This window comes from Microbacterium allomyrinae, from assembly GCF_020682705.1.
In the GTDB taxonomy this organism is placed as follows: Bacteria; Actinomycetota; Actinomycetes; order Actinomycetales; family Microbacteriaceae; genus Microbacterium; species Microbacterium allomyrinae.
Genome location: NZ_JAGTTN010000003.1, coordinates 1 through 112,933, shown reverse-complemented (window position 1 = coordinate 112,933; position 112,933 = coordinate 1). Strand labels below are relative to the sequence as shown.

At 70.2% G+C, this 112,933-nt stretch carries 106 protein-coding genes; 64 read left to right on the top strand and 42 right to left on the bottom strand.

Going from position 1 to position 112,933, the window contains the following annotated elements; all coding sequences use genetic code 11:
* Window positions 1–34: 34 nt before the first annotated feature.
* The 5 genes from dnaK (at window position 35) to KEC57_RS10270 (ending at window position 4,584) form a co-directional block, all read left to right on the top strand.
* Complete coding sequence (dnaK, locus tag KEC57_RS10290; RefSeq protein WP_229384533.1) at window positions 35–1,903, top strand: molecular chaperone DnaK; 1,869 nt, start codon at window positions 35–37, stop codon at window positions 1,901–1,903.
* 2 nt (window positions 1,904–1,905) lie between these two features.
* Complete coding sequence (locus tag KEC57_RS10285; protein ID WP_229384532.1) at window positions 1,906–2,493, top strand: nucleotide exchange factor GrpE; 588 nt, start codon at window positions 1,906–1,908, stop codon at window positions 2,491–2,493.
* Between the two features lie 15 nt (window positions 2,494–2,508).
* Window positions 2,509–3,504, top strand: coding sequence for a DnaJ C-terminal domain-containing protein (locus KEC57_RS10280; RefSeq protein ID WP_229384531.1), 996 nt, complete (start codon window positions 2,509–2,511; stop codon window positions 3,502–3,504).
* Window positions 3,505–3,612: 108 nt separating this feature from the next.
* Window positions 3,613–4,092: a heat shock protein transcriptional repressor HspR gene (locus KEC57_RS10275; RefSeq protein WP_229384530.1), complete on the top strand. Its 480-nt coding sequence runs from the start codon at window positions 3,613–3,615 to the stop codon at window positions 4,090–4,092.
* A 78-nt stretch (window positions 4,093–4,170) separates the two neighbouring features.
* The gene (locus KEC57_RS10270; RefSeq protein WP_229384529.1) at window positions 4,171–4,584 is read left to right on the top strand and encodes an MmcQ/YjbR family DNA-binding protein; all 414 of its coding nucleotides are present in this window, start codon (window positions 4,171–4,173) and stop codon (window positions 4,582–4,584) included.
* Here KEC57_RS10270 and KEC57_RS10265 read toward each other — a convergent pair.
* On the bottom strand, window positions 4,581–5,972 hold the full coding sequence (locus tag KEC57_RS10265; RefSeq protein WP_229384528.1) for a DUF2252 domain-containing protein: 1,392 nt from the start codon (window positions 5,970–5,972) through the stop codon (window positions 4,581–4,583). The two genes, KEC57_RS10270 and KEC57_RS10265, sit on opposite strands and share 4 nt — an antisense overlap.
* Window positions 5,973–6,093: 121 nt before the next feature.
* Between KEC57_RS10265 and KEC57_RS10260 the strand changes: the two genes are divergently transcribed.
* Together KEC57_RS10260 and KEC57_RS10255 are read left to right on the top strand one after the other, a co-directional pair.
* Window positions 6,094–7,227 (top strand): AI-2E family transporter, encoded by a 1,134-nt coding sequence (locus KEC57_RS10260; RefSeq protein ID WP_229384527.1) that lies wholly within the window; start codon window positions 6,094–6,096, stop codon window positions 7,225–7,227.
* Window positions 7,224–8,366: a hypothetical protein gene (locus KEC57_RS10255; RefSeq protein WP_229384526.1), complete on the top strand. Its 1,143-nt coding sequence runs from the start codon at window positions 7,224–7,226 to the stop codon at window positions 8,364–8,366. The genes KEC57_RS10260 and KEC57_RS10255 overlap by 4 nt, the downstream gene beginning before the upstream one ends.
* Here KEC57_RS10255 and KEC57_RS10250 read toward each other — a convergent pair.
* Entirely contained in the window at window positions 8,355–9,683 is a 1,329-nt protein-coding gene (locus KEC57_RS10250; RefSeq protein WP_229384525.1) for an ion channel protein, read from the bottom strand. The two genes, KEC57_RS10255 and KEC57_RS10250, sit on opposite strands and share 12 nt — an antisense overlap.
* 125 nt (window positions 9,684–9,808) lie before the next feature.
* Here KEC57_RS10250 and KEC57_RS10245 point away from each other — a divergent pair, with 125 nt between their 5' ends.
* Together KEC57_RS10245 and KEC57_RS10240 are read left to right on the top strand one after the other, a co-directional pair.
* Entirely contained in the window at window positions 9,809–10,534 is a 726-nt protein-coding gene (locus KEC57_RS10245) for a potassium channel family protein (RefSeq protein WP_229384524.1), read from the top strand.
* Window positions 10,535–10,622: 88 nt separating this feature from the next.
* Window positions 10,623–12,989, top strand: a complete 2,367-nt coding sequence (locus tag KEC57_RS10240; protein ID WP_229384523.1) for an arylsulfatase — start codon at window positions 10,623–10,625, stop codon at window positions 12,987–12,989.
* A 75-nt stretch (window positions 12,990–13,064) separates the two neighbouring features.
* Here KEC57_RS10240 and KEC57_RS10235 read toward each other — a convergent pair whose 3' ends face one another.
* From KEC57_RS10235 to KEC57_RS10220, 4 genes are all read right to left on the bottom strand, one after another.
* Window positions 13,065–13,418, bottom strand: a complete 354-nt coding sequence (locus KEC57_RS10235) for an SHOCT domain-containing protein (protein WP_229384522.1) — start codon at window positions 13,416–13,418, stop codon at window positions 13,065–13,067.
* Window positions 13,419–13,428: 10 nt separating this feature from the next.
* Entirely contained in the window at window positions 13,429–13,848 is a 420-nt protein-coding gene (locus KEC57_RS10230; RefSeq protein WP_229384521.1) for a DUF6325 family protein, read from the bottom strand.
* Window positions 13,849–13,872: 24 nt separating this feature from the next.
* A complete protein-coding gene (locus tag KEC57_RS10225) occupies window positions 13,873–14,256 on the bottom strand; it encodes an SHOCT domain-containing protein (protein WP_229384520.1) in 384 nt (127 codons plus the stop codon).
* 101 nt (window positions 14,257–14,357) lie between these two features.
* Entirely contained in the window at window positions 14,358–14,570 is a 213-nt protein-coding gene (locus tag KEC57_RS10220; RefSeq protein ID WP_229384519.1) for a DUF8691 family protein, read from the bottom strand.
* Between the two features lie 139 nt (window positions 14,571–14,709).
* On the opposite strand from KEC57_RS10220, the gene KEC57_RS19100 reads away from it, so the two are divergent.
* Both KEC57_RS19100 and KEC57_RS10210 read left to right on the top strand, forming a co-directional pair.
* The gene (locus KEC57_RS19100; RefSeq protein WP_229384518.1) at window positions 14,710–17,268 is read left to right on the top strand and encodes a winged helix-turn-helix domain-containing protein; all 2,559 of its coding nucleotides are present in this window, start codon (window positions 14,710–14,712) and stop codon (window positions 17,266–17,268) included.
* 34 nt (window positions 17,269–17,302) lie between these two features.
* Window positions 17,303–18,457 (top strand): AI-2E family transporter, encoded by a 1,155-nt coding sequence (locus KEC57_RS10210; protein ID WP_229384517.1) that lies wholly within the window; start codon window positions 17,303–17,305, stop codon window positions 18,455–18,457.
* A 174-nt stretch (window positions 18,458–18,631) separates the two neighbouring features.
* On the opposite strand, the gene cls is transcribed toward KEC57_RS10210, so the two are convergent.
* From cls to KEC57_RS10185, 5 genes are all read right to left on the bottom strand, one after another.
* Window positions 18,632–20,104 (bottom strand): cardiolipin synthase, encoded by a 1,473-nt coding sequence (gene cls / locus KEC57_RS10205; protein ID WP_229384516.1) that lies wholly within the window; start codon window positions 20,102–20,104, stop codon window positions 18,632–18,634.
* A gap of 114 nt (window positions 20,105–20,218) precedes the next feature.
* Window positions 20,219–21,112, bottom strand: a complete 894-nt coding sequence (locus KEC57_RS10200) for a formylglycine-generating enzyme family protein (protein ID WP_229384923.1) — start codon at window positions 21,110–21,112, stop codon at window positions 20,219–20,221.
* Window positions 21,113–21,160: 48 nt separating this feature from the next.
* The gene (locus tag KEC57_RS10195) at window positions 21,161–21,832 is read right to left on the bottom strand and encodes a GAP family protein (protein WP_229384515.1); all 672 of its coding nucleotides are present in this window, start codon (window positions 21,830–21,832) and stop codon (window positions 21,161–21,163) included.
* A gap of 62 nt (window positions 21,833–21,894) precedes the next feature.
* A complete protein-coding gene (locus tag KEC57_RS10190) occupies window positions 21,895–22,731 on the bottom strand; it encodes an LLM class F420-dependent oxidoreductase (RefSeq protein ID WP_229384514.1) in 837 nt (278 codons plus the stop codon).
* 27 nt (window positions 22,732–22,758) lie between these two features.
* On the bottom strand, window positions 22,759–23,373 hold the full coding sequence (locus tag KEC57_RS10185; protein WP_229384513.1) for a hypothetical protein: 615 nt from the start codon (window positions 23,371–23,373) through the stop codon (window positions 22,759–22,761).
* A 125-nt stretch (window positions 23,374–23,498) separates the two neighbouring features.
* Between KEC57_RS10185 and KEC57_RS10180 the strand changes: the two genes are divergently transcribed.
* Window positions 23,499–24,716 (top strand): glycosyltransferase, encoded by a 1,218-nt coding sequence (locus KEC57_RS10180; RefSeq protein ID WP_229384512.1) that lies wholly within the window; start codon window positions 23,499–23,501, stop codon window positions 24,714–24,716.
* 5 nt (window positions 24,717–24,721) lie between these two features.
* Window positions 24,722–25,963, top strand: coding sequence for a glycosyltransferase (locus tag KEC57_RS10175; RefSeq protein WP_229384511.1), 1,242 nt, complete (start codon window positions 24,722–24,724; stop codon window positions 25,961–25,963).
* Here KEC57_RS10175 and KEC57_RS10170 read toward each other — a convergent pair whose 3' ends face one another.
* The gene (locus KEC57_RS10170) at window positions 25,964–26,107 is read right to left on the bottom strand and encodes a hypothetical protein (protein WP_229384510.1); all 144 of its coding nucleotides are present in this window, start codon (window positions 26,105–26,107) and stop codon (window positions 25,964–25,966) included.
* A gap of 100 nt (window positions 26,108–26,207) precedes the next feature.
* On the opposite strand from KEC57_RS10170, the gene KEC57_RS10165 reads away from it, so the two are divergent.
* On the top strand, window positions 26,208–27,230 hold the full coding sequence (locus KEC57_RS10165; RefSeq protein WP_229384509.1) for a GlxA family transcriptional regulator: 1,023 nt from the start codon (window positions 26,208–26,210) through the stop codon (window positions 27,228–27,230).
* A gap of 34 nt (window positions 27,231–27,264) precedes the next feature.
* On the opposite strand, the gene KEC57_RS10160 is transcribed toward KEC57_RS10165, so the two are convergent.
* On the bottom strand, window positions 27,265–27,675 hold the full coding sequence (locus tag KEC57_RS10160; RefSeq protein WP_229384508.1) for a DUF7144 family membrane protein: 411 nt from the start codon (window positions 27,673–27,675) through the stop codon (window positions 27,265–27,267).
* Between the two features lie 216 nt (window positions 27,676–27,891).
* On the opposite strand from KEC57_RS10160, the gene KEC57_RS10155 reads away from it, so the two are divergent.
* Complete coding sequence (locus KEC57_RS10155; protein WP_229384507.1) at window positions 27,892–29,562, top strand: SulP family inorganic anion transporter; 1,671 nt, start codon at window positions 27,892–27,894, stop codon at window positions 29,560–29,562.
* A 40-nt stretch (window positions 29,563–29,602) separates the two neighbouring features.
* Here KEC57_RS10155 and KEC57_RS10150 read toward each other — a convergent pair whose 3' ends face one another.
* The gene (locus KEC57_RS10150) at window positions 29,603–29,815 is read right to left on the bottom strand and encodes a dodecin family protein (RefSeq protein ID WP_229384506.1); all 213 of its coding nucleotides are present in this window, start codon (window positions 29,813–29,815) and stop codon (window positions 29,603–29,605) included.
* A gap of 167 nt (window positions 29,816–29,982) precedes the next feature.
* Here KEC57_RS10150 and KEC57_RS10145 point away from each other — a divergent pair, with 167 nt between their 5' ends.
* The gene (locus KEC57_RS10145) at window positions 29,983–32,193 is read left to right on the top strand and encodes an ATP-dependent Clp protease ATP-binding subunit (RefSeq protein ID WP_229384505.1); all 2,211 of its coding nucleotides are present in this window, start codon (window positions 29,983–29,985) and stop codon (window positions 32,191–32,193) included.
* A 95-nt stretch (window positions 32,194–32,288) separates the two neighbouring features.
* Window positions 32,289–33,131: a UbiA family prenyltransferase gene (locus KEC57_RS10140; protein WP_229384504.1), complete on the top strand. Its 843-nt coding sequence runs from the start codon at window positions 32,289–32,291 to the stop codon at window positions 33,129–33,131.
* A 21-nt stretch (window positions 33,132–33,152) separates the two neighbouring features.
* Here the strand turns inward: KEC57_RS10140 and KEC57_RS10135 are convergent, their stop codons facing one another.
* The 4 genes from KEC57_RS10135 to KEC57_RS10120 form a co-directional block, all read right to left on the bottom strand.
* Window positions 33,153–34,292 (bottom strand): FAD-dependent oxidoreductase, encoded by a 1,140-nt coding sequence (locus KEC57_RS10135; protein ID WP_229384503.1) that lies wholly within the window; start codon window positions 34,290–34,292, stop codon window positions 33,153–33,155.
* Window positions 34,285–34,989: a methyltransferase domain-containing protein gene (locus KEC57_RS10130; RefSeq protein WP_229384502.1), complete on the bottom strand. Its 705-nt coding sequence runs from the start codon at window positions 34,987–34,989 to the stop codon at window positions 34,285–34,287. The genes KEC57_RS10135 and KEC57_RS10130 overlap by 8 nt, the downstream gene beginning before the upstream one ends.
* Window positions 34,986–36,143 carry a type III polyketide synthase gene (locus tag KEC57_RS10125; protein WP_229384501.1) on the bottom strand — a complete coding sequence of 386 codons (1,158 nt, stop codon included), beginning with the start codon at window positions 36,141–36,143 and terminating at the stop codon, window positions 34,986–34,988. Before KEC57_RS10125 ends, KEC57_RS10130 begins: the two co-directional genes overlap by 4 nt.
* Window positions 36,144–36,216: 73 nt before the next feature.
* Window positions 36,217–37,608 (bottom strand): MFS transporter, encoded by a 1,392-nt coding sequence (locus KEC57_RS10120; protein ID WP_229384500.1) that lies wholly within the window; start codon window positions 37,606–37,608, stop codon window positions 36,217–36,219.
* 57 nt (window positions 37,609–37,665) lie between these two features.
* Here KEC57_RS10120 and KEC57_RS10115 point away from each other — a divergent pair, with 57 nt between their 5' ends.
* Window positions 37,666–38,211, top strand: a complete 546-nt coding sequence (locus tag KEC57_RS10115; protein ID WP_229384499.1) for an ArsR/SmtB family transcription factor — start codon at window positions 37,666–37,668, stop codon at window positions 38,209–38,211.
* A gap of 167 nt (window positions 38,212–38,378) precedes the next feature.
* The gene (rraA, locus tag KEC57_RS10110; RefSeq protein WP_229384498.1) at window positions 38,379–38,846 is read left to right on the top strand and encodes a ribonuclease E activity regulator RraA; all 468 of its coding nucleotides are present in this window, start codon (window positions 38,379–38,381) and stop codon (window positions 38,844–38,846) included.
* A gap of 222 nt (window positions 38,847–39,068) precedes the next feature.
* On the opposite strand, the gene KEC57_RS10105 is transcribed toward rraA, so the two are convergent.
* Window positions 39,069–40,166 (bottom strand): ABC transporter permease, encoded by a 1,098-nt coding sequence (locus tag KEC57_RS10105; protein WP_229384497.1) that lies wholly within the window; start codon window positions 40,164–40,166, stop codon window positions 39,069–39,071.
* Window positions 40,163–41,047 carry an ABC transporter ATP-binding protein gene (locus tag KEC57_RS10100; RefSeq protein WP_229384496.1) on the bottom strand — a complete coding sequence of 295 codons (885 nt, stop codon included), beginning with the start codon at window positions 41,045–41,047 and terminating at the stop codon, window positions 40,163–40,165. The genes KEC57_RS10105 and KEC57_RS10100 overlap by 4 nt, the downstream gene beginning before the upstream one ends.
* A 249-nt stretch (window positions 41,048–41,296) precedes the next feature.
* Here KEC57_RS10100 and KEC57_RS10095 point away from each other — a divergent pair, with 249 nt between their 5' ends.
* On the top strand, window positions 41,297–41,866 hold the full coding sequence (locus KEC57_RS10095) for an NADPH-dependent FMN reductase (RefSeq protein WP_229384495.1): 570 nt from the start codon (window positions 41,297–41,299) through the stop codon (window positions 41,864–41,866).
* Between the two features lie 85 nt (window positions 41,867–41,951).
* On the opposite strand, the gene KEC57_RS10090 is transcribed toward KEC57_RS10095, so the two are convergent.
* Together KEC57_RS10090 and KEC57_RS10085 are read right to left on the bottom strand one after the other, a co-directional pair.
* Window positions 41,952–42,692 (bottom strand): response regulator, encoded by a 741-nt coding sequence (locus tag KEC57_RS10090; RefSeq protein WP_229384494.1) that lies wholly within the window; start codon window positions 42,690–42,692, stop codon window positions 41,952–41,954.
* Entirely contained in the window at window positions 42,689–43,972 is a 1,284-nt protein-coding gene (locus tag KEC57_RS10085; RefSeq protein ID WP_229384493.1) for a sensor histidine kinase, read from the bottom strand. Before KEC57_RS10085 ends, KEC57_RS10090 begins: the two co-directional genes overlap by 4 nt.
* Before the next feature lie 180 nt (window positions 43,973–44,152).
* On the opposite strand from KEC57_RS10085, the gene KEC57_RS10080 reads away from it, so the two are divergent.
* Genes KEC57_RS10080 through KEC57_RS10070 form a run of 3 tightly spaced genes read left to right on the top strand, consistent with a single transcriptional unit; the run spans window position 44,153 to window position 45,992 of the window.
* Window positions 44,153–44,590 carry a VOC family protein gene (locus tag KEC57_RS10080; protein WP_229384492.1) on the top strand — a complete coding sequence of 146 codons (438 nt, stop codon included), beginning with the start codon at window positions 44,153–44,155 and terminating at the stop codon, window positions 44,588–44,590.
* Window positions 44,591–45,334, top strand: coding sequence for a winged helix-turn-helix transcriptional regulator (locus tag KEC57_RS10075; protein WP_229384491.1), 744 nt, complete (start codon window positions 44,591–44,593; stop codon window positions 45,332–45,334).
* 22 nt (window positions 45,335–45,356) lie between these two features.
* On the top strand, window positions 45,357–45,992 hold the full coding sequence (locus KEC57_RS10070; RefSeq protein ID WP_229384490.1) for a dihydrofolate reductase family protein: 636 nt from the start codon (window positions 45,357–45,359) through the stop codon (window positions 45,990–45,992).
* Window positions 45,993–46,030: 38 nt separating this feature from the next.
* On the opposite strand, the gene KEC57_RS10065 is transcribed toward KEC57_RS10070, so the two are convergent.
* Entirely contained in the window at window positions 46,031–47,974 is a 1,944-nt protein-coding gene (locus KEC57_RS10065; RefSeq protein WP_229384489.1) for a sigma-70 family RNA polymerase sigma factor, read from the bottom strand.
* 249 nt (window positions 47,975–48,223) lie between these two features.
* Window positions 48,224–49,063 (bottom strand): exodeoxyribonuclease III, encoded by an 840-nt coding sequence (locus tag KEC57_RS10060; protein ID WP_229384488.1) that lies wholly within the window; start codon window positions 49,061–49,063, stop codon window positions 48,224–48,226.
* 130 nt (window positions 49,064–49,193) lie between these two features.
* On the opposite strand from KEC57_RS10060, the gene KEC57_RS10055 reads away from it, so the two are divergent.
* Window positions 49,194–49,631, top strand: coding sequence for a hypothetical protein (locus KEC57_RS10055; RefSeq protein ID WP_229384487.1), 438 nt, complete (start codon window positions 49,194–49,196; stop codon window positions 49,629–49,631).
* 10 nt (window positions 49,632–49,641) lie between these two features.
* Window positions 49,642–50,217 (top strand): orotate phosphoribosyltransferase, encoded by a 576-nt coding sequence (gene pyrE, locus KEC57_RS10050; RefSeq protein WP_229384486.1) that lies wholly within the window; start codon window positions 49,642–49,644, stop codon window positions 50,215–50,217.
* A 117-nt stretch (window positions 50,218–50,334) separates the two neighbouring features.
* Here pyrE and KEC57_RS10045 read toward each other — a convergent pair whose 3' ends face one another.
* Window positions 50,335–50,907 carry a YdeI/OmpD-associated family protein gene (locus tag KEC57_RS10045; RefSeq protein WP_229384485.1) on the bottom strand — a complete coding sequence of 191 codons (573 nt, stop codon included), beginning with the start codon at window positions 50,905–50,907 and terminating at the stop codon, window positions 50,335–50,337.
* A 95-nt stretch (window positions 50,908–51,002) separates the two neighbouring features.
* On the bottom strand, window positions 51,003–51,812 hold the full coding sequence (locus tag KEC57_RS10040) for an HAD-IIA family hydrolase (protein ID WP_229384484.1): 810 nt from the start codon (window positions 51,810–51,812) through the stop codon (window positions 51,003–51,005).
* A 40-nt stretch (window positions 51,813–51,852) separates the two neighbouring features.
* Between KEC57_RS10040 and KEC57_RS10035 the strand changes: the two genes are divergently transcribed.
* Window positions 51,853–52,806 carry an SDR family NAD(P)-dependent oxidoreductase gene (locus KEC57_RS10035; protein ID WP_229384483.1) on the top strand — a complete coding sequence of 318 codons (954 nt, stop codon included), beginning with the start codon at window positions 51,853–51,855 and terminating at the stop codon, window positions 52,804–52,806.
* On the opposite strand, the gene KEC57_RS10030 is transcribed toward KEC57_RS10035, so the two are convergent.
* Together KEC57_RS10030 and KEC57_RS10025 are read right to left on the bottom strand one after the other, a co-directional pair.
* Window positions 52,796–53,431, bottom strand: a complete 636-nt coding sequence (locus KEC57_RS10030) for a metal-dependent transcriptional regulator (protein WP_229384482.1) — start codon at window positions 53,429–53,431, stop codon at window positions 52,796–52,798. The genes KEC57_RS10035 and KEC57_RS10030 overlap by 11 nt on opposite strands.
* A gap of 22 nt (window positions 53,432–53,453) precedes the next feature.
* The gene (locus KEC57_RS10025; RefSeq protein WP_229384481.1) at window positions 53,454–54,866 is read right to left on the bottom strand and encodes an Nramp family divalent metal transporter; all 1,413 of its coding nucleotides are present in this window, start codon (window positions 54,864–54,866) and stop codon (window positions 53,454–53,456) included.
* Between the two features lie 234 nt (window positions 54,867–55,100).
* Here KEC57_RS10025 and KEC57_RS10020 point away from each other — a divergent pair, with 234 nt between their 5' ends.
* Complete coding sequence (locus KEC57_RS10020; protein WP_229384922.1) at window positions 55,101–55,703, top strand: TrmH family RNA methyltransferase; 603 nt, start codon at window positions 55,101–55,103, stop codon at window positions 55,701–55,703.
* A gap of 136 nt (window positions 55,704–55,839) precedes the next feature.
* Here KEC57_RS10020 and KEC57_RS10015 read toward each other — a convergent pair whose 3' ends face one another.
* Window positions 55,840–57,165: an MATE family efflux transporter gene (locus KEC57_RS10015; RefSeq protein ID WP_229384480.1), complete on the bottom strand. Its 1,326-nt coding sequence runs from the start codon at window positions 57,163–57,165 to the stop codon at window positions 55,840–55,842.
* 128 nt (window positions 57,166–57,293) lie between these two features.
* Here KEC57_RS10015 and KEC57_RS10010 point away from each other — a divergent pair, with 128 nt between their 5' ends.
* Window positions 57,294–59,276 (top strand): M13 family metallopeptidase, encoded by a 1,983-nt coding sequence (locus KEC57_RS10010; protein ID WP_229384479.1) that lies wholly within the window; start codon window positions 57,294–57,296, stop codon window positions 59,274–59,276.
* 73 nt (window positions 59,277–59,349) lie between these two features.
* The gene (locus KEC57_RS10005; RefSeq protein ID WP_229384478.1) at window positions 59,350–60,267 is read left to right on the top strand and encodes a serine hydrolase; all 918 of its coding nucleotides are present in this window, start codon (window positions 59,350–59,352) and stop codon (window positions 60,265–60,267) included.
* Window positions 60,268–60,305: 38 nt separating this feature from the next.
* On the opposite strand, the gene purU is transcribed toward KEC57_RS10005, so the two are convergent.
* Both purU and KEC57_RS09995 read right to left on the bottom strand, forming a co-directional pair.
* Window positions 60,306–61,187 carry a formyltetrahydrofolate deformylase gene (purU, locus tag KEC57_RS10000; RefSeq protein WP_229384477.1) on the bottom strand — a complete coding sequence of 294 codons (882 nt, stop codon included), beginning with the start codon at window positions 61,185–61,187 and terminating at the stop codon, window positions 60,306–60,308.
* Between the two features lie 69 nt (window positions 61,188–61,256).
* Entirely contained in the window at window positions 61,257–61,643 is a 387-nt protein-coding gene (locus tag KEC57_RS09995) for a MerR family transcriptional regulator (RefSeq protein WP_229384476.1), read from the bottom strand.
* Window positions 61,644–61,705: 62 nt separating this feature from the next.
* Here KEC57_RS09995 and KEC57_RS09990 point away from each other — a divergent pair, with 62 nt between their 5' ends.
* Window positions 61,706–62,926 (top strand): MFS transporter, encoded by a 1,221-nt coding sequence (locus KEC57_RS09990; protein WP_229384475.1) that lies wholly within the window; start codon window positions 61,706–61,708, stop codon window positions 62,924–62,926.
* A 67-nt stretch (window positions 62,927–62,993) separates the two neighbouring features.
* Here KEC57_RS09990 and KEC57_RS09985 read toward each other — a convergent pair whose 3' ends face one another.
* Complete coding sequence (locus KEC57_RS09985; RefSeq protein ID WP_229384474.1) at window positions 62,994–63,785, bottom strand: class II glutamine amidotransferase domain-containing protein; 792 nt, start codon at window positions 63,783–63,785, stop codon at window positions 62,994–62,996.
* A gap of 84 nt (window positions 63,786–63,869) precedes the next feature.
* Between KEC57_RS09985 and KEC57_RS09980 the strand changes: the two genes are divergently transcribed.
* From KEC57_RS09980 to KEC57_RS09960, 5 genes are all read left to right on the top strand, one after another.
* Window positions 63,870–65,126 (top strand): aminotransferase class V-fold PLP-dependent enzyme, encoded by a 1,257-nt coding sequence (locus KEC57_RS09980; RefSeq protein WP_229384473.1) that lies wholly within the window; start codon window positions 63,870–63,872, stop codon window positions 65,124–65,126.
* A complete protein-coding gene (gene solA / locus KEC57_RS09975) occupies window positions 65,123–66,217 on the top strand; it encodes an N-methyl-L-tryptophan oxidase (protein WP_229384472.1) in 1,095 nt (364 codons plus the stop codon). The genes KEC57_RS09980 and solA overlap by 4 nt, the downstream gene beginning before the upstream one ends.
* A 2-nt stretch (window positions 66,218–66,219) precedes the next feature.
* Window positions 66,220–67,755 (top strand): gamma-glutamyltransferase, encoded by a 1,536-nt coding sequence (locus tag KEC57_RS09970; RefSeq protein ID WP_229384471.1) that lies wholly within the window; start codon window positions 66,220–66,222, stop codon window positions 67,753–67,755.
* Window positions 67,756–67,817: 62 nt separating this feature from the next.
* Window positions 67,818–69,833, top strand: coding sequence for a primary-amine oxidase (locus KEC57_RS09965; RefSeq protein ID WP_229384470.1), 2,016 nt, complete (start codon window positions 67,818–67,820; stop codon window positions 69,831–69,833).
* On the top strand, window positions 69,833–70,372 hold the full coding sequence (locus tag KEC57_RS09960; RefSeq protein WP_229384469.1) for a hypothetical protein: 540 nt from the start codon (window positions 69,833–69,835) through the stop codon (window positions 70,370–70,372). Before KEC57_RS09965 ends, KEC57_RS09960 begins: the two co-directional genes overlap by 1 nt.
* Window positions 70,373–70,407: 35 nt before the next feature.
* Here the strand turns inward: KEC57_RS09960 and KEC57_RS09955 are convergent, their stop codons facing one another.
* A complete protein-coding gene (locus KEC57_RS09955) occupies window positions 70,408–71,127 on the bottom strand; it encodes a GntR family transcriptional regulator (RefSeq protein ID WP_229384468.1) in 720 nt (239 codons plus the stop codon).
* A gap of 133 nt (window positions 71,128–71,260) precedes the next feature.
* Here KEC57_RS09955 and KEC57_RS09950 point away from each other — a divergent pair, with 133 nt between their 5' ends.
* From KEC57_RS09950 to KEC57_RS09905, 10 genes are read left to right on the top strand one after another with little or no spacing between them, the layout of a single operon-like run.
* On the top strand, window positions 71,261–72,208 hold the full coding sequence (locus KEC57_RS09950; protein WP_229384467.1) for a PDR/VanB family oxidoreductase: 948 nt from the start codon (window positions 71,261–71,263) through the stop codon (window positions 72,206–72,208).
* Between the two features lie 49 nt (window positions 72,209–72,257).
* Complete coding sequence (locus KEC57_RS09945) at window positions 72,258–73,595, top strand: Rieske 2Fe-2S domain-containing protein (RefSeq protein ID WP_229384466.1); 1,338 nt, start codon at window positions 72,258–72,260, stop codon at window positions 73,593–73,595.
* A complete protein-coding gene (locus tag KEC57_RS09940; RefSeq protein WP_229384465.1) occupies window positions 73,588–75,114 on the top strand; it encodes a glutamine synthetase family protein in 1,527 nt (508 codons plus the stop codon). Before KEC57_RS09945 ends, KEC57_RS09940 begins: the two co-directional genes overlap by 8 nt.
* Before the next feature lie 27 nt (window positions 75,115–75,141).
* On the top strand, window positions 75,142–76,608 hold the full coding sequence (locus KEC57_RS09935) for an aldehyde dehydrogenase family protein (RefSeq protein ID WP_229384464.1): 1,467 nt from the start codon (window positions 75,142–75,144) through the stop codon (window positions 76,606–76,608).
* 27 nt (window positions 76,609–76,635) lie between these two features.
* Window positions 76,636–77,283, top strand: coding sequence for a cysteine hydrolase family protein (locus KEC57_RS09930; RefSeq protein WP_229384463.1), 648 nt, complete (start codon window positions 76,636–76,638; stop codon window positions 77,281–77,283).
* The gene (locus KEC57_RS19095; protein ID WP_229384462.1) at window positions 77,280–78,812 is read left to right on the top strand and encodes a GMC family oxidoreductase; all 1,533 of its coding nucleotides are present in this window, start codon (window positions 77,280–77,282) and stop codon (window positions 78,810–78,812) included. Before KEC57_RS09930 ends, KEC57_RS19095 begins: the two co-directional genes overlap by 4 nt.
* Window positions 78,809–80,542 (top strand): gamma-glutamyltransferase family protein, encoded by a 1,734-nt coding sequence (locus tag KEC57_RS09920; RefSeq protein WP_229384461.1) that lies wholly within the window; start codon window positions 78,809–78,811, stop codon window positions 80,540–80,542. Before KEC57_RS19095 ends, KEC57_RS09920 begins: the two co-directional genes overlap by 4 nt.
* Window positions 80,539–81,876: an amidohydrolase gene (locus KEC57_RS09915; RefSeq protein WP_229384460.1), complete on the top strand. Its 1,338-nt coding sequence runs from the start codon at window positions 80,539–80,541 to the stop codon at window positions 81,874–81,876. The genes KEC57_RS09920 and KEC57_RS09915 overlap by 4 nt, the downstream gene beginning before the upstream one ends.
* The gene (locus tag KEC57_RS09910) at window positions 81,873–82,892 is read left to right on the top strand and encodes a phosphotriesterase family protein (protein WP_229384459.1); all 1,020 of its coding nucleotides are present in this window, start codon (window positions 81,873–81,875) and stop codon (window positions 82,890–82,892) included. The genes KEC57_RS09915 and KEC57_RS09910 overlap by 4 nt, the downstream gene beginning before the upstream one ends.
* Window positions 82,889–84,310: an amidase gene (locus KEC57_RS09905; RefSeq protein WP_229384458.1), complete on the top strand. Its 1,422-nt coding sequence runs from the start codon at window positions 82,889–82,891 to the stop codon at window positions 84,308–84,310. Before KEC57_RS09910 ends, KEC57_RS09905 begins: the two co-directional genes overlap by 4 nt.
* 79 nt (window positions 84,311–84,389) lie before the next feature.
* Here KEC57_RS09905 and KEC57_RS09900 read toward each other — a convergent pair whose 3' ends face one another.
* Window positions 84,390–84,887 carry a RidA family protein gene (locus KEC57_RS09900; RefSeq protein WP_229384457.1) on the bottom strand — a complete coding sequence of 166 codons (498 nt, stop codon included), beginning with the start codon at window positions 84,885–84,887 and terminating at the stop codon, window positions 84,390–84,392.
* Between the two features lie 168 nt (window positions 84,888–85,055).
* On the opposite strand from KEC57_RS09900, the gene KEC57_RS09895 reads away from it, so the two are divergent.
* From KEC57_RS09895 to KEC57_RS09870, 6 genes are all read left to right on the top strand, one after another.
* Complete coding sequence (locus tag KEC57_RS09895) at window positions 85,056–85,667, top strand: LamG-like jellyroll fold domain-containing protein (RefSeq protein ID WP_229384456.1); 612 nt, start codon at window positions 85,056–85,058, stop codon at window positions 85,665–85,667.
* 438 nt (window positions 85,668–86,105) lie between these two features.
* A complete protein-coding gene (locus tag KEC57_RS09890; protein ID WP_229384455.1) occupies window positions 86,106–87,674 on the top strand; it encodes an ABC transporter substrate-binding protein in 1,569 nt (522 codons plus the stop codon).
* Between the two features lie 43 nt (window positions 87,675–87,717).
* Window positions 87,718–88,785 carry an ABC transporter permease gene (locus tag KEC57_RS09885; protein WP_229384454.1) on the top strand — a complete coding sequence of 356 codons (1,068 nt, stop codon included), beginning with the start codon at window positions 87,718–87,720 and terminating at the stop codon, window positions 88,783–88,785.
* Window positions 88,786–88,787: 2 nt separating this feature from the next.
* Complete coding sequence (locus tag KEC57_RS09880) at window positions 88,788–90,518, top strand: dipeptide/oligopeptide/nickel ABC transporter permease/ATP-binding protein (RefSeq protein ID WP_229384453.1); 1,731 nt, start codon at window positions 88,788–88,790, stop codon at window positions 90,516–90,518.
* Window positions 90,515–91,288: an ABC transporter ATP-binding protein gene (locus KEC57_RS09875; RefSeq protein WP_229384452.1), complete on the top strand. Its 774-nt coding sequence runs from the start codon at window positions 90,515–90,517 to the stop codon at window positions 91,286–91,288. The genes KEC57_RS09880 and KEC57_RS09875 overlap by 4 nt, the downstream gene beginning before the upstream one ends.
* Before the next feature lie 6 nt (window positions 91,289–91,294).
* Window positions 91,295–92,572, top strand: coding sequence for a metal-dependent hydrolase family protein (locus KEC57_RS09870; protein WP_229384451.1), 1,278 nt, complete (start codon window positions 91,295–91,297; stop codon window positions 92,570–92,572).
* A gap of 65 nt (window positions 92,573–92,637) precedes the next feature.
* On the opposite strand, the gene KEC57_RS09865 is transcribed toward KEC57_RS09870, so the two are convergent.
* The 3 genes from KEC57_RS09865 to KEC57_RS09855 form a co-directional block, all read right to left on the bottom strand.
* Entirely contained in the window at window positions 92,638–93,324 is a 687-nt protein-coding gene (locus KEC57_RS09865; RefSeq protein ID WP_229384450.1) for an alpha/beta hydrolase, read from the bottom strand.
* A 65-nt stretch (window positions 93,325–93,389) separates the two neighbouring features.
* On the bottom strand, window positions 93,390–94,025 hold the full coding sequence (locus KEC57_RS09860; RefSeq protein ID WP_229384449.1) for a cyclase family protein: 636 nt from the start codon (window positions 94,023–94,025) through the stop codon (window positions 93,390–93,392).
* Window positions 94,026–94,082: 57 nt separating this feature from the next.
* Window positions 94,083–95,327: an MFS transporter gene (locus KEC57_RS09855; protein ID WP_229384448.1), complete on the bottom strand. Its 1,245-nt coding sequence runs from the start codon at window positions 95,325–95,327 to the stop codon at window positions 94,083–94,085.
* Between the two features lie 81 nt (window positions 95,328–95,408).
* On the opposite strand from KEC57_RS09855, the gene KEC57_RS09850 reads away from it, so the two are divergent.
* On the top strand, window positions 95,409–96,173 hold the full coding sequence (locus tag KEC57_RS09850) for an amidohydrolase family protein (RefSeq protein ID WP_229384447.1): 765 nt from the start codon (window positions 95,409–95,411) through the stop codon (window positions 96,171–96,173).
* 9 nt (window positions 96,174–96,182) lie between these two features.
* Window positions 96,183–96,626 carry a cytidine/deoxycytidylate deaminase family protein gene (locus KEC57_RS09845; protein ID WP_229384446.1) on the top strand — a complete coding sequence of 148 codons (444 nt, stop codon included), beginning with the start codon at window positions 96,183–96,185 and terminating at the stop codon, window positions 96,624–96,626.
* A 43-nt stretch (window positions 96,627–96,669) separates the two neighbouring features.
* Here KEC57_RS09845 and KEC57_RS09840 read toward each other — a convergent pair whose 3' ends face one another.
* A complete protein-coding gene (locus KEC57_RS09840) occupies window positions 96,670–97,029 on the bottom strand; it encodes a cupin domain-containing protein (RefSeq protein WP_229384445.1) in 360 nt (119 codons plus the stop codon).
* Window positions 97,030–97,109: 80 nt separating this feature from the next.
* On the opposite strand from KEC57_RS09840, the gene KEC57_RS09835 reads away from it, so the two are divergent.
* Genes KEC57_RS09835 through KEC57_RS09820 form a run of 4 tightly spaced genes read left to right on the top strand, consistent with a single transcriptional unit; the run spans window position 97,110 to window position 101,153 of the window.
* Window positions 97,110–97,961 (top strand): urea amidolyase associated protein UAAP1, encoded by an 852-nt coding sequence (locus KEC57_RS09835; RefSeq protein WP_229384444.1) that lies wholly within the window; start codon window positions 97,110–97,112, stop codon window positions 97,959–97,961.
* A gap of 8 nt (window positions 97,962–97,969) precedes the next feature.
* Window positions 97,970–98,662 (top strand): urea amidolyase associated protein UAAP2, encoded by a 693-nt coding sequence (locus tag KEC57_RS09830; RefSeq protein WP_229384443.1) that lies wholly within the window; start codon window positions 97,970–97,972, stop codon window positions 98,660–98,662.
* Window positions 98,659–100,329 carry an allophanate hydrolase gene (gene atzF / locus KEC57_RS09825; protein WP_229384442.1) on the top strand — a complete coding sequence of 557 codons (1,671 nt, stop codon included), beginning with the start codon at window positions 98,659–98,661 and terminating at the stop codon, window positions 100,327–100,329. Before KEC57_RS09830 ends, atzF begins: the two co-directional genes overlap by 4 nt.
* Window positions 100,326–101,153 (top strand): N-acyl homoserine lactonase family protein, encoded by an 828-nt coding sequence (locus KEC57_RS09820; RefSeq protein WP_229384441.1) that lies wholly within the window; start codon window positions 100,326–100,328, stop codon window positions 101,151–101,153. Before atzF ends, KEC57_RS09820 begins: the two co-directional genes overlap by 4 nt.
* A 47-nt stretch (window positions 101,154–101,200) precedes the next feature.
* Here KEC57_RS09820 and KEC57_RS09815 read toward each other — a convergent pair whose 3' ends face one another.
* The gene (locus tag KEC57_RS09815; RefSeq protein WP_229384440.1) at window positions 101,201–102,625 is read right to left on the bottom strand and encodes a GMC oxidoreductase; all 1,425 of its coding nucleotides are present in this window, start codon (window positions 102,623–102,625) and stop codon (window positions 101,201–101,203) included.
* A 78-nt stretch (window positions 102,626–102,703) separates the two neighbouring features.
* On the opposite strand from KEC57_RS09815, the gene KEC57_RS09810 reads away from it, so the two are divergent.
* A complete protein-coding gene (locus tag KEC57_RS09810) occupies window positions 102,704–103,504 on the top strand; it encodes a sulfite exporter TauE/SafE family protein (protein ID WP_229384439.1) in 801 nt (266 codons plus the stop codon).
* Between the two features lie 67 nt (window positions 103,505–103,571).
* Here KEC57_RS09810 and KEC57_RS09805 read toward each other — a convergent pair whose 3' ends face one another.
* Complete coding sequence (locus KEC57_RS09805; RefSeq protein ID WP_267492346.1) at window positions 103,572–105,155, bottom strand: peptide MFS transporter; 1,584 nt, start codon at window positions 105,153–105,155, stop codon at window positions 103,572–103,574.
* A gap of 112 nt (window positions 105,156–105,267) precedes the next feature.
* Here KEC57_RS09805 and KEC57_RS09800 point away from each other — a divergent pair, with 112 nt between their 5' ends.
* Window positions 105,268–106,521 carry an FAD-dependent oxidoreductase gene (locus tag KEC57_RS09800; RefSeq protein WP_229384438.1) on the top strand — a complete coding sequence of 418 codons (1,254 nt, stop codon included), beginning with the start codon at window positions 105,268–105,270 and terminating at the stop codon, window positions 106,519–106,521.
* Between the two features lie 11 nt (window positions 106,522–106,532).
* Here KEC57_RS09800 and KEC57_RS09795 read toward each other — a convergent pair whose 3' ends face one another.
* Complete coding sequence (locus tag KEC57_RS09795) at window positions 106,533–107,936, bottom strand: MFS transporter (RefSeq protein WP_229384920.1); 1,404 nt, start codon at window positions 107,934–107,936, stop codon at window positions 106,533–106,535.
* A gap of 199 nt (window positions 107,937–108,135) precedes the next feature.
* Between KEC57_RS09795 and KEC57_RS09790 the strand changes: the two genes are divergently transcribed.
* The 5 genes from KEC57_RS09790 (at window position 108,136) to KEC57_RS09770 (ending at window position 112,595) form a co-directional block, all read left to right on the top strand.
* On the top strand, window positions 108,136–108,849 hold the full coding sequence (locus tag KEC57_RS09790) for a GNAT family N-acetyltransferase (RefSeq protein WP_229384437.1): 714 nt from the start codon (window positions 108,136–108,138) through the stop codon (window positions 108,847–108,849).
* Window positions 108,850–109,035: 186 nt separating this feature from the next.
* Entirely contained in the window at window positions 109,036–109,968 is a 933-nt protein-coding gene (locus tag KEC57_RS09785) for a cyclase family protein (RefSeq protein ID WP_229384436.1), read from the top strand.
* A 259-nt stretch (window positions 109,969–110,227) separates the two neighbouring features.
* Window positions 110,228–110,377 carry a hypothetical protein gene (locus KEC57_RS09780; RefSeq protein ID WP_229384435.1) on the top strand — a complete coding sequence of 50 codons (150 nt, stop codon included), beginning with the start codon at window positions 110,228–110,230 and terminating at the stop codon, window positions 110,375–110,377.
* A 94-nt stretch (window positions 110,378–110,471) separates the two neighbouring features.
* Window positions 110,472–111,605 (top strand): o-succinylbenzoate synthase, encoded by a 1,134-nt coding sequence (gene menC, locus KEC57_RS09775; RefSeq protein ID WP_229384434.1) that lies wholly within the window; start codon window positions 110,472–110,474, stop codon window positions 111,603–111,605.
* A 57-nt stretch (window positions 111,606–111,662) separates the two neighbouring features.
* Window positions 111,663–112,595, top strand: coding sequence for a putative periplasmic lipoprotein (locus tag KEC57_RS09770; RefSeq protein WP_229384433.1), 933 nt, complete (start codon window positions 111,663–111,665; stop codon window positions 112,593–112,595).
* 112 nt (window positions 112,596–112,707) lie between these two features.
* On the opposite strand, the gene KEC57_RS09765 is transcribed toward KEC57_RS09770, so the two are convergent.
* Window positions 112,708–112,933: hypothetical protein (locus KEC57_RS09765; RefSeq protein WP_229384432.1), on the bottom strand; the 226-nt coding region annotated here is incomplete at its 5' end.

Here is a 112,933-nt window from a genome sequence, read left to right as displayed (position 1 = left end):
GCTCCCGCCTCGCCCACACGAAGGAGAGATACACATGGCACGTGCTGTTGGAATCGACCTCGGTACGACCAACTCGGTCGTGAGCGTCCTCGAGGGCGGCGAGCCGAAGGTCATCGCGAACGCCGAGGGCTTCCGCACGACCCCGTCGGTCGTCGCGTTCACCAAGGATGGCGAGGTGCTCGTCGGCGAGACCGCCAAGCGCCAGGCCGTCACCAACGTCGACCGCACCGTCTCGTCGGTCAAGCGTCACGTCGGCACCGACTGGACCTTCGAGGTCGATGGCAAGAAGTGGACGCCGCAGGAGATCTCGGCCCGCATCCTGCAGAAGCTGAAGCGAGACGCCGAGCAGTACCTGGGCGACACCGTGACGGATGCCGTCATCACCGTCCCCGCATACTTCAACGACGCCGAGCGCCAGGCCACCAAAGAGGCCGGCGAGATCGCGGGCCTCAACGTCCTGCGCATCATCAACGAGCCCACGGCCGCTGCCCTCGCGTACGGCCTCGACAAGGGCAAGGAAGATGAGCTCATCCTCGTCTTCGACCTCGGTGGCGGAACGTTCGACGTCTCGCTGCTCGAAGTGGGCAAGGACGACGACTTCTCGACCATCCAGGTGCGCTCGACCGCCGGCGACAACCGCCTCGGCGGCGACGACTGGGACCAGCGTCTCGTCGACTACTTCATCAAGCAGTTCAAGGACACCACCGGTGTCGACGTCTCGGGCGACAAGATCGCGCTGCAGCGCCTCAAGGAGGCAGCCGAGCAGGCGAAGAAGGAGCTCTCCTCGTCGACTTCGACGAGCGTGAACCTGCCCTACCTGTCGCTGACGGACTCGGGCCCCGTGTCGCTCAGCGAGACGATCACGCGCGCCAAGTTCGAGGACCTCACCAAGGACCTCCTGGACCGCACCAAGAAGCCGTTCGAGGACGTCATCCGCGAGGCCGGCATCAAGGTCGGCGACATCGACCACGTCGTGCTCGTCGGCGGCTCCACCCGCATGCCCGCCGTGAGCGAGCTCGTCAAGCAGGAAGCCGGCAAGGAGGCGAACAAGGGCGTCAACCCCGATGAGGTCGTCGCCGTGGGCGCAGCCCTGCAGGCCGGTGTCCTCAAGGGCGAGCGCAAGGACGTCCTCCTCATCGACGTGACCCCCCTCAGCCTCGGCATCGAGACCAAGGGCGGCATCATGACGAAGCTCATCGAGCGCAACACCGCCATCCCGACCAAGCGCAGCGAGACCTTCACGACCGCCGACGACAACCAGCCGTCGGTCGCGATCCAGGTCTTCCAGGGCGAGCGCGAGTTCACCCGCGACAACAAGCCGCTGGGAACGTTCGAGCTGACCGGCATCGCGCCGGCACCGCGCGGCATCCCGCAGGTCGAGGTCACCTTCGACATCGACGCGAACGGCATCGTCCACGTCTCGGCGAAGGACAAGGGCACCGGCAAGGAGCAGTCGATGACGATCACCGGCGGCTCGTCGCTGCCCAAGGACGACATCGAGCGCATGGTGCGCGAGGCCGAGGAGCACGCCGCCGAAGACAAGAAGCGCCGTGAGTCGGCCGAGGTGCGCAACCAGGCCGAGACGCTGTCGTACTCGATCGACAAGCTCATCAAGGAGAACGACGACAAGCTGCCCGAGGACGTCAAGTCCGAGGTGCAGGGCGACGTCGACGCACTCAAGACCGCGCTCGCGGGCGAGGACGACGACGCCGTGAAGGCCGCGTTCGACAAGCTCAACCAGAGCCAGGGCAAGCTGGGCGAGGCGATCTACGCGTCGAGCCAGGCTTCCCAGGCGACCCCGGATGCCGCGGCCGACGCCCCGGCGGGCGAGTCCGAGTCGGCGAACGCCGATGAGGACGTCGTCGACGCCGAGGTCATCGACGACGAGGACGAGAAGAAGTAGCCATGACAGACAAGGACTTCGAACAGCCGAACGGCGAAGACGAGGTCCTCGGCGAGGAGGGGTCGGAAGCGCAGGCTTCCGACCCCGACCCGCAGGAGGAGCTCACCGTCGACGACATTCTGGGTTCGGCCCAGAACGCCGATGCCGCAGCCGAAGACGCCGTGCTCGCCGACCTCGAGTCGGCGCTGCTGATAGACCTCAAGCGCCTGCAGGCCGAGTACGCGAACTACCGTCGCCGCACCGAAGAGCAGCGCGAGGTCGAGATCGAGCGGGCGAAGGGCGCCGTGGCCAAGGGGCTGCTGCCCGTCCTCGACGACCTCGACCGCGCCGAGAAGCACGGCGACCTCGAAGAGGGCACGCCCTTCGCCGCGATCGCCGAGAAGCTGCGCGGCGTCGCCGAGCGCATCGGACTGTCGACGTACGGAACGGCGGGCGAGCCTTTCGACCCGCAGCAGCACGAGGCGATCTTCCAGGCGCCGACCCCGGGGGTCACCGTTCAGACGGTCCTCGAGGTCGTCGAGATCGGGTACCGCCTCGGGGCGGTCGAACTCCGTCCGGCGAAGGTCGTCGTCGCAGTACCGACCGACTGACCGAGAGGAGAATCCATGGCCAGCCAGGACTGGTTCGACAAGGACTTCTACTCGGTCCTCGGCGTCTCGAAAGACGTCACCGACGCCGATCTCAAGAAGACGTATCGCAAGCTCGCGCGGACGTATCACCCGGATTCCAATCAGGGGGATGCGACCGCCGAGGCGAAGTTCAAAGAGGTCAGCGAGGCGTACTCGGTGCTCTCGGACCCCGAGCAGCGCAAAGAGTACGACCAGATCCGCGCCATGGGCTCGGGCGCACGCTTCACGGCGGGCGGCCAGGGCGGCGCGGGCGGGTTCGAGGACGTCTTCTCGATGTTCAACCAGGGCCGGGGCGGGCGTGCGCAGTCCGCCGAGGACTTCGAGGACATCTTCGCGATGTTCAACCAGCAGCAGGGCGGCAGCTTCGGCACCGGCCGGTTCGGCCAGTCCACCGGCGGATTCCGGGGCTACGGCGGCCCGACCCGCGGAGCCGACGTCACCGCACGCACGACGATCGACTTCATCACCGCGACCAAGGGCGAGACGATCACCCTGCAGGGCGAGGACGGCAAGCCGTTCAAGGTGAAGATCCCCGCGGGGGTCTCGGACGGTCAGAAGATCCGCCTGCGAGGTCGCGGCCGTCCGTCTCCGGACGGCGGCGAGTCGGGCGATGTCGTGGTGCAGGTCGCGGTGCGTCCGCACCCGGTCTTCACCCGCGACGGGCTGAACCTCCGGGTGACCGTGCCGGTGACCTTCACCGAGGCCGCGCTCGGCGCGACCATCGAGGTGCCGACGCTCGGCGGCGACCCCGTCAAGCTTCGGGTGGCGCCCGGCACTCCCTCGGGGCGAGTGCTCCGGGTCAAGGGCCGTGGCGTGCAGTCGACCAAGGGCACCGGCGATCTTCTCGCCGAGGTCCAGGTGGCCGTGCCGTCGCACCTCGACGATGCCGCGCGCGAGGCACTCGAGCGTTTCCATGATCTCGAGCCCAAAGAGAATCCGCGTGCCGAGCTCATGAGCAAGGCGCGAGGCTGACATGCGTGTCCGGAACAGGAGATCTGGCGAGCACAGGATGATTCCACGCGAATCCACCTGTTGCCGCCTGATCTCCTGTTCTCGTGGGAGCGAGGGGAGGTGAGGAACATGGACGAGCAGCCCGAACTCGACGAGAACTCGCCGATCCTCGCGATCGCCGTGGCGGCAGAGCTCTCGGGCATGCACCCGCAGACCCTCCGTCAGTACGACCGCCTGGGCCTCGTGGTGCCCGCACGCACCCAGGGCGGATCGCGGCGCTACTCGCTGCGCCACGTCGCCCAGCTGCGCGAGGTCGCCCGCATGTCGGCCGACGGCATCGGGCTTCCCGCGATCGCCCGCATCCTCGAACTCGAGGATCGCGTCCGCGAGCTGCACGGCCGCGTGCGCGATCTCGAAGAGCGGGTGCGCACCGAGCTCGAGCGCCGCCCGGGCGCGCGTATCTTCGCCGCCGGCGCGACGGGGTCGGTCGTGACGCTGCGTCACGGCACCCGTGCCCGCCGTGCGACCGAGCTCGTGGTGTGGCGTCCGCGCCCACTGGTGGAGCAGCAGCGCGATTCCGGTGAATCCGACGACGACGAGCGCGACTGACGGCATCCGCATCGCTCCACCGGCTGACGGGATGCCGCGGCACTCGCGCACCGCGCGGCCCGGGCGCATCATGGACCCATGGCGACCCTCGATGACGTCCGAGCCATCGCGCTCGGTTTTCCCGGTGCGACCGAGGGCGTCGACGGGCATCGCGGCGGCGTGACGTGGCGGATGCCCTCCGGCGCGTTCGTCTGGGAGCGCGGGCCCGGCACGCGCGACCTCGAACAGCTGGCGCAGCTCGGCCGCGAATGGCCGTCGGGTGACGTCGTGGGCGTGCGCACCGACGGGCTCCAGGTCGCCCAGGCGCTGGTCGAGACCTATCCCGACGTCTTCTTCACGATCCCGCATTTCGACGGCTATCCCGCCGTCCTGCTGCGGGTCGATGCGATCGAGCTCGATCATCTGCGTGAGGTGATCACCGATGCCTGGCTGCTCAAGGTGACGAAGCGAGTGGGCGCCGAGTGGCTCGCCTCGCACCCGCCTACGCTCTAGGCGTCGACGTTGCGATGGCGACGGAAGAGCTCCCAATCCGAGCGTGACAGATCGGCGTACTGGTAGGCCCACTCCAGGATCGCCTCGCCGACGATGCGGCCGCCGCCGACGTATCCGGCGACAGCGGACGAGTCGGGCGACTGCCCGTGGGCGCGGGCGAGCGTCGCCGCGCACGCGTCGCCGTACCAGCGGAACGACGCGTCGTCGAGCGTGTCCATGTCGAACCCGCCCTTCTTGTCGTGGAACTGGCGCACGTAGAAGTCGCGCTGGGCGCCTTCGGGGGTCTTCAGCACGTGGCCGAGGAAGGGATCCGACACCGCCTGCAGGATGCGCTGCATCGCGACGACGCGCCCTCCGTCGCCGTGCGCGTCGATGTAGCGGGCGACGGCGGGGGGCTGCTGGACGCCCCCGTGCTCGATCAGCACGCTGCGACCGGCCTCCTTGCCCTGCAGCAGGAGCGCGCCTTCGTCGCCGTCCTGCATCGAGAGCAGGAAGCATCGTGTGCCGACGCTTCCCACGCCGACCACGCGAAGGGCGAGATCCGATACCGAGTACTTCTGCAGCAGCACGCGGATGTCGACGTTGACCGACTCGAAGTACTGGTCGAGCACCCGCAGCAGGCGCTCCTCGAGCAGCGAGCCCACGTGCGTCATGGTCGGCGGTACGTCCACGAACACCAGCCGGCCGTCGTCGGACCGTGTCGTGAGCTTGCGCGCGGCACGCTTGGCGGTGCGCTTCTCGGCATCCTTGATCGTCTTGTCGATGACCTCGCGCGTCTCTTCATCCACCGCCCGATCGGCGGCCAGCGCATCGAACCGGTCGTAGTAGCGCTTCAGCGGCGTCCGCTTCGCGCCCGCGTCGATCGAGCGCGCATAGGTGCGCACGGCCTCCAGCGCGGACGCGCGGATCACGGCATCGTCGCGCGACGTCGCCTGCCCCGCGATCACGATGCTTGTCACCAGCCGCTTGACGTCCCACTCCCACGGGGCCCACGCCGCCTCGTCGAAGTCGTTGAGGTCGAACACGAGCGTGCGCTGCGGCGACGCGTAGAGGCCGAAGTTCGCCACGTGGGCGTCGCCGCACGACCCCACCAGCAGATCGGTGCTGGGCGAGCGGGCGAGATCCGCGGCCATCAGCGCGGCCGTTCCTCGATAGAACGCGAACGCGCTCTCGGCCATGCGCTGGGTGCGGATGGGAACGAGTTCGGGAACGCGCACCTCGTCCTGCGCGTCGAGGATGCCCATCGGATCGCGAGGACCGTCGGGCAGCTCGGCGAGCGACTCGCGCGAAACCCGCCCGCGAGCCGTGCGCCCCTCTTCGAGGTGCTCGTGCAGGGAGCGGGGTGCGGCCCAGTGGCGTGCGATGGGGCTCGCGTCAGTCGTCGACATCGCCCCAGTCTGGCACCGCGCCCTTCGGGGGGATACACCTTTCTCACGCGGAGGATCACGGCGCCAGGCGCGCCTGCGTGGCTTGCGATGCGCGAGGAGCCCGAGTCGCTACTCTGGCGACGTGACCCGCGCTGCGCCCTCCGACCAGCAGTCTGTGCTCTCGCCGAGCATCCGCGTCCTTCTCGGACTCGCGGCAGCCGTCGTGGTGCTGGCCGGGGTGTTCTTCGCCCGCGATGTGTTCGGCCCCCTCGCCCTGGCGATCGTGCTGGTCGTGATCTGCGAACCCGTGCGCCGGCCGCTCGAGCGTCACGGGTGGCCGCGCTGGAGTGGAACGACCGCGGTGATCGTCATCGTCTACCTGGTGCTGATCGGCATGGCGGCGCTGCTGTGGCTCGCGGGGACGCAGTTCGCCCGGTTGGTGGGCGAGTTCGCCGATGAGCTGCGGGGGAGCGTCGACGGCCTCCTCGCCTGGCTCGAGTCGGCAGGGCTCGACCAGCAGGCATCGGATGCCGCAGCCTCCGTCCTCGATCCGACGGTGCTCGTCGAACTGGCCTCCAGCCTCGGCGGCATCGTCCTGGGCGTCGCGACGGCGCTCTTCTTCGTCTTCGCCTACGTCATCTTCATGGCCGCGGACGCCGCGCGCTACCGCGACGCGGAGCGGGTGTTCGGCGTCGAGCGCCGCCCGGTGCTCGACCGCATACGCCGCCTGAACTCCGGCATCCGTCGCTACTACGTCGTCAACGCCTCGTTCGGCGCGATCGTGGCGATCATCGACGGTCTCGCTCTGTGGTGGCTGGGGGTTCCCGCGCCCCTGGTGTGGGCGATCCTCGCGTTCGTCACCAACTTCGTGCCCAACATCGGGTTCGTGCTCGGCCTGATCCCGCCGGCGGTGCTCGCGTTCGTCGTGGGGGGCTGGCCGATGCTGCTCGCGGTCCTCGCGATCTACTGCGTCGTCAACGTCGTGCTGCAGGTGCTCGTGCAGCCGAAGTTCGTCAGCGACGCGGTCGACCTCAGCCTCACGCTCAGCTTCTTCTCGGTCATCTTCTGGACTTTCGTCATCGGCCCGCTGGGCGCGATCCTCTCGATCCCGCTCACCCTGTTCGTGCGGGCACTCGTGCTCGAAGGCGATCCCGGCTCGCTGTGGCTGCGATGGCTCTCGGGCGATCATGCCGCGACGCCCGCGAACGCGCGGGCCGAGGCATACGGCGACCCTGCTCATTCATCGACCACCACATCCACTCGGAGGCGGCAATGACCCAGTTCCCCATCGACACCCCCGTCGACGAATCGCCCGAGGCATCGCGAGACGCCGCCGTCCCGGCGACGCGCCGGGATCTCGCCGCTCGCCGGCTCATCGACACGTCGAGCGAGCGCTCGCTCGAATCGCTCGCGCTCGCCGTCGGTGCACTTTCGTTCGTGGTGTCGGCACTCATCGCGCTGGTGGTCTTCGGATTCCACTCGACGCCGATCTCCGGGCCCGGGTCGGTCGGCGAGTTCGCAGCGGTCGCGTCGGGAGTGGTGGCTCTGCTCGCGGTCGTCGCAGGGCGGTACTTCCTCCACGAGCGCGGACCGCACGGCCGCCTGCACGTACTGGACTACCTCGACATCGCGGCGCTCGCCATCGCGCACGCGGTGATCGCGGTGCTCGGCTGGACGCTTCTCGCGGTCATCCTCGAGCAGGCCTTCATCGGGGCCGAGGTGTTCGCCCTCGCGGTGCTGATCCTCGCGGGAGCCGCCGCTGCGATGACTGGTTACATCTCGTTCTTCTCGGCGACGCACATGGATCTGCAGCTGCTCGCCACGGTGCTCGCGGTGTTCCTCGTGTTCGGGGTGGTGTCGAGCATGCTCACGGCCAGCGACCCGAACTGGTGGAAGGACAACCTCAGCGCACTGGGCATGTCGTCGAACGTGTCGGCCTTCGCCTTCAACATCACGATCATCGTCGCCGGCTTCCTGGTGACGACGCTGGCCCGCTACTCGACCCGCGGCATCCCGACCGACAATCCCGTCGGAGTCGGCCGCGTACGGATCACGCTCATCGTGGTGGGCGTGTTCCTCGGCATGGTCGGCCTCTTCCCCGTCGATCGCTTCTTCGCTCTCCACACCGGCGTGGCCTCGGGCATGGTGGTCGCGTTCGGCGTGCTGGTGATCGCGCTGCCGCGGTGGATCACCGGGATGCCGCGCCCGTTCGTCGTCGTCGGCTGGCTGTTCCTCGCCGTGACGCTGGTGCTGTCGCTGCTCTTCGCGACCGGCTACTACACGCTGACCGCGGTGGAACTCGTGGCCGGCATCCTCGTCTTCACGTGGATCGTGCTGTTCATCCGCAACGCGTCGGCCCTCGAGCAGGACGCGCGCGAGGCGCCCTCCGCGGTCGCCGCGACGTCAGCGCACTGACCCGGCTTCCGGAACGAAGCCGGCTTCGCGGGCGAGGTCGGCCGGCCCGATCAGCATCTGTCGCGCCTTCGTGACGACGAGCCAGGTGGGCAGCACGATGATGCACAGCATCGGAAGCACGGTCACGTCGCCCACGATGGCCACCGCCACGAAGATCGCGATCCAGCCGTCGCGCGCGATCGCGAGGGTGAGCCCGAGCACCCCGCACGCGACGGCGAGACTGGCGGGCAGCCCCGGAAGGAGGGCGCTTCCGAGCAGTCCGGCGGTGACGCCCAGGAACACGGCCGGAAAGACGCGGCCGCCGCGGAACCCCGCGGACGCCGCGACGACCAGCGCGAGCAGTTTGACGACGAGGATCACGACGAGCTGCCCGGCGTCGTAGTCGTCGGAGTTCTGCAGCAGCTCGCCGCTCTGCTCCAGGCCCTTGAAGAGCGTGATCGGTCCGCCGATGGCGCCGAGGACGCCGAGGATCACTCCGCCGAGCGTGATGTAGAGAATCGGATGCCGCAGCGCCCGGAATGCGCGGTGCACCAGCGGGAAGAGATAGACCGCGATGAGGCCGAAGGCCGCCGCCGCACACGCGACGATCGACCCGAGCAGCAGATCGAACGCCTGCGGAGCGCCGTACGGGGTGGCGGCGTACATGGCCCCGAAGCCGCCGCCGAGCAGGTACGTCGTGACGGACCCCGCACCTGCCGCCACGAGCGGGAGGAAGAGTCGGTCCCACAGCGTGCCGCCGGTCTTCATCCCCGCCACCAGTCCGGTGAACACGAGGGCGGCAGCCACCGGCGTGCCGAACAGCGCGCCGATCGTGGCCGACGCGGCGAGGGCGCCCACGAACTCCGGAGGCACGGCCTTCGACATGCGCGCGACGATCGCGACCGCGAGGGCGGTGTTGATCGCGATGATCGGGTTCTCGGGGCCGAGGCTCACGCCTCCCGCGAGGGCGAGGATCACCACGATCAGCAGGCTCGGCAGAGCCGACAGCTTCATCGGGGGAGCGACGAGCTCGGTGGTGGCCGTGTCGGGGCCGGCATGCCCCGGCATCAGCCACACGACCAGCCCCACCGCGATGCCGGTGAAGGTGAGCACCGTGAAGATCCACCACGGCTCCGCCCCGGTCATGCCGAAGGATCCCGGGAGCGACGTCCACAGCACGCCCTCCAGCTGCTCGGCGACGGTGTCGACGGCCCAGAGGGCGAGCGCCGACACGACACCGATCACGATCGCCGGCACCGACATCAGGAGGAGTCGCCGAACGCTCACGGGTGGGGGCACCGGTGCCGGAGCGGGTGCGGGAGCGGGTTCGCCGGTCATGGCGTCACCTTATCGGGGCGGGTGGCACTCGCGGGTACTTCACCAGACCCCCGCTGCGACGCGGGTGTGCCCCCGTCCTGGCGCGCCCCGAGCGCGGGTGGGCGTGAATGCGGCACAATTCGCGTGTGGACGAGAGCACGTGGCACAAGCGCACCCAAGTGCCACTCATGGTCGCCTCGCTGGCATACCTGGTGGCGTACTCGTGGCGCGTCATCGCAGATCTGGGCGGCACGCCCCGCACGATAGCGACGGCGGTGATCGCCATCACGTGGAGCATGTTCATCGCGGACTATCTCGTCCGGCTGATGCTCGCGGAGCACCGCTGGCAGTGGTTCCGCAAGCACCTCGGAGCGCTCACGTTCGCCCTGATCCCGGTCCTGCGGCTGGTGCATCTGCTCCGCTTCCTGACGCGGGTACCGGGCATGCGGCCGAGTGCGGCCGGAATCCTGCGGACCCAGATCATCGTCTACGGCGCGGGCGCGGCCGTCGTCCTGATCTATCTCTCCTCGCTGGCCGTCCTCGAGGCCGAGCGCTACGCGCCTGACGCCACGATCACCTCCTTCGGCATCGCCATCTGGTGGGCGTGCGTGACGGTGACTACGACCGGGTACGGCGACTACACGCCGGTGACGGATGGCGGTCGTTGGGTGGGTGTCGGGTTGATGTTCGGCGGCGTCGCGCTGGCCGGCATCATCACCGCCACACTCGCGTCGTGGGTGCTCGAGCGGGCGAGTCGTACGCGCGACGACGAGGAGCCCGCGACACGGGCGCAGGTGCGCGAACTCACGGCGCTGGTGGCGCAGCTGCGCGCCGAGCGCGACGGCGGCCGGGACGACCGGCCCGAAGCCTGAGGCGTGCCTCGCGCGTCACCCCTGCCGGGTGACGCGGGGGCGGCGATCGCCGGGATACCGTGCGGGGGTCGATCCTGAGGAGGACGCCATGCCCATCGACCGTCATGCGCGCACGATGCTTCCGATCCCCGACCGCCCCGGGCCGTCACTGACGACCTACGACGCGAAGGATCCCGACACCGCCTACCCGCCGATCATGCCGCTGCTTCCGCCGGAGGGGGCGCCGAACGTGCTCGTGATCCTGCTCGACGACGTGGGCTTCGGAGCCTCGAGCGTCTTCGGCGGACCCTGTCGGACGCCGAACGCCGAAAGGCTCGCGGCAGGCGGGCTGCGCTACAACCGGTTCCACACGACGGCACTCTGCGCACCGACACGGCAGGCGATGCTCACCGGCCGCAACCACCACTCGGTCGGGATGGGGAGCATCACCGAGACGGCGACCTCGGCGCCGGGCAACAGCTCGCTGCGGCCGAACACCAAGGCGCCGATCGCGATGACGCTGAAGCTCAACGGGTACTCGACGGCGCAGTTCGGAAAATGCCACGAGGTGCCGGTCTGGCAGTCGTCGCCGATTGGTCCGTTCGATGCGTGGCCGTCGGCCGGTGGCGGGTTCGAGACGTTCTACGGCTTCATCGGCGGCGAGAACAACCAGTGGGAACCGGCCCTGTACGAGGGGACGACGCCGGTCGAGCCTCCCGCGACGCCCGAGGAGGGCTATCACCTCACCGAGGACCTCGCCGATCGCACGATCGGCTGGATCCGCACGCAGAAGGCGCTCGCACCTGATCGCCCGTTCTTCGCATATCTCGCGCCGGGTGCGACGCACGCGCCGCACCACGTGCCCGCCGAATGGGCGGACAGGTACAAGGGCCAGTTCGCGGAGGGCTGGGATGCGCAGCGGGAGAAGACGTTCGCGCGCCAGAAGGAGCTCGGCGTGATCCCCGCCGATGCCGAGCTCACCCCGCGTCACGACGAGATCCCCGCGTGGGACGACATGCCCGACGATCTCAAGCCGGTCCTCGAACGCGAGATGGAGGTCTACGCGGGATTCCTGGAGCACACCGATCATCACGTCGGCCGAGTCCTCGACGCGGTTGAGGATCTCGGAATCCTCGAGAACACGCTCGTGTACTACATCATCGGCGACAACGGGGCATCCGCCGAGGGCACCGTCAACGGAGCGTTCAACGAGATGGCCAACTTCAACGGCATGGCCGCGCTCGAGACGCCGGAGTTCATGCGCTCGAAGATGGACGAGTTCGGCTCGCCGACGTCGTACAACCACTACGCGGTCGGGTGGGCCTGGGCGATGGACACCCCGTTCCAGTGGACCAAGCAGGTGGCATCGCACTGGGGAGGCACGCGCAACGGCGCGATCGTGCACTGGCCGAAGGGCATCTCGGAGAAGGGCGGCCTGCGTTCGCAGTTCACCCACGTCATCGATATCGCCCCGACGATCCTCGAGGCGGCGGGGCTTCCCGAGCCGACCTTCGTCAACGGCGTCCAGCAGTCGCCGATGGAAGGACGGAGCATGCTCTACTCGTTCGCCGAGCCGGCCGCGCCCGAGACGCACGACCTGCAGTACTTCGAGATGTTCGGCAACCGCGGCGTCTATCACAAGGGCTGGAGCGCGGTCACGAAGCACCGTACGCCGTGGGTCATGGTCGGCGGCACGCTGCCCGCCTTCGACGACGACGTGTGGGAGCTGTACGACGGGGCGTCGGACTTCTCGCAGGCCCGCGACCTCGCGGCGCAGCATCCCGAGCGGCTCCATGAGATGCAGCGCCTGTGGCTGATCGAAGCGGTCAAGTACAACGTGCTGCCGCTCGACGACCGCACCGCAGACCGTCTCAACCCCGACATCGCCGGACGCCCGACGCTGGTGCACGGCACGTCGCAGACCTTCTTCCCGGGGATGGGGCGGCTGTCCGAGAACAGCGTTGTCAGCATCAAGAATCGGTCCTTCTCGATCACCGCCGAAGTGCAGATCCCGGATGCCGGAGCCCAGGGCGTGATCATCGCCCAGGGCGGCCGGTTCGGAGGCTGGAGCTTCTACGTCCACGATTCCGCGGCGCGATTCACGTACAACGTCCTCGGCATCCGGCAGTTCACGACGGTGGCGGATTCACCGATTCCGCCGGGCACGCACCAGGTGCGGGTGGAGTTCGCCTACGACGGCGGGGGTCTCGCGAAGGGCGGTGACGTGACCATCTACTACGACGCAGAAGCGGTCGGCACCGGGCGCGTCGAGGTGACGCAGCCGATGGTCTTCTCGGCCGACGAGACCACGGACATCGGGTACGAGTCGGGCACGCCGGTCACCGAGGACTACACGCCCCGGACGAGCCGCTTCCGCGGACGCATCGAGTGGGTGCAGATCGATCTCGGTCTCGACGATCACGACCACTTCATCGACCCCGACGAGCGCATGCGGATCGCGATGGCGCGGCAGTAGGGACCGGAGCGGCTCTGCACACGAGGAAGGCCGCGCCCCGGAGGGGCGCGGCCTTCGACGGTGGACGGGTGAGCGTCAGGAGAGCAGCTTCGCCTTCGCGGCCGAGAACTCCTCGTCCGACAGGATGCCCTGCGCGTGCAGGGTCCCCAGCTGGGTGAGCTGCGCCATCAGGTCGGTGCCGCCGCCCGCGGGCGCGGGTGCGGGAGCGGGAGCTGCGGCCTGCGCGTTCGCGACGGCCTGGGCCGCCGCCGCATCCATCGCGGCCTGCTGCTGCTGCGCTGCGTAGGCCTGCTCCTCGGCCTGCTCGTTCGCCTTGCCCTGCTGGTGCCGGGCGACGCTTCCCGAGACGGCCGTGGCCGTTCCGGCGACGACGGCGGTGCGCGCCGCCATTCCGATCAGGCCTGGGCGGCCCCTTCTTCCGAGTGGCATGTCTCCTCCTTCAGTCGGCGTTCTCAGCGAGGAACGCGTTGACGATCGGGGCCGGGATGGCCTCGCGTGCGATGACCGCGCCGCCGGCGTTGTACAGGGCCGACGAGAACGCCTTGGCCCAGAGCAGCTCGACGACGAGGATCGCGGCCGACGAGCCGGGCTCCACGTTGTCGGCGAGGAAGAGGATGTCGTCCTCGCCCGCGAGTCCCGCGAGATCGAGCGCGGGGACTCCGCCGTCGTCGGTCGTGTCCGAGAGCTCGAGGATCTCGAGCTCTCCTTCGGGCGAGCGCCGCACGAACACCAGGTCGAGCACATTCACCGTGCCCGCGGCGACGAGGTCGTCGATCGCCTGGAGGACGGCCGGACCCGGCCGGTCTCCGTCGAAGCCGATCGCGTAGAACTCGATGGGGCCGTAGTCGAAATTAGTCATCTCTGCTCCTTGTCGTGCTCCGGCTCAGGCCGTGAGCGCCTTCGCCTTCAGCGCTTCGAATTCTGCCTGGGTGATGGCACCCGAGTCGAGAAGCGACTTCGCCTTGGCGATGTCGTCGGTGGGGCTGGCGGCCGTGCCTGCCGTGGCGCGGATGTACGCCTGCTGATCGGCCTGCAGGGCCTGCGCCTGGGCGATCGAGCGCTTCTGCATGCCCGGTCCGCGCGCGATGAGGTAGACCAGCGCCGTGAGGAACGGCACGAAGATCAGGAAGATGATCCAGACGGCCTTCCATCCGCCGCTCAGGGTGTGGTCGCGGAAGAGGTCGCCGATGATCGAGAAGATCACCATCAGATACGCGACGAACACGAACACCCAGAAGAACCAGGCGATGAGGTCCCAAAAGCCCATGTCAAGCCAATCGTCAGTGACGGGCGGGCGCCCGTCGATATCGAGAACATACGGACCGGGATGGCCTCGAGGCATCACCCGACGCAGGTGAGACTACTCCTTCAGATGGTCTCGACAGGGTTCACCGAGACGACATCGATGTGAAGCGCATCGAACATCTCGAGGATCCCGAGGAGCTTCGCCTGGTCGGGGATCGCGCCGACGATCCACGTGAGACCGTCCGCGTCGGTGTCGATGCGGAATTCCGGCAGCGCTGCCACTATGTCCGGGCCGAGGCGGCCGCGCACGATCACTTCCACGACCCGTGAGTCCATGGGCGTCAGTCTGCGGGTCATCTCGTCGACCGGGCGTCACCCGTGTGGGATGATTCCCCACAGCACCAGCGCTCGCGCACCCACTCGCCAGGGAGAGCACATGCTCGGGGACAGTAGGAACAGGATTCCGGCACACGCCGTGGATCGACCGGCGCTGCGGGAACGGCTCGATGCCGGACTGGCGGCCCCGCTGTCGCTCGTCGTCGCGCCCGCCGGCGCCGGAAAGTCCGTGCTGCTCGCGCAATGGGCGCGCACCGTGGAAGACCGCGTGGTGGTGTGGCTCGACGTCGCCGCCACCGACGAGGACGCCCTGGTCTTCTCACGGCGCCTCGTGTCGGCGATCACCGAGGCCGCTCCTGACTTCGCGCGTCCGGCGGCACCGGTCGCGGCATCCGATCGCCGTCTCGGAGACGCGTTCGTCGAGGAGATCGCCGGCGGTCTGAGCCAGGCCGGCCCGCTGCTGCTGATCTTCGACGACGTCGACCGGCTCGGCGGGACCGAGGTCCTCGCAGACCTCTGGCGACTCGTCGGTCTCCTGCCCGCGACGACGCACGCCGTCTTCGCGTCACGGATCGATCTGCAACTCGGCTGGAGTCGTCACCGGCTGCAGCACGCGCTCGTCGAACTGCGCCAGCGCGAGCTCGCCTTCGACGACGAGACGACCACGCTCGTGCTCGAGAGCATCATCGGACGGCCGGTCGATCACGCCGACGCGACGGCCATCACCGCGCGGACCGAGGGATGGGCTGTCGGCGTGCAGCTCACGGCGCTGTCGTTGCGCTTCGCCGCCGAGCCCGATCGCATCGTCGACACTCTCGCCGACACCGACCGGCTCGTCGTGGACTACCTCAGCGAGGAGGTCCTCGACGGGATCGACCCGCTTCGCCGCGAGGCGCTGACACGCCTGTCGATCGTCGACGAGATGTGCGCGGGACTCGTCGAGGCGGTGTGCGGGATCGAGGGGGCGGCCTTCCTCGCCGACCTCGAGCGGGACTCGCTCTTCGTGGTCCCCGTTCCCGGCAACCCCGGGTGGTTCCGGTTCCACCGGCTGTTCCACGACCTGCTCCTGCTGCGGCTGCGCGCGGGGTCGGCCGCGCGCTCCGAGTCCGAGCTTCTGCAGTCGGCGGCGGAATGGTTCGATCGCGAGGGGCTCGTCGACTCCGCGATCGACTGCCTCGTCCGCGCCCGTCAGTGGACCGCCGTGCTGGATCGCGTGCTGAGGCTCGGGCGGGAACGCTACGAGGAGCGCCGGATGGCGCGGGTCGCGGGCTGGCTGGCCCAGGTGCCCGCCGAGGTGCGGGCCGCGCGGCCCGACGCCGAGCTGCTGTTCGCGATCGCGCAGGGGATGACCGGCCGCACCACGCCGGCCGTCGCGGCATTCCGCGAGATGCTGGCCGCCGGCGTGCTCGACGAGGGTCAGACGCAGGTGGCCGCGGCATACCTCGCGGCGTGCGTGCAGTTCGAGCCGCATCCGGAACTCTTCGCCGGAGCGGCGGACCAGGCGCTCGCAGCACTCGGGCAGCATCCCGACGCGACGCCGCCCGATCTCGTCGGTGTGACGAGCCGGCCGCTCCTGACCATGGTCGCGGACGGCTCGCGGGGCCGGGCGCTGTTCCTGCTCGGAGACCTCGAAGGAGCGCAGCGCGCGCTGCGTGCCGCGCTCGCCGGCGCAGGATCGGGCTACCGCCCGTATCGCGTTCACGGGCTCGGGTCGCTCGCATTGGCCGAGGCTTTCGCCGGACGACTGCGCGCCGCCACCGAGCACGCCGACGAGGCGCTCGCAACCGCGACCGCATCCGAGCTGCTCTCGCACCCTGCGCCCGCCGACGCGTACCTGGCGCGAGCGGTCGTCGCCGTGCAGCGGGGGGAGCCGGATGCCGGCGCGCTGGCACTCGCCGAGGGCACGCTGCGCGCCGCATCCAACCGGCGCACGCAGCTGCTCTGGGTCTCGCGGCTCATCGCCGCGCTCGTCGAGCCCGATGACCTGGACCCCGACGCGGACGCGGGATCGCTCGGCGCGCCACCCCCGCTGGTGAGGCAGGGCCTGCTCGCACAGGCGATGCGCCGAGCGAGGCTGCAGGGCTCACCGTCGCTGTCGGTGCCGCATGCCCAGGGCTGGTCGATCGCCGTTTTCGAGGCGGTGGCCGCCCTGCTCACCGCCGGTCGCACCGAGGCTGCCCGGGCGGTGCTGGCGCAGCATCCGTTCGATCCCGATCCCGCGCGAGTGCTGCGTGCGGTCGAGCACGAGATCCTGCTCGGCTGGGCGAGCGCGACGGAAGGGCGCCCCGCGCCGGTGCGCGAGCACCTGCTGGCCGCGCTGGATCTCGCCGAGCCGGAGTGGCTGGTGCACCCGTTCGTCCGGGCGGGGCCGCGTGTCGCGGAGCTCATCGACGACCTGCCGGGCGTCGGGAGCGAGTTCCGCACGATCGCGGTGAATCGTGCCCGTCGTGCGGGCGCGTCGCGCGAGCAGGAGCTGGTCGACGCCCTCACCCCGCGTGAGCTCGAGCTGCTGGCGTACCTTCCTTCGAGGCTCACGATCGCCGACATCGCGGCGCGCAACTTCGTCTCGACCAACACGGTGAAGACCCACCTCGGCCACATCTATCGCAAGATGGGCGTACGGGGGAGAGATGCGGCGATCCAGCGCGCGCGCGAACTGGGGCTCGTCGATGCCGCCGAGATCGCCCGCGTGGGGTGATGGCCGAGCGCCGCGCGCGGCGTCATCATGAGGGATGACCTCGAACCAGGACGCCGACGCCCCGGGCGACCCCGTCGCCTCCACGGGCACTGACGATGTCGTGATGAGCGTGCAGGAGCGCCCGCGCCGGTTCTGGAGCGTGCTCGCGGGTCTGGATCACCCCATCGGGATGGGGTTCCTGGTGACGCTCGGCGTGCTGGGCGCACTCCTTCTCGGCAGCGCCCTGGGCTCGATCTCGACGATCCTGGTCTACATCGTGCTGGCGATGTTCCTCGCGGTGGGCCTGGACCCGATCGTGCGGCTTCTGGAGCGACACCGCGTGAAGCGGGGCCTCGGCATCGCGATCGTGTTCTGCGGATTCGCACTGGTCATCGCCCTGTTCCTCGTGTTCGTGCTGCCGCCCGTGCTCGCCCAGATCGTGGAGCTCGTCGAGGCGATCCCCGAGACCATCGCGGGCATCCCCGACTCCGTATGGTTCGGTCAGCTCGACGCGGATGCTCAGGCGGCCGTGCTGGCGGCCATGGTTCAGCTCTCGGACTGGGTCTCTTCCCCGTCGACGATCGCGATGCTCAGCGGCGGTGTGCTCGCCGTCGGAGTCGGCTTCGTCACCGCGGTGTCCGGCGGCTTCATCGTCGTCGCGCTCACGCTGTACTTCCTCGCGTCGCTCGCCGCGGCCAAGCAGGCCTTCTATGCTCTGGCGCCCGCCCACAGCCGCGTCCGCCTGTCCGATCTGACCGAGCGCATCACCGGCTCCGTCGGCGACGCGCTGATCGGGTCGGTCATCCTCTCGTCGCTGAACGCGGGCACGGTGTTCGTCCTGCACCTGGTGATCGGGCTGCCGTTCCCCGCCCTCATGGCGGTGATCGCGTTCGTCATCACCCTGATCCCGCTGTTCGGATCCGTGATCTTCCTCGTCCTCGGCTCGCTCGTCGCGCTCTTCACGAGCCCCACGCAGGCGCTGATCTTCGCGATCGCGTACCTGATCTACATCCAGCTCGAGTCCTACGTGATCAGCCCGCGGGTGATGAACAAGGCGATCGCGATCCCGGCCGCACTCGTCCTCATCGGTGCGCTGGTGGGTGGGGCGCTGATGGGTGTGATCGGTGTGCTCGTCGCCCTGCCCGTCATGGCCTCGATCCTGCTGATCATCCGCGAGATCGTCGTGCCGAAGCAGAACCTCAAGGTCTGAGTCACCCCCGCGTCCCCCTCCGGCGCCGAAACAGGGGATTCTCCGCGAGACCTAGGGCGACGTCCTCGGTCTCGGCGCGAAACCCCGGGTTCGACGAGCGCTATCGGGGTTCGCGCGCGGAGGGCGAAGGACGAGCGAGCGGATGCCGCGGGCCGCGGCATCCGTCGGCTCGGGTCAGTTGAGGGCCGAGGTGAGCCGTGCGACGCCGTCGAGGAACGTCGCCTTCGCCGGCTCGTTGCGCCACTCCTCGATGGTCAGCTCGCGGCCGGCGTCGCGGTAGCCCTGCTCGACCTCGCGCATCGCGCGGACGAACGATTCGCCCCGCACCATGAGCGAGACCTCCATGTTGAGGCTGAACGACCGGATGTCCATGTTGCTCGAGCCGATCACGGCGATGTCGTCGTCGATGGAGAAGTGCTTGGAGTGCAGGATGTACGGCGCCGGGTACAGGAAGATGCGCACGCCCGCCTCCAGCAGAGCCGTGTAGTAGGAGCGCTGGGCGTGATAGACGAGCCCCTGGTCGCCGATCTCGGAGACGAAGAGCTGCACCTCGAGGCCGCGCTGGCACGCGGTGGTGATCGCGTAGACCATCGCCTCGTCGGGCACGAAGTACGGGCTCGTGAGGATGACCTTCTCGGTCGCGCCGTGGATGAGCGAGAGGAACAGGCGCAGATTGTTCTCGGTCTCGTAGCCGGGACCGCTGGGCACGACCTGGCACAGCAGCGCGTCGGGCGAGGCGGAGCGCGCCAGCTCGGCGGCGGCGACCCGCTCGGCGGTGAGCTCTTCGCCGGTCTCGATGAGCCAGTCGGACTGGAACACCGCATCGATCGCCGCGACGGTCGGGCCGGTGACCCGCGTGACGAGCTCCTGCCACATCAGGCCGCGCTTGATGTTCTTGGGGGCGTCGTAGCTGCGATCGATGAGGTTCTGCGATCCGAGGAACCCGACACGGCCATCGATCACGACGATCTTGCGGTGGTTGCGCAGGTCGGGACGCTGGTACTTGCCCTTCAGCGGCTGGACGGGGAGCATCCAGGACCACTTCACGCCGATGCGATCGAGCTCTGCGATCGTCGCGTCCCGGACGGTGACCTTGCGCGTGGCGATGTAGTCGGCGAGCACCCGGACGGTGACCCCGCGCGCGACGGCGCGCTCCATCGCCGCGAAGAATCCGCGGGTGGTGTCGTCGAAGCCGACGATGTAGAACTCGACGTGCACGAAGCGCTGCGCGTCGTCGATCGCCGCGGCCATCGCGTCGATCGAGGCCTGGTAGTCGCCGAACAGGACGGCGTCGTTGCCGGTGGTCGCCGGCAGCGCGGTGAGCAGTTCGTTCTGGTGCACGACCCGCTGGAACCATCGCGGGCCGTCGATGGCGGGCGCCTCGGCTCCGGCTCGGTTCACCGCCTCGCGGATGATCCCGTCGATGCGCGCCTGCTCGACCCGGCGCTTCTTCGGCAGCTTCACGTTGCCGATCAGCAGGAACAGCACGATGCCGACGACCGGCAGCAGGAAGATCAGCAGCAGCCACGACATCGCCGCCGTGGGCTTGCGCCCGCGGGGGATGACGATGAGCGCCGTGACGTTGATCGCGAGGATGGCGAGCGCGCCGAGCGCCCAGGGGAGGTTGGCGCCGAGAGCAGAGTCCACCCGCTCAGTGTGCCCGTCCTGGGCGCGCGCCGAGTCGTCCGTAGCGGGTGATTCGCGGTTCTGAGGCTGGTTCGAGGTTGCCGGGTGACCGCAGGGAACCCGGTCGCGAAGCGCTCAGGCGTCTGCGGCGCAGCGGAATCCGATGTGCGACATGCCGGTGTCCTCGGCCTGCGGAGACCTCGCCGCCGGACGGAAGCGCAGGCAGTAGTCGGGCGAGCACAGGTGCGATCCGCCTTTGAGCACCCGCCGCGGGATCGCGGGAAGACCGTCCTGCGCGCTCGCCGCGGCGAGGAGGTTCTCGCGCTTGCCCGCGTCGACCGGACGGTCCGACAGGCGCAGATGGCGAGGGGTGTAGTAGTCCGTCGTCCACTCCCACACGTTCCCGGTCATGTCGTACAGGCCGTATCCGTTGGGCGGGTAGGAGCCGACGGGCGCGGCATCGCCGACTCCGCGATTGTCGTACGGGAAGCGCCCCAGCCACGAGTTGGCCTGTGCCACGCCTTCCGGGTAGGCCTCGTCGCCCCAGGCGAAGCGGGCGCCGTCGAGCCCGCCGCGCGCGGCGAACTCGTGCTCGGCCTCGGTGGGCAGACGCAGTCCCGCCCACGCGGCGTACGACGCGGCATCCTCGAACGCGACATGGACGACCGGATGCCGCAGCCTGTCGTCGATGGACGACTGCGGGCCGCGCGGCCGGCGCCACGAGGCACCCGGCTGCCACCGCCACCAGTTGCGCCACTCGTCCAGGTCGGTCGGGCCGGATGTCGGGGTGAACACCATCGCACCGGGCACGAGGTCGGCGGGGTCCGCTCCTGGAAAGGCTGCGGGATCGAGCGGTCGCTCGGCGACCGTGACATAGCCGGTGTCGTCGATGAACGCGGCGAACTGCTCGTTCGTGACCTCGTGGCGATCGATCCGGAACGCGGCGATCTCGCGCTCGTGGACGGGCCGCTCGTCGGGATAGAACTCGTCGGATCCCATGCGGAAGACGCCGCCGTCGAGCAGCACCATGTCTCGGTCGAGCGGACTCACGCGTCTACCGTAGTCGCCCGCTCGCCGCTAGAAGCTGCCGATGCCCTTGCCGATGATCGCGACGCCGATGACCAGCAGCAGGACCGCCATGATGGTGGCGTTCTCCTTCGTCAACCACCCGCGCAGGGCGTCCAGCGGGCCGCGGAGCCGATCGGCGGCGAAGAGATAGCCGACCACGGGGACGAGGACCGTGGATGCCGCGATCACGGTGAACAGGGCGATCACGAGCACGATCGCCCCGCCGTCGAGGCCCGCGGCGCCGATCGTGACGCCCGCGCTCGCCGCCAGGAGCAGGTTCTTGGGGTTGACCGCCGACAGCAGGAATCCCAGGCCCAGGGCCTTCGGGAACGTGATCTTGTCGATCGCCTGCATCCACTTCGGCATCGTCGGCTCCTCGCCCGGCTGGGGGCGGCCGCGCCACTGACGCAGCGCGAGCAGGAGCAGGAGCGCACCCAGCACCAGCTGGATGACCCCCTTGATCGGCTGGGCGGCGGTCGGATCCTCGGCGGGGAGGATGGACGACAGCAGAGTGAAGACCGTCACGGCCACGACGATGCCCAGCACCCATCCGATGAGGAACCCGACGCCGGTGACGCGGGCCCGCGGCGAGAGGAGCATCAGGATCGCGGCGATGATCGGGATCGGGCTGATCGCCACACCGAGCGCGAGGGGAAGGATGTCTCCGATGACGGCGCCCATGGGCATGCCTCCTGGTCGAGTTCAGCGGTGGCGGTTCAGAGCAACCGTATCGTCGGCGGAGGTCAGAAGCCGTTGACGCGGTCGCGCCACTCCAGGAGCGGCTTCAGCGGCGAGAGGTCGTAGTCGGGCCCGTCGATCGCCGGGATCATGAGCCGGAACCCCAGCTCGAAGAGGCGCGCGGGGGCATCCGTCTCGGTCAGGGGGCCGAATCCGCGGATCGACCATCCGGTCGACAGCTCGATCTCGGCGGGGTCGCGGCCCTCCTTGGTGCACCACTCGTGCATCACGCCGATCTTGCGGGGCATCTCGTCGAGCTTCGTGAACGTGTGCCAGATGTCGGCGTGCTGGGCGACCAGGCGCAGCGTCTTGCGCTCGCCCTGACCGCCGATGAGCACCGGGATGCGGCGGGTCGGTGCGGGGTTCAGCCGATCCCAGCGTGCCCGGATGCGGGGAAGATCCTCGGCCAGCGCGTCCAGACGCGAGCCGACCGTGCCGAATTCGTAGCCGTACTCGTCGTAGTCGGGCTGCGCCCACCCCGAGCCCGTGCCGAAGATCAGGCGCCCGGTGCCGCCGGCGCGCGCGCTGATGTGGTCGACCGTGCGGGCCATGTCGGCCTGCAGGTCGGGATTGCGGTACGAGCTGCAGTTGACCAGCGGGCCGAACTCGACGCGCTCGGTCTGCTCGGCGAGAGCGCCCAGCACTGTCCACGCCTCGAAGTGCTCGGCGTCGAACGGTTGGGTGAGCGGGAAGAAGTGGTCCCAGTTGAAGATCGCATCGACGCCCAGATCCTCGGCGCGCAGCACCGCGTCCCGATAAGCCGAGTACGACGCGTGCTGCGGTGCGAGCTGCACGCCGATGCGGAGCGCGCGATGGGCGGCGGGATGCCTCGGCTCGGCCAAACGGGACTCCTTCGGTGAGGGGGTGGTTCAGTTCGTGGGTTCGATGCGCAGCACGCCCGGCGCTTCGCCGACCGTCAGATCATCGACGACGCGCACCGTGCGGGCGAGGTCGTCGACGGCGCCGATCACCGTGCCGAAGCGCTCGCGGTCCGAGCACACCGCGGTCACGGTGACGAAGTGCGTGCCGGTGTCCCACGTGTAGGTCGCGAACGGGGGTGTGCGCTGATCGGGCGGCAGGGCCATCTCGAGCTTCTCGCCCACGCCCAGATAGGCGCTGCGGAACGACTGCGTGTCGTCGTACTCCATCGGCATCATCGCGCGCGCGGCGCGCAGGTCGTTGGTCGCCTCCTGCACCTGCGCCATCGCGACGACGAGTTCGGCATCCGCCTTCCACACCCACACCAGCACGCGTCCTGCCGCGCGCCGCATGAGGAAGGGGGCGGCCTGGCTCATCGCCCAGGCGGCGACCCCGCTGCCCGGGCGAGCTCTGCCGTCGGTGCCGGTGGACGTGCCGAGCGCCGCGTTGGCCTGGTTCAGCAGCATCCGGATGGCGGCTTTGCGGTGCCGGCGTCCGCGGAAGCCGAGGGACTCGGTGACCGGCACCCAGAGGGTCGGATCGGCGTCGGCCTGCAATCGGGGCATGGTTCCAGCGTACGTTGCGCCCGCGCGGGCGCCGGGGCGCCCGGGGACCCCTCGGGTACAGTGGATGGCGCGCGCCGGCCCCCCTGCCGACGCGCGCTCGCCGCACAGACAGGCCCCCTTCTCTCGTGACCGATCCTGCGACGCCCGACGGCACGCCCGCCGACGCCGCTTCCGCGCGCCCTCTCAAGGTCCTGATCGGCGCCGACACGTTCCTGCCGCACGTGAACGGCGCTGCGCGGTTCGCCGAACGGCTGGCTGCCGGCCTCGTCGCACGCGGCCATGAGGTGCACGTGATGGCGCCCAGCGCCACGCACCCGCAGCACGGCACGTTCACCGAGGTCATCGAGGGCCAGCCGATGACGATGCACCGGGTTCCGGCCTGGCGCTACTACCCCCACGATTGGCTCACGTTCGTGCTGCCGTGGATGACGAAGCACTACTCGCGGCGTGTGCTCGACGAGGTGAAGCCCGACGTCGTGCACATCCAGTCTCACATCGTGATCGGGCGGGGCTTGGCCCGCGAGGCGCACAAGCGGGGCATCCCGATCGTCGCGACGAACCACGTGATGGCCGAGAACGTCGTCGACTTCACGACGCTGCCGCCCTTCCTCGACAAGCCGGTCATCAAGCTCGCGTGGGACGACGCGAAGCGCACGTTCGATCTCACGCGTGCCGTGACCACGCCGACGCGCAAGGCCGCAGACTTCCTCGAGCAGACGATCGAGATCGCCAACGTGATCCCGGTCAGCTGCGGCATCGAGGCGGCCAACTACACGCCGGACCTGACCCCCCGCGACGCGCATCGTCTCGTGTTCGTCGGCAGGCTCACCACCGAGAAGCAGATCGACGTGATCCTGCGCGCGATCGCCCGGCTCGACCCGGCGCTGAACGTGACGTTCGACATCGTGGGCAAGGGCGACCAGCGACGCAACCTCGAGCAGCTCGTCGGCGAGCTCGGTCTCGAGGAGCGCGTGACGTTCCACGGCCACACCACCGACGAGGAGCTGAAGAGCTTTCTCACTGACGCGAGCCTGTTCGTGATCGCGTCGATCGCCGAGCTGCAGTCGATCGCGACCATGGAGGCCATGGCGTCGGGGCTGCCCATCGTGGCGGCGGACGCGGTGGCGCTCCCGCACCTCGTGCACGACGGCGAGAACGGCTACCTGTTCACCCCCGGCGACGCGGACGACCTCGCCGCGAAGCTCACGATCGTGCTGACGCAGGCGCCCGAAGAGCGACTGCGCATGCAGCGCGCGTCGCTCGAGGGGGTCAAGGTGCACGATATGCAGCGCACCCTCGACACGTTCGAGGCGCTGTACCGCGACGAGCCGCTGCCCGAGTAGCGACCATGCACGTCGTGATGTTCGGCGATCAGCACGCCGAGACCCTGGGCGGGGCTCAGGTGTCGATGCGCCTGCAGCGTCGATTCCTCGAGAAGGCCGGGCACACCGTGACGATCGTGGCGCCGGCCGTGCACGGCGCGCGTGGTCGCGAGATCGCACCCGATGCGGCGTACATCGACCTCGCCTCGATGCCTGTCACGCTCGACCGCGAGTACTCGATGTCGTGGCCGGGCCGGCGCACGGACCGACGAGTGGATGCCGCGCTCCGGGGACGCCCCAAGGCCGACGTCGTGCATATCCAGGCCGACTTCTGGGGTGCGTTCATCGGGTACCGCTTCGCCGCGAGGCACGGCATCCCCGTGGTTCACACGATGCACAACCGGCTCGACGTCGGGATCGAGGCGACGACGCCCTTTCCGAAGCTCGTGCTGCGGGTGCTCAACGCGTGGCAGCGGTGGGCGATCGGCACCTCGGCGCCGGGTTCCGACGGCTGGGCGTACCTGCGCGGTCTCGCGTCCGGAGCGTCCGCGGTCACGGCGCCCTCCACGCACTTCGCCCGACGGCTCGAGGACCACGGTGTGCTTCCCGGTGTCGGGTCATCGAGGCGGCCCGCCCACGCCGCGCCGCGCGTCGACGTGATCTGGAACGGAATCGACGACGACGTCCTCGACGAGGTGCTCGCATCCGCGCCGGCGGCGCGCGCGCCCGGACGTGCGAGGTTCGTGTGGCTCGGCCGCATGAGCCCCGAGAAGCGGCTGTTGCCCTTCCTCGAGGCGATCGCCGCGTCGGGAGTGGATGCCGACGTCGAGGTGATCGGCGGGGGCGGGCAGCTGCGTGCCGCCGAGCGCCTCGTCGCGAGGACCGCGCCCCGCGCGGCGGTGCGCTTCGCGGGACGGATCCCCTATGCGCAGACCCTGCGGCGGATCGCCGCCGCCGATGCCGTGGTGCAGACCTCGATCGGCTTCGAGACGCAGGGCATGACGATCTTCGAGGCAGCCTCGCTCGGCACGCCGTCGATCGTGAGCGACCCGGATCTCGCGGCAGAGCTCGGGGCGGGCCGGTGGCAGGTCGGCGTCGGCACGACACCCGACCCGTCGGTGCCGGCGCTCGCCGAGGCGCTGCGGGCGGCGGCATCCGATGTCGACTCAGGCACCGCGCCCGTGGTCGACCCGACGGTGCGCGAGAGGTTCCGTCAGTCATCGCGGACCGCCGCGATGATCGAGATCTACCGCCGCGTCATCGCCTGATCACAGAGGCCGGGCCCGATCCCGGCTCGAAGGCACCCGGGACCAGTCGGTGGGCGTGCGGCGGTATCCGTCGTTGCGGAGTGCCGCGATCGTGGCGGCGATCGCGACTGCGGCCAGGAGCGTGAGAACAATCACCATGAACATGGCAGAAACGCTACGCTTGTGCCATGACTGCCACGAGTGGCAGGATGGACATCAATCGCACGAAAACTGCCACCATCCGGCATCCGTCCAAGGAGTTCCGATGAAGACCGTCGCCTGCATCGTCATGAACGGCTTCGCACCGTTCGAATTCGGGGTCGCGTGCGAGGCGTTCGGCCTCGATCGCTCCGATGACGGCATTCCGAACTTCGACTTCCGGGTCGTGACGGCCGATCCCGGGGTCGTGCCCTCAAAGATGGGCTTCTCGATCAACATCGACAACGACCTGTCCTTCGCGTACGAGGCCGATCTCGTCGTGGTCAGCCCCACCCCGCGCGAGTACTGGCAGCACACCGACCCGCGCGTGCTCGATGTCGTCCGCGCCGCGGTCGCGCGCGGCGCCTGGGTGCTGAGCGTCTGCAGCGGCTCGTTCATCCTCGGAGCCGCGGGCGTGCTCGACGGCCGCAAGGCCACCACGCACTGGATGTACGCCGACGTGATGGCCAAGATGTATCCCGAGGTCGACGTCGACCCCGATGTGCTCTATGTGCAGGACGGCCGCATCATCACGAGCGCCGGCACCGCCGCCGGGCTCGACGCGTGCCTGCACCTGCTGCGGCAGGAGATCGGCGCCGAGCTGACCAACAAGATCGCCCGCCGCATGGTCGTGCCCCCGCAGCGCGACGGCGGCCAGGCGCAGTTCATCGACAATCCGCTTCCCGCGACGACGTCGCTCTCACTCGCCCCGGTCACCGACTGGATGCTCGACAACCTGCGCCTCGATCTCACCGTCGATCAGCTGGCGGCGAAGGCGCACATGTCGCCGCGCACCTTCGCCCGCCGCTTCAAGGCCGACTTCGGCGCCACGCCGGCGTCGTGGCTCGCACGGCAGCGGATCATCCACTCGCAGCGCATGCTCGAGAAGACCGACCTGGGGCTGGACCGCATCGCGTACGAGAGCGGCTTCGGCTCGGCCGCGGTGCTGCGGCAGAACTTCGCGCGCGTTCTCGGCACCACCCCCACGGCGTATCGCGCCCGCTTCACGTGCAACGACGACCGGATGACGGATGCCCCGGACGCCGCCGCAGCGGCGTCCGAGGCATCCGTTCTCGAATCGGTGGCGTGAGCGCCGAGCCGGTGGGCCCGGCACTCACCCGGGATCAGCTGCGCTTGGCGTCGATGTCGCGGCCGTGGACGGTGAGCGCGTAGATCACGACCACGTCGAGCGCGAGCACAGCGAGCGACAGCCACGGCTGGGCGGCGATGAGCGACAGCTGCCCGATCGCGTTGAGCGCGACGAGCACGATCGCGGTGATGCGTGCCCACTTCGCGCCGCCCAGGAGGGCGATGCCGACGAGGACGAGCAGGACGCCCGCGATCAGGTGCCACCATCCCCAGCCCTGGACGTTGATCGAGAAGAGCCCGGCGTCAGCCACGAAGTAGGCGGTGTCGGGGCCGATGAGGGCCTGGAGTCCGTGGAAGGCGTCGATGGCGCCGGTCACGATCAGCACGACGGCGGCGAAGACGCCCCATCCCGCCCAGCCGCTCGTGGTGGTGTTGTTGTCGGTCATGAGAGATCCCATCATTCGGCGAGGAACCGGTGCGGTCGAGGAAACCCGAACCGCACCCGAGGGGTGCCACAAGGCACTTGCCCGTTACCTTAGCGAACCTGGGAGAATCCTGAGCGCCTTTTTTCGCGCCTCGGATCTCGGGCCGTCACACATCGACGTCGGGCGTCACACGCCACGGTGCTGGGCGGAACGGTGCGCACTCGTTAGCGTGTGAGCGTGGCATTGAATCCGCGGACATGGTTCTCGCGCAAGACGCTGGGCAAGGACGCTGCCGCCGGACTCGTTCTCGGTATCGAGGCGGTGCCCGACGGCCTCGCCGCGGGACTGCTCGCGGGCGTCAACCCGCTGGCGGGCCTCTACGCGTACATGTTCGGACTCGTCGGCGCGGCCGCCTTCACCAGCAGCGCCTTCATGGCGGTGCAGGCCACCGGGGCGATGGCGCTCGTCGTCTCGGATGCCGGGCTCGCGGGCATGCCCGACCCCGACCGGGCGCTGTTCACCCTCGCGATGCTCACCGGCGTCGTCATGGTGATCGCCGGGCTTCTGCGCGGCGGGCGCCTCGTGAGCTTCGTGCCGACGCCGGTGATGACAGGATTCATCACCGCCATCGGCGTGAACATCGTGCTGGGACAGTTGTCGAACTTCACCGGGTACGCCGCTGAGGGCGCGAACCGGCTGCTGAAGACCCTCGACGTCCTCGTCCACATCGGCCAGTGGAGCATCGCCTCGGTGGTCGTCGGCACGATCTCCATCCTGCTCATCGTGGTGCTCCGGCCGACGCGCGTCGGCAGCCTCGGCCTCGTGGTCGCGGTCGTCGTGGGCTCGGTGTGCGCCGTGCTCCTCAACTTCTGGGTCGGCGATCCCGTGACCCAGCTGCGCGACATCGTCGACGTGCCACGAGGTCTGCCCGCCCCGGTGCTCCCGAGTCTGGGCGACATCCCTGCCCTGATCGTGCCGGCCATCTCGCTGGCGTTCATCGGCCTCATCCAGGGCGCCGCGGTGTCGGCCGGAACCCCGACGGTCGACGGCAAGCCCGCGAACATGAACCGCGACTTCATCGGCCAGGGCGCGGGCAACCTCGTGTCGGGACTGTTCCAGGGCATGCCCGTGGGCGGCTCGATGTCGGGTTCGTCGCTCATCGTGCAGGCGGGCGCCAAGACGCGGCTCGCGCTGTTCATTGCCGGCGGGGTCATGGCGCTGGTGGTCTTCATCGCCTCGGATCTCGTCGCGTTCGTGGCGATGCCGGCCCTGGCCGGCTTGCTCATCGTCGTCGGATTCGGGGCGATCAAGCCCAGTCGCGTGTACTCGGTCGTCAAGTCCGGTCCGCTGCCGACGGCGATCATGGCCGTCACCTTCGGACTGACGCTCGTCATCCCGCTGCAGTTCGCGGTGCTCGCCGGGGTCGGCCTCGGCGTGATCCTCTACGTCGCGCAGCAGTCCAACCAGGTGCGCGTGCGCGCGGTGCACGTCGAGGCGGACGGGCGCCTGCGCGAGGACGACCCGCCCGCGGTCGTGCCGCCCGGACGGGTGCTCGTGCTGCAGCCCTACGGCAGCCTCTTCTTCGCCAGCTCGCCGATCTTCGAGAAGCAGCTGCCCGAGGTGAGCCGCGAGTCGCGCAACTCGGTCGTCATCGTGCGGCTGCGCGGCACCGATCAGATCGGACTCTCGCTCGTCGACGTGCTGCGCCGGTTCGCCCATCAACTCGCGGATGCCGACTCCAGTCTCAAGATCGTCGCGACGGAGGATCGCGTCATCGACCAGCTGGAAGCGGGAGGCCTGCTCGACGACATCGGCGAGCGGAACATCTACAAGGGCACGGAGTGGGTCGGCGAGACCCTGCGAAAGGCCTACGCCGACGCGCGCGACGAGGTCGAGCGGCGGGACTGAGATCGCCTCGGCGTCGAGGGTTCTGCCGGAGAGCGCGGGCTCACTCGTCGAGGACGAACGTCACCTCGAGGACGACCTGGAACGACGTGATCGCGCCGTCGGTGCACTCCACCTTCTGCTCCTTGACCCAGGCGCCGCTGACGTTGCGCAGCGTCGCGTGCGAGCGGGCGATGCCCTCCCGGATCGCGGCGTCGAAGCCCTCGGGGGATCGGGCGGTGATCGTCGTGACCCGTGCGACCGTCGTGGTGCTCATCGTGAACTCCTCTGTTCGTGTGCCCTCCACAGTTCTCCCGACAGCTCGGCGAATCAACCCCTTGACGCGGCGCCCACGGGGCGCGCCGTTGCGGAGGCATCCGCCCTGCTGGTAAACTTGAGCCATGACGACTCAAGTTTGAGTCGCTGACAGATTTCAGGAGACATATGAACGCCACACAGAACCCAGGTCAGGAGGAGCAGCAGAGCGCCCTCGAGCAGTTCGGGATCAACCTCACCGACCGCGCTCGCCAAGGAAAGCTCGACCCGGTCATCGGACGCGACAGCGAGATCCGCCGCGTCAGCCAGGTGCTCACCCGCCGCACCAAGAACAACCCCGTCCTCATCGGCGAACCCGGCGTCGGAAAGACAGCCGTCGTCGAGGGGCTCGCCCAGCGCATCGTCGCGGGCGACGTCGCCGAGTCGCTCAAAGACAAGGAACTCGTCTCGCTCGACATCTCGGCGCTCGTCGCCGGCGCGATGTACCGCGGGCAGTTCGAGGAGCGCCTCAAGAGCGTCCTCAAGGAGATCACCGAGTCCGACGGCCGCATCATCACGTTCATCGATGAGCTGCACGTGCTCATGGGCGCGGGCGGCGGCGAGGGGTCGGTCGCGGCCTCCAACATGCTCAAGCCCATGCTCGCGCGCGGCGAGCTGCGCATGATCGGCGCGACGACGCTCAACGAGTACCGCGAGTTCATCGAGAAAGATGCCGCGCTGGAGCGCCGCTTCCAGCAGGTCTACGTCGGAGAGCCCACGGTCGAAGACACCGTGGCGATCCTGCGCGGACTCAAGGAACGGTACGAGGCCCACCACAAGGTCGCCATCGCCGACGCGGCGCTCGTGGCCGCGGCATCCCTCAGCCACCGCTACATCCCGAGCCGGCAGCTGCCCGACAAGGCCATCGACCTCATCGACGAGGCCGCGTCGCGCCTGCGCATGGAGATCGACTCGGCGCCGCTCGAGATCGACGAGCTGCGCCGCCACGTCGACCGGCTCAAGCTGGAGGAGCTCGCACTCAAGAAGGAGAAGGACGCCGCCTCGAAGGAGCGCCTCGCGGTGCTCCGCGAGACCCTGCGCGTCGAGCAGGAGAAGCTCGGCGAGCTGCAGGGCCGCTGGGAGCGCGAGCGCGCGTCGCTTAACCGCGTCGGCGACCTCAAGACGAAGCTCGACGCCGCCCGTATGGAAGCCGAGCGCGCGCAGCGCGAGGGCAACCTCGAAAAGGCGTCGCGACTGCTCTACGCCGAGATCCCGGCGCTGGAGCGGCAGCTCATCGAAGCGGAGCGCGACGAGCCCGCCGGCGACCGCATGGTCAATGACCAGGTCACCGACGAAGACATCGCCGCCGTCATCGCCGCATGGACGGGCATCCCCGTCGGGCGCCTGCTGCAGGGCGAGACCGAGAAGCTGCTGCACCTCGAGGCCGAGCTCGGCAAGCGCCTGATCGGCCAGAAGGACGCCGTCAAGGCGGTGTCCGACGCGGTGCGCCGCTCGCGCGCGGGCATCAGCGACCCGAACCGTCCCACCGGATCGTTCATGTTCCTGGGCCCGACCGGTGTCGGAAAGACCGAGCTCGCCAAGGCGCTCGCGGAGTTCCTCTTCGACGACGAGCACGCCATGGTGCGCATCGACATGTCGGAGTACGGCGAGAAGCACTCCGTCTCGCGCCTGGTCGGCGCGCCCCCGGGATACATCGGCTACGAGCAGGGCGGACAGCTCACCGAGGCCGTGCGCCGTCGCCCGTACTCGGTGGTGCTGCTCGACGAGGTCGAGAAGGCGCATCCCGAAGTCTTCGACGTGCTGCTGCAGGTCATGGACGACGGGCGCCTCACCGACGGACAGGGACGCACGGTCGACTTCACGAACGTCATCCTGATCCTCACGTCGAACCTCGGCTCGTCGATCCTCATCGACCCGACGCAGTCGATCGACCACAAGCGCGAGCAGGTGCAGGCGCTGGTGCGCCAGGCATTCAAGCCCGAGTTCGTGAACCGGCTGGACGACATCGTGATCTTCCAGGCTCTCACCGAGGACGACCTCGCGCAGATCGTCGAACTCGCCGTCGACGCCCTGCAGCGGCGCCTGCACGACCGTCGTCTGGCGCTCGCCGTCACGCCGGATGCCCGGGCCTGGCTCGCCGAGCGCGGCTTCGACCCGGTATTCGGGGCGCGGCCGCTGCGCCGGCTCATCCAGTCCGAGATCCAGAACCGCCTCGCGATGGCGCTGCTCTCGGGCGGCGTCCGCGACGGCGACCTGGTGCGGGTGGATGTCGCGGCCGACGGCTCGCAGCTCGTGCTCACGAGCGACGGGCAGGCTGACGCGGCCTCCGCCTCCGAAGCGGAGGATGACGTCATCCAAGCCGAGCTGATGGACGACTGATCCTGCAGCGGAGCAACCGAATCGAGCGGATGCCTCGGCCCGCGCCCGATGGGGCGGGGTCGAGGCATTCCCCGTGCGACGTGAGAGCATCGAGCGTGCGCACCATTCGGGCACTGTGGGGATCGTCGCATCCCGGGCCGACGCTCGTGGTGACCGCGCTCGCCTTCGCACTCGGGCTCTCGACGGGGCTCGAACCGTGGCGGCTCGCGGTGCTCACGGCCGCCGTATTCGCGGGGCAGATCTCGGTGGGCATCTCGAACGACGCACTCGATGCGCCGCGAGACAAGGCAGTCGGCCGAGAAGACAAGCCCATTGCGCGCGGGGTCATCGGCGAGCGGACGGCCTGGGTGGCGGCATCCGCGACTCTCGTCCTCGCCCTGACGCTCTCGGCCCCGCTCGGGTGGCGGATGCTGTCGGCTCACGCTCTCGCACTCGGCTCGGCGTGGGCGTACAACGCCGGCCTCAAGTCGACCGTCGTCTCGATCGTGCCGTTCCTGGTCAGCTTCGGCGTGTTCCCCTCGCTGGCGACGCTGTCGGCGCCGGACCCGGCCTTCGCCGCCGCGTGGGCCTGGATCGCGGGCGCGGCACTGGGCGCCGCCGTGCACCTGACCAACGTGCTGCCCGATCTGGACGACGACGAGCGCACCGGGGTGCGGGGTCTGCCTCATCGCCTCGGCGCGCGGACGGCGACGCTGGTGGCCGCCGGGGCTGTCGTCCTCGGCGCGGTGGCGGTACTGGTCGGCTCCTCCGCAGGGGAGCTCACCGCGGTGCCGGTCGTGTCGTGGGTGTTCTTCTCAGCCGTCGTCGTGGTGGCGCTCGTCACCGTCTGGCGCGCCGTGACTCGTCCTCCGACGCGCGCGCTGTTCCGGTTGGTGATGCTCGCGGCGCTCCTGCTCGCGACGCAACTCGTCGCCTCGGGCGGCGCTCTCGTGGCCTGAATCCGCGAGGGCGGCGCTCCCTCACGCGTCGGCGTCGAAGCCCATCGCGTACGCGTGGGCGAAGAGCCGGCCCGTCGGCGGCGCGAGCATCGCCCGCACGGCGGTACGTCGCAGAGCGTCGGTACGGGGCATCGGCCGCCCGAGCGCCGTGTTCACCGCGGCCAGTCGCGCCGCGGCGCGCGCCGACCGCAGGCGGCGCGCCTCCCACCGCCGGAGCTCGTGCTCGGGGGCCTCGCCGGTGCCGATCCAGCGGGCGATGAGCGGTGCGAGGGTGACGGCGTCGAGCAGGCCGAGGTTCATGCCCTGCCCGCCGATGGGACTCACCTCGTGGGCCGCGTCGCCGATCACGAAGACCCGGCCGTTGCGCAGGCGAGGGGCGACGAAGCGCCGCACGCCGAATGCGGTCGCGTCGGTCACCGCGTCTGCCGCCAGCGCCTCGCCTCGACGGGCCAGCGCGTCGCCCAGTCGCCGGGCACGCGCCCGGGGGTCGGGGTCCGCCGAGGGTGGGTCCCACGCGACGAAGCGGCGGAGCCCGCCCGGGAGCGGGAACGACTCGAGGACTCCGTCCGGATCGAGGTGGACCACGGCGACTTCGGCATCAGCGCGGGGGCCGGCTGCGGCATCCGTCATGAGATACCGGTCGTGGTAGTCGTGCACGCGGACCGAGTCCGGGCGGTAGACGAGGTCGCGTGCGCCGGCCCCCGAGGCGACGACCACGATGCGGCTCGTGTGCTCGATGGGGCGTCCGAGGTGCGTCGCGCGCACCCGCACCCCCTCGGGCCGGGGCGTGACGTCGAAGACCCGCGCGCCTCGGAGCGGCTCGGGGGCGTCCGCCGCGAGCACCGCCTCGGTCATCGCCTGCGGAAGCGTCGCCACGAACGGGAACCGCGCCGACAGCTCATCGAACCGCACGACACCGAGCAGCCGGCCGCGAGTGCGGGCCTCCCCTCGATGCACCCGGACGGCGTGGGCCAGCATCCGGTCGGTCACCCCCGATGCCTCGAGCGCCGCGAGCACCGGTGCGTGGAGCCCGATCGCCCGAGTGCCGTCACCCGCGGCATGACGACGCTCGAGCAGGTCGACCTCCACTCCCCGGCGCGCAAGCTCCCCGGCGAGGAGAGTGCCCACCGGCCCCGCCCCGACGACCGTGACCTCAGCCACTGCGTCGGCTGACGGCGAGCAGGCGGAAGGGCGCCGGCGTCTGCACCGACCACGCTCCGGACGAGGAGCGATCGAGCACGGCCTGGAGTTCCGCGCGCCTGAAACTGCGACGGATCGAGCGCAGGCCGTCGGTCCGCAGGAACGTACCCGGCGCGAACGGGGTGATGCCGACGGCGTACAGTCCGTACGCGAACCGGCTGCGCTCGATGTCGCCGTGCAGCACCAGGCCGCTCGACAGTGCGAGCGACTCGGCCATGAACGGCGCGAGCTCCTCACCCAGATGATGCAGCACGTGGTTCGACAGCACTGCGTCGTATGTCCTTCCTTCGGCGACGAGGGCGGCGGCATCCGCGCATCGAAAGCTCACCTCGACGGATGCCCGGCGTTCCGCCGCGACCGCGTGCGCACGCGGGTCTGGCTCGGCGCCGGTCCACTGGACGTCGAGGCCGTCGCGTCGTGCCAGCGCCGCGAGACGGAGCAGCACGTCGCCCCCTCCCGAGCCCAGGTCGAGCACGCGTGCCGGGCGGGACAGCGACGCCAGGTGGGGCGCGAGCGTCGTGCGGTACACCGTGCCCCATCCCGAAACCAGGCGGTTGATCACGCCGAAACGGCGGAGCGTGGCGGCCAGCCGGTCGGGATCGCAGGCCGGGTCATCCATGAGCTCGACGACGGTGTCGTCGCGCATCGCGAGGCTCACGCGGATACCGGTCGCACCGCGAGCACTTCGGCCCCGCCGGCCACTCTCGTCGCGCGCTTCGTCAACAGCGCCGACTCGACAGTGAGTCCCGGCCCGAACGCGAGACCCGCGATCCGCGCGCCGTCCCCGATGGAGTCATCACCGAGCATCGCGCGCAGGATGAACAGGATGGTCGCGCTCGACATGTTGCCGAAGTCGCGGAGCACGGAGCGCGAGGCATCGAGCGCCTCGCCCGGAAGCTCCAGCCCCGTCTCGACGCGGTCCAGCACGCTTCGCCCGCCGGGGTGCACCGCCCACACCTCGGGCATGACGTCGTCCCCGATGAAGCGCTCCACGGCACCGCGGATCTCGCGTCCGATGATGCGCGGGACCTCTGCCGACAGAACCATCTCGAATCCGTGATCGCCGATCGTCCAGACCATGTCCTTCTCGCCCTCGCCGGTGAGCGCGGTGCCGAAACGCACGAGGTCGAGGCCGCCGGGCCGGCCGACGTCGGTCTCCGCTGTGACGATGGCCGCGGCCGCGCCGTCGGCGAAGACGGAGGAGGCGACGATCTGCTGCGGGTCCGTCGACGAGCGCACATGGAGTGTGCACAGCTCCGCGCACACCACGAGCACGACGGCGCCGGGCTGGGAGTGAGTGATACGGGCGGCCAGGCGCAGCGCCGGAAGAGCCGCGGCGCATCCGATGAAGCCGAGGTGATAGCGCTCGACGGTGGTCGCGAGGCCGAGGTCGCGGACGAGGCGGTAGTCCGGGCCGGGGGCGAAGAATCCGGTGCACGAGACGGTCACGACGTGGGTGATCGCGGATGCCGGGACGGCGGCATCCGTCAGCGCACGGCGTGCCGCATCGGCCGAGAGATCGGGAGCGAAACGTGTGTAGAGCGCGTTGCGTGCGCCGGTCGGCGGCGAGAGCAGCGTGCCCGAGGCGTCCACGAAGACCAGATCATCGTCTTCTCGGGGCGCGTCGGGTGCGGCGAGCTCGGTGAGCACGGTGTGGCGGCACTCGATGGAGGCGGCGTCGAACACCGCGTGTATGCGGCGTCGTGCGAGGCGATCGATGCGGGGCTGACTCGCGAAGAGATCACGGATCTGTTCCTGCGGGATCTTCGTCGGAGGCACCGCGGTGCCGATCGATACGATGCGGGCCGTCATGGAGCAACATAAGCACGACGGAGCCCTGGAGCGGCAGGGGTTGCGCGATCCGATGTGGCCGGTCCGCCTGCGGTCAGATCCCGCGGGAGGTGTGCTCCTCGTGCGCCTCCGGCAACTCGCGCATGCCCCAGAACGGGCCGATGACCACGAACAGGCAGGCGAGCAGCTCTCCGGTCGCGGCGATCCAGATCGTCGGCACCGTCCCGATCCAGGTGCCGAGCGCGCCCGCGAGGAGTGCGGCGATCGGCATGACGCCCCACACCACGAATCGCACCGACGCGTTCATCCGCCCGAGCAGACGCGGCGGGGTGATCCGCTGGCGGAACGTGACCTGCGTGATGTTGTAGAGCAGGATCGTGAAGCTCATCACGAACCCCTGGATCACGAGCAGGGGGAAGGCGAGCGAGGGCACCAGCGAGACCGCAGGCAGGAAGAACGGCGCGATGCAGAACGCGATGGCGCTGATCGGGATGGCGCGCGCCTCACCCAGCCGCGCCACGATGCGGGGCGTGGCGATCGCACCGACGAGTCCGCCGACCGCGCCCAGCGAGAGCACGACGCCGAGCATCGCCGGCGTGAGACCGAGCTCGCGGAGCACGAAGATCGGCAGCAGCGTCGTGGCGATCGTGCCGAAGAAGTTCGCCGTGCCGGTCGTGCCGACGATGCGCCGCAGCAACGGGTTTCCGAACACCCACCGCAGACCTTCGCCGATCTCGTGGACGAGCGGCTTGTGATCCTCGGGGGCGCGCAGCTGCTCGTGATCGCGGGTGAAGAGGAGCGCGATGAGCGACGCGACGTAGGTGCCGACCGTGATGAGGATGGCGGCGGGGGCGGCGAGTATACCGACGAGCCACCCCCCGAACGCCGGGCCTGCGAGGCCTGCGAGATGCTCGGTCGACTGCAGCTTTCCGTTCGCCTCGGCGATCTGGTTCGTGCGCACGAGCGAGGGGATGATGCTCTGATTCGACACGTCGAAGAAGACGGTGGCGATGCCCATGACGAGCGCCACGGCGATCAAGTGCCAGATCTCGAGCACGCCGAGAAGGGCGAGCACCGGCAGGGATGCGAGAGCGACGGCGCGCACCGCATCGGCCCAGATCATGACGTGGCGCTTGCGCATCCGGTCGATCCAGGCGCCCGCGGGAAGGCCGACGACGAGGAATGCGGCGACCTGCGCCGCGCCGAGCACGCCGACCTCCCACTCCGTCGCGTTCAGCATCAGCACCGCGAGCACGGGGATCGCAAGCTCGGTGATCTGCGCGCCGAACTGGCTCAGCGCCTGTCCGCTCCACATCGTCATGAAGTTGCGGTCGCGCCAGAGCGATCCCTTTCGCGTGTCCCTGCCAGGCTCCGCGGGCAGGACATCCGGTGCCTCCGGGCGCGGGGGCCGGGCCTCGGCCCTCGCCTCGGCGAGCACGCCGGGGTCGACGTCGCCGACCGTCGACGGCTCATCTGATTGGGACATGTCAATCAGTGTGCGTCACTGATTGAGAACTGTCAATCAGTGACGTACGCTGGCCTCGTGGTCGAACACCGCGAGGAGCGCATCGAGCTTCGTCAGGGGGATCCCGAGGCGGAGGCGCGGATGCGCGCGCTGAGCTCGCCGCTTCGGCTGCGGGTGCTGCGCCTGTGCGCCTTCGAGTCGCGCACCAACAAGGAGCTCGCGGGCCTGCTCTCGGTCAACCCCGGCACGATGCTGCACCACGTGCGCACTCTCGTGCAGACCGGCTACCTCGTCGCCGAACCGGCCCGCGCGGGCGCGCAGGGCGCCCGCGAGGTGCCGTACCGTGCGACCGGCCTCTCGTGGCGCACCTCGATGCCGGGCGGATCGCCCGTGCTGGTCGAGACGTTCCTGCAGCAGATCGAAGGGGTCGCCGACGAGGACCTCGACGTCACGTGGATGGGGCTCAAGCTGAACGCCGCGCACAAGGCCGAGCTCGAGCAGCGGCTCTACGACCTCTTCCAGGACTTCAAGGACCGCGGGCCCGATCCCGACGGCGACACGTACTCGCTGTTCGCCGCGCTGCACCCCGACGACAACCCGCCGGCGACGCCCGCGACCGCGTGACGGGGCATCCCTTTCGTCGTACGTTCGTTTGCCGCAATCGGGCGCGTAGATCGCCCGATGCGACCGTTCGGGGCCACGTGGGCGCTGTTCTGCGCGGCGGAAGAGACGGCGAACTTCTTCGGTCAGCGGATGCCGGGGCCCGCGCCCGCCCGGATAACCTCGCCTTCATGACCACCGCCACAGCAGACCTCTACGACGAGCGCGGCGACGAGCTCGACTCGCTCGCGCTGCAGCTGCACGATCTCGGGGGTCGCGTCGCGTTCGACGGCCCGATCCGAACGGTGCGATGCCACCGGGACAACGCGCTCGTGAAGTCCGTGCTCGCCGCACCCGGCGACGGCGCCGTGCTCGTCATCGACGGCGGCGGATCGCTCGCCTCGGCGCTCGTGGGCGACCTCATCGCGGCATCCGCTGTGCGCAACGGCTGGGCCGGGATCATCGTGCACGGCGCCATCCGCGACCGTGCCGCCCTCGCCGAGCTGCCGTTGGGCGTCAAGGCGCTCGGCTCGAACCCGCGCAAGAGCGCCAAGGACGGCCTCGGCGAGGTCGACGTCCCCGTCACGATCGCGGGCGTCGTGTTCGCGCCCGGCCGGCACGTCTGGGCCGACGCCGACGGGGTGCTCGTCGAGCGGTGAACCCGCCTGTCGGGCGCGCACTTCATGTGCTCTCGCCGACATCACACGTCGGGTGCGCGCAGAACGTGTCGTCTCGGCGAGAGCACATGAAGTGAACGAGGGGAAGCGCCGCGGGCGCCCGTGTTGAGCAATGGAAGCAGACGAGACGCCCTTTGAGGCGACGGATGCCCCGCCCCGCCGCCGAAGCGGAGGGGCGGGGCATCCGTCGGCCGGTGGAGGGCCTCAGCCCGCAAGGGCCTCCGAGAGCTTGACGCGGCCGCCCATGCGCAGCAGCGAGTTCTCGTAGATGCGGGCGCCGATGAGGATCGCCGCGATGCAGGTGGCGATGAGGATCGCGAGCGACACGAGGGGCTCCCACCACTGCGCCGTCCCGAGGAACAGGCGCATCGGCATGCCGACGGGCGCCGAGAACGGCACGTACGACATGATGCCGAGCACCAGCGGGTTGTCGAAGAAGAAGATCACCAGGAAGTACGGCGCCATGATGAGCATCGTGAGCGGCGTCGTGGTCGAGCCGATGTCCTCCTGACGGGACACCATCGATGCCGCCGCCGCGAAGAGCGATGCGAGCAGGATGAAGCCGAAGAAGAAGAAGACCGCGAACCAGGCGATCGGCCCGCCCAGCCCCTGCAGCAGCGCGGTCTGATCGGTGACCGTGAGTCCCACGATCGCGATCGCCGCCAGGAGGAGGATCTGGGCCATCGCGAGGATCGTGTTGCCGATCACCTTGCCGGCCAGCAGCGACCGCACCGGGATCGCCGAGATGAGCAGCTCGACCACGCGAGTCTGCTTCTCCTCCACGACGCTCTGGGCGATCGTGCCGCCGAACATGGAGGCGGCGAACAGGAACACCACGCCGAATCCGATGGCTGCGATGTACCCGAGCGCGGCATTGCCCTCTTCGGGATCGAGCAGCTCGACCGTCGGCGTCTGCGCGAGCTGCAGCAGCAGCTGCGTCGGGACGCTCGTATCGGCGATGACCGCGAAACCGAGGGGGGACGACGGGTCGCCCACCACGGCGGCATCGACGTCACCGCTCTTCACGAGCTCCTCGGCCTCGGCGCGGTCGGCGACGTCGGTCACCTCGAGGCCCTGCGCGTCCGCCACGTACTGCGACGCGTCCGGGGTGACGGCGACGGGCGTGCCGCCGGCGTTCGCCGCCGCGAAGCCGCCCCAGATGACCAGGACGAGCGCGCCGAGCAGCAGGATCGCCGTCGAGATGACGAAGGCCTTGCTGCGCAGCTTCGAGCCGATCTCGCGCTCGGCGACGAGCCAGATCCCCTGCAGGGATGTCAGGCCGCGGGTGTCGGTGGTGCTCACTGGATGACCTCCTTGAAGATCTGCGCGAGGGTGGGATGCTGCGGCGCGAAGCTTGCGACGTCGCCCTGCGCGACCGCGCGGCGCAGCACTCGCTGGGCCGTCTCGTCGCTGTCGGCATCGAAGACGGCGTACCCGCCGTCGAAGTCGAGCACCTCGACGCCGGGCTCGGACCGGAGCCAGCCCGCATCGCTCGCCGAGACGAGCTCGAAGCGGCGCGTGGAGTGCTGGGCGCGGAGCGCGTCGCGGGGGCCGGCGGCGCGGATCGTGCCGCCGGCGATGATGACGAGGTCATCGCACAGGCGCTCGACCACGTCGAGCTGGTGCGACGAGAACAGCACGGCGGCACCGGCCGCGGCGCGCTCCTGCAGCACGCCGGCGACGACGTCGACCGCCAGCGGGTCCAGGCCCGAGAACGGCTCGTCGAGGATCAGCACCTGCGGGTCGTGCACGAGGGCGGCGGCGATCTGCGCGCGCTGCTGGTTGCCGAGCGACAGCGTCTCGACGTTGTCGCCGAGGCGCTCGCCGAGTCCGAGACGCTCGAGCAGTGCGGTGGCGCGGGTCGCGGCATCCGCCTTCGAGAATCCGTGCAGACGGGCCAGATACACGATGTGCTCGTGCACCTTCATCTTCGGGTAGAGGCCCCGCTCCTCGGGCATGTAGCCGAAGCGGCGACGATCGGATGCCGTCACCTCGACGCCGTCGAGAGTCACCGAGCCCGCATCCTTCGCGAGCACGCCGAGCACGATGCGCATCGTCGTGGTCTTGCCGGCACCGTTGCCGCCGACGAAGCCGGTGAGCCGGCCGGGGCGGACGTCGAACGCCACCTCGTCGAGGACGCGCCTGCCTCCGTAGCTCTTGGTGATACCGCTGAGCTGCAGCATCGTGTCTCCTTCCCACCGCCGGTCGAGTGCGGCGAAGTCCGTGTGTCGAGACCCACGCTACGCAGCGCCGCGCCGCGCGTCCTCCCTCCGGCGGGGGATACCGTCCCGCTCCTTCGAGAGGGGGAGTGCGTAACACACCGGAACATTGCATTCGACGGAATAGAACTCAGATTCATGTGCTTGCATGCATGTGGAACGTCCACGGTGGTCCCCACCGGGGGACGCCTTTGCCTTTTCAAGGAGAACAAAATGTCCGATCGGACCATCGGCTACATCGTCGGCAGCATCTCGTCGACCTCGATCAACCGTCAGCTGGCCAAGGCCCTCGAGCGTCTCGCTCCCGAGGGCACGACCCTCGTCGAGATCCCGATCAAGGACCTCCCGTTCTACTCCGTCGACCACGATGCCGACTATCCCCAGGTCGCTCGCGACTTCAAGCAGGCCATCGATGACGTCGACGGGGTCGTCATCGTGACTCCCGAGTACAGCCGCTCGATTCCGGGTGTGCTCAAGAACGCCCTCGACTGGGCTGCTCGGCCGTGGGGTCAGGGCTCGTTCAACGGCAAGCCCACCGCCGTCATCGGCACGTCGGGCGGCGGCATCGCCACGGCGGCCGCGCAGCAGCACCTGAAGGCCATCCTCAGCCACTACAACGCCCCGACGCTCGGCCAGCCCGAGGGCTACGTGCAGTCCACGCCGGGCCTGTTCACCGAGACCGGCGAGGTCACCGATGAGCGGACCGCAGAGTTCCTCGTCGGCTACCTCGAGGCCTTCGGCGCCCTCGTCGACCGCTACGCGCGCGTCTCCGTCGCGGCCTGACGCCTTCTCGAGACCGGATGCCCCGGCCCGTCGCCCTTCAGGGGTCCGGGGCCGGGGCATCCTCCGTTCCGGCGGCGCGAGGGTGTCAGGCGATGCCGTGGCGGTGCGCGTAGACGACGGCCGCGACGCGGTCGCGCGCGCCGAGCTTCTGCAGCACGTTCGACACGTGCGTCTTCACGGTGGCCTCGCCGATGTAGAGGCGCTGGGCGATCTCGGCATTGCTCATCGCCTGCGCGATGAGCTGCAGCACCTCGGCTTCGCGTTCGGTGAGCTCCGCGGCCGGCGCGGCGCCGGTGCGCGGTCCGCGAAACTCCACGGATAGAACGCTCGAGTGCGTCGTCCGGGCGCCTGGTGGGTTCGGAGCTGCGGGCTCCGTGGAGTTCTGATGCGGCGTCGCCGCGAAGCGTGCGATCACGCGTCGCGTGACCTCGGGGGCGAGCAGCGCATCGCCTGCGGCGGCCACGCGGACCGCGTTCATGAGCTCTTCCGGCCCGGCGTTCTTGAGCAGGAATCCGCTCGCACCGGCCGCAAGCGCGTCGAACAGGTAGTCGTCGCGGTCGAAGGTGGTGACGACCACGACCGCGGCGTCGACCTCGGGATCGGCGACGATGCGCCGCGTGGCCTCGAGCCCGTCCATGTCGGGCATCTGGACGTCCATGCACACCACGTCGGGGCGGAGAGCGGATGCCGCCGCCACCGCGTCGATGCCGGTCGCGGCCTCGCCCACGACGACGATGTCATCCGCCGATTCCAGAATCATGCGAAACCCTGCGCGCATCACGGCGTGGTCGTCGACGAGCAGTACGCGGATCGCCGGAGCGGTCATCGTCCGGCCCCCGCGCCCACGGCGACGTCGACCGGGACCCGAAGGCGCACCAGGAACCCGCCCCGCGTGCGCGGTCCGGCGTCGAGCGTGCCGCCCGAGGCGGTGGCGCGCTCGCGCATTCCGACCAGACCCAGACCGGGGCGCATCGGCGTCGTCGGCACCCGGCCGGAGTTCGCGACCTCGAGTTCGATCGCGTCGGAACCGTAGCGCAGGCGCACGTCGGCTGCGGCATCCGGACCGCCGTGACGGCGTGCGTTCGTGAGCGCCTCCTGCGCGACGCGATAGACGTTCACCTGCACGAGCTCGGGCACCTCGACCGGATCGCCCACGATCGTGAGGGCCGTCGGCAGGCCGTTGGCGTTCGCGTGCGCGACCAGGTCGGGCAGTCCCGTCAGGTGCACCGCAGAGCCCACGTCGGCGTCGGCGTGCGGGGTGCGCAGAGTCTCGAGCAGCTGGCGCAGTTCGTGCAGGGCCGAGCGGGCGGATGCCTCGACTCCGAGCAGAGTCCGGCGTGCGGCATCGGGATCGCGGTCGAGCACGGCTCGCGCCGCACCCGCCTGCACGCCCATCGCCGACACGTGGTGCGCCACGACGTCGTGCAGCTCCCGAGCGATGCGCACGCGGTCCAGTGCGACGGCCTGCGCCGCGGTGACCTCCCGCTCGCGCTCCAGCTCGTGGGTGCGCTCCTCGAGCGCGGCGCGCGACAGTGCTCCCGCGTACGCACGATCGCCGAGATAGTACGAGCCGCCGAAGAACGCCGCGTTCACGAGGAACTGGATGAGCATCATCGCGGCGAACGGCGAGAAAAGGCCCGCCTGCGAGAGCGCCTCGTCGCCGGGGTCGATCGCGGCCTGGAACGTGGTGATCAGCAGCCACACGAACATGCCGACGATGATCGCGACGCGCACATAGAGCGCTCGGCGACGGTTGTCGACCCACGCGCCCACCGTGTACATCGAGATGAACATGGCGATGTTGCTGACATAGAACTCGGGGATCCGAGCCGAGACTCCGGCGAAGAAGACGAGCGCGATCGTGACGGCGACGATCTCGGGAAAGCGCCGCCGAACCGCGAGCGGAGCCGCGAGACCCAGGGCGTAGAGCAGCGCCCACTCCATGCCCGGAGTGGTCTCGGAGACGTAGATCCCGGTGGCCGAGCCGAGTGCGACGCTCAGGACGGCGCCGAGCAGCAGCGCGGCGGCCAGCCACACGTCGTTGCGCAGGTCGCGCGCGGTCGGCGGCGGCCGGTGCGTCGGGCGGGCAGGCGGCGATTCGAGCATGCCTCCACGCTACGGGGGAGCCTCGGGCGCGGCATCCGTCGTGCGGGGGAGACGGATGACTCACTTGCTATTGACAAGCGTGCTTGCTTTTTGCAACCATAAGTCACGCCCACGCACTGCGTGAGCGGCTCACGTCCGAGTGGGCCACCCCCCGATCGACGACCGGCAAGGAGCAGGGCAATGACGCACATCTTCGTCAACATCCCGACGAGCGATCTCGAGCGCTCGAAGGCGTTCTACACCGCGCTCGGCGCGGGCATCAACCCGCTGTTCACCGACGAGAACGCCGCCTGCATCGTGTGGGACGAGAACGTCTTCTTCATGGTGCTCACGAAGGAGTACTTCGCGACCTTCACCGACAAGCAGCTCGCCGACCCCAAGACCCACGCGCAGGCCCTCATCGCGCTCAGCCGCGACTCGCGCGAGGACGTCGACCGGATCCTCGAGGCGGGTCTCGCCAACGGCGGCACCGAGCCGACCGAGGCGAAGGACTACGGCTTCATGTACAGCCGCGACCTCGACGACCCCGACGGCAACGGCATCGAGTTCCTCTACATGGACCCGGCGGCGGCCGAGCAGGGTCCCGACGCCTACCTGGCGGAGCAGGCGCAGGCGTAGGTGGCATCCCGCAGCTACGGGCAGTACTGCGGGGTCACGACCGCCGTCGAGCTGATCGGGGAGCGGTGGGCGATGCTCATCATCCGCGATCTGCTCGTCGGTCCACGCCGTTACACCGACCTCAAGCAGGGGCTGCCCCGAATCCCCACGAACATCCTCTCCACGAGGCTCAAAGAGCTGCAGGAGGGCGGTGTCGTGCGCCGTGTGCCGCTGATGAACTGCGGTCTCGTCTACGAGCTGACGCCCTACGGCCACGAGCTCGAGCCGATCGTGATGGCGCTCGGCCGGTGGGGATTCCAGGCGATGGGCGACCCCGAAGAAGGTGATGTCGTGACGGCCGATTCGCTCACGATGGCGCTGCGGACCGCATTCCGACCGGATGCCGCGGCCGCACTTCCGGCGGCGGACTACGAGGTGCACATCGCCGACGTCGCCCTGCGGGTGCAGGTCGACGGCGATCGGCTGCGCATCGCGCAGCTCTCGCCGTCGGCGGCGCCGGCGGCGGGCGCACGTCCGCGAGCCGCGGGTCCGGGGCGGAGCCCCATCTGCGGCAGCGCGCCCTCGGGCGAGCCCGAACTCGTCTTCGCGGCCGGCCCCGGCATCCGTCGACTCATCTCGGGCGAACTCACCCCGGCAGAGGCGATCGATCTCGAGGTGCTCGCGGTCGTCTCGGGCGACGCGACGCTGCTCGAGCGGTTCGCCGCGTCGTTCCACATCGATCCCGGGGTCGCGCTCGTCGCGTGACCGTCATCGGAAGGAGGCGACCATGACCGGTCGCATTCGCATCGACCTGTTCACCACGCTCGACGGCGTCGCGCAAGCACCCGGCGGGCCCGAGGAGGATCCGTCGGGCGCGTTCCCCTATGGCGGATGGCAGGCGCCCCTGATCGACGATGTCGTCGGGCAGAGCGTCGGTGCCGGCATCGACGGCATGGATGCGCTCGTGCTCGGGCGCCGCACGTACGACATCTTCGCGTCGTACTGGCCGCGCTACCGCGAGGGATCCGCGTCGGGCATCGCGCAGGTGTTCAACAGGATCCCGAAGTACGTCGCCTCGCGCGGCACCCCCGACCTGACCTGGCAGGGGTCGTCGCAGCTCGGGTCCGACCTGCGGGCCGAGATCGCGGCGCTGCGCGAGCGGCACGATGACATCCACGTCATCGGCAGTGTCGACCTCGTGCAGACGCTTCTTGCCGACGGCCTCTACGACGAACTGGTGCTCTGGATGTACCCGATCGTGCTCGGGCAGGGCAAGAAGGTGTTTCCCGACGGCGCGGCCCCGGCGAACCTCACGCTGCTCGCACCGCCGGTCACCTCGAGCACCGGCGCCGTGCTGCTGCGATACGCGCCGGCCGGCCTGCCGCGCACGGGTGACATGGGGGCGGCCGAGCGCGACGAGTGAGGCGGAGCGGGTCGACAGCTGCCGGCGGCGGCGTGCGCTCAGCGCGCTTCGCGGGCCACAGCCGTCACGGTGAACTCGGCGAGACGCCCCATCCGGCCCGATGCCGGGTCGAGATAGCGGATGCCGATCACGTGCGTGCCCGGCGTCGTGTTGCGGACGACCCGCAGCAGCGGGTCGCCGCTCAGCACGTGGCGGTTGCCGGTGGCGACGCCGTCGACCGAGACCGTGACCGTCGCCCCTCGGAGCCCGTCGAGAAGGATGTGGAGATCGTCGGCGATGCCGTCGAGGTCGCCGTCGACGAGGACGCCCTCGAGCGTGCCCGTCTCGGTCGTGACCACCGGTGCCGGCGCGGTGAACGGACCGACGGGAGCGCTCGCCACGGAGGCGAGCTCGTCGGGCGCGGTCTGCACCGCGCGCACCGTCATGCCGGCGCGCAGCAGATCCGCGGGGATGTCGGCGCGGAACGTTCCGTCCGAGGCCACGGTGGTCTCCGACAGCGGGGCGTCGCTCTCATCGATCAGGACGACTGCTGCCCCCGCCACGCCCGTGCCTGTGATCGATGACGGAATCGGAGCGCTCGTGTCGAGGACCTGGTGCATGGAGGGCGCAGCCGTGCGCACCAGCTCGGGTTCGGGTTCGGGTTCGGGTTCGGGTTCGGGTGTCGGTGTGGGCGTGGGCGTGGAGGTAGGCGTCGGTAGGGGAGCGGGAGCAGGAGTCGCCTCGGGCTGCGGGGACGGGTCCCCCGCGGGTGCGGGTGCGGGCGCGGGCGCGGGCACCGCAGACGGCGCCGGTGCGGGGGCCGGACCGGGGACGGGGGCCACGATCGGCTCGAGGTCGGAGACCGCATCGGGCGCTGGCGTGACGGCATCGACGGGGATCGCCGCGAGGTCGCTCGCGTCCTTCCGCTCCGCCTCGACCTGCTCCTGACGCACCGGAGCGTTCGCCGCCACGGTGCCGTCATCGATCGGTGCGCTCCACGGCGCGATCACGACGGCCGCCGCGACGGCGGCCGCCGCGATGCTTCCGACCCCGATCGCGAGGCCGATGGCGGGGAAGGCGGTGGCGCCGGCGCCCCCCGCGCCGACACCTCCGCCGCCGGCGCCCCCCGCGCCGGTTCCCCCGGTTCCGGACGTCCAGCCACCCCCGGTGGACGTCACGGATGCCGCCGCTGCCACGGCCGGTGTGGCGTCGGCGACGTAGGCGAGGGCCCCGGCCCCGCCAAGAACGAGTGGAAGCAGCACGATGCGCAGCTTCTGGGAGACGTGCTCGATGTCGGCCGCGACGATGCGGCAGGCGGGGCACTCGTGCAGATGTGCGTCGAGCCGCCGCCGGTCGCCGCGGCGAAGGGCGGTCTTCTCCTGCGCGACGATGCGCTCGCATGCCCAGCGGCATTCCGCGGGGCGGTGCGGATCGCTGATGTGCGCTTCCAGCCACGCCTGCCGGAACCCCTCGCGCGCTCGGTAGGCCAGCGCAGAGACCGCGTTCGGTGACATGCCGAGGAGCGGCGCGACCTCGCGCGGCTTCATGCCCTCGACTTCGATGTACCAGAGCAGTGTGCGCCAGCGGGCCGGAAGTTCGCGGAATGCCTGCGCCAGGACGGAGCGGTCGGCGATGAACTCGGCGGCGTCGGGCAGACCCTCGTCGGCACGTTCGTCGAGGTCGTCGAGCGGCAGCTCGGACGTGCGTCTGCCCCACGACGCGGCAGTGTTGCGGATCGTGCTGAAGAGGTAGGGCCGGAAGCCTTCGCGCGGGCCCGCGCCGCCCCGGATCGCAGCGAGGATCGACGTGAAGGCCTCTGAGACGAGGTCGTCCGGATCCACCGACGGGCTCACCGCACGGGCGGCGCGCCGCGCACTCGGGGCGTGCCGTTCCCAGAGGAGCGCGTAGGCCGCGTCGTCGCCGCCGCGTGCGGCATCGACGAGATCCTCGTCGGATCGCTTGCGAAGCGAGTCGTCGAGGACGGCGCGGCTCGGGGTGCTCACTTCTTCTCCTCGCCGGATGGCGCTCGGTCGACCAGACCGACGGGGACGGATCCGCGCCAGGCTAGCGATGCGCGCTGGGAATCCCCTGGCGAGGGTCCTCGTCAACGCGCGAGAATACGGGTCACCCTGCAAGACGCATCCGAGACGCGATCATGACGCGCCCCGCAGAAAAACTTCCGAGCGCGCTTCGACGCAAGAGCGGATGCCGCATTCCCGGCGCCCGCCGACCGTCAGCGGATCAAGAGAGTCTCAGAAGATCATCGGCCGATCGTCGTCGTCCGGGCTCTCGAGATCGAGGTCGACGACGACGGGCACGTGATCGCTGGGGGCCTCGCCCTTGCGCTCATCGCGGTGGATCGTGGCGCCGGCCACAGCGTCCGCCAGCGCGTGCGAGCCGAGGATGAAGTCGATGCGCATGCCCTCGTTGCGGGGGAAGCGCAGTTGCTTGTAGTCCCAGTAAGTGAAGCCCGTGGGCACGAGCGGGCGCACGACGTCCTGAAGTCCTGCGGCCTCGAGCGCGGCGAACGCCTCCCGCTCGGGGGGTGAGACGTGGGTCGCGAAACCCTGGACGACGGTCGGGTCGCCGTTGTCGGCATCCGTCGGGGCGATGTTGAAGTCGCCGACAAGCGCGAGGGGCAGGTCGGGGTTCGCCGCGAGCGCCGCCGCCGTGTACCCGGTCAGCGCCGACAGCCAGTCGAGCTTGTAGAAGTAGTGCGGATCGCCCAGCGACCGGCCGTTCGGGACGTACAGGCTCCAGATCTCGACCCCGCCGATGGTCGCGCCGAGCGCGCGTGCCTCCTGCGGGGCATCCGGTCCTTCGTGGCCTTTCGCGAAGCCGGGCATGTCGGGAAACGACGTGCGGACGTTCTCGATCGGTTCGCGGCTCGCGATGGCGACACCGTTCCACTGCGAGAAGCCGTGCGCCTCGACGTGGAAGCCGGCCTCTTCGAACCGGTCGAACGGGAACTGCTCGACCTTGCACTTGATCTCCTGCATCGCGAGCACGTCGATGTGCTCACGTACCGCGAAGTCGACGATGCGGTCGACGCGGGCACGGATGGAGTTCACGTTCCAGGTGGCCAGGCGCATGGGATCCAGCCTAGGCGGGGGCGCGGACGCCCCCGGTCTTCGCGGTCGTCACGCCGTGTCGGGGGAAGCGGGGAATTGTCACGGCCGGCCGCGACGCGGGCGGCGTCGCGGCGCGCGTAGCGTGGAGGTCATGACCACGGCGCCCGCGCGTTGGACGCGCATCGCCCTGCAGTCCGTCGGCTGGTTCAGCCTCGTCTCGGCTCTCGCCGGCATGGCGGGTCTCACCGGGGGCGGCGGAATGGGGCTGCCCCTCGAGTGGCTGGACGGCAGTGTCTTCACCTCGTACTTCTGGCCGGGCACGATCCTGGGCGTTGTCGTCGGAGGTGCTCAGGCACTCGCCCTTGCCGCGCAGTATGCGCGCCTCGACGTCGCGTGGGGTCTTCACGCCGCGGCGGGTCTCGTGATGATGATCTGGATCTTCATCGAGATCGCCATCATGCTCGTGTGGTCTCCGCTGCACGGCATCTTCTTCGTGACGGGTCTCGTACAGGTCATCGTCGCGGTGCTCGCCCTGGGCGCATGGCCGCGACCGTTCCTGCGCCGCCGGGCGAGCGCCCCTCACGCCTAGAATCGACGGCATGACCGCCTCCACGCCTGAGCTCGAAGCCGACCGCCAGTACCTCATCGCGCTGATCCAGGACGAGGCGGTGTTCCACGGCGACTTCACCCTCTCGAGCGGCAAGAAGGCGACGTACTACGTCGACATGCGCAAGCTCACACTGGACCACCGCGCGGCGCCGGCGATCGGACGCATCATGCTCGACCTCGTCCGCGACATCGACGGGATCGTCGCGGTCGGCGGACTGACGCTCGGCGCCGATCCGATCGCCAACGCGGTCATGCACGAGTCGGCGCGCACCGCCACGCCGCTCGACGCATTCGTGGTGCGCAAAGAGCCCAAGGACCACGGGCGCGGCCGTCAGGTCGAGGGCGCGGATGTCGCGGGCAAGCGCGTCGTCGTGCTCGAAGACACCTCGACCACCGGGCAGTCGGCGCTGAAGGCGGTCGAGGCGCTCCGTCGCGAAGGCGCTGAGCCGGTCGCCGTCGCCGTCATCGTGGATCGCAAGACCGGTGCGCAGGCCGCGGTCGAGGCCGAAGGCCTGCAGTGGCTCGCCGCGATCGACCTCGACGACCTCGAGCTTCAGGCCCAGTAACGCCTCAGTCGCGCTTGCGCTTGCGCGTGCGCCACACCTGCCACACGACGACCACCAGCGTCGTGAGCACGATCAGTGCCGATACCAGCAACAGCAGGGTCTGCTCGAACTCCGAGATCACGGTCTCTTCCCCTCTGCCGCATCCGCGACGATCTTCGCGATGCGCGCGGCCCGCGTCTCGGGACGCCGGGCGCTGTCGACGGTCGCGATGCCGAGCTTTCGGCTCGACGGAGGGAACGCGTCCCACGCCGCGCGCGCCGCCGGAACCGCGTCGAGCGCCGCGGTGAAGTCATCGGGCTCGCGCAGAGCCTCGGCGTTGTCGAGCACGGCCCATGAGCCGTTCGCCTTGGCGACCTCGATGGCGCGGTACCCGGCCTCGGCGATGAGCCCGGCCTGCTCGAGTTCGATCAGGCGGGCCTTGTTGGTCGCGGCCCAGCCGCTGGACGGCCGGCGCGGCGAGAACCACAGCCCACCGGTCTCGTCGTCGAAGCTGCGGACCGGTCCGTCGATCCAGCCGAAGCAGAGCGCCTGGCGGATGGCGTCCTCGTAGCTCACATGGCGGTCGGCGAACCCGGGGCGTCCGCGCACGAGCCACGCGCCGGTGGCGCGCAGGTGATTGGTCTCGAGCCACGCGCGCCAGGTCGCGGCATCCGGCGCCACCACCTTCTCGCCGTCATCCAGTGCGCCCATTCCGCGACCCTACCGGGGGTCCGCGACGTCGCGCATCGCCCCGCGGCGCGGCAAGAGCGCACCACGCCGCGAACAGGCGGATGCCGCGCCGACACTCAGAGGATGTCGGCTTCTTCGCTCTCGAGCACCTCGCGCGCCAGCAGGTCGGCGACCGAGTCGAGCACCTCGTCGGGGCGGAACGGGAAGCGCTCGATCTCGGCGGGATCGCTGATCCCGGTGAGCACCAGCACGGTGTGAAGACCCGCCTCGATCCCCGCGACGATGTCGGTGTCCATGCGGTCGCCGATCATGCCGGTGTTCTCGGAGTGCGCGCCGATCCGGTTGAGCGCCGAGCGGAACATCATCGGGTTCGGCTTGCCGACGACATAGGGCTCCATGCCGGTGGCCTTCGTGATGAGCGCGGTGATGGCGCCGGTCGCCGGCAGCAGGCCGTCCGTGGACGGCCCGGTCGCATCGGGGTTGGTCGCGATGAAGCGGGCCCCCGCGCCGATGAACCGGATCGCCTTGGTGATCGCCTCGAACGAGTAGTTGCGGGTCTCGCCGACGACCACGTAGTCGGGGTCCGTCTCGGTCATGATGAACCCGGCTTCGTGGAGGGCCGTCGTCAGGCCCGCCTCGCCGATGACGAACGCCGTGCCGCCGGGCATCTGCGACCGCAGGAAGTCGGCCGTCGCGAGCGCCGAGGTCCAGATGGACTCCTCGGGGACGGTGAGCCCCGAAGCGCGCAGCCGGGCGGAGAGATCACGCGGCGTGAAGATGGAGTTGTTCGTCAGCACGAGGAAGGGCGTGCCCTGATCGCGCCACTGCTGAAGGAGGGCGGAGGCGCCGGGAACAGGAGTGTTCTCGTGCACCAGCACGCCATCCATGTCGGTGAGCCAGCATTCGATGTCGGACCGGGTGCGCATGCGTCCAGACTAGGTCTCGCGCGGGCGTAGGGTCGAAGCCGTGACGTGGGATCCCCGGAGTCTCCCCGACCTCTCCGGTCGGGTCTACCTCGTGACCGGCTCCAATGCCGGTCTCGGCTACTTCGCGTCGGAGCAGCTGGTGCGGGCCGGGGCACGCGTGATCATGACGGCGCGGCATCCGAATCGGCTGTCGGCCGCTCGCACCGCGATTCGCCGTCGTCTTCCGGATGCCGCACCCGACGCGACCGAGCCGCTCATCCTCGACACGAGCAACCTCGGATCGGTGCGCTCGGCGGCCGCGAGCGTGCGCGGCAAGGGTGCGCTCGACGGGGTGCTGCTCAATGCCGGCATCGTGCATCCGCCGCGTGTGCGTGAGACCACGATCGACGGGCACGAGGTCGTCTTCGCCACCAACGCACTCGGCCACTTCGCGCTCGCCGGGGAGCTGCTCACGGCACTCGCCCAGGCCCCCGCCGGCCGGATGGTGTGGGTGGGGAGCATGTCGACATCGCTCACGCCCTATGACCCGCTCGATCCGCAGCTCGCCGAGGGGTACTCGGCGTGGCGGGCCTACGTGCAGTCGAAGGTGGCGACTGCCGCACTCGGGTTCGAGGCCGACCGGCGACTGCGCGCCGCCGGCGTGCCGGTCGAGAGCGTCGTCGCCCACCCCGGCTACTCGATCGGCGGTCGTACCGCGGGGATCGCCGGCGTGAACGAGCCGTCGCGCACCAAGCGATTCGCCGACAACCTGCAGGCGTTCATGGCGCAGTCCAAAGAGCACGGCGCGTGGCCGCTGGTGCGCGCGCTCACCGATCCCGCCATCGAGGGCGGGGAGTTCTGGGGGCCGAAGAGCGTGACCCGGGGCGAGCCGCGCCGCGCGACGGCGTCGAAGATCACGCGCGACCCCGGGGTCGCGGCGCGCCTGTGGGACGTGGCCGAGACCGCCACGGGCGTGCACTGGCCGTTCGAGAAGGCCGCTCGCCTCAGGCGCTGAGCCACACGGCGGTGGCAGCATCGGCCGGCAGCGAGAGCTCGACCTCGCGCATACGCAGGGTCGCGGCATCCGTCACCGTCACCGTCGCGCCCACGGCGACGCCGGCCGCTTCGACCGCCCGCAGCAGCTGCGGGTCGCGGTCGCTCACCCTCAGCACTCGTCCGACGTGCCCGGGCGCGGCCGCGGCCAGCAGCACGAACGGCTCCCTCAGGACGTTGCCCGCGGCATCCGGGATCGCGTCGCCGTGCGGATCGAACCGCGGCCGCCCGAGCCGCTCGTCGATGCCTTCGAGCAGACGGTCGCTGATGGCATGCTCGAGGACCTCGGCTTCATCGTGCACTTCGTCCCACGCGTAGCCGAACTCGCCCACCAGCCACGTCTCGATGAGGCGGTGCCGGCGGATGATCGCCGCGGCGCGATGCGCGCCGGCCTCGGTCAGCGCGATGGGCCCGTACGGGCGGTGGGTGACGAGCCCCTGCGCGGCGAGCTTCTGCACCATCTCGGTCACGCTCGACGGAGCGAGGCCGAGCTCGGTCGCCAGTTGCGAGGGCGTGATGCGCTCGCTCTGCCACTCGGTGTGGTGGTAGATGGTCTTCAGATAGTCGTCGACCGCGGGGGAGGGCACCGATCCAGGGTACCGGCGGTGCTCAGGAGCCGGTGAGCACCAGCCACAGCAGCACGCCGTTGAGCGTGATGAGGAAGACGGATGCCGCGATCCCGGCGATCGTCGTCCACACGCGGTTGCGATACCCGCCGAGCACATCGCTCTTCGCGGTGAGAGCGACCAGCGGGATCAGCGCGAACGGGATGCCGAACGACAGCACGACCTGGCTGAGCACGAGCGCGAGGGTCGGGTCGACCCCGATCGCAAGGATCGCGAGGGCCGGGATGAGGGTGACGAGTCGTCGCGCGAGCAGTGGCACGCGCACATGCAGCAGGCCGTGCATGATCTCGGCCCCGGCGTATGCGCCGACCGACGTCGAGGCGAGTCCGCTGGCGAGCAGCCCGACGGCGAAAAGTGTCGCGACGAGCGGTCCGAGTCCCGCGTACAGCGCCGCGTAGGCGCCCTCCAGCGAGTCGGTGCCGGGTACTCCGGCCAGGTTCGCCGCGGCGAGGAGCAGGATGCAGAGATTCACCGTTCCCGCGATGAGCATCGCGATCGTGACGTCCCACTTCGTCGCCCGCAGCAGACGCGAGGTCGGGATGCCGCGCAGCTCTGCGAGCGTGGCATCCGGAGCCGTCCGGTCGCTGAGCCCCGAACCCTGGCCGGCACGCGGACTCTGGTCGAGGTGCTCCGCCACGCGGTCGCGGGACTTCGCGCGGCGGCCGGGCGTGACGACGTCGAGCTTGTCGACGGTCGGGGCGAAGCGGTCGCGCGCGAGCGCGCTGTGGGCGTAGATCGCGTGCGGCATGATCGTCGCGCCCAGGATCGACGCGGCCAGGAGTACCGAGTCGGTGCCTTCGAAGCGCGGCACGAGACCCGCGATGACCCCTGCCGGGTCGGGCGGGGCGACGAAGACGCCGAACGAGAATCCGATCGCGATGATCGCGAGCAGGCCGATGATGACGAACTCGAACGGGCGCGGTCCCCGCCGGGACTGGATCAGCAGAAGCGTGATCGACACGGCGCCGGTGATCACGCCGCCCCACAGCAGCGGCACGGCGAACAGCAGATTGAGCGCGACGGCGCCGCCGATCACCTCGGCGATATCGGTCGCCATAGCGACCAGCTCGGCCTGCAGCCAGTAGGCGCGACGGCCCCAGCGAGAGCGGATGCGGATGCCCAGGGTCTCGGGAAGGCTCCGGCCCGTGACGATGCCGAGCTTGGCAGACAGGTACTGGATGAGCCACGCCATCACGTTGCCGAGAACGACCACCCACACCAGGAGGTAGCCGTACCGCGCACCGGCCGTCATGTTGCTGGCGACGTTGCCGGGGTCGAGGTACGCCACCCCCGCCACCAGGGCGGGCCCGATCAGCCACGCCAGGCGCGGGAGCGAGCGTGGTCGGCGGGTCGAGGTCGATGCGGCTGGCCTGACATCCTCGGCAGTTTTCGGCACACCGAAATTCTAGCTCAGATTTCGGCATGCCGAAAAGTGGTGGGTGGGCCTGTCCTCCTGCCGCCGACCGCTCGTTACTCCGGACGGATGCCGCGACGCGCCGTCCTGTCGCCCCCAGGCACGCGATCATCCGGAGTTGTGAACGCATCGCGCGGATAGCCTGGGCCGGTGACGACACCCGCCGATCCTCCGCACCACTTCGAGCCGGACGCGCCCCAGCCGGAGGAGCCGCGGATGCCCGTCGGCGTCGGTCCATGGCCGGGCGGGCCCGAGGACCTGCCCGACGATCCGCGCTACGACCCGGACCTCCTCGCGCACGGCGACGCGCGCAACGTCGTCGACGTCTACCGGTACTGGACGATGGACGCCATCGTCGCCGACCTCGACACGCGCCGCCACGCGTTCCACGTCGCGATCGAGAACTGGCAGCACGACATGAACATCGGCTCGATCGTGCGCAGCGCGAATGCGTTCCTCGCCGCCGAGGTGCACATCATCGGCAAGCGTCGGTGGAACCGCCGCGGCGCGATGGTCACCGACCGCTACCAGCACGTGCGCCACCACGAGAGCGTCGAGGCGTTCGCCGAGTGGGCGGAGGCGGCATCCCTGCCCGTCATCGCCATCGACAACGTCGAAGGATCGGTGCCGCTGCCTGCCGCCGACCTGCCCGAGGCGTGCGTGCTGCTGTTCGGGCAAGAGGGCCCGGGCCTTTCGGACGAGGCCGTGGCCGCGGCATCCGGGGTCGTCGAGATCACGCAGTACGGCTCGACCCGCTCGATCAACGCCAGCGCCGCAGCGGCCGTCGTGATGTACGAGTGGTGCCGCCGCTGGGCGTGATGCCGCGGTCCCTCGCCCTCGCCCTCGCGAGAATCGGCGGGACGCGTGAGAATCGCCAGGAGGCTCGCGCGCTACGGCGATTCTCGGTGATGGGGGACGGCGTCGGAGGGGGGCTCGGGCGGAGGGTGCCCGCGCGTCAGACCTCGACGGTCATCCAGGCGGCGCCGCGCACGCGCCAGCCGAGGGTTGCCAGCCGCGCCAGCATGTAGACGCCGAAGAACGCGACGGCAAGCCACGCGAGTCCTGCCGCTCCCGCGGGCTGCAGCACGGCGATCACGATGAGCGCGGGGACGAACGGCACGAGGTTCAGCAGCCCCACCATCGCGAGGTACTTCGCGTCTCCGGCGCCGATGAGCACGCCGTCGAGCACGAACACGACGCCGCACACCGGCTGCGCGATCGCGAGCACGATCAGCGCGGGCTGCACGAGAGCCGCGATCGCCGGATCGCCGGTGAACACGAGTCCGATCACGCCCGAGAGAGCGCCGATGACGACGCCCACGACGATGCCGAACCACGCGCCCCATGCCACCGTCCGGCCCAGCACGCGGCGCACGAGCCGTGTGTCCTGCGCTCCGAGCCCCTTGCCGATGAGCGCCTGCGCCGCGATGGCGAGCGCATCGAGTGCGAACGCCGCGGTAGAGAAGATCGTGAACGCCACCTGCCAGCCTGCGAGCTCCTCGGTTCCCAGGCCCGTCGCCACCGCGACGGTCGCGAGCAGCGCGACGCGGAGCGAGACGGTGCGCACGAACAGCCAGCCGCCGGATCGGGCGGAGCCCCGCACGCCTTCGCGCTGCGGACGAACGGATGCCTCGTGCCGGCGCGCGAGCCGGCCCACCACGACGACGTACGCGGCCACCATCGCCCACTGCGCGAGCACCGTTCCCACGGCGGAACCGGCGATCCCCCACCCGAGGCCGTAGATGAACGCCCAGTTCAGCAGTGCGTTGGCCGCGAACCCGAGTCCCGCGATCCACAGCGGCGTCACGGTGTCCTGCATGCCGCGCAGCAGCCCGGTCGCCGCGAACACGATGAGCATGGCCGGCAGGCCCCACATCGAGATGCCCAGGTAGATGACGGCCTGCTCCGCCACTTCGGGCGACGCGCCGAACAGCCCCACGAGAGCCGGTGTCGCGAAAGAGCCGACCACGGCGAGCACCGCGCCGATCCCGAGGGCGAGCCAGAGCCCGTCGATGCCGACCGAGACCGCTCGCGTGGGGTCGCCCGCGCCGAAACGGCGCGCGACGGCCGGAGTCGTCGAGTATGCGAGGAACACCATCAGCCCGACGATCGTCTGCAGCACCGCGGACGCGATCCCCAGGCCCGCGAGCGGGGTGACGCCGAGGTGCCCGACGAGGGCCGAATCGACGATGAGGAACAGCGGCTCGGCGATCAGCGCCCCGAGCGCGGGCACCGCGAGCCGCAGGATGTCGCGGTTCAGCGGGTCGCGGGTGCTCGTCACCCTCCGAGCCTACGAGGGCGGCGGGCGGGAGCCGGCCTCGCATCGTGATCGCATCACGATGCGATCACAGGATCCTTTCGGCGACGGATCCGACGAGCGCGGCGGCGCGGACGCTTATCCTGGAGGACATGACCGATGCCCCCCGCTCCGGTCTCGCGCTCGAGGAGCTCAGCGCCGAGATCCGCCCGCAAGACGACCTGTTCCGCCACGTCAACGGCTCCTGGCTCGAACGCACCGAGATCCCCGAAGACAAAGCCCGCTGGGGCTCGTTCCACCTCATCGCCGAGCAGGCCGAGAAGGACGTCCACGCCATCGTCGAAGAGACGCAGCAGGCTGAGCCCGGCACCGAGTCGCGCAAGATCGGCGACCTGTACACGAGCTTCATGGACACCGAGCGCATCGAAGAGCTCGGCGCCGCGCCGCTCGCGGGCGTGCTGGCGCGCGTCGACGCGATCACGAGCATCCCGGAGTTCCTGCGCACCATCGGCGAGTTCGAGCGCGACGGCACCGCGGCGCTGATCCACCTCTACATCGAGCCCGACCCCGGCAACCCCGAGCGCTACGTGCCGTTCTTCATCCAGGGCGGGCTGTCGCTGCCCGACGAGAGCTACTACCGACTCGACAACTTCGAGCCCACGCGCACGGCTTTCCGCGCCCACGTGCACCGGCTCCTGGATCTTGCCGGGGTTGCGGATGCCGAGGCGTCGGCCGACCGCATCTTCGCGCTCGAGACGGAGCTCGCCACGCACCACTGGGACAACGTCGCGAGCCGTGACGCCGTCAAGACCTACAACCTCACGACGTGGGACGACGTGCAGGCGCTCGTGGGCCTCGACCTCTCCCCGTGGCTCGAAGGCGTCGCCCCCGACCACGCCGCCGCGTTCGGCGAGATCAACGTGTACCAGCCGAGCTTCTTCGAGGGCCTGGGCGCGCTGCTCACCGAGGAGCGCCTCGCAGACTGGAAGGCGTGGCTGCGGTTCGCCGTCGTGCACTCGGCCGCGGCGTTCCTGTCGGACGCGTTCGTCTCCGAGAACTTCTCGTTCTACGGCACGCAGCTCACCGGCGTGCCGGTCAACCGCGAGCGGTGGAAGCGCGGCGTGAGCCTCGCCGAGGCCGCCATGGGCGAGGCGATCGGCCGCGTCTACGTCGAACGCCACTTCCCGCCGGCGTCGAAGGTCGCCATGGACGAGCTCGTCGCGAACCTGATCGAGGCGTACCGCCAGTCGATCGCCGAGCTCGAGTGGATGACTCCCGAGACGCGCGAGCGCGCGCTCGCGAAGCTCGACGCGTTCACGCCGAAGATCGGCTACCCGGTCAAGTGGAAGGACTACTCCACGCTCGAGCTCGTCCCCGACGACCTCGTCGGGAACGTGCGCCGTGCACACGTGTGGGAGCACGACCGGCAGATCAACCGGATCGGCGAGCCGATCGACCGCGACGAGTGGTACATGACCCCGCAGACAGTCAACGCGTACTACAACCCGCTCATGAACGAGATCGTCTTCCCGGCCGCGATCCTGCAGCACCCGTTCTTCGACGCCGAGCGCGACGCGGCGGCCAATTACGGCGGCATCGGCGCGGTCATCGGCCACGAGATCGGCCACGGCTTCGACGACCAGGGCAGCCGGTTCGACGGCGACGGGTCGCTGCGCGACTGGTGGACCGACGACGACCGCGCAGCGTTCGAGGTGCGCACCAAGAACCTCATCGACCAGTACGAGGCGCTCGTCCCGCGCGGACTCGCGGATGAGCACCACGTGAACGGTGCCTTGACGATCGGCGAGAACATCGGAGACCTCGGCGGTCTCGGCATCGCGATCCGGGCGTACGAGCTTTCGCTCGGCACCGACGCCGACGGCACGCCCCACGAGGCGCCCGAGATCGACGGGTTCACCGGCATCCAGCGCCTGCTTCTCAGCTGGGCGCAGATCTGGCAGCAGAAGGGGCGGGATGCCGAGACCATCCGCCTGTTGACGATCGACCCGCATTCGCCCAACGAATTCCGCTGCAACCAGATCGTCCGCAACATCGACGCGTTCTATGATGCGTTCGGCGTCACTGACACGGACGCCCTCTGGCTCGATCAGGACAAGCGCGTCACCATCTGGTGATGGCGCGGGCCCCAGGCCCGCGCACGCCCCGCACTCATACCCCGAAAGTACGAATCCACCGGAAGGATGCCCCGTGGGCACTGAGCCCAGAAGGGATGCCGAGTCGCTGCGGGGGTCGCGACGAAGCACCAGCAAACGAGTGCCGAGGAGGGCGGCGGTCGGCCGCCGTTCGTTCACGGCGACGCTCAAGGCGCTCGACGATCTGGCGACGTCGGGGGCGAAGATCTCGGTGCGCATCACCGACCTCGATCGCGGCACCTCGGTGCTCGCGGGCGACGACTTCGTGACGCTGCCGGTGGCCGGGCTCGGCGTCGTACCGCTGCTCATCGAGGTCGCCGCCGGATTCGAGTCGGGCCGTCTCGATCCGCTCGAGATCATCGACCGCTCCACGATCGACCGCGTCGGCGTGGGCGGGGTGTGGCAGCACCTGAAGGCGCCCGCACTGCCCCTGGTCGACCTCGCGGTGCTGACGGCGTCGACCGGCGACTCGCTCGCCGCGAACGCGCTGCTCGCCCGGGTCGGTCTTCCGGCGGTGCGCGCGCGCATCGAGCAGCTTGGGCTCTCGCGCTCGGCGCTGCTGGATCGCTTCCGAGACGAGCGCGGACCCGACGACGCGCCGCACTTCGCTCTCGGCTCGGCCCGCGAACTCGCCGAGGTGTTCGCCGCCCTCGTCAATTCGCAGGTCGTCTCGCCGGGTGTCAGCGCACAGGTCGCGGAGTGGCTGAGCCTCAATCACGATCTCTCCCTCGTCGCGTCGGCCACGGGACTGGATCCGTTCGCGCACGAGAACGACGAGCACGGGCTCCTCTTCGTCAACAAGACGGGGCGGGATGCCGGGATCCGCGTCGAGGCGGGTGTGCTCGCGGGGCCCCGGGCCGGGGTGTCGTATGCCCTGATCGTGTGCTTCGACGACCTGTCGATCTATCACCGCATGCGCGCGCACGAGGCGTTCCGCACGCTCGGGGTCGAGCTCATGGAGTACGTGTTCTAGACGCGCGTGATGCTGCGGTGCTTCAGGCGTGACGCAGCTCAGAAGACGATCGTGTGATTGCCGTGGCGGATCACACGGTCCTGCGCATGCCAGAGCACGGCGCGTGAGAGCACCTGACGCTCGACGTCCGATCCGCGGCGCACGAGCTCGCCGACCGAGTCGGCGTGGGTCACCCGCACGGTGTCCTGTTCGATGATCGGGCCCTCGTCGAGGTCGCTCGTCACGTAGTGCGACGTGGCGCCGATGAGCTTCACGCCGCGCTCCTGGGCCTTCTTGTAGGGCTCGGCGCCGATGAAGGCGGGCAGGAACGAGTGATGGATGTTGATCACCGGCACGCCGAGCCGGTCGAGGAAGTCGGGCGAGAGGATCTGCATGTACCGCGCCAGCACCACGAAGTCGACGTTGCCGGCGAGCAGTTCGACGATCTTCGTCTCGGAGGCCGCCTTGTCGGGGCCCGCGACGGAGGGCACGTGGAAGAACGGCACGCCGAACGAGCGGACGTCCTCGGCCGAGGTGGTGTGGTTCGAGATCACCATCGGGATGGTGACGGGCAGGTCGCCGCGGCGGTGGCGCCAGAGCAGATCGAGCAGGCAGTGGTCCTGCTTGGACGCCAGGATCGCCATGCGCTTGGGGATCGACTGGTCGGTGATCGTCCATTCCAGATCGAACCCGTCGCCCAGCGTCCGCGCGAGGTCGTCTTCGATCTCGGGAAGGGCCGCCGCGAGATCGGGGCGGTGGAACACCACGCGCTGGAAGTACGCGCCGCCGATGGGGTCGTCGGAGTACTGGTCGAACGCGACGATGTTGCCGCGGTTGCGGGTGATGAGCGCCGACACGGCGGCGATGATCCCCGGCCGGTCGCTGCCGTGGACGATCAGGCAGGCGTGGTCGGTGAGGAGGTGCGGGGAATTCGCGGCCATTGTTCGATTCTGCCCTGCCGCGGGCGGTTCGCGATCTCCGGCGGGCGTCGGAAGGACGAGCGGATGCCGCTACGCCGCGTTCGCGCGGCGGATCAGGTCGCCGTGGCGCGTGAGTTCGAGGTAGCGGGCGACGGCGTCGCGGCTCTTCGTGAGGCACGCCAGCCGCTCTTCGAGAGCGTCGAGCTCAGCGGCGAGCTCTTCGGCGAGGGACAGCGAGCAGGCCGGCGGAGCCGCGCTCTCGCACTGCCGTTCGATGTCGAGCACGACCTTCGTCATGCGCGTGGACAGCCCGGACTGCACCAGCCCCCGCACCCGGGAGGCGCGCTCGACGTCGGCCTCGTCGTAGGAGCGGTAGCCGTTCGCCGCGCGGTCGGAGGCGAGGAGGCCCTGCTGCTCGTAGTACCGCAGCATGCGGGTGGGGATGCCGGTCCGCTCCGACAGCTCACCGATCTTCATGGTCGTCTCTCTCGGTCGTAGAGCTTGACATTGACATTAATGTCAAAGTTTAGCCTCGCATCATGACGTCGACAACCGCCGCGGTGCAGGCCTCCGCGGCATCCCTCCGCTTTCCCGTGCGAGCCCTGCTGATCCTCAGCCTCGGCGTGCTGGTCACCGTGACTGCCGAGTCCCTGCCCGCGGGACTCATGCCCGAGATGGCCGCCGATCTCGGGGTCTCGCCGATGCAGATCGGCCTGCTCATCTCGGTGTGGGCCCTGACGGTGATCCTCACCAGCATCCCGCTCGCACGGGCATCGCGCCGGTTCGATCGGCGGCTGGTCGTCGGCGTCTCGCTCGGGGTCTTCGCCATCGCGAACATCGCGACGGCTTTCGCACCCGGCTACGGGTTCGCGGTGGGCACGCGTGTGGTCGCGGCGGTCGCCCACGGTGTCTTCTGGGCGGTGGTGATCGTCTACGCGACCTCGCTGCTCGCACCTTCCCACCTGGGGCGAGGCCTCGCGCTCGTGACCGCCGGCGGCACGGCGGCCACCGTGGCGGGCCTTCCCGCCGCCACGCTGCTCGCGCAGGCCGTCGGCTGGCGCGCCGCGTTCGTCGTCCTCGGCGCCGTCGCGCTGATCATCGGTGTGGTGGTCGTCCGGGGGATGCCGAGTTATCTTCCGGAACGCGTGCCCGCGTCCGAGCGGACCGGCGGCTTCTGGCGCGATCCCTCGCTGCCGGCCCTGCTCGCATTCGGCGCGTCCGCGGTCCTGATCGCCGTCGCCCAGTTCGCTTCGTTCACCTACATCCGCCCCTACCTCGCGCTCTCGGCAGGGATCGGCACCGAGTGGGCCGCCACGATTCTCTTCGTCTACGGCATCGCGGGGATGGCCGGTGTCACGGCCGCCGGATTCCTCGCGGATCGCTTCCCGCGCAGCTCGCTGGTGGCGATCCTCCTCGCTTTCGCTGCGGCCTTCGCGCTGCTCACCTTCGCAGCCGGTGCCATCGCGGCCGTCATCGGCGCACTCCTGGTGTGGGGCTTCGCCATCGGTGCGCTGTTCCCGCTGCTGCAGACCACTCTCATGCGCATCGCGACCGAGCGGACGCGCACCCTCGCGAGCGCCGGCATCGTCGTGCTCTTCAACGTCGGAATCGCCGTCGGCCCGTGGCTCGGCGGTGTCGTGGGGGGCGAGACGGCACCCACGATGACGACGGCGGTCTCGGCATCCGCCATGCTCGTCGCCGCGCTGTTCGGAGTGGCCGGGGTCGTGCTCTCGGGCCGTCGGCTCGCAGCTGAGGGGTGACCGCGGCAAGCGGGATGCCCCGCCCGGGTGAGGGAGGGCGGGTCGCGTTCGGCCGCTTCCGGGGTCGTCACAGGCGCACGCCGGCCACGCCGTCCGCGGTGACCAGGAAGACGGATTCGTCGGCCAGGCGCGTCCAGCCGCGCTGATCGACGCCAGTGGTGGCGACGATGCGCACTCCGGAGGGATTCGTCGTCGTCCGCAGCGTGTTGTAGTCGGCGTCGTGCCCGGGAGGGAGGGCTTCGAGGTCGGCGCCGCGGCCGGCGAACGCCGCGAGCGGGACCTTCGCCGTGCCGGCGGCGTGCACGACGTGGAGTCCGCTCCCGGTGAGGATCATCGCGTTGAGGCACGCACCCGGAAAGCGGGAGCGCACCCGGGCGACGCCCCGTGCGATGACGGTCGTCTCCCGCCACGCGGCGCCGTCGGGCTGTGCGTGGCGAACGACCGCGAAGTACGCCTCGCTGTCGGTGGCGCCGCGGAGTTCGGCGCGTTCGACCTCGGTCAGCAGGGCGAGCGCGTCCTCGCGTGGCGTGATCACGCCGTTGTGCTGGAACGCGATCCCGCCGCGCAGGAACGGCTGGATGTCCTCGAGAGCGGGCAGGGCGCCGCCGCTCGCGAAGCGCAGGTACACCAGTCGGGCCGAGGACGGTGCCGACAGGACGGCCTTCAGCTGCTCAGGACCGTCGAGCGCTTCCGTGCCGCCGGCTGTGCGCACCGCCCCCGTGTCGGCGTCGAGCCACGAGGTGCCCCACCCGTCCGCGTGCAGATGCGCGAGTGCGGCGAACTCGGCGATGATCTCCTCACCGAGCGCGGCGGGGGCCATCATCGGCTCGGGGGCGACGTAGCTGAGCATTCGTGACATGGGATTCGCTCCTCGAGTGCGATCTTCGACAATGTGGATCCACATATGTTACTTTTGGATCCTGTTTGAGAGACACGGAGTTCCATGACATCGGTGCCCGCGGCGGATGCCGCACAAAAGGAAGCGGTGCTCCCGCGGATCGGCTCCGCGATCGATGTGGCGCTCGAACGCGAGCGCACTCTCGGTGCGCACGCGTCCCACCACTTCAATGCGGCCGGGGCCGCGCTGCCGACGGCCGCCGTCGTCTCGGCGGTGGTCGATCATCTCCGTCTCGAGGAGCAGATGGGCGGCTACGAGGCCGCCGCGCAGGTCAAGGACGACATCGAGGCCGTCTACGGATCCGCCGCGAGGTTGCTGGGGTCCGACGCGGATGAGATCGCACTGTTCGACAGCGCATCGACCGGGCTGCGTGTCCTCCTCGACGCCCTCCGTCCTGCAGCAGGCTCGCGCATCATCGCCTCGCGCAGCACCTACGTCAGCCATGCCCTGCACCTGATGACGGTGCGCGACGAGCACGATGTCGAACTCGTGCTCGCCCCCACCGACGCCCATCGCCGTGTCGATCTCGACGCCCTGGATGCCCTCCTCGCCGACGGACGTCCTACGATCCTGACGATCGCGCACGTGCCGACCTCCTCCGGCCTCGTCGAGCCGGTGGCCGAGATCGGGCATCTCGCGCGGCGCTACGGCGCCGTCTACCTGCTCGACGCCACGCAGTCCGTCGGCCACCTCGGCATCGACGTCGCCGAGATCGGGTGCCATGTGCTGGTCACGACCGGACGGAAGTTCCTCCGCGCACCCCGGGGCACGGCGCTCGCCTACGTGGAGCGCCGCACGGCAGCCGCGCTGGCGCCCACGGCACCCGACGTGCGGGGGTCGCAATGGCTCGCCGAGGGTGAATGGGACGTGGCCACCAGTGCCCGGCGATTCGAGACGTGGGAGTCCAGTGTCGCGGGCAGGCTCGGCCTGGGCGTCGCGCTCGAAGAGGCGAGTCGGCGCGGCATCGCCGAGACGGCCGGGTGGCTGACGTCGACAGGCGGCCTCCTCCGGGAGTCGCTGCGCGAGATCCCCGGAGTCGTCATCGCCGACCCGGCCGATTCGCGCTCGGCGATCGTCACGTTTCTGGTCGAGGGGCTGCCCTCCGCGCACGCCGCAGCGCTGCTCGCCGAGCGTCAGGTGAGGGTCGTGTCGGTGCCCGCCACGCACGGGCAGTGGGATCTCGGTGATCGTGCGATAGCGTCCGTCGTGCGGGCGTCCCCGCACGTGTACAACGACGAAAGCGATCTCGCGGCCCTCATCGACGGCGTCGCGCACATCGCCCGAGAGGGAGCCCGCCGGTGAGTGCACTCGACGCGGACGTCGTCGTCGTGGGACTCGGCATCCACGGCAGCGCCGCCGCTGCAGAGCTCGCCCGCCGCGGTGTCGATGTGCTGGCCGTAGACCGCTTCACCCCCGCCCACTCTCGCGGCTCCTCGCACGGACGCACCCGCATGATCCGTCGCGCGTACCCCAACCCCGCGTGGAACGATCTCGTCGCTCGCGCCTTCGACGGCTGGAGTGAACTCGAGAGTGAGACCGGCCAGACGCTGGTGCACCGCACGGGCGGTCTGTACGCCCACCGGGGGGAGTCCCAGCTGCAGGGCCCCGACTGCATCGTGGTGGACGACCGGGTGCAGATGTCCGAGCTCATGCCCGGCTTCGAGGTGCCTCAGGGTTACAGGGCCGTCTACGATCCGTCGGCCGGAGTGGTCGAGGCGGCGCGCGCACTTGCGGCGATGCAGGAGTCGGCGGCCGCTCGCGGCGCCCGGCTGCGCTGGGGCGTGCGAGCCGAAGGCTGGGAACGGGTGCCCGGTGGGGTCGTGCTGCGGACCGACGGCGGGGATCTGCGGGCGCGCCGACTCGTGATCGCCGGGGGAAGCTGGATGGGCTCCCTCGTTCCCGAGCTCGCTCCACTGCTCGAGGTCTGGCGGATCCTCACGCTGACGGCCGCGCCCGGTCAGGAAGCCGGGATGCCGCCGTCGCTCGGCGCGTTCTCGGTGGATCGCCCGGAGGGTCTCGTCTTCGGGATCCCCGACGCCGACGGCAACGGAGTCAAACTCGGCGTCGACGCCGGGGCGATCTGGGATCCCGAGATCCCCGTCGCCGCCCCCTCGAACGAGGAGGTGAACGAGCTCCGATCGCTCCTGGGCGACGTCGTTCCCGGACTCGACACGGCTCCCGCCGAACTCGCGGCATGCCTGTATACGATGACCGCCGACAAGCGATTCGTGCTCGGTCCGCTCCATCGCGCCCCCGAGGTGATCGTCGCGTCGGCCTGTTCCGGTCACGGATTCAAGTTCGGTCCGGCGATCGGTGAGGCCCTCGCCGATCTCGCCACCGGCAAGGCGCGCGACGACCTCGCGTTCATCTCGACATCCCGACGGGAGCTCTGACAATGACCATCGCCCTCGCCGCTCCGCATCCGGAGGCGATCGCCGCCGGGCGCCGCGCCGCCGCCGCGGGGGGCAACGCGCTGGACGCCGCGCTCGCCGCCGCCGTCATGCTGACGGTCGTCTACCCCCACCAGTGCGCGCTCGGCGGCGATCTCATCGCCCTGGTCCGATCGCCCGCCGGTGAGACCACCGCGATCATCGCGGCCGGCACCGCGCCGGCGGGGATCGCCGAGGCCGCGGCGACCTGGACCGAAGTTCCGCGCCAGGGTGCGCACTCGGTCACGGTGCCCGGAATGGTCGCGGGCTGGCGCTCGATCGCCGCGCGGGGGGCGCGCAACGGTCTCGCTCCGGCGTTCGCGGATGCTGCGGCGGTCGCCGAGTCCGGGACGCCGGTGAGCGCGGGCCTCGCGCGCGCACTCGCCTCGCGCGCCGACGCGGTGCTCGCCGACGCGGGCATGCGGGGCGTCTTCGCGGCCGCGGGTGCTCCACTCGTGGCGGGGGAGGTGCTTCGCCAGCCCGCCCTGGCCGAAACGATGCTGGCTCTCGCCGACGATGCCGACGACTTCTACCGCGGCAGTATCGCCCGGTCCCTTGTATCGACTCTGCGCGCGGCGGGCGGCACCCACACCATCGCAGACTTCGCCGGCTACGAATCCGAGGCGGGGGCGGCGCTCACGCGAACCATCGGCGAGCAGACCTGGCATGTCGCACCGCCCCCATCGGTGGGTGCCGTGCTCATCGGGGTGGTGACGGCCGCAGGCGACGGGACGGGCTCGGTTCCGACGGGACCGCAGCTGGTGGATGCCGCCATCCGCGGCGTCCACGCCCGGGCGGCCGCGCTCGGCGACCCGCGCTCAGCGCCGGTCGATCTGGACGTGCTGCTGGATCTCGCCGTCGAAGCCGTCGCGCCGCCGTTCGCGGAGCCGCGTCCGCTGGGCGACACCGCCGCCGTCACCGCGCTGGACGATGACGGCTGGGGCGTCACGATCGTCCAGAGCGTGTACCAGACCTTCGGTTCGGGACTGCTGGATCCCGACACGGGCATCCTGCTCCACAACCGCGGCAGCGCCTTCAGCATGGATCCGGATTCGCCCGCAGTCCTGCGGCCCGGTGCCCGTCCGCCGCACACCCTGTGTCCTGCGATCGTCGAGGCGCCGGGGGTGACCGTCGTGGCCGGGTGCCAGGGAGGACGCGCTCAGGCATGGATCCTGTCGCAGATCCTCCCGGACGCGGTCGATCCGACGCAGGATCTGCGTGCAATCCTCGCCCGTCCCCGCTGGGTCGTGGGCGACCGCGACCTCGGTCAGGACGTGCTCACGCTGGTGGCGGAGCCCGGTGTCGCGTCGGACGTGATCGCACGCGCGGAGGCGAGAGGGCTGCCGGTCGTGCGCTTCGCCGGGCCCGCCGACGAAGCCGGTCACGTGCAGATCGTGCGGCTGAGCCACCGCGTGCCGGGCAGCGCGAGCGACCCCCGGGCTGACGGCATCGGCACCCTGATCGACGACGCGGACTCCGCAGCCGAGGCGAGCGCCACGTGAGCATCACATCCGCAGAACCGGTACGACCCGAAACAACCTGCACGGCAAAAGAGGAGATACCCATGCACGCCGCCGCTCGACACTGGACGGACCCCCTCACCCCGGACGAGATCGCCGAGGTGGCGGAACTGGTGCGGGCGGATGCCCGGATCGGTGCCAACCCGCGGTTCTGGGGTATCGCCGTCGAGGAGTCGCTCGCCCGCAGCCTCGCAGACGGCCAGGGCCGCCCCGTGCGGCTCGTGGTGATGAACCCCGACGAGCACGCCGCGTGGGAGGTCACCGCGTGGACGAGCGGCACGGACCGTGCGGCATCCGTCGGCTCGTGGTCGCCCGTCGACGCGAAACGCCCGGGTGTCTCGTCGGAAGAGGCGCGCATGGTCGCGCAGGCTGCGCGCAATCATCCCCTCCTCAAGGAGGCGCTGGCCAAGCGGGGCATCACCGACACCTCGCTCGTGTGGGTCGACCCGGAGTCGATGACGGGTTTCGAGCCTGCGGGGTACGAGGACCGCCGGCTGTCGTGGGGATCCGTCTGGCACCGGGAGAGCATCGACGACAACGGCTACGCGCGCCCGATCGCAGGACTCGTGCCGATCCTCGACCTCGAGACGCTCGACATCATCGAACTCGAGGACCACGGCATCATCCCCATGGCAACCGAGGGCGGCAACTATCGCTCCGGTACGTGGGGCCCCGACCGTGAGGTCGCTCCGCTGGAGATCACGCAGCCGGAGGGGCCGGGCTTCGAGGTCGACGGTCACCTCGTCACCTGGCAGAACTGGTCCTTCCGCATCGGATTCACCCACCGCGAGGGCCTGATCCTGCACGACGTGAGCTATCGCGACGGCGACACCGAGAGGACGGTGCTGCGGCGGGCCTCGATCAACGAGATGTACGTCCCGTACCTCGACTCCGATCCGACCGCCTACCGCAAGAACTTCTTCGACTGGGGCGAGTACGGCGCAGGCCCGCTCACGGCGTCACTCGAGCTCGGCTGCGATTGCCTCGGAGAGATCCACTACTTCGACGCCCACGTCCTCGACGGCCACGGCCAGACGAAGACCATCGCCAACGGCGTGTGCCTGCACGAGGAGGACCACTCGATCCTCTGGAAGCACGTGAACACGCGCATCGGCGAGGCCGACGTGCGCCGCTCGCGCCGCCTCGTTATCTCGTTCTTCGCGACGGTGGCCAACTACGACTACGGCTTCTACTGGTCGCTCCACCAGGACGGCAACATCGAACTCGAGGTGAAGCTCACCGGCATCCTGTCCGTCTCCGGCATCGACGACGGGCAGATGCCGCGGTACGGACGCATGGTGAGTCCCCACGTGCAGGCGCCGACGCACCAGCACTACTTCGCCGTGCGGCTCGACACCGCCGTCGACGGGCCGCACAACCGGCTCGTCGAGGTGCACGCCGAGATCGAGGAGGACGACGAGCTCAACCCGTACGGCAACGCCGTCAAGATGGTCTCCGAGACGATCGCCTCCGAGAAGGACGCCGCGCGCATGGCCGACGCCTCGCGCGCCGTGCACTGGCGCATCGAGAACACCGAGCGGACCAACCGGTTCGGCGAGTCCACCGCCTATCGCCTGACGCTCCCCCACACGACGCGCCTGTTCGCCAAGCCCGGCAGCGTGGTGGAGCGCAAGGCGCCGTTCGTCTCCAAGCACCTGTGGGCGACGGCGTACGACCCTGCCGAGCGCTACATCGCGGGGGAGTACCCGAACCAGGCGCCGTTGTCGGCCGAAGGCATCACGGCGTGGCAGGAGGCGGATCGCCCCCTCGACGGCGCAGAGCTGGTTGTGTGGCCCATCATCGGCGTGCACCACTACCCGAAGCCGGAGGAGTGGCCGATCATGCCGGCCCACCGGATCGGCCTGCGACTGGAGCCGGACGGCTTCTTCACCCGCAACCCGTCGCTCGACGTCCCCCCGTCCACGTCCGGCGCGAGCTGCCACGCCGCCTCTCCCGACGCCTCGGCGCACGTTCACCCGGGGCATGGCAACGACCATCACGGTCACGACCATCACGGTCACGACCACGGCTCCGGATCGCACGGCCACTCGCACCACTGATGGCGGAGCTCCTGCACACGGGCGCCCTGGCCGCGACGGCGCTGAGCACCTGCTGCGCCGCCGCGGCCGGGCCTCGCGCTCGCGTGCGGGAACTCGCCCTCGCCCTGATCATGCTGGCCGCGATGGCCGATGTGGTCGGGGGCTGGGGACTGCTCGCACCGGTCTGGTGGGCGGCGCTCCTGGTCGTCGTCGCGATGGGGTCCGCCGTCTCACGCGCACGTCGCGCCGTCTCCTCGGCGGACAGGTCGGCCAGGGCGATGGATGCCCTCGGCGCCATCCTCATGGCCGCCCTGCTCCTGCTGATGTCGGGCGGCACGGTGTCGACGGGGGCGCATGCCGGGCATGGTGTCTCGTCGTCCGCCCTGGTGTGGACGGTCGTCGCGGCCAGCGTGCTGTTCGCCGCGGCATCCGTCCATATGGGCGTGAAGACGCGGATGCCGCAGCCCCCCTCGCCGGCGCGGGCGCGGGTGCTGCGCCGCATCGCGCCGCTCGCGATGGGCGCGTCGGTGCTCCTCATGGCCGCGGTCGTCGTCGTCTGAGGACCAGGGCCCCCTGCCAGGCTCCCTGCGGGGCGTCAGCCCGTGAAGACGGTGGAGGATCGGCGCTCGTACCAGCGGGCGAGCTGCTCGCCCGCCTTGATCACGTGCTCGCGCATCTCTTGGCGCGCCGTCTCGGCATCGCCGCGCTCGAGTGCATCGAGGATCCGGCCGTGCTCGTGGAAGTTCTCTTCGCGGTGGCGGCTGTCGCCGACGAGGAGCTGGGCGGAGACGTTGCGGGGGAATGTCTCGTTGATCTCGTCGATCGACCGGGCCAGGCGCGAGTTCCCTGACAGCTCGGCGATCGTGCTGTGGAAGATGTCGTTCTCGCGACGGCTGTCCAGGGCCGCGTTCCGCGTCTCGTCGCGCTCCGCCAGCGAGCGGTCGTACATCGCCTGGTTGGCTACCCGGAGGCGTTCGATGTCGTCGTGCGACGCACGACTGACCGACAGTGCGGCGGCGAGTGCTTCGAGTTCTGCTCGCACGGTGTACGCCTCGCGCACTTCCCACGGCGCCGGAACACGCACGACGGCGCCGCGGTTCGGCACGACGTCGATGAGACCGCCGGTCTGGAGCTGGCGCAGAGCTTCGCGGACGGGGGTCCGGCTGACGCCGAAGTCGTTCGCCAGCTCGGCCTGTCGCAACTGGGCGCCGATCGGGATCTCGCCCGACATGATTCGCGCCCGGATCTTCGCCGCGATGTCGTCGACGAGCGCGTGGCCCGACATCTCGGACGCGAGGTTCACTTTTTCAGCCATGCGATCTCCTTCTCGCCGTCGGCGATCGGCGATTGGAACGGTAGCAGAACGGCTCGCATGGGATGCGCATCTCCGACCTAATGTCCACAATTCCGTAACATTGGATCCAGAACAGGTGTGTTAGGATCCAACTATGGTCACGGCGGACGAATCGACGGAACGCACAGCACGTGTGCGGGCGATGACCCTGGAGACGGATGACGTCCTCGCCGTGGAGCTCGAGCCCGTCGACGGCCCGATCCCGGAGTGGGCACCTGGTGCCCACATCGATCTGCTGCTGCCGGACGCCCCCGTGCGCCAGTACTCGCTGACCGGCGAGCCCGGGGCCTCCCGGTACCGCATCGCGGTGCTGCGCGAAGAGCACAGCCGCGGCGGCTCGAAAGCCGTCCACGAGCGTCTGCGCCCCGGTGACCTCGTCACGCTGCGCGGCCCGCGCAATCACTTCGCACTCGAGCCTGCCCCCGAGTACCTGTTCATCGCGGGCGGCATCGGCATCACGCCGATCGTTCCCATGCTCCACGCGGCCCATCGGGCGGGCGCGCGCTGGCGCCTTCTCTATCTGGGCGCGACGCGCAGCCGCATGGCCTTCCTCGATGAGGTGATGTCGATCGGCTCCGGCACGGTCACCGTCGTGCCGCGTGACGAAGGCTCGCGCGCCGACCTGGCGGCCACGCTCACCGCGCTCCCGGAGGCGGCGGTGTACGCGTGCGGCCCCGAGCGGATGCTGACGGCTCTGCGGGAGCTGCTGCCCGAGGACTCCGGCCGTCTCCGCCTCGAGTACTTCGCGGCGCCCGAAGTCGAGTACGAGCCGGGCGGGGCGTTCTCGATCCGCCTGGCGCGAAGCGGACTGGAGCTTCCGGTGGAGCCGGGTCAATCGGTCCTGGAGGTCATGCGCAGCGGCGGTGTCGAGGTCCTCACCGACTGCGAAGAGGGCATCTGCGGCAGCTGCGAGACGCACGTCCTCGAGGGCGAGGTCGAGCACCGCGACTTCGTGCTGACGTCGCAGGAGCGCGCGCGCATGGACTGCATGATGGTGTGCGTTTCGCGCGCCGCGTGCCCGATGCTCGTCCTCGACGCATGACGAACTGGATACAATCACACCAAGATCGGATACCGAAGGGTAAGTCGCGATGCTGAAGCAGGAAGACAACGAGAAGATCACCCGTTCCGGGCCGGGAACGCCGCTGGGAAACCTGCTGCGGTCGTACTGGCAGCCGGCCTCCCTCGTCTCGGAGATGCCCGGAGAGCGCCCGGTGAAGGCCGTGCGGATCATGGGGGAGGACCTCGTCCTCTTCAAGAAGCGCGAGGGCTGGGGGCTCATCAGTCGCTACTGCGCCCACCGCGGGGTCGATCTCTCATACGGACGCCTCGAGGAGGACGGCATCCGGTGCCTGTATCACGGGTGGCTCTACGACGGTCAAGGACGATGCGTCGAGCAGCCCGCAGAGCCGGATCACAGTCAGTTCCTCGGGAAGATCCGCATCTCGAACTATCCGTGCGTGGAGAAGAACGGGATCATCTTCACCTACATGGGTGCGGGCGATCCGCCGCCCTTCCCGCACTACGACTGCTTCGTGGCGCCGGACGAGTACACCTTCGCCTTCAAGGGCCTGTGGGAGTGCAACTGGCTGCAGGGTCTCGAGGGCGGCATCGACCCCAGCCACGTGTCGTTCCTGCACCGCTTCATGCAGGAGGACCCGCGCGAGATGTACGGGCAGCAGTTCGCGGAGGAGGTCGAGGGCACCGGCAAGAAGCTCTCGATGCTCGTCGGCGAGAGCAACCGCCCCGACATCGAGGTCGAGAGCGCCGAGCACGGGCTGCGCGTCTACGCCCTCCGGCAACTCACCGAGGACATCAAGCACGTCCGCGTGACGAATCTGCTGTTCCCCAACGCGTTCGTCGTGCCGTTCGGCAACTCGAAGGTGTTCACACAGTGGCACGTGCCGATCGATGACGAGAACTCGTACTGGTACATGATCTGGTACGACTTCGCCGAGCCGACCGACAAGGACACGCTCCTTCAGCAGCGGCTGGAAGGCGTGTCGCTGCCCGACTACCGCCCGGTGCGCAACCGGAGCAACAACTGGGGCTTCGACCCGCAGGAGCAGAAGGAGCTCACCTACACCGGCATGGGGCTGGACATCAACGTCCACGATCAGTGGGCCGTCGAGAGCATGGGCACGATCCAGGATCGCACCGTCGAGCGCCTGGGAATCTCCGACCGGGCCGTGACGGCGAACCGCCGGATGCTCCTGCGGGCGATCGACTCCTTCGCCGCGGGAGGGGAGACGCCCTCTCACCCCGTGAGCGAGGAGCAGGCCGCGCAGCTGACGGGTCCGATCGCGATGGACACCGTCGCCGCGAACGACGCCTGGCAATCGCGCTGGGTCCAGCGCGAGCAGGAGCGACGGGACGCCTCACCGTGGGCAGGGCCGCGCGCGAACGTCGAGGAGCCGGTCGATGCGTGAGCGCAACGTCGACGAGCGACCCGTCGCGGAGAGCGGCGGCGGCGTCTCTGCGCGCCCGATGCTCGCGAAGGATCGCGAGGGCTATATCGGACGCCACGCGCTGTGGAGCGAGGCGCAGTATGCGGCCGCCGGTCAGATGCGGCGGGTCGTGGACGAGCTCGGCATCGAGATGGTGCGCTTCTCGTTCGTCGATCAGCACGGCGTGCTGCGAGGCAAGACGATCACGCGAGGCGGGATCGCCGCCTCGATGCGCTCCGGCGTCACCGCGCCGAGTTCGCTGCTGCTGAAGGACACCTCCGGGCAGTCGGTGTACTCGGTGTTCTCGGCGGATACCGGCGTCGGCGTCGACGGGTTCAGCGGCGCGGGCGACATCGTGCTGGTGCCCGATCCCGCGACGTTCCGCGTGCTCCCGTGGGCGTCGAAGACGGGCTGGATCCTGTGCGACGTCCATTTTCCGGACGGATCCCCGGTGCCGCTGTGCACCCGCTCGATCCTCCGCAACGAGCTCACCGCTCTCGCATCGCGCGGCTACGGTCTGACGGTCGGCGCGGAGCTGGAGTTCCATGTGTACCGCGCCGACGACGCCGACCTCACCGATGCGCATCTGGGCGCACCCGGCCGCCCGGGCGCCGCGCGCGTGACCGGGCCGACCACGCGCGGATCGCAGCTGCTGTACGAAGAGGGCCTCGATCGGATGCAGCCTCTCGTCGACGCGCTCTACCGGGGGCTGACGCTGCTCGATCTGCCCCTGCGTTCGATAGAGCTGGAGTTCGGCCCGAGCCAGTTCGAACTGACGATGGAGGCGGGACCCGCCCGGGAGATCGCCGATGCGATCGTGCTGTGTCGCAGCGCGGTGCGCCGGATCGCGGCGAGTCTCGGATACCACGCGACGTTCATGTCGCGTCCGCAGGGGACCGAAGGCGCGTCGACCGGGTGGCACCTGCACCAGTCCCTGACCGACACCGCGAACACCAATGTGTTCATGCCCGAGACGCCGGGCGCGTCGATGTCGCTGACGGGGGCGTCGTATCTCGCCGGGGTCCTCGAACACGCCCCCGCCGCCGCCGCCTTCACGACGCCGACGGTCAACGGCTACAAGCGCTACCAGCCGAATTCGCTGGCCCCGGACCGCATCGCCTGGGGCATCGACAACAAGGGCGCGATGGTGCGTGCCGTCGGCGGCTACGGCGATCCGGCGACGCGCCTCGAGAACCGGTCGGGCGAGCCGGCCGCCAATCCCTACCTGTACATCGCGTCCCAGCTCATCAGCGGCATGGACGGAATCGATCGCGGTCTCATCCCGCCCGCTCCGACCGACGACCCGTACAACGCGGTCGCCAGGGCGCTGCCCAGCTCCCTCGGCGAAGCGGTCGATGCGCTCGTCGCCGACGCGGCATTCCGCTCGGCGCTCGGCGACGTCGTGGTGGACTGGTTCGCGACGATCAAGCGCGCCGAGTTCGCCCGCTACCTGCGTCACGTCTCCGACTGGGAGCAGCGCGAGTACTTCGACATCTTCTGAACCGCCCGACCCCGATAGCGAGGAAACATGAGCATCAGAGCCGCCGTCCAGGCGCTCCCGACCTACGAGCCGTTCTTCTGCGCCGGCGAATGGGTGCCCGCCGCAGACCGTGAACTGCACGCGGTCACCGATCCCGCCACCGGCGAGGTGCTCACGACGGTGGCGCAGGCCACGAGCGCAGACATCGACGCGGCGGTCGATGCCGCCGTCGCGGCGCACGCCGACAAGCGGTGGCGGGGGATCGCCCCCCTCGAACGCGCGCGCATCCTGAACCGGGTGGCCGACCTCATCGAGGAGGACCTCGAGGACATCGCCATCCTCGAGACGCGCGACAACGGCAAGCCCATCGAGCGCTCGCGCGCCGACGTCGCCAATGCGGCGCGCACGTTCCGCCACTTCGCCGGGGCGCCCTCCCGCATCGGCGGGACCGTCGTGCCGATCGACGGCGGCGCGCACCACGTGTACACCACGATGGAGCCGGTGGGCCCGGTGGCGATCATCCTGCCGTGGAACTTCCCGTTCATGACCGCATCCTTCAAGGTCGCGCCCGCGCTGGCGGCGGGCTGCCCGGTCATCGCCAAGCCGGCTTCGTACACGCCGCTGTCGATCCTGCGGATGGCGCGCATCCTGGAGCGCGCCGGCGTGCCCGATGGCGTGGTCAGCGTGCTGACCGGCGACCGTCGCGTCGGCGCCGCGCTGACGGAGCATCCCGGCATCGCGAAGATCACCTTCACCGGTTCGACCGAGGTGGGCCGGACGGTCGCGCACGCGGCGGCCGAGGACTTCACTCGCGTCACCCTCGAACTCGGCGGCAAGAACCCGAACATCGTGTTCGAGGACGCCGACCTGGACGCCGCCGTGCTCACCGCGATGCGGGCATCGTTCGGGCACTCCGGTCAGATGTGCACCGCCGGAAGCCGGTTGCTCGTGCAGCGCTCGATCCTCGCGGAGATGACCGAGCGCATGGCGGCAGCGGTGCGAAAGGTCCCGATGGGCGACGGTCTGGACGGCGGCATCACCGTCGGACCGGTCGTGTCCGCCCAGCAGCGGGACAGCATCCTGGGATACATCCGCACCGGCGTCGACGAGGGCGCGACCCTCGTCGCGGGCGGGGGCACCCGCGAGCCGGGCTTCTACGTCGAGCCGACCCTCTTCGCCGACGTCACCAATGACATGACCATCGCGCGCGAGGAGATCTTCGGGCCCGTGGTCGGCATCATCGCGTTCGAGGACGAAGCCGACGCCGTGCGCATCGCGAACGACACCCCGTACGGCCTCGCGGCCGGCGTCTGGACGAAGGATGTCGGGCGCGCGCACCGCATGGCGCAAGCGCTCGACGTCGGAACGGTGTGGGTGAACACCTACAACGTGTTCGACCCCGCCCTGTCGTTCGGCGGCGTGGGTGTGTCGGGGCTCGGGCGCGACCTCGGCGAGGAGGGGCTCCGCGGATTCCTCGAGCCCAAGAGCGTCGTGATCGCGATTCCCGAGGCCTGACGTCCGCAACCCGCCGAAGGAGGAGACATGACAGACACCCCCACCGACCCCGCGCGCATCGTGGGCAACCCCGCGCTCATCGTCGTCGACATCCAAGGCGGCGCCGGACAGACCCCGCCCGACCAGGGCGGCATCCCGATCCTGATGACGGGCAGGGAGGAACGGCGTGCCCGGGTACGCCGACTCGTCGATCGATGCCGCGATGCCGGCATCCCGGTGGTGTGGATCCAGGAGGTGCACAAGCGCTCGCTCGTCGACATCGGCCGAGAGCTGGACGGCGCCGAGGGGTCGCACTGCATCGAGGGCGACCCCGACACCGAGATCGCCGCGTGGCTCGACCCGCAGCCCGAGGAGTTCGTGATCCGCAAGCGCCGCTACTCGGCGTTCTTCGGCACCGAGCTCGAGATCGTGCTGAAGGCCTACAAGGCGGACACCGTTCTGCTCGTGGGCGGTCTCACCGACGTCTGCATCCACTACACCGCGGTGGACGCCCATCAGCACGACTACCGGGTGCGGGTGGTCACGGACTGCGTCGCCGGATCGACGCAGCAGGCTCACGACAACGCGCTCGCCGCGGTGCACTATCTGCAGCGCGACGCCCTCGTCACCGCCGAGGACGTGCGCGGCTCGATCGACGCGCGCCTCGCCGCGGACGCCGTGCGGGTCGGCCCGTGACCGCCGCCGGGCTTCCGGGCGAGGTCGCCTACGTCGTCGTCGGCGGCGGCACCGCGGGCAACGTCGTGGCCGCCCGCCTGGCGGAAGCGGGGCACGCGGTGCTCGTGCTCGAGGCCGGGCCGGACTTCGGACCGCAGGGCAGCGCGGCGTGGCCCTCCGACCTCGTCGACGCGGCACGACTCGGCCGCTCGCACGACTGGGGGTACGACTCCGGCGCGACCTACCCCTGGACCGTGGGCTTCGACCGCGGCCGGGCCATCGGCGGCTCGTCCGACATGAACGGCTGCACGCAGACGTGGGGGCATCGCCGCGACTACGACGCGTGGGCCGAGGCGGGACTCGACGGCTGGAGCACCGGCGACCTCGTCCCCCTGTTCGAGGAGGGCATGCGTCGCATGCGGGTCCGGCTGTACCGGGCCGATGAGCTGACCCCGTGGCAGGACGCCTGGTACGACGCCGCACCCGCCGTCGGGATGCCGCGCCTCACCGACCTCAACAACCTCGACGAGTCGGCCGGGTTCGCGCCCGAAGCGGTCAACATCGAAGACGGCGTGCGGGTCAATTCCGCGTTCGCGTACCTCGACCCGGTGCGCGGACTCCCGAATCTGACCATCGCCGGCGACGCCCTGGTGGACCGGGTCGTCGTCGAGAACGGCCGCGCGACAGGTGTCATGGTCCGCCGCCATGGAGAGACGGTCATCGTGCGCGCGGGCACCGTCGTCCTCGCCGGCGGTGCCTACAATTCGCCCACGATCCTGCTCCGCTCGGGCATCGGACCTGCCGCGCAGCTCGCCCCTCTCGGCATCCCGATCGTGCAGCATCTGCCCGGTGTGGGCGAGAACCTGCACGACCAGCCCTTCCTCCTGATGAGCTGGGAGGGGTCGGACGAGATGGCCCGCGACATGCAGCGCGCGCGGGATGCCGGCTGGGCGCCCGACGAGCAGGCCATGGGCAAGGCGGCGTCGAGCTTCGAGACCGAGGCGTTCGACCTCCACTTCCTGCCCTACAGCCCGACGCATCTCACCGGTCGCAAGCGCTGGAGCGTGGGGCTGTCGGCGCTGCAGCCGCGTTCGCGCGGCTCGGTGCGCCTGCAGGACGCCGACCCCGAGAGCAAGCCGCTCATCGACCATCGCTTCCTCACCGATCCCGAGGGCGTCGACGTCGCGATCCTCGCAGAAGGCGCCGGGATGCTGCGCGAGCTCGCGGCTTCGCCCGCACTCGCACGTCGGGTCGGGCGCGAGATCCACCCCGGACCCGACACGCTCGAGCCGGCCGCGCTCCGCGCCCACCTCTACGCGAACCCCGACAACTACTGGCACCCCGTCGGGACGTGCCGCATGGGGCGGGAGGACGACGCGCTCGCGGTCGTCGACGCCCGCGCCCGCGTGCACGGCATCGAGGGCCTGCACATCGCCGACTGCGCGATCATGCCGACGGTGCCTCGCGCGACGACGGCGATGCCGGCGATCGTGATGGGGGAGAAGGTGGCACGGATGCTGCTGCAGGACGCTGAGGAGACGACCCGATGACCGCCACACCCTCGCTCTGGCCGTCGCCGAACCCGACGTTGTACGGCACCACGCACGCGGTCTCTTCGGGGCACTACCTCGCGTCTTCCGCGGCATTCGCCCTCCTCGAAGCCGGCGGGAACGCCATCGACGCGGGCTGCGCCGCGGGCATGGCCCTCGCCGTGCTCCATGCCGACGAGGTCAACTTCGCGGGCGTCGCGCCGATCATGATCCGCATGGCGGACGGCGCGACCGTCAGCATCGACGGACTCGGCGTCTGGCCGAAGCGCATCCCCGCCGATCTCTTCGTGCGCGAGCACGACGGCGAGATCCCGACCGGGCTCCTGCGCACCGTGACACCCGCCGCTCCCGATGCCTGGATCACCGCTGTGCGCGACTTCGGCACGATGGGCTTCGCCGATGTGGCGACGCCCGCGATGCGGCTGGCGCGCGACGGATTCGCGGTGCACCCGCTGCTGGCGGACGGCATCCAGAAGCGGCAGTCGGGCTATCGCAGATGGGAGTCGAACGCGGCGATCTACCTCCCGGACGGCCGTCCGCCGACGGTCGGCGAGCGGTTCGTCCAGACCGATCTGGCGCAGACCATCCAGCTCATGATCGATGCCGAAGCGGCCGCGGTGGCAGCGGGCGGCGACCGCATCGCCGGACTCGAGGCCGCCCGTGCGGTGTTCTACGAGGGCGAGATCGCGCGCCGGATCGTCTCGTACCACGAGGAGAACGGCGGCTACCTCGGTGCCGACGACCTCGCGGAGTTCCGCTCCCGCTACGAGGACGTCGTCGCCACGCGCTGGCGCGACTTCACGATCTACACCTGCGGTGCGTGGTGCCAGGGCCCGATCCTCGCCGAGGCGCTGCTGATCCTCGAGGAGATCGGCATCGACGGGATGCCGCACAACAGCCCCGAGTACGTGCACACGGTGATCGAGGCGCTCAAAGCGGTGTTCGCCGACCGGGAGCACCACTTCGGCGACCCCCGCTTCGTCGACGTACCGCTGGACCGGCTGCTCGGCGACTCCCACATCGCCGCCCGCGCCTCGGCGATCGATCCGCAGCGCGCGTACGACGGCCTGCCGCCGGCCCTCTTCGGCGAGAGCCAGATGCTGCCCGACGCGATCTCGGCAGACGAGGTGCGGCACATCGGCGAAGGCGGCACCAGCTACGTGTGCGTCGTGGATCGATGGGGGAACGCCTTCTCGGCCACGCCCTCCGACGGCGCGTCCACGTCGCCGGTGATCCCCGGCACCGGATTCGTCCCGTCGCTGCGAGGGCTGCAGTCGCGGCCCGACCCCCGGCATCCGTCCGGCGTCGGCCCCGGCAGACGGCCGCGTCTCACTCCCAACCCCGCGATCGCGGTGCGCGACGACGGCAGCGTCATGCCGTTCGGGTGCCCGGGCGGCGACATGCAGGTGCAGGCGATGCTCCAGGTGTTCCTCAACGCGTTCCATTTCGGCATGGACCTTCAGGAGGCGGTCAACGCGCCGCGGTTCTCGACCTGGAGCTTCCCGAACTCGTTCGCCCCGTTCGACTACCTCGCCGCTCACGTGTTCCTCGAGGACCGCTTCGACGAGGGGGTCTACGCCGAACTGGAGCGCCGCGGCCACGACGTGCGCCGATGGGCGCCGTTCACCCGGGACGCGGCGGCCGTCGAGGCGATCTACCGCAATGCACGGACCGGGTTCCTGGAGTCGGCGGCCGATCCGCGGCAGCCGGCGCAGGCGGTGGTCGCATGAGCGCCGTTGCGCCGGCGACCGTGTACGTCGCACCGATCGTGACGATGGATGCCGCCGCGCCCGACGCCGAGGCGTTCGCCGTGCACGGCGGGCGCATCGTCGCGGTGGGCACGGTGGACGCCGTGCGCACCGCAGTTCCGGATGCCGGCCTCGAGGAGCTCGACGGCGTCGTGCTGCCCGGACTCATCGACGCGCACATGCACATGGAGCGCGCGGGGCTCAAGGCGCTCGACTACGTCTCGGACGAAGACGACGTCGACACCTATATGCAGCGCATGCGGGACAGCTTCCACGATGACGGGCCCGAGGACCCGCCGTTCGAGGACCGGATCCGCGCGCTCGAGCGAGTCCAGCCGCTGCTGCACTCGCTCGGCATCACCGGCGTCATCGACCCCGCTGTGACGATCGACGAGATGCGCGGATACCAGGAGGCGCATCGGCGCGGACTGCTGACGATGCGCACCGTCGCGATGCCGTTCCTCGACATCGGGACGCCCCGCTTCCCCGACGTCGACGCCGCGATCGAGCATCTCGACGGCACCGGCGTCTCGACCGGCTTCGGCGACGACATGCTGCGCATCGGCCCCATCAAGGTGTACGCCGACGGCGAGGCGCTCAAGGGCCAGGCGCTGCTGGAGCAGCCGTGGGACGACAGCGGCTACACCGGACTGCAGCGCCTCTCGGACGACGACTTCACGCGCCTCGTCGAGTGGTGCGGCGCGCACGGCTGGGGCGTCGGCACGCACGCCGTCGGTGGCGGCGCGGTCGCGCTGCTGGCCCGCGCCTACGCCACGGCGGGCGACGCGGTCGCCGCGCGGCGGTTCCAGGCGATCCACGCCTACCTCGAGCCGGGAGACGCCGCGATCCGGGCTCTCGCGGAGATCGGGACGATCGCCTCGCTGCAGCCGTCGATCATCTGGCACAACGGGGCGGGTCTGCGCGCCAAGCTGGGGGACCGCGCCGAGAGCGCCAATCCCGTGCGCTCGTGGCTCGACGCCGGCGCCGTGCTCGCGCTCGGCTCGGACGGCCCGTTCTTCGCCTTCGACCCGCGCCACCTCATGTGGCAGACCATCACACGGCGCATCGCCGGAGAGGACGAGCCGTTGAGCATGGCCGAAGCCATCACGATCGAGGAGGCGCTGGCGGGCTACACCACCGGCGCCGCGTATGCGAGCCTCGCCGAGCGGGATCGTGGTGCGATCCGCGTCGGCATGCTGGCGGACTGGGCACTGTGGTCGGACGACCCCCGGACGGTCGCGACCGACGACCTGCGGACGCTCGCGGTACGACGCACCGACGTCGGCGGCCGCACGGTGCACGGAGGCGACTCGTGATCGAGACGGTGCTCGGCCCGGTCGCGCCCGAGGAGCTGGGCGTGGTGTCCACGAACGAGCACGTGCTCACCGACTCGCGGCATCTGCTGCGCCCCACGCGCGAGGGCGCCGCCCTGGAGGGGCCGATCCGGCCCGAGATCCTCGGCGACCTGCGGTGGAGCTGGATGTCGCTGGCCGACAACCTGACCCTTGACAGCGAGCCCGACGCGGTCGCCGAGCTCTCGGGGGCAGCGCAGGCGGGACTGGGCACCATCGTCGAGGCGACGTCGTGGGGCATGGGTCCGTCGCATGCGCGGCTCGCCGATATCTCGCGCGCCAGCGGCGTGCGGATCGTCGCCGCCTACGGCACCTACATCGACAAGACCCTGCCGGCGCCCTGGCGGGATCTCGCCGAAGCGGACGTCGAGCGCGCCTTCACGCGCGCGCTCACCGAGGAGGTCCCGGGCACCGGCTTCCGGGCGGGCCTTCTCGGGCTCATGGGCACCAGCGCCGAGATCACCCCCGCGGAGCGGCGTGCACTGCGTGCCGCGGCGCGCGCCGCCGCGGAGGCGGGGGCCGCGGTGTCCATCCGACTCGACGGCGCCGCGCGGCGCGGGCCGGAGGTCGCCGAGATCCTGACCGGACAGGGACTGCCGGCGTCACGCATCCTGTTCTGCAACATGGACAAGGTGCTCGACGACGACTACGTCCGCGACGTGAGCGACACCGGCGCCGTCGTGGAGTTCGCCTTCGGCAGCGAGCACCACTTCGCCGACCGCGCCCGCGATGCGACCGACACCGAGCGGCTCGACTTCCTGACCCGCCTCCTCGACGACCGCCCGAACGCCGCGGTCACGCTGTCGTGCTCGGTGTGGACGAAGGGGCAGCTCTCGCGGCACGGAGGCATGGGCTACGGGCACGTGGTGAAGCGCGTCGCACCGGCGCTGCATCGTCTCGGCGTCTCGGACGAGCGCCTCCACACCATGCTCGTGCGGACCCCTGCCGAGCTCCTCGACCGAACGGAGTACATCTCGTGACCAACACGCCGCTGCACTGGTGGAGCGCACGCGCGCTCGCCGACGGCATCCGCTCCCGCGAGATCTCCGCCGAGGAGGTCATGCGCGCGCATCTTGCCCGGATCGAGGAAGCCAATCCGCGGTTGCGCGCGATCGTGTCGATGATCCCGGAATCGGCTGCGCTCGCCGCAGCGCGCGAGGCCGATGCCGCGGTCGCCCGCGGGGACGAGGTGGGCGTGCTGCACGGTCTGCCCACTGCGGTGAAGGACCTGCTCGACGTCGAAGGGCTGCCCACCACCCACGGCTCGGCGGTGTACGCCGACGCTGCTCCCGCGACCGCTGACGCGATGGTGGTCGGGCGCATGCGGCGCAACGGCGCGATCATCATCGGCAAGACCAACACCCCCGAGGGCGGTCTGGGCACGCTCACCTTCAGCGCGGTGCACGACGTGTGCCGCAACCCGTGGGACCTCTCGAGGCACGCCGGCGGGTCGAGCGGCGGAGCGGGGGCGGCGCTGGCCGCCGGCATGCTCCCGATCGCGGACGGCTCGGACAGCGGCGGGAGCCTGCGCTACCCGGCCTCGTTCTGCAACGTCGTCGGAATGCGGCCGACGCCCGGCCGCGTGGCGAGTGGTCGCCTCGGCAACGGGTGGACCGCGCACGGCGTGCTGGGCCCGATGGCCCGCTCCAGCGACGACGTCGCGCTGCTGCTGGCGGGTATGGCCGGTGCCGACCCGATGGCGCCCATGTCGATCGCCGAGGACGCCTCGCACTTCGCCGACGTGGCCGCCGACGGGCCGCGCGGAGTACGGGTCGGCTGGAATCCGGATGCCGCCGGCGTGCCGATCAGCACGGAAGTCGCAGCCGTGCTGCGCGACGCCCGTGCCGCGCTCGTCTCCGCCGGTTACGAGGTGGTCGATCTCGACCTCGATGAGGCGCTCTCCGGGGCCGAGCGGGCATGGGAGACCATCGAGATGTTCAACTTCTACGCGTCGTATCGCGGCGAAGCGGAAGCTCACCCCGAACGCCTGCGCCCGGACCTGCTGCGCAACATCCGCCAGGGCGAGCGGGTGACGGCATCCGATCTCGCCGACGCGCTCGCCGTCCGCACCGAGGTCTACCGCCGCACCGAGCGTCTGTTCGACGACGTCGACGTCATCGTCACCCCGGCCACGCCCGTGGTCGCCCCGCCGGCCGAAGACGAGTGGGTGCGCCGGGTCGGCGACGTCGAATACGACCGCTACTTCCGCTGGCAGATGCTCGCCAACCGCATCACGGTGACGGCGCACCCGGTCGTGGTCACCCCCGCCGGCTTCAGCGGCGGGCTTCCGGTCGGCATGCAGGTGGTCGGCCGCAATCGCGGTGAGTTCGAGCTGCTCTCGCACACCGCCGGATTCGAACGGGTGCTCGGGCTCACCGCGCGCCACCCGCAGTCCTAGTCCACGCGCCGCCGCCCGCCGCCGCCCGCCGCCGATCGTGCTGATCGGCGGCGGGCGGCGTGCGCATGAGATCGCGAACTCAGGTGCCGGCGGGAACGGCCTCGAAGCTCAGCCACAGCTCGAAGCAGTTGTGGCGCGAGAGACTGGTGACCCCGACCGATGCGCGGCCCACCGATCCGACCTCGGGTCCGAAGACGTCGAGGAACAGCTCGGTGGCACCGGCGGCGACCTCGTGCAGCCGGTCGAACTCCGGTGAAGTCCGCATGAAGCAGAGCGCGCGCGAGAGCCCGGCGACGTTGTCGAGCGATCCGACGGCGAGACGGATCAGCCCGAGAGCCTGCGTCGCGGTGAGGACGGCGGCCTCGCGCGCCTGCGCCACGCTGATGTCGGCGCCCACGACTCCGGGATGGAGTCGGGTGCCTGCCCGGTCCTCGGGCGTGATCCCGCTGAGCTCGACGAGATCGCCGGTGCGGTGGAATGCCTTGAGCCCGCTTCCGTAGCGGCCGCCGTACGGCGGGTCGGTGTAGTCGGGGATCTCGAGTCCGAGCTCGCGGGCGCGCTGTTCCGGTGTCGACATGACGTCCTGTCCTCTGTCGGAGTGGGTGGGGGATCAGCCTATCTTCGCGGATCCGTTACGAATAGAATTGGATGCATTAACAACAGTTTGTATCCAAACCGAGAATCAGGCGATCGATCGTCGATCATGTCGATCCGATCATGGGGGAGCGCGATGGAGAAGACGGCGATGCAGCAGATGTCCCGGCCGCGGATCGTATCGGAACCCACCCAGCCCACCTATGTGCGGATCGATCGCGTGCCGGCGCTGGGGACGGCGGGGCTGACCGTCTCCCTCGTGCTCTCCGCGAGGCATCCGGGGGATGCCTCGCGAGGCGCCCAGGTGGCGCTGGCGTGCGCGGAGCACGCGGCCGGCTGGTCGCTCGGGCTCGACCCGTCGGGCCGGGTGTCGCTCGTCGTCGGCACGCGGCACGGCCCCGTCGCCGTCACCTCGGCGAACCGACTCGACGCGGACCGGCGCTACCGGGTCGTCGCGCGCATTCCAGGCGGACCGGGGAGGCTCGAGGTGAGCGTGCAGCCCGCTTCCGGGCCGGCCGGCACCGAGGTGGATACGGCGGGCGTCCGGGTCGGGGTGCCCGGTATCGCCTCACGCGGTCCGCTGCTGTGGGGCTGTCGGTCACTGTTCGACGGCGTTCGGCCCGAACTGCCCTTCGACGGAGTGGTCGGCGACGTGCGCCTGGCTCCCGGCGATGAGTCGCCGAACGTCACGGGATCGAATGTCGCCGCCGACGCGGAAGCGATGTCATGGGTCCAGGAAGTGGTCGTCGGATTCCCGGTGTGACGAAACGCTGCGGAAACACTCTCGACATTCAAACGGATCCATAAGAGAATAGATTGGATCCATGATGGATCCTCAACGCGAAGGAGCGTCCCGATTGCTCGTATGCACTCGTGCCCGCCGGCTCTCGGCGGTCGGGACGCTCGTGAATCCCGCCTCGCGCGGTCGATTCGCAGTTCGTTCGCGACTCGCTGCGCCCGCGGGCGATCCCACAGGGCTTCGCCATGCCCGCGCGGGCGTGGCGACCGCTTCGTCGGCCCGCTTCGCGGGGGTCTCGCCGCGGAATGTAACCCAAAAGAAACAAGATTGGATGCGTAACTCGTTAGATTGGATCCACGCACCATCCGACCTTCGTGAGCAGCGTCACCCGCTCCCTGCTCCCGACCGGCGCCGACCCGACGCCGACGCACCAAAGTCATCGAAGTCCTGAAAGGAATGAGCATGCGCAACAAGAAATCGCTCGCCGCAACCGCGCTCGTCGTGGTCGCCGGCATGGCACTCGTGGGCTGTGCCGCGAGCAACGCCGACGAAGCCCCGGCTGCAGAGACCGACACCATCAATCTCGAGCTCTGGTACGCGCCGGCGACGTTCAACCCGGCTCTGGCCTCGGCGACCTCCGACCTGCAGAACGCGCGGCTCGGGTTCGACACGCTGCTGCGCGCAGGGGAGGACGGCCTCATCGGAGGCCTCGCGACGGAGTGGGAGTCCGCGTCCTCGTCCGACTACACCTTCACACTGCGCGATGACGCCACCTGCGCCGACGGTACACCGATCACGCCGAGCATCGTCGCGGGGTCGTTCGAGTACCTCGTCGGGCTCGAGGATGCCGCCGCCGTGACCTGGAAGAACCAGGCCTTCGGCTCGGGATCGCCCACCTTCACCGCCGACGACGAGGCGGGGACACTTCAGATCGCCCTCAGCGAGCCGTACTCGCAGCTGCTCGGCGGAGTCTCGCAGCCGGGTCTCGGCGTGATCTGCCCTGCCGGGATCGAGGACCCGGAAGGCCTGGCCGCCGGAAGCGTCGAAGGCGCGTTCTCGGGCCCCTACACGCTCACCGAACAGCAGCCCGGCGTCAGTGTGAGCTTCACCCTGCGCGACGACTACGACGCATGGCCGGCATGGACGAGCGTCGAAGGCACCCCTGCGAAGACCCTCAACTACACCGTGCAGCCCGACGGCAACACGAGCGCGAACCTGCTCGAGTCCGGCGGCATCGACGGTGCGCGCTTCTACGACTCGAACGCCCTGCGATTCGCCGACGAGGACGGCTTCAGCACGGTGACGTTCGCCAGCTCGGCGTACAACCTCGTGTTCAACCAGACTCCCGGTTCGGGGTCGATCTTCGAGGGCAACCAGGAGCTTCGCACCGCCGTCGCACAGGCGATCGATCCGCAGGGGTTCAACGATGCGGGCCTGGACGGACTCGGTGAGACGCAGTACACCGTCAATTCGGCCGGGTACTCGTGCGCGCTCGAGGATCCCTCGCTGCTGCAGAGCTTCGATCCGGAGGCGGCGTCCGCCGAGCTGGCGGGCCAGACCATCCGGCTCCTCATCATGAGCAACTGGGATCCCGCGGCCGACTACCTCGCGGAGTCTCTCCGCGCCGCCGGCGCCACGGTCGAGGTGTCCGCTCCGGATCCCGCCGACTGGTCGTCGCAGATGCGCACCGAGCCGCAGAACTGGGATGTCGCGGTCGCCGCGGAGAACGCCGGCCCCGGCCTGATCCACCTGTCGATCGCCCGCTACCTCGGCGCAACCTATCCGCAGGGCGGCACCAACGTGGTCGGCGCGGACAACGCCGAGGGCGCCGCCTTCTTCGCCGAGGCGATGGAGTCGGCCGATGCCGACGAGCAGTGCGCGGCCTTCGAGTCGGCTCAGGAGACGATCCTCGAGCGGGTCGACATGATGCCCCTCATCACGGACACGCACCGGTACGTGACCCGTCCCGGCTTCGCCGCATACGTGTTCAACGGATACTGGGACCCGTCGGCGGTGCGAATCACGGGCTGACCGTGACCAGCTGCCCGGGCCGGAACAGACAGGAGACTCGAACATGAGCATCATCCCCATCGTGACCTCCATGCCGACCGGCCCGGGCGGCCCGCCCATCCCCGCCGACGGCCCCGACATCCCGGACCCGGGAGGCGGACCCCGTGCCGCCTCCCTGGCCGGAGCCTGGCGCCGGTTCCTGCTGCGCCGGGCCGCGGGGCTCATCGTCAACGTCACTCTGCTCGTGGTGGTGACCTTCCTGATCGTGCAGCTGATCCCCGGGGATCCGGCCACCGCGATCGCGGGAGAGAATGCCACGCTCGACCAGGTCGAGATGGTGCGCACGCAGCTCGGCCTCGACCAGCCGATCCCGGTCCAGTTCGCGAACTACATGATGGGCGTGATCCAGGGCGACTTCGGCGACTCCTACCGGTTCCGCGTCCCCGCGCTCGACGTCGTGATGGCGGCCGTGCCCTACACCCTCGCCATCACCATCCCCGCGGTTCTGCTGCTCCTCGTGGTGGGCATCGCCGTGGGCATGGCGGTCGGCGTGGCGACGCGCGCAGACCGCCGCCGCTTCCTCGGCACGTCGTTCAACGTCGTGACCGGGTTCATCTCCTCGGTGCCGGTCTACGTGCAGGCGACGGCCCTCGTCGTCATCTTCGCGGTCTGGCTCCGCGCACTCCCGCCGGCGTACTCGCAGGCGTACGACCTCAGCCAGGCCGCGATACTGCCGGTGCTCTCCTTGACGCTCGGCGGGGCCTGTGCGGTGGCCCGCGTGGTGCGGCGCGAGGCGGCGGTGATCCTCGAGCAGGACTACATGCGCACCGCCCGCGGCTGGCGGCTCCCCTCGCTCGCCCTCTATGCGAAGCACATGCTTCCGAATCTGCTCACGACCGCACTCACCCTGTCGGGCATCATCCTCACGGCGCTGCTGGGGTCGGCACTGATCACGGAGGCGGTGTTCGCCTGGCCGGGGCTGGGAGGCGTCATCGTGCAGGCCATATCGATCGACAAGGACTATCCCGTGATCCGTGCGGCGGTCTTCGTCATCGGCGTGATCTCGCTCGTCATCACGCTCGTCATCGACGTGATCCTCGGGATCATCGACCCGCGAACCTTGGGAGACTGAACGTGCCCGCGACCACCTCAGCCGTGCAGACGGCGGAATCCGCGCGACCCCGCGCCTTCGCGTGGAACGGAGGGCTCATCGCCGGTCTGGCGATGCTGGCCATCATCGCGCTCGTGGCGATCTTCGCCCCCATCTTCCTCGCCGACCAGGCGACCGGCCTCGGCAGCGGCCCACCCAACTCCGGCTCCACTCCCGAGCACCCGCTCGGCACCGACACGCTCGGACGCGACATGCTCGCGCGCACGCTGGTCGCCACGCGACCGACGGTGCTGATGGCGGTCTTCGCCACCGGATTGGCGGCGTTCGCCGGAATCGCGGTCGGCGTGGCGATCTGGCTGGCGCCCCGGCGGGTGCGTGAGTTCGGACTGCGATGCATCGAGTTCGCGGTGAGCTATCCGACCATGCTGGTCGCGATCATCATCGCCGCGATCCTCGGCCAGGGCATCCTGCAGGTCGTCATCGCCATCGCGGTCGCCAACACCGCGGGGTTCGCCAGGCTCACGGCGAACCTTGCCGCGCGCATCTCGACGAGCGAGTACGTCACCACGGCACGCCTGATGGGCGTTCCCACGCTGAGCGTCGCGACGAGGCACGTGCTGCCGAACATGGCCGAGCCCACGCTCATCCTCATCGCCGGCGCCTTCGCCGGCACCCTGGTCGAGATCTCGGGCCTCTCGTTCCTCGGGCTCGGCGCCCAGTCGCCGGCGTTCGACTGGGGCACGCTCCTCAACGAGGGGCTCAGCAAGATCATGGTGAACCCGATCGTGATCGTCGGCCCCGCCGTCGCCCTGACGTTCACGTCGCTGGCCGCACTGCTCGTCGGCGACGGTCTCGCGGCGGCCGCCAACCCGCGCTCGAACAGCACCCAGGCGCGACTCGTGCGCTCCTCCGAGGCGCCGTCCTCGGCGCCCGTGCCGGCGGACGCCGTCCTGATCGCGGAAGGCATCACCGTCACTCACGAGTCCAGCGGTCGCGAGCTCGTCTCGGACGTGTCATTCACGATCCGCCGCGGCGAGGTGCTCGGGATCGTCGGCGAGTCGGGCTCGGGCAAGTCGCTGACCGCCTCGGTGGTGGCGAGGCTGCTGGGCGAGGGACTGTCCGCCTCTGCGCGCCGGCTCGAGCTGGCCGGCACCGATCTGCTCGGAAAAGTCTCCGACCGCAAGCTCGCCTCGAGCATCGGGCTCGTCTACCAGGACCCCGGCACGTCGCTGAACCCGGCCCTGCTGCTGGGCAATCAGCTCACCGACGTCCTGCGCCTGCGTCTGGGGCACACACGTCGAAGTGCCACCGCGAAGCTGCTGTCGGGATTCCGCGATGTGCGGCTCACCGATCCCGAAGGACGGCTCCGCCAGTACCCCCACCAGCTGTCGGGCGGCATGAAGCAGCGGGCGATGATCGCGTCCGCCATGAGCCCCGACCCCGATCTGCTCATCGCAGACGAGCCGACCACCGCGCTGGACGTGACGGTGCAGCGCGAGGTGCTGTCGGTGCTCAAGCGCATGAATACCGAGTCCGGCACCGCGATCCTGTTCATCTCGCACGATCTCGGCGTGGTGCGGGCGCTGTGCGACCGCGTGCTCGTCCTGAAGGACGGCGAGATCGTCGAGCAGATCGACGACACGAAGCATCTCACGGACGCGAAGGTGAAGCATCCGTACACGAAGCGTCTTCTCGCAGCGACGCCAGTGGTGTCGCTGCCGGACCGGCGCGTCCAGAAGGAGGTCGGCGTATGACCGGGCCCATGGTCGACGTCCGCGGACTCGACGTCTCATTCGGATCCGTGCAGGTGCTGCACGGAGTGGATCTCGCTGTCGAGCGCGGCAGCACGGTCGGGATCGTCGGCGAGTCGGGGTCGGGCAAGTCGACGCTCGCCAAGGTCCTCGTCGGGGAGGTGCGCCCCTCGGCCGGACACGTGGTCGTCGACGGCGACGACCTGATGGCGCGCCACAGGGCCACGCTCCGGCGGCACCGCCGGCGTACGCAGATGATCCCGCAGGACCCCTACTCATCGCTGTCCCCGCGGCGCACGATCGCGCAGACTCTGGCCGAGGCCATCGATCCGGCTCATGCACGGGTCGCGCGCCACGAGGAGCAGATCGCCTCGTGGCTGAAGCTGGTGGGTCTGCAGCCCGAGATGATGCACCGCTACCCCCACGAGTTCTCGGGCGGACAGCGCCAGCGCATCGCGATCGCGCGCGGGCTGGTGATCGAGCCGGACGTCGTCATCGCCGACGAGATCACATCGGCGCTCGACGTCTCGGTGCAGGCGCAGATCCTCGACCTGCTCGCGGAGATCAAGGAGACGCTCGGCATCACGGTGCTGTTCATCTCGCACAACCTCGCCGTCGTGCAGCGCGTGAGCGACGAGGTCGTGGTGCTCTATCAGGGTCGTGTCGTGGAATCCGGTCCCGTGGAGCAGATCTACGCCGACCCGCAGCACTGGTACACGCGCCGACTGCTCGACGCGGACCCGGGCTCGCCCGGCTTCGCTCTCGTGAGCTGATCGGTGGTGCGCGCACACGCCCGCCTGCCCCTCACCCCGATCGCGGAGGGGAGGACCACGTTCCGGGGCGCGACGCTGATCGACGGCGTAGCGGCGACCCCGGTGCCCGACTCCGAGGTCGTCGTTCGCGACGGCGTCGTGGAGTACGCGGGCCCGCGCCGGGCGCTCGCAGCCGACGATGCCGGTCGCATCGTCGAACTGTCCGGGACCTGGCTGATGCCCGGTTTCGTGGACGTGCACGTCCATCTCGCGATGGTGCCGGCCCCTCCCGAGCAGCAGCGCGCCTGGTTCCCCGAGGAGGCCGTGCTCGAGGTCGCGGCGCAGCTGCGCGCCACGCTCGAGGCGGGTGTCACGACGGCGCGCGACCTCGATGGACTCACGCCCGGGTACCGGCTCGCGGTCCAGAACGGCACCGCGATCGGGCCGCGGCTGCATCTGGCGATCGCGATGCTGTCGCCGACGGGGGGCCACGCCGACCCGTTCCTGCCGAACGGGAGCCTGCCCGCGTGGGCGGTGCGCGCGGGGATGCCCGAGCCCGGCCTCGTCGACACCGACGACGACGTCGTCCGCACGGTGCGGCGGCTGATCCGCATGGGAGCCGATGCGATCAAGGTGTCGACATCGGGCGGATCGGGATCGCCGACCGACGAGCCGGAGGACGTGGGCATCACCGAAGAGCAGGTGCGCCTGATCTGCCGTCTCGCCGACGAGCGCGGGCGGCGCCCGGTGACCGCTCACGCCCTCACCGACGCCGCGGCGCGCGCCGCCGTGCTCGGCGGCGCCGGCAGCATCGAGCACGGATACGACCTCTCGGACGACACGATCCAGCTCATGATCGATCGCGGCACCGTGCTGGTGCCGACGCTGAGCACCCTCATGCGCGAGATCGGTCCGCAGGTCGCACCCGAGCGGCGGCGCGAGCGCGAGCGGATGCGTGCACGGGGCATGGACTCGGTGCGACGCGCGATCGCCGCGGGCGTGCCCGTGGCTCTGGGCACCGACGCGGGAGTCGTCCCGCACGGAGCGAACCTGCGGGAGCTGGCCCGCCTGGTCGACGCCGGGCTGGCGCCGATCAGGGCGATCCGTGCCGGCACGGCCGTGGGTGCCGACCTCCTGGGGATCGGAGACCGGGTCGGGTCGGTGGTCGCCGGCAAGATGGCCGATCTCGTCGTGACGGATGCCGACCCGCTCGCCTCGATCGAGCGACTCGGCGAGCCCGGCGCCGTGCGCATGGTCGTGCAGTCGGGGAGGGTCGTCATCGACCACGACAGGCGATCCGCCTGAGGCGCGCCCTCATTCCCGGCGACGGCCGTGGCCGCGGTCTCGATGTCGGCGGCCGCGGCCGCCTCTCACGCCGGGGCGAGTGAGACGGCTGCGCGCGAGACGAACGAGCTGACGGCCTCGGGGGCCGCGAGCGGCACCGAGTGGCTGGTCGCGACTTCTTCGATCGTGGCGTCCGCCCGCGCCGCCATGTCGCGCTGCGCCTCGGGACGCAGATGCTTGTCGAGCGTCGCGATCATGTACCACGCGGGCTTGGTCGCCCACGCGGGCTCTTCGGTGGGCTGAGTGAAGATCGCGTCGGCGCTTGGGCGTCGCCGCGCGCTGCGCGCCTGCATCACGTGCTCGGGCACATCCCACGAGAGCGCCAGGCGGGCCTCCTCGCTCTCGACGCCGATCCACTCGCCGTCCGCTCCGCGTGTCATGAATCGTGCGACCTCGGCGGGCTCGTAGCGGGTCACGATGCCGTTCACCGTCTCGCCCTCGGCGGGAGCGAACGCGGCGATGTAGACCACGCCGCGGACGCGGTCGTGGCGCCCGGCGTTGGTGATGACGGCGCCGCCGTACGAGTGCCCCACGAGGAGGACCTCGTCGTCGGCGGCGTCGATCAGCGCGCGCACCGCGGCGACGTCGTCATCGAGGGACTGCAACGCATTGTCGGCGACCGAGACGCCGAAGCCCGCGGACTCGAGCAGCGGTGCGACCGTGCTCCAGTCGAAGTCGGAGCCTCCCATGCCGTGGACCAGGACGATGTGCATCGGATGCCTTCCTTGTGGATACAAAACAGACGATAACGGATCCAACAAGGATCCACCACCTCGTGTCAGCGAAGAGGGAGCAGCACGGTCGGCGCCGGCGCCGCTTCGCGTCCCTCGAACGGCACCGGCTGGCAGACCATCAGGTAGTCGCCCGGTTCGACCGCGGCGAGGTCGGCGTTCTCGAGGATCACGACGCCCGCGGTGCAGAGGATCACATGCGTCGGCCATTCCTCGGTGTTCGCCGGCGCCTCGATCGTCATGTAGTCGTTGCCGGCGAAGCGGACGCCGTGGTCGACGAGCCACTGGGCGCCGGTCGGGCCGAGGCCTACCCATGTCTCGGACTTCTCGGATCGGGTCAGCGCGTCGGTGGAGTTGCGGGTGCGGAACAGCACGCGCTCGGCGCCCGCCGCGCCGGCCGCCTCGAGATCTTCGGCGGTGATCTCCTCGACGACGTCGCGGAGATCGAGCACGCGCGTGGGGCCGACGACGCTCTCGAGGGAGATCTGGTCGACGCTCGCCGCGCCCGGGACGAAGTGCGAGGGTGCGTCGACGTGAGTACCCGTGTGGGCGCCGATCAGCCAGCGGGAGACATCGGACGGGTATCCGTCGGCGATCTGCTCGACCATCTCGTACGTGGGGCGGCGGCCCCAGTGCAGCATGTCGCCGCGGATGGGGATGTTGATGTCGATGGCGTCGGTCATGTCTTCCTCCGGCCGGACTCGGAATTGGATGCAGTTTCCTGAAAAGTGTATCCCAACCTACGGGAGTGGCTCCCTGCTCTCGCCGGGATCGAGTCGAGGGCGGGGGTTCTGGTCGGGCGTGAAGATCGTGAGCACCGCGAGCGCGGCCAGCTGGAGGCCCGCCACCAGAACGAACGCCCACATCGACGACGTCGAGGCGAGCACGAGTCCGCCGACCAATGCCCCGGACGCATAGCCGACGCTCGTGAAGCTCCCGAACAGTCCCAGTCCCAGTGCGCGGTTGCGCGAGCGCAGCCCTCGCGCGGCGAGCATCGTGAGCGACGGGTACAGCGGCGAGAAGCCGATGCCCATGAGCACGGCGCCTGCCGCCGCGAAGAGGAAGGACCCGGCGAAGGCGATCACGGTGAGGCCGGCGCACAGCAGGACGAGCGAGATCGCGGCCGAGCGAAGCGGCCCGATGCGGTCGGGCATGCGGGCGAGCACGATGCGGGCGGCGATCACGCTGACGGCGAAGACGCCGAAGACGGATGCGGCGCCGAAGACGCCGGTCGGAGGCAGGCCCGCCGCCCCGAGGTGGACGATGAGGAATCCGAGCATGAGGCCCTCGCCGCACCACGCGGCGGCCGCGGCGGCTCCGGGGACCCAGACCGCGCGGAAGACCTCCCACAGTGAAGCCAGGCCGCGGCGCTGGACGGTGGGGATCGGTGACGTCGATGTCGTCGCGGCGTGGCGCGCCGGCTGGGGGAGGAAGAAGAACAGGACGCAGACCACAAGCTCGAGCCCGACGCAGGCCATGAAGACGGCTCGGGGGCCTGCGGCAGCGGACACGGTCGCGGCGAGCTGAGGTCCGAGCGCAAGCCCGAGCCACACGCTGAGGCCGAAGATGCTGAGCGATTTCCCACGCTGCGCGGGCGGCGCGAGTGCGATGAGCCACGTCAGCGTGAGAGTCATCGCGGCGGCGTTGCCGAGACCGAACAGGAGGCGGCTGATCACCGCTGCCCACAGCGCCGGCACGGCCGCGAGCAGCGCGAGGCCCGCTGCCGAGACGACGATGCCCGATACCGCGACGACGCGGTATCCATGGCGATCGGCGAGCAGGCCACCGAGCGGCATGGCGATGATAGAAGTGAGCGCGGAGAGAGAGATGAGCAGGCCCGACAGTTCCGAGCCGCCGCCGAGCACGTCGGCGACATAGACGGGAATGGTCGGCGTCGTCGCGGAGTTCGTGATCCCGCCCAGCGTCGAGACGCTGAACATGAGCCAGAACGGCAGCGTCCTCGTGATGTCGCGAGCCTGCGCCACGGTTCCTCTTTCCAGATTCGAAATGTATCCTATACATGACAACGTGGATCCATTCAGAGGATGGGTCGGGAAGGCGACGGCATGATCATCGATGCGTACAACACGACCCAGGACGTCAGAGGACGCTCCGACTACCTGACGGGCGCCCGGCCCGGTCAGGAGCCACCGCCGTACACGCCGTTCGATCCGAGCCGGATCCTCACGCGCATGGACGCTGCAGGAGTCGACATGGCGATGGTCTGCTCCCTGGCGCAGCGCATCGAGAACGATTTCATCATCGGGCTCCAGGATGCGTACCCGCAGCGGTTCATCGGATTCGGCCAGGTCATGCCGCAAGCCGACGACGCGCTCGATGAGATCCGCCGGATGAACGCAGCCGGCATCCGCGGTCTCAAACTCCACCCCAGCATGCACGGCTACCACGTCGCCGACCACGGTCTCCTCGACCCCGTGTTCCGTCTGTGTGCGCAGCTCGGGATGGCGATCATCATCAACGCGCTCGACGATGCGTTCTGCGCGCCGTTCGCGATCGAGGAGATCGCCAAGGACCACCCCGATGTGCCGACGATCATCGCCCACATGGGAGCGGTGTGGAACGTGCCGGAGGCGATCATCGTCGCCGAGCGTCGCGAGAACGTCTACCTCGAGACGTCAGCCACGCTGATGGCGGACGTGAAGCGCGCGTATGCGCGACTCGGAGGCGAGAAGATCCTCATGGGCACCGAATGGCCGGGATCCGACTTCGACCTCGAGCGGCTCAAGATCGCGAAGGCGATCACCGACGAGGCAGATCGCGCCCTGGTGGAGGGCGGCAACTACGCCCGCATCCTGCGCATCGAGGGATAGGGTGCCCACGTGACCGCGAGACCCCTGGCCCGCCGCCCTGACGACATGGGCGACGATGACGCCGAACTCCTGGCCGCGGCGACCGCGCTGCTGGGGGACGTCTACGTCGAGGGGCGTCACGAAGTCGTCGCCGCCATGCGTACGGCCGACGGTGCGATGCACCTCGGCGTCCATGTCGACGGCTCGGCCCGGCGATCCAGCGTGTGCGCGGAGGGCGTCGCCGCCGGCGCGGTCGTGGCACACGGAGTGACGGGCAGTGCCGAGGTGACGTCGATCGTGAGCGTGCTCCGCCGCGTCGAGGGGACGACGCACGTGATCGAGCCGTGCGGAGTCTGTGCCGAGCTGATCACCGACTACTGGCCGGACGCGACGGTGTGGATCACGCGCGGCGATGACATCGTGCGCGTGCGCGCGGCCGAGCTGCTGCCGGCCAAACGGCTTCGCCGCTGGTAGTGGCGGGGGCGCCGTGCGCGAACGCACGGCGCCCCTGTCGACATCACTTGTAGACGACGTAGAACTTTCGAACGGGCTCGGTCACCGTCCACACGCCGGTCCAGCCGAGGGGGAAGTACGCCACGCTCCCGGGGCGGAGCTCGACCGCCTCCTCGCCGTCGCGCTGCACGGTCATGGCGCCGGAGAGCAGGTGGATGATCTCCGCGCGGGTGAGGAACTCCCAGCGGGACGTGCCCGGATCGCTCTCCCACGTTCCGGAGATCACGGTGCGCCCGTCGTTGGCGAATTCGACCTTGGACCGCGTCATGATCTCGCCGGAGAGCGGTTCCGCCGAGGGCGGCGCGAGGAGCTTGGCTTCGAGGTCGGCAGCGTCGATGGCGGTGGGGTTGTAGGTGTGGGTCATGATTGGATCCTAATCCGTGCATAATGGATCCTCAATGGAGGTCTCTCGATCCCGGGAGAGCTGACAGAAAGGACGACCGCATGACAGGCGAACCGCCGCTCGCGAACGGCGCTCTGTCGAGCGCGTCGCTGGCGCGATCCGACGCCCGCTCCCGCACCGCGACCGCGGAGTGGATGCCGTACACGCCGCCGTCGGCCTCTCCCTTCGTGCCGGTCGATGTGGAAGCCGGGCAACTGACATGGGCCGAGACCGTGGCCCCGGGCGGCTACACCCATCTCCGCGTCGCGCGGGGCACCCGCATCCGACTGGACGACCCCACCGGTGACGCGTGTGCCCATGTCGTCGTGATCAATGCCGTCGAGCCGGGTGAACGCCTGAACGTCGCGGACACGGTGAAGATCCCGTGGCAGGCCTACCTCGGCGCCGGGCACCCGCTGCTGTCCGGCGACGGACGCGCGCTCGCGACGATCGTCGCCGACACCTCGGCGAACCACGACGCCTTCTGCGGCACGACCACCCCCGCCTGGAACCGCGCCAAGTACGGTCATGCGCTGCCCGAGGGCCCCGCTCCTGCGGGCAGCGACCTGCTCGCGCTGGGCGCCGCCAAGCACGGGCTCGAGCCGCGCGACATCCCCCCGGCACTCTCGTTCTTCCAGGGCGTGCGCGTGGAAGCGGACGGCGCACTGTCGTGGCGCGGTTCGGCCGGCGCGGGAACACACGTGGAACTCCTCGCGGAGCTGCCCCTCATCGTGCTCATCGCGAACGTGCCGCATGCCCGCGACCCACGGCCGGACTACGTCGTCGGCCCGCTCCGGGTGCACGCGTGGCGCAGCGTGCCCACGTCTCCCGGCGACGAGTGGTTCGCCGCTACGCCCGAGCGCGAGCGCGCCTACCGGAACACGATCGCCTACGCCGAACTCGCAGGACTCTGAGAGGACCCATGGATCTCGTCACCACCGTGCCCCCGCGGCCGCAGCACCGACCCGACGTCGCGCTCGACTGGGCGGGCCCCGCCGTCGAGGGCGAGATCGTCCTCGACGAGCGCGTCGCACCCCGCGCGGCGTGGTCGTCGACCGTCCTCGCCGGTCACGTGCTCACGATCGTCGACGTCGGCGGCAATCAGTCGGCCGACTGCCTGATCTATGACGCGCAGAACCCGCAGGAGCGCTACAGCGCACCGGACACGATCGCGTGGCAGGGCAACGCCTACGTCCGCACCGGAACGATCCTTCGGAGCAACTCGGGGACCCCTCTCGCGACCGTCGTCGCGAACGAGATCGATCGGCAGGACACGATCGGCGGCGCCTGCAGCAAGGAGTCCAACACGTTGCGCTACGGCCCTCACACCGCCTATCAGCACGGGTGCCGGGAGAACTTCCTCGCCGAGGCGGCTCGACATGGGCTGAACCGTCGAGACCTGGTGTCGAATCTCAACTGGTTCATGAACGTCCCGGTCGAAGCGGACGGCGCCCTCGGGATCGTCGACGGTCTGTCGGCGCCCGGAAAGCGGGTCGCGTTCCGTGCCGAGCGGGACATCCTCGTCGTCGTGTCCAACTGTCCTCAGATGAACAACCCCTGCAACGACTTCTCGTGCACACCGCTGCGCATGGTCGTGACACGGAGCGGGCGTTGAGCGCCGTCGCCCGCGTGCGCGCCGCGTACGCGCGAATCGCCGAGGTGGATCGTCCGGAGGTCTGGATCTCGCTCCGTGACGAAGCGGACGCCGCGGCCGAAGCCGGCGCGATCGATGCGCGCGTCGAGTCCGGAGAGCACCTTCCGCTCGCCGGGGTACTCGTCGCGGTCAAGGACAACATCGACGTCGCCGGACGGGACACCACGGCCGGCAGTCGCGCATTCGCCTACACCCCCGAGCAGGATGCGCCGGCGGTCGCGCGGCTGCGCGATGCAGGCGCGCTCGTCCTGGGCAAGACGAACCTCGATCAGTTCGCCACCGGCCTCGTCGGCACCCGCAGCCCGTTCGGACCCGTTCGCAATGCGTGGGATCCAGAGCGGATCTCGGGAGGCTCGAGCTCGGGCTCTGCGGTCGCCGTGGCTCTCGGCATCGTGGACGTCGCCCTGGGCACCGACACCGCGGGCTCGGGTCGGGTCCCGGCCGCGCTCAACGGCATCTTCGGCGTCAAGCCCACGGTCGGGCTCGTGCCCACCACGGGCGTCGTCCCCGCGTGCCGCACGCTCGATTGCGTCACCGTCTTCGCGCGAGACCTCGCCACCGCTCGGCGGGCAGCCGAACTCATGGCCGGCCCCGACGGCATCGACCCGATCGTGCGCGGCGACACGCCCGCTCCGGCGCTGGATGCGGCTCCGGTGGTCGCGGTTCCGACCGCCGAGCACCTCGAGGGCATCGCGGACGGCTGGGCCGAGGCGTTCGAGGGCGTGGTGCGACGGTTGGAGGCATCGGGCGTCACGATCGTCGAGGTCGACATCGCGCCGCTCCTGGAGGCGGCCGCGCTCCTCTACGGGGGTGCGTTCGTCGCCGAGCGCACGGCCGCCGTGGGCGACTTCATCGATGCGCACCGTGATCTCATCGGCACCGATCTGGATGCGACGGTGGCCGGCATCGTCGTGTCGGGCGCCGACGCGCGCGCGTCGGACTACTTCCGCGACCGCGAGAAGCTCGACCGGCTGGGGCTCGAGGGCCGCCGGCGCCTGGGCGATGCCGTCGCCCTCCTCACGCCGACGACCACCTGGCATCCGACGATCGCGCAGGTCGCCGCCGACCCGATCGCCGCGAACAGCCGGATGGGGCGCTACACGAACTTCGCGAACCTGCTCGACTTCAGCGCTCTCGCCGTGCCGGCAGGCTTCGTCGACGGGCTTCCGTTCGGCGTCATGCTCAGCGGTGCACCGTTCGCCGACCGCACGCTCGCTCAACTGGCCGAACGGATCGCCGCCCCGGCCGTCGATCTGCTGGTCGTGGGGGCGCATCTGCGCGGACAGCCCCTGAATGCGCAGCTCGTCGATGCCGGCGGCAGCTTCGTCGAAGAGGTGCGCACCGCGTCGGACTATCGCCTCCATGCTCTGGCGACCACCCCGCCCAAGCCGGGACTCGCACGATCGTCCACGGGCGGTGCGCCGATCGCGGGCGAGGTGTGGCGCCTTCCGGCGGCCGGATTCGCGCGTTTCGTGGCGAGTCTTCCGCAGCCCATGGGGATCGCGCCGGTCCGTCTCGAGGACGGTCGCACGATCTCGGGGTTCCTGTGCGAGGCGGTCGCCCTCGAGGGGGCGGCCGACATCACGGAGTACGGCGGTTGGCGCGCCTTCCGAGCGTCTGTGGCATGACCACGGTCGTCGAGTGGACGGATGTCGCGCCCCTCGCTCTGGAGGGACGACCGCGACGCATCGTGCCTCTCGTGCTCGGCTTCGAGCCGATCAGCGAGGCGATCTCGATGCGAGGCGGCAGCAGCTTCCGGCATCTGCTCGAGCCGGTGACCGCCGCTGCCGTGGAGTTCGACAGCGGTTGGGTGCTTCTGGACGGGGGCTTCGATCCGGCACGCGTGCGCGATCCCGCCCTTCGCGCGGCGAGCTTCGGCTACGAGAACTATTTGCCCGTCGTGCCGCCGGGCGATCCGCTCGTGGATCAGATCGCCGAGGCGGGTCTCGAATGGGACGATCTCGCCGCCGCCGCGATCACGCACGCCCACTTCGACCACACGGGCGCTGCCCGGCTGCTGCGGAGCAGCCAGCCGCTGCTCGTGCAGCGCCGGGAGTGGGAGCACGTGTGCACGACCCCCTCCGAGCGCGACGCCTTCCTCTTCCGCGACGACTTCGCACACCCCGACCTCACGATCGCCGTCCTCGACGGCGACGTCGAGCTGGCCGCGGGTCTTCGTGCGATCGACACCGCGGGCCACACCCCGGGACACCAGTCCTTCGTCGTCGAGTGGGGAGAGCGGGTCCTCGTACTCGCGGGTGACGCGGCGGACCTGCGTGTGAACATCGAGCGGCGGGTGCCGACAGGCTCGACCTCCGGCGCGGACGGCGAGCATCTCGCCGACCGTGCGATCCAGCGCCTCGCCGACCTCGATGGGCGGCCGGGGACCGAGGTGTGGCCCAGCCACGACCCGGACTGGCAGCCCTGGCGGGAGATCGTCGACGGCCGCTGAGGCCGCGTGACCGGGTGCCTGCGGCCGGGGGCCGCGCCGGTGCGCGGTCAGCGCAGGTCTTCGACGAGCTGCGTCGCCGAGCGCCAGGACAGTGCCTCGATCGTCTCGACCGGGCCGCGCCCGCCGGTCGTCGGGAAGGTTGATGACCCGACGATGACGAGGCCGGGCACATCGTGGAAGCGGCCGAACGAATCGACCACCGACGTCTCGGGACTGTCGCCCATGCGCGCGCCGCCGTAGAGGTGGGTCCCGAGCGGCTGCGCCGCGAGCGGTGGACGCCACGTCGTTCGAGCGCCCGATTCGCGGAGCCATTGCGCTGCCCGCTCCGAGAGGAACTCCCAGCGCCGTGCGTCGTCGTCGGCCAGCGCGAACGTGACGCGCGCGACCGGACGCCCGGCGGCGTCGCGGTGGACGGGATCGAGGTCGATCGCGTTGTCCCAGCGAGGCAGCTGGTCGGGCTGCGCCCACACCGTGCCGATCGACGCGTGGTTCGCGCGCACCCAGGCCTCGGGCTCTGCGCCGTTCGTCGTGGCCGGATCGAGCCCCGCCGCTGCTCCCGGAACACGGTCGTCGGTCCACGGACCCGTCATCGCCGCCTGCAGGATCGATCCTCCGAGGAATCCGAGTCCGGTGTGGTCGAAGCCGCCGCCTTCGAACTCCGCGACGGCGACCGCGGATGCCGGACCCGCGTCACGCCGGCCGAGGTCGACCCCGGGGAAGTCGCCATGAACGACGAAGGAGTTGTGCGACATGAACCAGCGCCCGACCTTGCCCGCCGCAGTGATGTCCGAGAGCAGCAGCAGCCGCACCGTGGGGATGACCGATGCGGCCACCACGACGGCGCGGCACGCGAGGGTTCGTGTGACCTCGAGGGCGTCCACGTACTCGACCCCCGTGATCGCGCCCGTCGAGCCGCGCAGAAGCGCGGTCACGGTCGCCGGCATGATTTCGACCCCGCTGTCGTCCAGGAGTCCGGATGCATCCTTGGAGGCGGCTGCGGGCGCCGCGAACGGCTCCCACCCGAGCGATCGCGCCGCGCGGCTCATCCGGTCGGTCCACGGGGTCGGCGGGCGCGCTCCGACGGCCATCGCGCGCTCGACGAGGTCGTACCACGGCGCGAGGTCGTCGAGTCCGATCGGCCAGTCGACGAGGTCGGCGTCGGTGGGGAGCGCGCCACCGCATCGATCGGCCGTGCTCCGCCCGCGCAGCGACCACTCGTCGAGACGGTAGGCCTGCGGGGCGGCGAGCAGCTTCGAGCCGCCGATCTCATCCCGTCCGGCCTGGGGCGACAAATGCGGCAGAGCCTCTTCCGCGTCATGCGTGCGAACGGTGGGCGCAGGCGAGACGAGCGCAGCGCGTCCGCCGGCGTCCGCCCGGGCTTGCGCGGCGACGACGGAGAGCCCGGCGCTCGCGAGGACGTGCGCGGCGACGATGCCCGCCGGCCCGAGGCCCACCACGACGACATCCACCATGCAGGTCCTCATTCCCTTGAGATGATGTTTGTATCCTAGATTATTTGAATTGGATCCATAACGAAGATCGGAGAGACCATGACCCACGCTCCCGCCGGAGCGCGGCGAACCCCTCGAGCAATCGCCGTGTGCGTCGGCATCGGCCTTCTCGCCGGCCTGTTGTCAGGTCTGTTCGGCGTCGGCGGCGGAACCGTCGTCGTACCGCTCCTCGTCCTGCTGCTCGGCTTCGACCAGCGGCTCGCCGCCGGCACGTCGCTCGCCGCCATCGTGCCGACCGCAGCCGTGGGTGTCGTCTCGTACGGCCTCAACGACGCCGTCGCCTGGATCCCCGCGCTCATCCTGGCCGCCGGGGCCGTCATCGGCGCACAGATCGGCACCTGGCTGCTGCCGCGCGTCTCTCAGGTCGCGCTGCGCTGGGCGTTCGTCGGGTTCCTCGCCGCGGTGATCGTCACGCTCTTCCTCGTCATCCCCTCGCGGGACGCGCAGTTCGAGCTCACCTGGATCAGCGCCGCCGCAATGGTCCTCCTCGGCCTCGCCACAGGGACGGTCTCGGGACTCATCGGAGTCGGCGGCGGCATCATCGTCGTGCCGGTGCTGATGATGGGCTTCGGCACGAGCGATCTCGTGGCCAAGGGCACGTCGCTGCTCATGATGATTCCCGCGGCGGTCTCCGGCACGTTCGGCAATCTGCGGCGCCACAACGTCGACCTCGTGTCCGCGGCGTGCATCGGGTTCGCCGCGTGCACGACCACGGCGCTCGGCGCGTGGCTGGCGACCCTCGTCGATCCGCTGGTGGGGAACATCCTCTTCGCCGTCTTCCTCGCCTTCATCGCCGTGCAGATGGCGATCAAGGCGATCCGGACGCCACGCACCGGCTGACGACGAGCGGGGCACGTGTCGGCGCCCCGATTCGATGCGACGCGCCACCTGGTGGCGCCCGCCGGCGCTACCGCACGCCCTTCATCAGGGCGAGCACCGGCTTGACGGCGAAGAGCAGGCTGACGCCGACCACGATCGCGATGAGGCCGAGCACCGTGAAGTACGGCACCTCGTTCTCGGGATCGTAGAACCCCGCGAGCCAGCCCGCGATCGAGGTGCCGAGCGCGACGGAGAGGAAGAAGAGCGCGACCATCTGCGTGTGGAACTTCTCGGGCGCGAGCTTGGTGGTGACCGAGAGCCCGACCGGCGACAGGAGCAGCTCGGCGATCGTGAAGACGAACAGGATGCCGACGATCGCCATGAGCGGCGTCGAGTTGGGGGAGCCGTTCGCCCACGGGAGGAAGAGCAGGAACGCGATGCCCATGATGATCGACGCCAGGCCGAACTTGACGGGTGTCGACGGCTGGCGGTCGCCGAGCTTGGTCCAGATCGCGGCGAACACGCCCGACAGGATGATGATGAAGACCGGGTTGATCGACTGGATGAACGACGGCGGGAGGGTGACGCCGAAGATCGTGCGGTCGAGCTGTTTGTCGGAGTAGATCGTCAGCACGGTGAACTGCTGCTGATACAGCGACCAGAACGCCACGCTCACCAGGAACAGCGGGATGAATCCGACCACGCGGGACCGCTCGACGGCCGAGATGGCGCGCGAGCGCAGGATGACGATGAAGTACGCGACGGCGGCGATGACGGTGATCACGATCACGACCTGAGCGAGGTTGTCGGCGCGGATCACCCGTACGAGCACCAGCACCAGGATGAGCACGATCGCGGCCGCGGCGATGGCGATCCACATCCCGTAGCGGTTGCGCGGCAGCGGGTTGGCGACGACCCGGGCGTCGGCGGGCAGCCCCCGCCGTCCGAAGGAGTACTGGATGAGACCCGCCGCCATGCCGATCGCGGCGAGCAGGAATCCGGCGTGGAAGCCCCACGTGACCTGCGCCCACCCGGTGAGGATCGGGCCCAGGAACGCGCCGAGGTTGATCCCGAGGTAGAAGAGCGAGAACCCCGCGTCGCGGCGCACATCGGTGCGGCCGTACAGCGTGCCGACGACGGCGGTCGCGTTGGCCTTGAGCCCGCCCGAGCCGACCGCGACGAGGATGAGTCCGACTCCGAGGCCCCAGTAGCCGGGCAGGAGCGAGAGGGCGATGTGCCCGCCCATGATCACGATCGCGCTGTAGAATAGCACCCGTTCCGAGCCGAGCACGCGGTCGGCCACCCAGGCGCCGAGGATCGTGGAGAGATACACCGTGCCGCCGTAGGCGCCGACGATGCCGGTCGCGATGACCTCCGGCATCCCGAGTCCGCCGTCCGCGACGGAGTAGTACATGTACAGCAGCAGGATGCCCTGCATGCCGTAGAAGCTGAACCGCTCCCACATCTCGACGAAGAAGATGTGCATGAGCGACCATGGCTGACCGAAGAAGCGCGTGTCGCGGTCGCCGTGCCCGTCCAGCGCCGTGGTCGCGGCGGCATCGGTGCCGCTCGCGGCGGCGACCGCGGTTCCCGAGGCATCGGCGGCCGCGCTCGCGCCGTCCGGGGGACCCACCGGCACCTGTTCGGGCTCTCGCTCGTCGTGCTCGTCCATCGACTGCTCCCGTCACCCCTGACACTGACGTCAGGCTAGCGACGGCGCCCGCGTGCGCGATAGGCCTGCGCGGGAACCTAGTCTGAGGGCTGGCTCTCCGAAGGGCGGGAACATGCGGATCGGCATCATCGGTGGTGGCGCAGCGGGACTGGCCGCCGCGTGGCTGCTGGAAGAGGATCACGAGGTCACGCTCTTCGAGAAGGACGGCCGCCTCGGCGGTCACGCCCACACCATCGACATCGAGGTCGACGGGCAGGAGCTCAGCATCGACGCCGGCTTCCAGTTCTTCGCGCCGAGTGCCGCCTATGCCACGTTCAATCGGCTGCTCGACGAGCTGGGGATCGCGCGCACCTCGTATCCCGCGACGCTCACCGTCTCACGGCTCGACGGCACCCGGCCGGTGGTGATGCCGCCGCTTCGAACCGGCCGGCCGGTGTGGGCCTCGCTCACGCCTCGTGCGATCGTGAATCTGGTGCGATTCCGGGCGTTCCTCTCCGACATCCCGGCATTCCTCGCCCAGCACGACACGACGCTCACGATCGCGGAGTACGTCGAGCGCAAGCGCCTGCCGAAGTCGTTCGTCGACGGATTCCTCTTCCCCCTGCTGCTCGCGTTCTGGTGCGTCGAGCTCGCCGACTTCCGCCGGTTCGCCGCGTACAACGCGCTGTACTACCTGGGCGCGAACCTCCCGCGAGGTCTGAAGCCTCCCGAGCAGAGCGAGATTCCCGGCGGGCTCCGCGTCTACGTCGACGCCCTCGTCGGCTCACTGGTGCGCACGGCCGTGCGGACGGATGCAGGGGTCGACTCGCTCACGCGGAGCGCGGACGGCGCTGTGCTCGTCGACGTCGCGGGTACGGGGCATCCGTTCGACCACGTCGTACTGGCGTGCAACGCGCGCCAGGCGCACGATCTCCTCGCGACGCTCCCCGAGGCGGCGGACATGACGCGGCAGCTCGCGCGCTTCGAGTACTTCGACACGACGATCGCGATCCACGGCGACCGGCGTCTCATGCCCCGCGACGAAGCCGCCTGGTCGGTCGTGAACGCGCGGGCGGATGGCGCGCACAGCTCGCTGTCGATCTGGAGCCCGGCCCGCGGCGTGCCCGTCTTCAAGAGCTGGGTGACGTACGACGCCGAGCCTCCGCAACCTCTCTACGCGACCGCGACCTACCAGCACGGGCTGATCGACACGACGTACTTCGATGCGCAGCGACGCCTGCGTCCGCTGCAGGGGAACCACGACGTCTCGCTCGCCGGCCTGTACACCGCCGACGCCGACTCCCACGAGAGCGCGATCCTGTCGGCGGTCGCCGTCGCCGAGCGCCTGGCGCCCGAGTCGCACCGTCTCACCCGTCTGCGAGGCTGATTCCCGCCGGCTCACTCCGGAAGGGACGGATGCCGCTCCTCGGGCGCGCGATGACGCGGGATGAACAGCGCGACCACGAGCGCGACGAGCGCCGCCACCCCGCCGAGGATGAGCGACAGGGTGAATCCTGTCGTCGTGGGCACGGGGATCCCGTCGAAGTCCACCGTGTACGTCGCGAGCACGGCGCCGATCACGGCGGCCGCAGTACTGGTGCCCAGCGAGCGGAACAGGGCGTTCAGGCCGTTGGATGCTCCGGTCTCGCTCTGCGGAACCGAGCGCATGATCAGCATCGGCATCGACGCGTAGCCGAAGCCGATGCCCGCCCCGATCAGGATGTTCGCGACGAGGATGTGCCACACCTCTGACGAGAACAGCAGTGTGAAGCCGTAGGCCGCCAGGAGCGAGAGTGCGCCCAGCAGGAGGAGGAGCTTGGGTCCGGTCCGGTACGCGATGCGCCCGGCCACCGGTGAGAGCACCATCATGACCAGACCCGAGGGCATGACGATCAGGCTCGCGGCGAGCAGCGACAGCCCGAAACCCGCACCGGTCGCGACGGGGAGCTCCAGCATCTGCGGGTAGACGACGTTCGACGCGAAGAGGGAGAAGCCCATGGCCACCGAGGCGATGTTCGTGAGCAGCACCGCAGGCCGGGCCGCGACTCTCAGGTCGAGCAGCGGCTCGTCGATGCGCAGCTCGAACCAGCCCCACAGCAGCAGCACCGCGAGTCCGCCGAGCCCGCACACCAGGACGGGGGGCGATCCCCAGCCCCATTCGTTGCCGCGCGAGATCGCGAGCAGGATGCCGATGAGTCCCACGGCGAGTCCGACCGCGCCGACGAAATCGAATCGGCCGGCGGTGCGCAGCACGCTCACCGGGACGATCCAGAGGACGAGGGCGAACACCACGATTCCGAGGCCCGCCGCCAGCCAGAACAGCACGTGCCAGTCCGCACGCTCCGTCACGAGCGCGCTGATCGGCAGACCGAGCGCCCCGCCGACGCCGAGCGTCGCGCTCATGAAGGCGATGGCCGAGTCGACACGAGCCTCGTGCAGGACGTCGCGCAGGATCGAGATGCCGAGCGGCACGACACCGACGATGGCTCCCTGAAGCGTCCGCCCGACGATGATCCCGACGATGCCGGGTGACAGCGCCGCCACGACGGAGCCGGCCACCATCACCGCGACCAGCACCAGCAGGATCCGGCGTTTGCCGTACATGTCGCCCAGGCGGCCCGCGATCGGCGTGATCACCGCAGCGGCGAGCAACGTCGAGGTGACCACCCACGCGGTGTCTTCCCGACTGGCGTCGAGCAGCTCTGGCAGCTTCGACTGGATCGGCACCATGAGCGTGAACATGAACGACGAGCACAGCCCCGCGATCGCCAGGACCGCGACGATGGCGCCCTGGCGGGGCATCCGGGTGAGTCGCCGTCTCGCGTCCTCGTCCCCGGTGCCCATCACTCCAGGCTATCGGCGCTGCGCAGTGCCGGCTCCGCCGGCCGGGCGGCACGAACTCCGCCGATCCGGGCGAGATCGGTGACACCTGCGAAGGAATCCGGCGGTCCGCGCCGAATCTGAGGAGTTGCTGCGGCGAAGGCGGGTGCAGACTTGAGGCATGGCCGACATCCAGGCGCCGCCGGGCATCGACATCCGTCCGCTCGATACGGTCGAGGAGGTGCACCGCGCCTCAGAAGTGCTCGCCGAGGTGTGGGGCGGCGACCGCGGGGGGATGCCGCCCAACCTGCTGCGGGCGCTCGCGCACTCCGGCAACTACGCGGTGGGACTGTACGACGGCGAGCGCATGGTCGGGGCATCCGTCGCGTTCTTCGCCGCGCCCGCGGCGCGCTCGATGCACAGCCACATCACCGGGGTGCTGCCCGACCACCAGTCCCAGGGACTCGGGCGCGTGCTCAAGCAGCATCAGCGCGAATGGGCGCTCGCTCGCGACGTCGGGCACATCACCTGGACCTTCGACCCGCTCGTCGCGCGCAACGCGCACTTCAACCTGCGCGTGCTCGGCACTCGCGTCACCGAGTACCTGGTGAATCACTACGGCCCCATGGACGACGGCGTCAATCGCGGCGACCAGACCGACCGGATCCTGGTGTCGTGGGCGCTCGCCGCGCCGCCGGTGGCGACGCCCGAAGACGCGCGCGTGGTCGCGTCGGTCGAGATTCCGCACGACATCGAGACCATCCGCCGTGAGACGCCGGTGGATGCCGCGGTCTGGCGTTCGCACGTGCGCGACCAGCTCGTCGGGCACCTCGCGGACGGCCTCGTCATCGCCGGCTTCGACGACGCGCGCGGGTACCTGCTCGTACGGCACTGAGTCGTATCGTGCCTCGCTCTGATCGTCCGTGCGGAGCGGGAATCCGGTCGCCGGGCGAGGAGCCCCGGCGGCGAAACCGGCCCGGACCGAGGACGTTTCGGAGGGATCCTGCCGTCGGGCGACGCAGAACCGACGATCTCCGCGGTCGCGGGTGGCGCGGCATCCGCTCGACCCTAGGCTGGCGCCATGCCCGACTACCGCGCCCACTTCGACTTCGACATCCGCTTCGCGAACGGGGGAGCGCTGTCGGGCACCGGCTTCCGGCTCGACCTGCCGTCTCCCGATCTCGCTCAGGACGATATCGCCCGTCTGCTGGTCACCCATCTCGGACTGGCACTGGTCGACGAGGTGGCGCTGCGCGGTCTGCGGGTCGTCTCGGAGCCGCACCGCGGCAGCCGCGGCGTCGACACGTCGACGGGCCTCGGCGCCGGTGATGCCGGCTCGCGGACACGGATCGTCGACCTCAGCCACCCGATCCGCGCGGGGCTCGTCACCTACCCCGGACTGCCCGCACCCACGATCGCATCGCACCTGACGCGAGAGGATTCGCGGGCCAAGTACGCGCCCGGCACCGAGTTCGCCATGGACGTCATCACGATGATCGGCAACACCGGCACCTACCTCGACAGCCCCTTCCACCGGTACGCCGACGGCCCGGACCTCGCCGGCCTCGAGCTGTCGTCGCTCGTGGGCCTGCGCGCCGAGGTCTTCCACCTGGACGACGCATGGGATCAGTCTCGGCGCGGCATCCGCCCCGAAATCCTCGCCGATCGCGACGTGCGCGGCGCGGCCGTACTGCTGCACACCGGCTGGGATGCGTGGTTCGGGCGCCCCGAGTACGGCTCGGGCGCGCCGTTCCTCACCGGGGAGGGCGCCGAGTGGCTGATCGAGAACGGCGCCGTGCTCGTGGGCATCGACTCGCTCAACATCGACGACACCGAGTCCGGTGGCGAGCGCCCCGCCCACACGCTTCTGCTCGCTGCCGGCGTGCACGTCGTCGAGCACCTGACCAACCTGGGCGCGGTGCCGCCCCGGGGCGCCCGGTTCACCGCGGCACCGCCCGCGGTCGAGGGATTCGGCACCTTCCCGGTGCGGGCCTTCGCCGAAATCCCGGCCTGATCCCGGCGGGCCCGGCCCGGCCCGGCCCGGCTCGGCCCGGCCCGGCCTGCAGGATATGTGCGGCTCCACAGGAGGAAGCCCACCTCTCGAACCTCCTGTGGAGGGGCACACCTCCTGTCCAAGGCGCCGCCGCTCGGGGGTCGTTCCCCGATTCGGATGTCGGGGGCCCCTCGTAGCGTGAGGGCATAGGGGTGATCTCGACGCCGAGGTATCACTGCCCCGGCGCACGCCTCTTCTCCTGTAACCCGAGGAGGACGCCATGCGCGAGTACATCGAGAACGTGACCATTGCTCTCGCCGACGCTGTGCGTCGCGCCGGTGAACGCGAGCCGCGACGCCGTAGGCCCCGCGTCGCTCGGGCGACGTACGTGCCGGTCCGCCACGACTCCCTCAGCCGCTTCGCCCACTGACATCCGCCGCGCCGCTCGCGGACCGTCTGACGGCGGACCGCCTGTCCCACGGCGGTCCGGCCGCGCCACCGCGACCCGGGCGTACGCTGAGCGCATGCCCATCGCCCGGCCCGCGGCATCCGTCGCTCTCGAAGGATTCGAACTGCGAGTGCTGCACCTGCCGCTCGTCTCGCCGTTCACGACGTCGTTCGGAACCGAGACGGTGCGCGAGGTGATCATCGTGCGGGCGCTCACCGCCGACGGCGACGGCTGGGGCGAGATCGTCACGCAGGATGCTCCGCTCTATTCGAGCGAATACACGCAGGGCGCGTGGGACGTGACGCTGCGCTTCCTCGCGCCGGCGCTGCTGGATCGCGGCCGCCTCGCGCCCGAGGACGTCGCCGGCCTGCTCGAACCCTTCAAGGGACACCGGATGGCGAAGGCGGGCGTCGAGCTCGCCGTGCTGGACGCTGCCCTTCGCGCCGAAGGGCGCTCGCTCGGCGAGTATGCCGGGGCGGTGCGCGAGCGCGTGCCGAGCGGGGTGTCGGTGGGGATCCAGCGCGACCCCGCCGCTCTCGTCGAGGCGGTGCGCGGCTACCTCGACGAGGGGTACGTGCGGATCAAGATCAAGATCAAGCCCGGCCGCGACATCGACGACACGGCGGCGGTTCGCGAGGCGTTCGGCGCGATCCCGCTGCAGGTCGATGCGAACTCCGCCTACACGCTGGAAGATGCCGAGACCCTGGCAGAGCTCGACCGCTTCGACCTGCTGCTGATCGAGCAGCCGCTGCAGGAGGACGACCTCGTCGACCACGCGACGCTGGCCCGGCGCCTGCGCACACCGGTGTGCCTGGACGAATCGATCGTGTCCGACAAGGCCGCCGCCGACGCGCTGGCACTGGGCTCGACCTCGATCATCAACATCAAGGCCGGACGCGTGGGCGGCTACCTCGAGGCGATGCGCATCCACGACCGCTGCCTCGCCGCCGGGGTGCCGGTGTGGTGCGGCGGCATGGTCGAGACCGGCATCGGACGCGCCGCGAACGCGGCGCTCGCCGCACTTCCGGGCTTCACGCTGCCGGGGGACGTGTCGGCCTCGAGCCGCTTCTATGAGCGCGACATCGTCACCGAGCCCGCCGTGCTCGAGGACGGTCACGTGCGCGTGCCCCTCGGACACGGGATCGGCGTCGACATCGATCCCGTCGCGCTCGAGGACTTCACCGTCGCGCGCGAGACGCTCACGCGGTAGCCGGAGGCGGTCGTGCGACCACGCAGGCGTTTCGAATTCAGGAAGAACGACGGGCGGATGCCGCGACTCGCTGCCGTCGCCGGCGTTTCGCCTGAATCCTCAACCGCGGCGAAGCGGTCGGCGGCCTTCGCGTTCGCACTCGTGGCGATGGTCGCGCTCGCCGGCTGCACCGCTGGCGATGGCGGCGGATCGACCGCGGGCGCGAGCGAAGGCGTATCGAACCTGCCCGCCGGGATCACGGTCGAGTTCATCCAGCAGCGGTCCGATGTGGCGACGCGCGAAGCCCGGGTCATGGTGACGAACGGCAGCGACGAGCCGCTCGTCGTGACCGAGGTCGCCGTCGACGACCCGCACTTCGACGGGCACGCGACGCGGGCCGTCGAGCGCACCAGCACGATCCCTGCGGGCTCGACCACCGGCATCCGTGTCGTCCTTCCGGCCGTGGCCTGCCCGGCACGCGCCGCCGAGGCGACGGTGGTGCTCGACTACGAGCTCGGCGATCGGTCTGGGCGGGCCGCCGCCGATCTGCCCGACCCGCTCGGATTCGTTCCACGACTCCACGAGCGGGAGTGCCGAGCGGTGGCGCTCGCGCAGGCCGCGGACGTCGCCTTCACCGGATTCACCCCGTCGGCGGCGGGCGAGCCGGCGACGCTCGAGCTCACGGTCGCGCCGACCGGGAGAGCGACCGCGATGATCGCCGGGATCCGGCCGACGAACCTGCTGACCCTCGCCACAGCGGATGCGGCATCCGATCCGCTCCGCCTCGACATCGGCGTCGCGGCCGGCGACAGCATGCCGATCGTCGTCGGCATCCCCATCGTGCCGGCGCGGTGCGATCCGCACGCGGTGCAGGAGGACAAGCGCGGAACAATCTTCCCCGTGGACGTCGTGGTCGAAGGTGAACCGGGGAACATCGAGATGTTCGTGGGTGAGGACCTCCGCGGCCGGATCCTCGCGTGGGTCGGCACCTGGTGCGGCTTCGGCGGCTAGGCGTGGCCAGGCCGCCGGCGCGCCGCTCGCACAGCGCTCCGCGTCGTGGCGTTCGCGTGGATGCCGACATCCGGCGCCGGATCGAGAGTCTGATGTGGTCGCGCATCCGCGATCACCTTCCGTCGGGGGCCAGGGCCACCTCGATCGTGCGGGTGCGCGAGCCGCCGAGGATCGGGCGCCTCTCGACGAGGGTCGCCGAGACAGTGATGGGCTCCCGGCGTGCTCGCTCGAGATCGACCAGGCCCCCACCGCCGCAGCATCGCCTGTCGGATCCCGGGTCCGAGATCCAGCGCGAGGTGTGAGGTGCGACGCGGACTCCCCGCGTGAATCGGGGGGGG

What these genes read in the sequence shown, in the direction of transcription:
- dnaK (WP_229384533.1), top strand. Translation starts at nt 35, where the DNA reads ATGGCACGTGCTGTTGGAATCGACCTCGGTACGACCAACTCGGTCGTG.
- KEC57_RS10285 (WP_229384532.1), top strand. Translation starts at nt 1,906, where the DNA reads ATGACAGACAAGGACTTCGAACAGCCGAACGGCGAAGACGAGGTCCTC.
- KEC57_RS10280 (WP_229384531.1), top strand. Translation starts at nt 2,509, where the DNA reads ATGGCCAGCCAGGACTGGTTCGACAAGGACTTCTACTCGGTCCTCGGC.
- KEC57_RS10275 (WP_229384530.1), top strand. Translation starts at nt 3,613, where the DNA reads ATGGACGAGCAGCCCGAACTCGACGAGAACTCGCCGATCCTCGCGATC.
- KEC57_RS10270 (WP_229384529.1), top strand. Translation starts at nt 4,171, where the DNA reads ATGGCGACCCTCGATGACGTCCGAGCCATCGCGCTCGGTTTTCCCGGT.
- KEC57_RS10265 (WP_229384528.1), bottom strand. Translation starts at nt 5,972, where the DNA reads ATGTCGACGACTGACGCGAGCCCCATCGCACGCCACTGGGCCGCACCC.
- KEC57_RS10255 (WP_229384526.1), top strand. Translation starts at nt 7,224, where the DNA reads ATGACCCAGTTCCCCATCGACACCCCCGTCGACGAATCGCCCGAGGCA.
- KEC57_RS10250 (WP_229384525.1), bottom strand. Translation starts at nt 9,683, where the DNA reads ATGACCGGCGAACCCGCTCCCGCACCCGCTCCGGCACCGGTGCCCCCA.
- KEC57_RS10240 (WP_229384523.1), top strand. Translation starts at nt 10,623, where the DNA reads ATGCCCATCGACCGTCATGCGCGCACGATGCTTCCGATCCCCGACCGC.
- KEC57_RS10235 (WP_229384522.1), bottom strand. Translation starts at nt 13,418, where the DNA reads ATGCCACTCGGAAGAAGGGGCCGCCCAGGCCTGATCGGAATGGCGGCG.
- KEC57_RS10230 (WP_229384521.1), bottom strand. Translation starts at nt 13,848, where the DNA reads ATGACTAATTTCGACTACGGCCCCATCGAGTTCTACGCGATCGGCTTC.
- KEC57_RS10225 (WP_229384520.1), bottom strand. Translation starts at nt 14,256, where the DNA reads ATGGGCTTTTGGGACCTCATCGCCTGGTTCTTCTGGGTGTTCGTGTTC.
- KEC57_RS10220 (WP_229384519.1), bottom strand. Translation starts at nt 14,570, where the DNA reads ATGGACTCACGGGTCGTGGAAGTGATCGTGCGCGGCCGCCTCGGCCCG.
- KEC57_RS10210 (WP_229384517.1), top strand. Translation starts at nt 17,303, where the DNA reads ATGACCTCGAACCAGGACGCCGACGCCCCGGGCGACCCCGTCGCCTCC.
- KEC57_RS10200 (WP_229384923.1), bottom strand. Translation starts at nt 21,112, where the DNA reads ATGGTGCTGCTCGACGGCGGCGTCTTCCGCATGGGATCCGACGAGTTC.
- KEC57_RS10195 (WP_229384515.1), bottom strand. Translation starts at nt 21,832, where the DNA reads ATGGGCGCCGTCATCGGAGACATCCTTCCCCTCGCGCTCGGTGTGGCG.
- KEC57_RS10185 (WP_229384513.1), bottom strand. Translation starts at nt 23,373, where the DNA reads ATGCCCCGATTGCAGGCCGACGCCGATCCGACCCTCTGGGTGCCGGTC.
- KEC57_RS10175 (WP_229384511.1), top strand. Translation starts at nt 24,722, where the DNA reads ATGCACGTCGTGATGTTCGGCGATCAGCACGCCGAGACCCTGGGCGGG.
- KEC57_RS10170 (WP_229384510.1), bottom strand. Translation starts at nt 26,107, where the DNA reads ATGTTCATGGTGATTGTTCTCACGCTCCTGGCCGCAGTCGCGATCGCC.
- KEC57_RS10165 (WP_229384509.1), top strand. Translation starts at nt 26,208, where the DNA reads ATGAAGACCGTCGCCTGCATCGTCATGAACGGCTTCGCACCGTTCGAA.
- KEC57_RS10160 (WP_229384508.1), bottom strand. Translation starts at nt 27,675, where the DNA reads ATGACCGACAACAACACCACCACGAGCGGCTGGGCGGGATGGGGCGTC.
- KEC57_RS10150 (WP_229384506.1), bottom strand. Translation starts at nt 29,815, where the DNA reads ATGAGCACCACGACGGTCGCACGGGTCACGACGATCACCGCCCGATCC.
- KEC57_RS10145 (WP_229384505.1), top strand. Translation starts at nt 29,983, where the DNA reads ATGAACGCCACACAGAACCCAGGTCAGGAGGAGCAGCAGAGCGCCCTC.
- KEC57_RS10125 (WP_229384501.1), bottom strand. Translation starts at nt 36,143, where the DNA reads ATGACGGCCCGCATCGTATCGATCGGCACCGCGGTGCCTCCGACGAAG.
- KEC57_RS10120 (WP_229384500.1), bottom strand. Translation starts at nt 37,608, where the DNA reads ATGTCCCAATCAGATGAGCCGTCGACGGTCGGCGACGTCGACCCCGGC.
- rraA (WP_229384498.1), top strand. Translation starts at nt 38,379, where the DNA reads ATGACCACCGCCACAGCAGACCTCTACGACGAGCGCGGCGACGAGCTC.
- KEC57_RS10100 (WP_229384496.1), bottom strand. Translation starts at nt 41,047, where the DNA reads ATGCTGCAGCTCAGCGGTATCACCAAGAGCTACGGAGGCAGGCGCGTC.
- KEC57_RS10095 (WP_229384495.1), top strand. Translation starts at nt 41,297, where the DNA reads ATGTCCGATCGGACCATCGGCTACATCGTCGGCAGCATCTCGTCGACC.
- KEC57_RS10090 (WP_229384494.1), bottom strand. Translation starts at nt 42,692, where the DNA reads ATGACCGCTCCGGCGATCCGCGTACTGCTCGTCGACGACCACGCCGTG.
- KEC57_RS10085 (WP_229384493.1), bottom strand. Translation starts at nt 43,972, where the DNA reads ATGCTCGAATCGCCGCCTGCCCGCCCGACGCACCGGCCGCCGCCGACC.
- KEC57_RS10080 (WP_229384492.1), top strand. Translation starts at nt 44,153, where the DNA reads ATGACGCACATCTTCGTCAACATCCCGACGAGCGATCTCGAGCGCTCG.
- KEC57_RS10070 (WP_229384490.1), top strand. Translation starts at nt 45,357, where the DNA reads ATGACCGGTCGCATTCGCATCGACCTGTTCACCACGCTCGACGGCGTC.
- KEC57_RS10060 (WP_229384488.1), bottom strand. Translation starts at nt 49,063, where the DNA reads ATGCGCCTGGCCACCTGGAACGTGAACTCCATCCGTGCCCGCGTCGAC.
- KEC57_RS10055 (WP_229384487.1), top strand. Translation starts at nt 49,194, where the DNA reads ATGACCACGGCGCCCGCGCGTTGGACGCGCATCGCCCTGCAGTCCGTC.
- pyrE (WP_229384486.1), top strand. Translation starts at nt 49,642, where the DNA reads ATGACCGCCTCCACGCCTGAGCTCGAAGCCGACCGCCAGTACCTCATC.
- KEC57_RS10045 (WP_229384485.1), bottom strand. Translation starts at nt 50,907, where the DNA reads ATGGGCGCACTGGATGACGGCGAGAAGGTGGTGGCGCCGGATGCCGCG.
- KEC57_RS10040 (WP_229384484.1), bottom strand. Translation starts at nt 51,812, where the DNA reads ATGCGCACCCGGTCCGACATCGAATGCTGGCTCACCGACATGGATGGC.
- KEC57_RS10020 (WP_229384922.1), top strand. Translation starts at nt 55,101, where the DNA reads ATGCCCGTCGGCGTCGGTCCATGGCCGGGCGGGCCCGAGGACCTGCCC.
- KEC57_RS10010 (WP_229384479.1), top strand. Translation starts at nt 57,294, where the DNA reads ATGACCGATGCCCCCCGCTCCGGTCTCGCGCTCGAGGAGCTCAGCGCC.
- purU (WP_229384477.1), bottom strand. Translation starts at nt 61,187, where the DNA reads ATGGCCGCGAATTCCCCGCACCTCCTCACCGACCACGCCTGCCTGATC.
- KEC57_RS09995 (WP_229384476.1), bottom strand. Translation starts at nt 61,643, where the DNA reads ATGAAGATCGGTGAGCTGTCGGAGCGGACCGGCATCCCCACCCGCATG.
- KEC57_RS09990 (WP_229384475.1), top strand. Translation starts at nt 61,706, where the DNA reads ATGACGTCGACAACCGCCGCGGTGCAGGCCTCCGCGGCATCCCTCCGC.
- KEC57_RS09985 (WP_229384474.1), bottom strand. Translation starts at nt 63,785, where the DNA reads ATGTCACGAATGCTCAGCTACGTCGCCCCCGAGCCGATGATGGCCCCC.
- KEC57_RS09980 (WP_229384473.1), top strand. Translation starts at nt 63,870, where the DNA reads ATGACATCGGTGCCCGCGGCGGATGCCGCACAAAAGGAAGCGGTGCTC.
- KEC57_RS09970 (WP_229384471.1), top strand. Translation starts at nt 66,220, where the DNA reads ATGACCATCGCCCTCGCCGCTCCGCATCCGGAGGCGATCGCCGCCGGG.
- KEC57_RS09965 (WP_229384470.1), top strand. Translation starts at nt 67,818, where the DNA reads ATGCACGCCGCCGCTCGACACTGGACGGACCCCCTCACCCCGGACGAG.
- KEC57_RS09960 (WP_229384469.1), top strand. Translation starts at nt 69,833, where the DNA reads ATGGCGGAGCTCCTGCACACGGGCGCCCTGGCCGCGACGGCGCTGAGC.
- KEC57_RS09955 (WP_229384468.1), bottom strand. Translation starts at nt 71,127, where the DNA reads ATGGCTGAAAAAGTGAACCTCGCGTCCGAGATGTCGGGCCACGCGCTC.
- KEC57_RS09950 (WP_229384467.1), top strand. Translation starts at nt 71,261, where the DNA reads ATGGTCACGGCGGACGAATCGACGGAACGCACAGCACGTGTGCGGGCG.
- KEC57_RS09945 (WP_229384466.1), top strand. Translation starts at nt 72,258, where the DNA reads ATGCTGAAGCAGGAAGACAACGAGAAGATCACCCGTTCCGGGCCGGGA.
- KEC57_RS09940 (WP_229384465.1), top strand. Translation starts at nt 73,588, where the DNA reads ATGCGTGAGCGCAACGTCGACGAGCGACCCGTCGCGGAGAGCGGCGGC.
- KEC57_RS09935 (WP_229384464.1), top strand. Translation starts at nt 75,142, where the DNA reads ATGAGCATCAGAGCCGCCGTCCAGGCGCTCCCGACCTACGAGCCGTTC.
- KEC57_RS09930 (WP_229384463.1), top strand. Translation starts at nt 76,636, where the DNA reads ATGACAGACACCCCCACCGACCCCGCGCGCATCGTGGGCAACCCCGCG.
- KEC57_RS09920 (WP_229384461.1), top strand. Translation starts at nt 78,809, where the DNA reads ATGACCGCCACACCCTCGCTCTGGCCGTCGCCGAACCCGACGTTGTAC.
- KEC57_RS09915 (WP_229384460.1), top strand. Translation starts at nt 80,539, where the DNA reads ATGAGCGCCGTTGCGCCGGCGACCGTGTACGTCGCACCGATCGTGACG.
- KEC57_RS09900 (WP_229384457.1), bottom strand. Translation starts at nt 84,887, where the DNA reads ATGTCGACACCGGAACAGCGCGCCCGCGAGCTCGGACTCGAGATCCCC.
- KEC57_RS09895 (WP_229384456.1), top strand. Translation starts at nt 85,056, where the DNA reads ATGCAGCAGATGTCCCGGCCGCGGATCGTATCGGAACCCACCCAGCCC.
- KEC57_RS09890 (WP_229384455.1), top strand. Translation starts at nt 86,106, where the DNA reads ATGCGCAACAAGAAATCGCTCGCCGCAACCGCGCTCGTCGTGGTCGCC.
- KEC57_RS09885 (WP_229384454.1), top strand. Translation starts at nt 87,718, where the DNA reads ATGAGCATCATCCCCATCGTGACCTCCATGCCGACCGGCCCGGGCGGC.
- KEC57_RS09875 (WP_229384452.1), top strand. Translation starts at nt 90,515, where the DNA reads ATGACCGGGCCCATGGTCGACGTCCGCGGACTCGACGTCTCATTCGGA.
- KEC57_RS09865 (WP_229384450.1), bottom strand. Translation starts at nt 93,324, where the DNA reads ATGCACATCGTCCTGGTCCACGGCATGGGAGGCTCCGACTTCGACTGG.
- KEC57_RS09860 (WP_229384449.1), bottom strand. Translation starts at nt 94,025, where the DNA reads ATGACCGACGCCATCGACATCAACATCCCCATCCGCGGCGACATGCTG.
- KEC57_RS09850 (WP_229384447.1), top strand. Translation starts at nt 95,409, where the DNA reads ATGATCATCGATGCGTACAACACGACCCAGGACGTCAGAGGACGCTCC.
- KEC57_RS09840 (WP_229384445.1), bottom strand. Translation starts at nt 97,029, where the DNA reads ATGACCCACACCTACAACCCCACCGCCATCGACGCTGCCGACCTCGAA.
- KEC57_RS09835 (WP_229384444.1), top strand. Translation starts at nt 97,110, where the DNA reads ATGACAGGCGAACCGCCGCTCGCGAACGGCGCTCTGTCGAGCGCGTCG.
- KEC57_RS09830 (WP_229384443.1), top strand. Translation starts at nt 97,970, where the DNA reads ATGGATCTCGTCACCACCGTGCCCCCGCGGCCGCAGCACCGACCCGAC.
- KEC57_RS09820 (WP_229384441.1), top strand. Translation starts at nt 100,326, where the DNA reads ATGACCACGGTCGTCGAGTGGACGGATGTCGCGCCCCTCGCTCTGGAG.
- KEC57_RS09815 (WP_229384440.1), bottom strand. Translation starts at nt 102,625, where the DNA reads ATGGTGGATGTCGTCGTGGTGGGCCTCGGGCCGGCGGGCATCGTCGCC.
- KEC57_RS09810 (WP_229384439.1), top strand. Translation starts at nt 102,704, where the DNA reads ATGACCCACGCTCCCGCCGGAGCGCGGCGAACCCCTCGAGCAATCGCC.
- KEC57_RS09805 (WP_267492346.1), bottom strand. Translation starts at nt 105,155, where the DNA reads ATGGACGAGCACGACGAGCGAGAGCCCGAACAGGTGCCGGTGGGTCCC.
- KEC57_RS09800 (WP_229384438.1), top strand. Translation starts at nt 105,268, where the DNA reads ATGCGGATCGGCATCATCGGTGGTGGCGCAGCGGGACTGGCCGCCGCG.
- KEC57_RS09795 (WP_229384920.1), bottom strand. Translation starts at nt 107,936, where the DNA reads ATGCCCCGCCAGGGCGCCATCGTCGCGGTCCTGGCGATCGCGGGGCTG.
- KEC57_RS09790 (WP_229384437.1), top strand. Translation starts at nt 108,136, where the DNA reads ATGGCCGACATCCAGGCGCCGCCGGGCATCGACATCCGTCCGCTCGAT.
- KEC57_RS09785 (WP_229384436.1), top strand. Translation starts at nt 109,036, where the DNA reads ATGCCCGACTACCGCGCCCACTTCGACTTCGACATCCGCTTCGCGAAC.
- KEC57_RS09780 (WP_229384435.1), top strand. Translation starts at nt 110,228, where the DNA reads ATGCGCGAGTACATCGAGAACGTGACCATTGCTCTCGCCGACGCTGTG.
- menC (WP_229384434.1), top strand. Translation starts at nt 110,472, where the DNA reads ATGCCCATCGCCCGGCCCGCGGCATCCGTCGCTCTCGAAGGATTCGAA.
- KEC57_RS09770 (WP_229384433.1), top strand. Translation starts at nt 111,663, where the DNA reads ATGCCGCGACTCGCTGCCGTCGCCGGCGTTTCGCCTGAATCCTCAACC.